We start from the raw sequence: 113,456 nt of genomic DNA, 5'->3' as shown, positions 1-113,456 counted from the left end.
CAGGTATGCCGTGCGCCGGCCAACCATTCGCGGCGCTCGGTGGGTCGTGGGGCCACCATTCGCGGCGCTCGGTGGGTGATGGGTCAGGAGGCGCCGAGGATGTCGACGACGAAGACCAGGTCCTCGCCGGCGAGCTCGTGCTGCGGGCTCGCGGTCTCGCCCTCGGTCTCCTCCTCGGCCTCGCCGTAGGCCTCGGCGGCCGGGACGACGAGCAGCACGCGGGACCCGATCGGCTGGCCGACGAGCCCCTCGTCCCACCCGGCGATGACCGAGCCGACGCCGATGGGGAACTCGCTGGGCTCGCCCCGCTCCCAGGAGCTGTCGAACTGCTCGCCGTCGGACAGCTTCACGCCGGTGTAGTGGACCCGGATGGTCTGACCGGCGACCACCTCGGGGCGCTCCCCCTGGATCAGCTGCTGGGCCACGAGCTGGTCCGGTGCCTCGACGCCCTCGACGTCGATCTCCGGGCCGGTGTCGCCCATGGTCACGGTGGGTAGGCCCTCCTGCGGCTCGACCTCCTCGCCCTGCGCCTCGGTCAGCGGCTCCCCGGTGTCCTGGACACTCATGTAGAACAGCATCGTGTCGGTCGGGCCGACCCCGAGCTGGGCGCTGCCGGCCTCGCCGAAGGCCTCGCTCGCGGGGATCGCCATGAGGAACTCGTCGCCCACAGCCATGCCGGGCAGCTGCTCCCGGAAGGCCGGGAAGAGCGCCTCGTCGCCGAGGTCGAGGGTGACCGACTCGTCGTTCGGGAAGGTCGAGACGAGCTCCTCGCCCGAGGTGCCGTTGACGGCGAGGTACTGCACCTGGACCTCGTGACCCTCGGCCACCTCCTCGCCGTCGCCCTCGGCCAGGTTGCGCGTCTCCGTGCCGCCCGCGACGAAGGGCAGGTCACCGTCGGCGAACGGCTCGTCGTCCCACGTCAGGGCCGGGGCCTCGCCCTCGGTGTCGACCTCCACGTCGGCCAGGTCGCCGTTCGGGGCGGCGCTGGTCGCGGCCGCGTCGTCCCCCGGCGAGCTGGTCGCGCTCGCGTCGTCGCCCTCGCCGGAGGAGTCCGGGCTGCACGCCGCGAGGAAGATGAGGGGTGCGGCCGCAGCCGCGAGGTAGCGCAGTCGGGAAGAGCGCACGGAGCGTCCTTTGCAGAATCGGGGAATCGTCGTCTCCCCGCCAGCCTAACCCGGTCGACTGGACGTCAGGTGGGAGCACCACCGGAGGCACGGACGTGCTCGAGCAGCGCGTCCACCCGCTCGTCCTGCCAGGCGAAGGGGTCCTTGCAGATCACCGTCCGCGCGGCGGTGTCGTTGAGCTTGAGGTGCACCCAGTCGACGGTGAAGTCGCGCCGGTGCTCGGCGGCCACCCGCACGAAGTCGCCACGCAGCCGGGCCCGGGTCTGCGGCGGGTCGGTCGTGGCACTCCTGATCCGGTCCTCGTCCACCACGGTCCGGGCGGCGCCGGAGCGCTCCAGGATCCGCACCAGCCCGCGCCGGGCGTGGATGTCGTGCCAGGCCAGGTCGAGCTGCTGCAGCCGTGGGTCCCACGCGTCCAGACCGTGCCGCGCGGCGTAGGAGTCGAGCAGCTTCTTCTTCATCACCCACTCGATCTCGGTGTCGACGAGGTGCAGCCGGTCGGTGGCGATCGCCTCCAGCCCGCGCCCCCACAGCTCCAGCACGTCCCGGTATGCCCCCTCTCTCCCGATCCCGGCGGCCTCGGTATACCTCGTCACGAGCTCGAGCAGCTGCTGCTGGACCTCCAGCGCGGTGACGGTGCCACCCCGACGCAGCCGCAGCGGCACCCGACCCGTGGGGTCGCGGGAGATGTCGCGGATCGCCTGCATGGGGTTGGCGAGCACCAGGTCGGGCACGACGGTGCCGGCCTCGAGCATCTGCAGCACCAGGTCGGTGGTGCCGAGGCGCAGCAGCGTCGTGGTCTGGCTCATCGTGGAGTCGCCGACGATGACGTGCAGACGGCGGTGCTTCTCCGGGTCGGCGTGCGGCTCGTCGCGGGTGTTGATGATCGGGCGGGACCGGGTGGTGGCCGAGCTGAGGTCCTCCCACATGTGGTCCGCGCGCTGCGAGACGAGGTAGGTCGCCCGTTGCTCGGTGACGTGCAGCCGGCCGGCGCCGGTGACCAGCTGCCGGGTGACGAGGAAGGGCACCAGGGTCTCGGTGACCCGCTCCATGCGGGTGCGGCGCTCGATGAGGTAGTTCTCGTGCGAGCCGTAGGAGTTGCCGCGCGAGTCGACGTTGTTCTTCAGCACGTAGACGGTGGCGTCGAAGCCCTCCTCCGCGAGCCGCTGCTCGGCGTCGTCCGCGAGGTCCTGGACGATGATCTCCCCGGCCCGGTCGTGGGCGACGACGTCGAGCAGGTCGGTGCACTCCGCGGTGGCGTACTCCGGGTGAGACCCGACGTCGAGGTAGAGCCGGGAGCCGTTGCCGAGGAAGACGTTGGAGGAGCGGCCCCAGGCCACGACCTTGCGGAAGAGGTAGCGCGAGACCTCCTCCGGCGAGAGCCGGGAGCCGCCCCGGAAGGTGGCGTTGACGCCGAACTCGGTCTCGACGCCCATCACCCGCTGCTTCACTCGCCGCCCTTCTGCACGAAGCCGTGCACGAACTCGGTGGCGTTGCTCTCCAGGACGCCGTCGATCTCGTCGAGGAGGGAGTCCAGCGCAGCGTCCCGCTCGGCGCTCTGCGCGGCGGGCGCGGTGGGTGGCGGGGTGGGGTCCGGGCCGGGCTCGCCGCCTCGTTCTGACTCCCGGTCACGACGCTCGAAGTGCTGCTGCGACATGGTCCTACCCTAGGCCAGACCTCCCACGCACGCCCCTGGTCACGCCGTCCCGGCGACACTCCCCTCTCGATCGGCCACAACGTTCACGTGAACGCTGGAGCCGTTCGTCATGGGCGTGTCGCCGGCACGGGAGCAGTCCGGGGTCAGACGTCCTCGCTGGCGAGCTCGGAGAGCAGGCTCGCCGCGGAGGTATGCCGGTCCAGCAGCCCGACGACAGCCGCCCGGCTGCCGCTGGTCGGCTCGTCCATGCGCACCCGGCGCAGGCCGCCCCGGTCGTCGACGAGCACCACCGAGTCCCAGGACGCCGCCCGGAGTCCCCCGGCCGCGCCGTAGCGCCGCACCGCCTCGCCCCTGAACCAGGCCCGTGTGTCCGACGGCGGCTCCGTGACCGCGGCGGCGACCTCCTCCGGCGTGACCAGCCGCTCCAGCTGGCCGGCGGCGCGCAGCTTGCGGGCCAGGCCCCGCCCGGGGTCGAGGTCGTGCCACTGGATGTCCATGGCCGCGATCCGCGGGTCGTCCCAGCCCGCGCCCCCGCGCTCCCGGAAGCGCTCCAGCAGCTGGTGCTTGGCCACCCACTCGACCTGTCCCGCGGCCTGCGACGGGTCGCGGCGCAGCGTGTCGAGGACCTCGCGCCAGCGGCCGAGCACCTCGTCGGTCTCGGTGTCGTCCGGGTCATCCCAGGCCTCGTGGCCCGAGGCCGCGGCCCGCTCGGCGGCCTCCAGGTGCGCCTCGACCAGGTCCACGCCGGTCATCTCGCGGCCGTCGGCCAGCGGCACCGTGACCTGCAGCGACGGGTCGTGGCTGATCGCCTGCGCGGCGGCGACCGGGTGGGCGAGCGGCATACCCTCCAACAGCTCGGGGTGCGTCTCGATGACGCGGAGCACGGCCGACAGCGAACCCAGCGCGAGATAGGTGGTGACGTCGGCCATCGTGGCGTCACCGACGATGACGTGCAGCCGCCGGTGCAGGTGCGGGGTCGCGTGCGGCTCGTCCCGGGTGTTGACGATGGGGCGGCGCAGCGTCGTCTCCAGCCCGACCTCGGCCTCCAGGTAGTCCGCGCGCTGCGAGAGCTGGAAGCCGGGCTGCTCGCTCGCCTGGCCGATCCCCACCCGCCCGGCACCGGCGATGACCGGTCGCGCGACGAGGAAGGGGATGAGCAGCCGTGCCAACCGGTCGAAGGGCACCGCGCGGGGCACCAGGTAGTTCTCGTGGGTGCCGTAGGACGCGCCCTTGCCGTCGACGTTGTTCTTGTAGAGCCGCACCTCCAGCCCCTCCTCGGCCAGGGTCCGCACCGCGCCCCAGGCGACCTCCTCCCCCGCCCGGTCGTAGCGGACGGCCGCGAGCGGCCCGGTGACCTCGGGCGAGGAGTACTCCGGGTGCGCGTGGTCGACGTAGAAGCGGGCCCCGTTGGACAGCACCGAGGTCGCGATCGTCGGGTCCTCGACATCGGTGAGCTGGGAGCGGTCGGCCAGCGCCCGCGCCATCTCGAAGCCGCGGGCGTCCCGCAGCGGCGTCTCGTCGGCGTAGTCCCACCCCGCGCCGGAGGGGAGCGCCGCCCCCGGGGCCGCGCCGGCGGCATACGCCCGGACCACCTGGCCGGAGAGCACCATCGGGGTCACCGGGCGCCCGGCCGGGTCCAGCTGGGTGCTGGTGATCCCCAGCTCGGTCTCGATGCCCATGACCCGGCGGACTCCCATGGCGCCGATCCTGTCACGAGCCGTGCCCTCCCCCGGTAGCGTGCCCCGGGTGAGCGCGACCTACCGCTACGACGAGGCCCTGGCCCGCGCCCGGGAGGTGCTGCCCGCCCCGGTGCTGGAGTACCTCCTCACCGGCACCGGGCACGGTGTGTCCGCCGCCGAGGCGGCGGACGCCTGGGCCGGGGTCCGGCTGCGGCCCCGGGTGCTGCGCGACGTGACCACCGTCGACCTGCGCGCCCGGGCGCTCGGTGAGGAGCTGGCCCTGCCCTTCGCCGTGGCCCCCACCACCCTGCAGCGGGCCGTGCACCCCGAGGGCGAGGTCGCGATGGCGCGGGCCTGCGCCGCGGCCGGCCAGCTGCTCGTGGTCTCGAGCAACGCCGGCTCCACCTTCGCCGACGTCGGCGCCACCGGGGTCCGCTGGTGGCTGCAGGCCTACCTCACCCAGGACCGGGACCTGTCGCTGCAGCTGCTCGAGCGCGCCGTCGAGGCGGGAGCCGGCGCGGTGGTCCTCACCGTGGACACGCCGGTCGTGAGCACCAAGAGGTATGCCGGTGCCACCGTCTGGGAGACCACCGACCCCGCCCTGCGGCGGGTGAACTTCCCGCCCGACGGTCAGCTGACCCCCGGCGCGCAGAAGGCCACCGACCTCTCCCCCGAGGACCTCGGATGGCTGCACGAGCGCACCGGCCTGCCGGTCGTCGTCAAGGGGGTCCTGCGCGGCGACGAGGCCGTGCGCTGCCGGGACGCGGGCGCCGACGCCGTGTGGGTCTCCAACCACGGCGGGCGCCAGCTGGACCGGGTCGTGTCGACGGCGACCGCCCTGCCTGAGGTCCGGGCGACCGTCGGACCGGGGACCGAGGTCTACGTGGACGGCGGCGTCCGCACCGGCCTGGACGTGCTCGTCGCCCTCGCCGGCGGGGCCGACCTCGTGCTCGCCGGGCGTGCTCCGGTGCTCGGCCTGGTCGACGGCGAGGACGGGGTGCGCGGCTGGCAGCAGACCTGGGCCGCCGAGCTGGTCGAGGCCCTGCGGCTGGCCGGCGTGGCCGCCGCGGCAGACGTCGCCGAGGCGGACCTCCTCACGCCCTCCGGTGGACCGGGTGACCCCGGTCGGCAGCGACCCTGACCACGGCGGACTCACTCCCCTGCACTGCGCCGCATGGAACGCAGGGCACCCTCGCTCGCGACGAAGCCGGCGGCCTCCATCCGTGGCGTCGGCCACTCGCCGGAGAGGAAGCGGGCCGTCGTCTCCGGCGGGCCCGGGGGCGGCCACGGGAGGTCGGGGTCGCGTGCCTCGGCCAGCAGCTCGCGCCGGGTCTGGTCGGCCCCGTCGTCCTCCAGCTCCTGGGTGAGCTGCCACGCGGGCAGCGTGCCCTGCACCCCGACCTGCCAGGGGTTGGCCCCCGCCTCCAGGAGCAGGCACGCGGACTCCAGGTCCCCGAAGGTCAGCGCGGACCCCAGCGGTGTCGCGCCGCTGACCGGCTCGGCCCGGTCGGGGTCGGCGCCGTGGTCCAGCAGCAGGCCGACCGACGCCGGCCGCTCGAAGAGGAGGACCTCCTGCATCGGTGGTGCCGTGTCCGGGCCGTGCGCGTCGGGGTCGGCGCTCGCCCCGAGCAGCTGCTCGGCGAGGTCGAGGTCGTCCGCGAGCAGGGCATACGTCAGGGCCAGGCCGGGGGCCTCGCCGTCCGGGTCGGCACCCAGGTCCAGCAGCGTGGCCACCATCTCGCCGTCACATCCGGCGACGGCGAAGGTGAGCAGGTCGCCGTCGTTGCCGTCCCCGGGCCGCACCCCGTCGGGCAGGACCACGCGCGTGCCCAGGAGCTGCTCGTCCCCGCGGACCAGCTCGGCGACGCGCTCCTCGTCCCCGTCCACGACGGCGTCGTAGACCTGCTGGCCCGCGGCTGCGTGGTCCAGGTGGTCCCGGACCGTCTCCGGCGTCGGCAGCGACGGCTGCGTCTGCGAGAAGCAGGGCGGCACCCCGTCCAGCAACCCGCAACCACCCATGGCAGGGGTGGTCAGGCCGACGACGAGCAGCACCCCCACCCCGCGTCGGCCCATGGGTCATGTCTACCGCACCGGAGGTCAGGCGTCCACGCGCGGACGCGGCACCCCGGTGACGATGTCCAGGTCCAGCGTCGTCGACGTCGCGAGCACCGTCAGCGCCCGCGACCGGGTGCGCCCGGTCCCGTGGTCGACCGCGGTGAGCACGTAGCGCCCCGGCGGCGGCAGTCCGATCTCGTAGTGCCCCTCCTCGTCGGTGTGGCAGGTGCCGACGAACTCACCGGAGTGCTTGATGAGCGAGATGAGCACCTCCGCCATCGGTGTCCCGTCGTCGGTGATGTGCCCCGAGAGCAGCAGCCGTTTGGCCATGGTGACGTTCTCCTCGTGCCCGACGGACAGCTCGACCAGGGCGGACTGCGGCGCCCAGCCGTCGGCCGACACGACGAGCAGATAGGGCCCGGGCTCCGGCAGCGCCAGGGTGTAGCGGCCCTCGTTGTCGGTGCGGCCCCAGTCGATGTGGCGGCCGTCGGGACGCAGCACGGTCGTGACCGCCTGCCGCAGCGGGCGGCCCTGCGGGCCCACGACCTGACCCCGCACGAGCAGCTCGGGCAGCTCGCCGCCGAGCTTGACCTCGGTCCGCTCCCCCACCGGCTCGTGCGCGTCACCCTCGGCGCCGGCGTGCGCCCGCTGCGGGCGGCGGATGAAGGCCGCGATGAGCGCACCCCCCAGCGACGCCCCGGCGCCCGCCCAGAAAATCAGCTGGTATGCCTCGAAGCGCGGCGCCATCTCCCCGCTGGACGTCTGCACCATCGAGGCCGCGAAGACCGCCGCGACCAGCGCCGAGGCCGAGGAGGTGCCGAGCGAGCGCAGCAGCGTGTTGAGACCGTTGGCCGAGGCGGTCTCGGTGATGGGCACCGCCCGCATGATGAGCGTGGGCATCGCCGCGAAGGCCAGCGCGGTGCCGAGCGAGGCCACGCTGGAGGTGATGACCACCTCGAGCACGCTGCCGTGCAGCAGCGACCGGCCGATGAAGCCCAGGGCGATGGTCACCGCGCCGGCGATGAGCACCGCCCGCGGCCCGTAGCGGGTGATGAGGCCCGCCGAGACCGGCGACATGGCGACCATGAGCAGGCCGGAGGGCAGCATGACCAGCCCTGTCGAGACCACGGACAACCCGAAGCCGTAGCCGGTCTCCGCAGGCATCTGCACCTGCTGCGCGGAAGTGAGGAAGTTGGCGAACATCGCGAAGCCGATGAGCACCGACGCGGCGTTGGTGAGCAGCACGGTGCGCCGGGTCGAGGTGCGGATGTCGACCAGGGGCTGGCCGGTGCGCAGCTCCCACGGCACCCATGCGGCGAGACCAGGCCCGCACCGACCAGCAGGCTCAGGGTGATGGGCGATCCCCAGCCCCACGTGCCGGCCTTGCTCACCGCCAGCAGGAAGCAGGTCAGCGCGACCGACAGCATGAGCGCCCCGGCGAAGTCGAACCGGCCGCGGGTCTTCACCGTCGACTCCGGCACGACGAGGTGCACCGCGACGAGCATGATCACCGCGAAGCCGCCGGAGACGTAGAAGAGCGCGTGCCAGTCGAGGTTCTCGTAGATCACGCCGGCCAGCGGCATACCGATCGCGCCGCCGATACCGAGGGTCGCCGACATCAGCGCGACGCCGGAGCCGACCCGGTCGGCCGGCAGGTGGTCGCGCATGATGCTGATGCCGACCGGCACCAGGCAGGCACCGAGGCCGCTCAGCCCGCGGCCCACGACGACGAGCGCGAGCTCGCTGCTGAGCGCGGAGACGACCGAGCCGGCGATGACGGCCCACATGCAGATGATGAGCATGAGCCGCTTGCCGAACATGTCGGCGAGCCGGGACACGATCGGGGTGCCGACGGCCGCGGTGAGCAGCGTGACGGTGACCAGCCAGGAGGCGTTGTCGCTGGTCGTGCCCAGGATCTCCGGGAAGTCGGGCAGCAGCGGCAGCACGAGGGTCTGCTGCAGCGAGACGAGCGTGCCGCACAGCGCGAGCACGACGATGATCGCCGTGGTGGGGGTGGCGGGCGGCGGCTGCGAGGCTGACCTCGAGGTGGTCTTCTCGTCCGCGCCGGCTGCCATGCCTCAGACCCTATCCCCGCCGCCGGACACACCCGCCCGCACGTCCGCGTCCGCGGGCGGTCCAGCCGCTCAGCGCTCCCCGAGGTCGACCGAGCGGCCCGGCTGGGTGCCGGAGGCGTCGCCGACGAGGGTGCGGATGTAGGTGATCCGCTCGCCCTTCTTGCCGGACACCCGGGCCCAGTCGTCCGGGTTGGTGGTGCCCGTCAGGTCCTCGTTCTCCTTGAACTCGTCGAGGTATGCCTGCTCCAGGTGCCGCTCGCGCAGCCCCTCCTCGCCGCGGGTCAGGACGTCCTTGATCGCCAGCTTCTTGGCGCGGTCGACGATGTTGTGGACCATCGCACCGGAGGCGAAGTCGCGGAAGTAGAGCACCTCCTTGTCACCGCCGGCGTAGGTCACCTCGAGGAAGGCGTTGGCCGGGGACACGGCATACATCCGCTCCACGACGCCGTCGATGAGCGCCGCGACGCCGACCGCCCGGTCCCCGCCGTGCGCGTCCAGGACGCTGGGGTGCAGCGGGATGTCGGTGGTGAGGTACTTGCCGAAGATGTCACGGGCACCCTCCGCGTCGGGCCGCTCGATCTTGATCTTCACGTCCAGGCGCCCCGGACGCAGGATGGCGGGGTCGATCATGTCCTCCCGGTTGGAGGCGCCGATGACGATGACGTTGTCGAGCCGCTCCACCCCGTCGATCTCGGCGAGCAGCTGGGGCACGATCGTCGTCTCGACGTCGGAGGAGACGCCCGAGCCGCGGGTGCGGAAGAGCGACTCCATCTCGTCGAAGAAGACCACCACCGGGTCGCCCTCGGCCGACTTCTCCCGCGCCCGCTGAAAGATCATCCGGATGTGCCGCTCGGTCTCCCCGACGTACTTGTTGAGCAGCTCGGGGCCCTTGATGTTGAGGAAGTAGCTGCGGGCGACCGCCGCGGTGAGGCCCTTCTGCTCCGCCGCCTGCCGGGCGAGCGAGGCGGCGACGGCCTTGGCGATGAGCGTCTTGCCGCACCCGGGCGGACCGTAGAGCAGGACCCCCTTGGGTGGACGCAGCTGGTGGCTCTCGTAGAGCTCGGCGTGCAGGAAGGGCAGCTCGACGGCGTCCCGGATCTGCTCGATCTGGCCGCCCAGGCCACCGATGTCGTCGTAGGAGATGTCGGGCACCTCCTCGAGCATGAGCTCGGTCACCTCGGGGCGTTCGATCCGCTCGGTGACGAAGCCGCTGCGGGAGTCGAGCAGCAGCGCGTCACCCACCCGTACCTGCTCCTGCGCCACCGACCCGGCGCGGTGGGCGATCCGCTCGTCCTCGCCCCGCACGAGCACCGTGAGCCGCCCGTCGTCGTGGACCTCCTTGCAGGTCACGACGTCCCCGGCCCGCTCGTAGCCGGCGACGCCGACGATCGCCTGGGCGTCGTTGAGCAGCACCTCGCGACCGGGGTGCAACGCCGTGCTGTCGACCTCGGAGGAGATCGTCGTGCGGATCCGGCGCCCTGCCACCGAGACGTCGGCGTCGCCGTCGACGAGCCGCAGCACCAGGCCCATGGTCAGCGGGGGCGAGGCGAGGGCGTCCAGGTCCTCGCGCAGCCCCTCGATCTGTTTCTTCGCGCTGGACAGCGTGGTGCTCAGCGCCTCGTTGCGCCCCCGGAGCTCGGTCACCCGGGAGGTGAGGGTCTGCACCTGCTGCTGCAGGTGCCGCTCGCGCGGCGTCGGGTCGGTCACGTCTCCTCCTCCGGCTCGGTGTCGGACCCGGTCACCCGGGTGGCGGTGGCCTCGGCGTCGCGCCGGGTGCGGCGCAGCTTCTTGTCCGACACCGGGCGTTCGCCCAGGTCGCAGCCTCCCACTCCCCGGTGGCAGGGGTGTAGTCCTCCCCGTAGGCGCCGGGCGCCGGGCGCTTCTTGCGCAGCGGCGCGTCGGTGCCGGGCGCCAGCCGGCGCAGGCTCACGAGGAAGCCGGTATGCCCGTGCATCCGGTGCTCGGGGCGGACCGCGAGCCCTTCCAGGTGCCACCCGCGCACCATCGACTCCCACGCCTGCGGCTCGGTCCAGCCGCCGGCCGCCCTGGCCGCCTCGGCGACCCGCGAGAGCTGGGTGGTGGTGGCGACGTAGCAGATGAGCACGCCGCCCGGGGCGAGCGCCTCCCCCACGACGCCGAGGCAGTCCCAGGCGCGAGCATGTCGAGGACCACCCGGTCCACCGTGCCCGGCTCCACCGCGTCCGGGAGCGCCTCCACGAGGTCGCCCACGGTCACCGTCCAGGCCGGGTGGTCCAGGCCGAAGAAGGACCGGGCGTTGGCCCGGGCGATGTCGGCGAAGTCCTCGCGCCGCTCGAAGCTCAGCAGCCGGCCGGACTCCCCCACCGCGCGCAGCAGCGACAGCGAGAGCGCCCCGGAGCCCACACCCGCCTCGACGACGACCGCGCCGGGGAAGATGTCGGCATACGTCACGATCTGTCCGGCGTCCTTGGGGTAGACGACCTGGGCGCGCGCGGCATGGAGAGGACGAAGTCGGAGAGCAGCGGGCGCAGCGCGAGGTACTCGGCGCCGGAGGTGTGCCGCACGACCGAGCCGTCGGGGGCGTCGATGAGGTCGTCGTGCCGCAGGTGGCCGCGGTGGGTGTGGAACTCCTTGCCGACCTCCAGGGTGATGGTGTGCATCCGTCCCTTGGGATCGGTCAGCTGCACGCGGTCGCCCGCCCGAAAGGGTCCGCGCCGCATGTCGGCGCCCGTCGGCCTGCTCACCTGGTCAGTCTACGAGCGGTGCGCCGGTGAGCTCGTGCGTGCTCACCACGCCCCAGGGCCGGCCGTCGTCGTCCAGCAGGGCGACGACGCCGGACCCGGACCGGCGCATGACGTCGATGACGCCGTCGAGCCTCGCCTCGGGCGCATCGGCACAGCCCAGCCGCTGGGGAGCCGGACCGCCACGGCCGAGACCGGGGTGCCGGTCCACTGCTCGCGCGGGACCTGCTGCAGCGAGGGGGGGTCGACGAGGCCCTCGGGGCGCCCGTCCGCGTCGAGCACGACCCACACCGGCCGCTCGGACCAGGCGACGGTGTGCAGCGGCTCGTCGTTGCGGACGACACCGGCGGGCAGGGCGGCGTCACCGAGCCGTCGGCGGGAGGCACGGCGGCCGTGGACGCCGACCTTGATCGCCTGGCTGGCGCCCTGCCACAGGAAGAGCCCCACGAGGGCCACCCACGCGACGCGGGTGAACGGCACGCGATCCCCCTGCAGCAGCGGCGGCAGGAGCAGCGCGAGGGCCACGAGCACGACGACGGCGCGACCGGCCCAGCCGGCGGTGATGGTGCCGACGTGCCGGTCGCCGGACACCTTCCAGACCAGGGCCTCCAACAGGTAGCCCCCGTCCAGCGGCAGCCCGGGGACGAGGTTGAAGACCGCCACGAAGGAGTTGGCCCAGGTGAAGGCATACGCCAGCAGGAGCGGGACGCCGGTGCCGTCCACCAGGGTCCACGACCACCAGCCGAGCACGGCGAGCAGCCCGTTGGCCAGCGGCCCGACCACCGCGACCGCCGCGCTGCGCCCGGGCGTCCCGCCGGCCCCGTCGTGCGCGGTGTGGCCGCCCCAGAAGTCGGCGACGATCCGGGAGACACCGAAGCCGACGCGCTGCGCGACGAGGGCGTGCGCCGCCTCGTGCACGAGCACGGAGACCAACAGCAGCAGCACGAAGACGAGGGCGACGGCATAGCTCCACAGCCCCAGCTCGGGCAGGACGCGCCCCACCGTCGGCCCGAAGAGGGCGACCATGACGACGGCGACGAGGACCCAGCTGCGACCGAGGTAGATCGGGATTCCGGACAGGGTGCCGATGCGCCACCCGGGCTGTCGCTCCATCCTCCGAGCGTAGAGTGCGGCGCATGGAGCCGGGCACCGAGGACTGCGCCCGTGCCCTCTCCCCCTCGCGGGCGGCCGACTTCATGCAGTGCCCGCTGCTCTACCGGCTGCGGGTCGTCGACCGCCTCCCCGAGCCGCCGAGCGCGGCCGCCGCCCGCGGGAGCCTCGTGCACGCGGTCCTGGACCGCATCTTCGACCGTCCGGCGCAGGAGCGCACCCTGGAGCAGGCGACCGCCCTGGTCCCCGCCGAGTGGGAGCGCATGGTCGCGCAGGAGCCGGAGCTGGCCGGGCTCGCCGCCGCCGACACCGCCGGTGCGGCCGACGGGCTGCTGGCGCGCTGGTTCGAGCTGGAGGACCCGACGAGGCTGGAGCCGGCCGAGCGTGAGCTCTACGTCGAGGCCGACCTGGACGGGCTGGTCATCCGCGGGTATGTCGACCGCCTGGACGCGGCGCCGGACGGGGCGCTGCGGGTGGTGGACTACAAGACCGGTCGCGCACCCTCGGAGACCTTCGAGGGTCGGGCGCTGTTCCAGCTGAAGTTCTACGCGCTCGCGCTGTGGCGCAGCCGCGGGGTCCTGCCGCGGCGGCTGCAGCTGGTCTACCTGGGCGACCGGACGGTGCTGTGGATCGACCCCACCGAGGCCGAGCTGCGGGCCACCGAGCGCAAGATCCGTGCGCTGTGGGCGGCCATCGAGCAGGTCGCCGTCTCCGGTGACTGGCGCCCGCGGCGGGGCCGGGCCTGCACCTGGTGCTCCTTCCAGGAGCACTGCCCGGCCTGGGGTGGGACGCCGCCACCGCTGCCGGAGGGCGCGACCCTGCTGGCGCTGGACCCGCGGTCGGCGGGGCGGGTCGACACCGGGCAGGACGTGGGGTCAGCCGCGGGGTGAGCCGTCGTCGCGCCGCCGCAGGTAGCGCTCGAACTCCTTGGCGATCGCGTCGCCGGAGGCCTCTGGAAGGTCGGCGGTGTCCTGCGCCTCCTCGAGCTGGCGGACGTAGTCGGCGACCTCCTCGTCGGTCGAGGCGAGGTCGTCGACCCCGCGCTCCCAGGCCCGTGCCGACTCGGTGATCGCGGTGTCGTCGATGACGCAGTCGAGCAGCTCCTCCAGCTGCCCCAGCAGCGCCAGCGAGGCCTTCGGCGAGGGCGGGCCCCCGGCGTAGTGCGGGACGGCTGCCCAGCAGGACAGGGTCGGGACGTCCTGCTGCCGCGCCTCGTCCGAGAGCACGCCCACGATGCCGGTCGGGCCCTCGTAGGTGCTCGGCTCGATGTCTTCACTGCTGGCCAGCAGCTCGGCGTCCTCGGAGCTGACGCTGACCGGGATGGGTCGGGTGTGCGCGACGTCGGCCAGCAGGCCGCCGAGCACGATCATCAGCTGGACGTCCCGCGACAGCAGGTAGGCGAGTAGGTCGCTGGCGAAGGTCCGCCACCGGACCGAGGGCTCGATGCCCAGCACCAGCAGCACGTCCCGGCCCAAGGGGGTGTTGCGGGCGAGCATCACCCGGGTGCTCGGCCACCGGATCATCCTGCGGCCGTCCACGGTGAGCACCTGCGGGCGGTTGACCTGGAAGTCGTAGAAGTCCTCCGGGTCGATCGCGGCGACCACCTCGGCGTCCCACACCTGCGCCAGGTGCTCCACGACGCTGGAGGCGCACTCGCCCGCGTCGTTCCATCCCTCGAGGCCGCGATGACGATCGGGTCGCGCAGCTCGCCCGTCTCCTGCAGCTCGATCACTGCCTCACCTTCCTGATCGGCACCGTGCGACCACCCTAGACGCTCTGCTCTAGCGTGGAGGCGTGACGCGCCAGCACCTCGACCAGCCCTCGCTGCCCGCCGCCGTCCTGTGGGACATGGACGGCACCATCGTCGACACCGAGCCGTCCTGGATCGCCGAGGAGTACCTCCTCGTCGAGCAGGCCGGGGGCACGTGGACCGACGACGACGCCCACGACCTCGTCGGGCAGGACCTGCTGACCTCGGCCCGGATGATCCTCGAGCGCACCCCGGTCCAGGGGGAGCCGGAGGACGTGGTGCGCAGGCTCCTCACCGGCGTGGTGCGGCGGACCCGGGCGCACGTCCCGTGGCGTCCGGGGGCCGTCGAGCTGCTGCGGGCCGTCCGCGCGGCCGGTGTGCCGTGCGCCCTGGTCACGATGTCGTGGACCGAGCTCGCCGACGTGCTCGTGGATCACCTCCCCGCAGGCACCTTCGACGCCGTCGTCACCGGCGACCAGGTGAGCCGCGGCAAGCCGCATCCCGAGGCTTACCTCGACGCGGCGCGCCGGCTGGGCGTGGAGCCGCGACGCGCGGTCGCCGTCGAGGACTCCTTCACCGGGGCCACCGCCGCGACGGCGGCCGGGGTCCCGACGCTGGTGGTCCCGCACACCGTCGCGGTGCCGAGCCTGCCCGGGGCGATGCAGGTCGGCACGCTGGAGGGGCTGTCGCCGACGGATCTCGCCGAGGTCGGGCGGACGCTGGTCTCAGAGCTGCACCCCGAGGAGCGCGTCGACCGCGCGCGGGACCAGGCCTGAGGCGGGCTCGCCCGCCGCGACGGTCGTCGCCCAGTCGTCGACCGCGTCGAGCGCGCCGGGGGTGTCGAGGTCGTCGGCGAGACGCTCCCGCAGCCGGAGGACGGTGGACCGACCGATCTCGGTGACCGTGTCGTGGGCAGCCATGTCGCTCGCCCGGCGCCACAGCTCGAGCCGTTCCACGGCCTCGCGCAGGACCTGGTCGGTCCACTCCCACTCGGTGCGGTAACGCTTCGAGAGCAGGGCCAGCCGGATCGCCATCGGGTCGACGCCGGAGGCCCGGAGCCGGGACACGAGCACGAGGTTGCCCCTGCTCTTGCTCATCTTGCCGCCGTCGAGCCCGACCATCGCCTGGTGCACGTAGGCACGCGCGAAGCAGTCGTCCCCGCACAGCGCGGCCGCCTGGACGGCGCTCATCTCGTGGTGCGGGAAGACCAGGTCGGTGCCGCCGCCCTGCACGTCGAAGGCGGCGCCGAGGTAGCGCTGGGCGATCGTGGAGCACTCGATGTGCCAGCCCGGGCGTCCCTGGCCGAGCGAGGCGCCGTCCCAGTGCGGCTCCCCCGCGCGTCCGGAGCGCCAGAGCAGCGGGTCCAGCGGGTCCCGCTTGCCCTCCCGGTCAGGGTCGCCCCCGCGGTCGGCGAAGACCTCCATCATCTCCGCCCGGCTCCAGCCCGAGACGGCCCCGAAGCTCGGCTGGGTCGCCAGGTCGAGGTAGACGTCCTCGCCGGTGGCTCCCTCGGCGACCGGCTCCCCGTCGGGCACCGCCAGCCGGTATGCCGTGCCGGCCGCGAGCAGCCGCTCCACCGCGCTGACGTCGTCCGGGATGCCCTCGACCGCACCGACGTAGTGGTCCGGCGGCAGCACCCGCAGCGCCTCCATGTCCTCGAAGAACAACCCGATCTCGCGGGACGCCAGCTCGCGCCAGTCGATCCCGTCGCGCTCGGCCCGCTCCAGCAGCGGCTCGTCGACGTCGGTGACGTTCTGGACGTAGGTGACCTGGAGCCCCGCGTCCCGCCAGGCGCGCTGCAGCACGTCGAAGGTGACGTAGGTGGCGGCGTGCCCGAGGTGGGTGGCGTCGTAGGGGGTGATGCCGCACACGTAGAGGCGCGCGCGGCCCTCGCCGTCGCCACCGCCGACCGAGACCAGGGATCCGGTGGCGGTGTCATGGACCCGGACGGGTCTACCGTCGTGGTCGATCGGCAGCCGTGGGACGTCGGTGGTCGACCAGGTCATCACGTCGGGGAGCCTAACCCTCGCCCCTGACGCCACCCCAATCGCCCGTCCTCACCAGTCCGTCCCTCCCCCAGAGCCCGGACCAACGGGAGCCGAGGCTGGACCGGGCGCTCACCAGAGCGGCCAGGGAAGGGGGTAACGGTCGGCCGACGGCATCGGGAGGATGCCCGCCTCCAGCAGTGCCTCCGTGCGGTGCCGCAGCGCGGTCAGCTCGGCCGGGCTCAGCAGGGTCGCGAGCAGGTCGGCCGTCTCCCCGGCCTCCGCCAGCACGTCGACCACGGCCGCCACGCGTCGCCGGTCCTCCTCGGGCAACGCCTCACCCGCGAAGCCCCACAGGACGGTGCGCAGCTTGTCGTCCTCGTGCAGCGCGAGGCCGTGGTCGAAGCCACGCAACCGGCCCTCGACGTCGATCGTCAGGTGGGCCGCCTTGCGGTCGGCGTTGTTGAGGACGACGTCCAGGGTGGCCATCGTCCGCAACCGGGGGTCGTCCGCGTGCGCCACCACGACCGGCGAGCCGTGCTCGTCCTCGGCCTGGACGACCGCCCGCCAGCCCGGCTCCAGGTCCTCGGGCGCGAGCACGTCGACCAGCCCGGCCGAGGGGTCGACGAGCCGCTCGGGCTGCTGCTCGACCCACCACTGCACCGACCCCTCCCCGAGCGGGCCGTCACGCAGGACCGTGGGCGGCACCAGGTCGAAACCACCGGCGCGGGACACGGCATACGCCGCGACCTCACGCGCGGCGAGCGAGGCGGGCGGGAAGTCGTGGAGCGGTCGCTCACCCCGCGCCGGCTTGTAGACGGCCCGGTGACCCGTGGCGGCGCCGTCCTGCGCGAGTTCGACGAGGAGGGTGAGGTTGGAGGCCTGGGTCAGCCGTCCGACCGGCTCCAGCGCGCAGTCCCGCAGCAGGGCCAGCGCCTCGTCCTCCCGCACGTCAGCGGCGGTAGCCGTTGGCGCGGGGGCAGATGTGGCCTCCGGGGTCGAGCGGCTGGCCGCAGAACGGGCAGGACGGGCGGCCACCCTCGATCGAGGCGGTGCACCGCTGCGCGAAGGCGCGCGCCCGGCCGGGCTCCAGGACGATCCGGAGGGACTGTGGGGGCAGACCCGCCCACGGCAGGTCGGCCGGCTCCTCCTCGCCGCTCAGCTCGGCGACATCCTCCTCGCTCGGACGGTCGTAGGCTTCGAGCACGATGCGGCGCTGCCCCGCCTCCCAGGCGACGGAGAGCCGCTGCACGCGGAAGTCGTCCTCGATGGGGGTGTCGAGCGGCGCGTTGTCGGTAAAGGCCTCGGCGGCCTCCTCGCTGCCCTCGTCCCCGGCCACGTCGTCCAGCATCTCCACGAGGGACTCCCCCAGCAGGCGCACCTGCTCCTTCTCCAGCGAGACCGTCATCACCCGCTGGCCGTCGCTGGCCTGGAGGAAGAAGGTGCGGCCCCCGGGAGGACCGACGCTGCCGGCGACGCACCGCTCCGGCGGGTCGAAGACGTGCTCAGCCATGCCGTCAGCCTACGTCCTGGGAGGTGGGGAACCGCTGTCGCCACCGCCCCCGTGTCCCGCGCCACCTCCGACGTCGGCGTCTCCCGAGGCCCCCTCGCTGCTCACCCGGGCGACCAGCCCGGAGAGGTCCAGCGGGTCGCTGCCGGTGTCGTTGGTGCGCAGGACGAAGGGTCGGGTGGCCGTGCGGTGCACCAGGCTGATCGAGGCCGGGTCGACCACGATGCGCTGGAAGTCGTCGAGCCGGGTGGCGAGGGCGTCGGCCAGGATCGCCTTGATGACGTCGCCGTGGCTCACCGCGACCCAGACCGCGCCCGGGCCGTGCTCGGACTCGATCTGCGCGTCCCAGCGTGCGACGGCGCGCACCGCCCGGTCAGCCATGTCGGCCATCGACTCGTGCGCGAAGGCCTCGTCCGCGGGGAAGGTCACCGACGAGGGCTCGTCCTGCACCGCCCGCCACAGCGGGTCGTCCGCCAGCTCTTTCAGCGGCCTGCCGGTCCACGCGCCGTAGCGCGCCTCCCCCAACCCGTCCTCGGTATGCCTGTCGACCGCACGGTCGGCGGGCTGCGCCGCGAGCAGGGCGGCGGCGGTCTCCTGGCAGCGCTGCAGCGGGCTGGCGACCACCGCGGCGAGCGGCGTCGCGGCGAGCCGCTCGCCCACGCGACGCGCCTGCTGGGCGCCGGTGTCGTCGAGCCCGAGACCGGGGCTCCACCCGGCCAGGACCCCGTCGGCGTTGGCTTGGGTGCGGCCGTGGCGCACCAGGACGCAGATCGCCATCAGGACCCCCCGAGCCGGGAGTGCGCCTCGACGGCGGCCTCGAGCCCCTGCATGCGGGCCTCGAGATCCGTGCCCCACGGCGCCACCGTGAGGCTGGTGATGCCGGCGTCCTGGTAGCGCCGCATCCGCCCGGTGATCCGGTCGACGTCGCCGAGCAGGCTGGTGTCGTCGACGAACTGCGGCGGCAGCGCCGCCGCCGCCTCGGCCCAGCGCCGGTCGAGGTAGAGCTCCTGCACCTGTTGCGCCTCCCGCTCGTAGCCCATCCGGCAGGCGAGCTGGTTGTAGAAGTTGTGCTCCCGGCTGCCCATGCCGCCGACGTAGAGCGCCGGGTAGGGGCTCACGGTGCGGGCGCAGGCCTCCAGGTCCTCACCGGTGGCGAGCGCGACGGTGGCGTCGGTCTGGAAGCCACCGTCCGGCAGCGGGTCGGCCCGCCGCCGCATCCCGGCCTCGAGGTGCTCGCGCTGCTCGGCGAAGAAGTCAGGTGCCACGAAGACCCCGAGCCAACCCTCGGCGATCTCCCCCGCGAGCTCGAGGTTCTTCGGGCCGACGGCGGCGAGGTAGATCGGGATGGACGGCCGGTGGACGTGCGTGAGCCGCAGGGCCTTGCCCGGCCCGTCGGGCAGCGGGAGGGTGAAGAACTCTCCCTCGTGGCTCACCGGCCGGTGCCGCAGCGCGGTCCGGACGATCTGGGCATACTCCCGCGTCCGGGCCAACGGCTTGGCGAACCGGACGCCGTGCCAGCCCTCGGAGACCTGTGGCCCGCTGACGCCCAGGCCGAGCCGGAAGCGTCCCTTCGACAGGCTGTCCAGGCTGACTGCCGCCATCGCCGTCGCTGCCGGGGTCCGCGCCGGGATCTGCATCACGCCCGCGCCCAACCCAATCCGCTCGGTCTGCGCCGCGAGGTAGGACAGGATCGTCACGGAGTCGGGCCCATACGCCTCGGCGACCCAGACGACGTCCACCCCCAGCTCGTCGGCGCGGCGCACCAGCGCGAGATTGTCCTCGTCGCGTCCCTGCCCCCAGAAGCCGCAGCTCAGCCCCAGCCGCACGGATCAGTGCCGTCCCGAGGTGGTGTCGTCGAGAGCCTCGTCGTCGTCCTCCACCTCCGGGTCGTCGAGCTCCTCGTCGAGATCGTCGTCGTCCAGGTCGTCGTCGAGGTCGTCATCGTCCTCGCCGTCATCTGCGTCCTCGTCGTCGTCGCTCGCGAGGTCGTCGTCGTAGACCTCCAGCGGCGTCACCTCGCCGTAGGCGTCCATGAGCGCGTCGTCGTAGGCGGTGAACGCCTCGGCGATCCGCTCGTAGGCCTCGATCACCGCCGGGTCGTCCTCGCCGCGGCTGACGGCCGAGGTCTCCAGGTGGGTCTCGAGGGCGGCGACGAGGGCGGTCAGGGCGGCACGCGGGTCTGCGGTCATGGGGTGACGGTAGCGCGGATCGCTTCCGCGCGGCGGGTTGTCTCCCCAGGCCGAGAAGGGGTGCCTATGCTGGGCGGCCATGGTGGAGTACGAGTACCGCGAGCTCACCTTCCACCGCGACCAGGGGCGCGGTGAGGTGCGGCAGGCGCTCACCGAGCACGCGGAGTACGGCGCGTGGGAGCTGGCCCGGGTCCGGGTCTACCTCGGGGGCGTGCGCCGCGTGCTGTTGCGCCGCAAGATCATCCGCGTCCGCCGCACCGCCTGACCGCCTCTCGCGACCGGCCGCACGGTCTGCGACGACCGGCCGCGCGGTCTGTCAGCAGTCAGCGATCAGCTGGCCCAGCACCCGCGTGCCGAACCGGATGGCGTCGACCGGGACGCGCTCGTCCACGCCGTGAAACATGCCGACGAAGTCGAGGTCCTCGGGCAGCCGCAGCGGCGCGAAGCCGTAGCCGGTGATGCCGAGCCGGGAGAGGTGCTTGTTGTCGGTGCCGCCGGACAGGCAGTAGGGCAGGACGTGCGCACCCGGGTCCTCCTTGAGCAGCGCGCGCTTCACGGAGTCGACGAGCTCGCCGCTGCTCGGCGCCTCCAGCGCGACGTCCTTGTGCTCGATCTCGACCTCGACGTGCTCGCCGGCCAGCTCCCGGATCGTGCCGAGCAGCTCCTCCTCGTGCCCCGGGAGGAAGCGGCAGTCCAGCGAGGCGGAGGCGCTCTGCGGAATGACGTTCATCTTGTAGCCGGAGTCGAGCATCGAGAAGTTCGAGGTGTCCTGCAGCGTGCCCTCGACGAAGCGGCGCGCCCCACCGAGCCGGGTCAGCACGTCCTCGACCCGCTCCTCGCTCCAGCCCTCCCCGGTGACGCGCTCGACCCCGTCGAAGAGCTCGCGCACCGAGGCGATGTAGGTGCGCGGCCACTCGTGAGCGTCGATCCGGGCGATCGCCTCGGCCAGCCGCACGATGGCGTTCTCGGGGTTGGGGACCGAGCCGTGCCCTGCGCGACCGCGCGCGTGCAGCCGCAGCCACGCGATCCCCTTCTCCGCCGTCTGCAGCAGGTATGCCCGCGTCGGCGCCCCGGTCGCGTGGTCCGGCAGGGTGATCGAGAAGCCCCCGACCTCGCTGATCGCCTCGGTGCAGCCCTCGAACCACTCCGGGTGCTCGGCGACGACGTGCCCGGCGCCCTGCGTGCCCCCGGCCTCCTCGTCGGCGAAGAAGGCCCAGACGATGTCGCGCGGAGGCTTCTCCCCGGACCGGACGAGCTGGCGCAGGGTCGCCAGCAGCATGGCGTCCATGTCCTTCATGTCGACCGCGCCGCGGCCCCAGATCATGCCGTCCTTCTCCACGGCCTCGAACGGGTCGACGGACCAGTCCTCGGCCGCCGCGGGGACGACGTCGAGGTGGCCGTGCAGGACCAGGCCCGGTCGGGAGCTGTCCCGGCCCGGGGTCCGCACGACGACGCTGGTCCGCTCGGGGTGGTCCGCGGGCGCGGTGACCTGCGGGTCCAGCCCGACCTCCCGGAGCAGCTCCACGACGTAGTCCGTTGCGGCCCGCTCCCCCGGCCCGCTGCCGTCGCCGTAGTTGCTGGTGTCGATCCGGATGAGCTCCTTGCAGATCCGGACCGCCTCCTCCTCGGCGGTGCTGGAGGCGGCGAGGTCGTCGTGCGTCGAGGTCATGGCGCCACCCTAGTCAGCCTGGACACGGCATAGCGCGGAGGACCGGTCCAGCCGCACCGATGCTCACCGGTATGCCACCGCTCCCCACGCGATCTCGTTAGCCATCACCGTGAACGGCACCGGCGTCCGGCTCACTCGTGCTCCTCGGCGAAGAGCTCGAGGTGGCGGCACTCCCGGCAGCGCAGCGCGCGGACCGGGTGCCGGGCGGCCTGGTCGAGCGCGGCGAAGCCGAAGATCTCGGTCGACGGCAGCTCCCCCACCCACTCCACGTGCCCGGTCGTGCTGTCGCCGCGACCGGTGAGGAACCCCTCGTCCACGAGGCCGACGCTGCCGCAGGCGGTGCACGTCGTCCGCGCCCGCTGCCAGGCGTCGTCGTCGCCGGCCGCCCCGGTGACGAGCCGGTGCATCCCGTCGCCGCGCGCGCTCCGCCGGCAGGTGCTCGCTCACGACCGGATCACGCCGTGAGCTTGCCCTCGATGCACTCGACGAACTGGCCGAGCAGCTTGTCGGAGACGCTCTGCATGACGCCGCGGCCGAACTGCGCCGGCTTGCCGGTGATGTTCATCGAGGTGAACACGTCGGCCTGGGTGCCGGTCCCGTCCGGCTCGAGCTGCAGGGTGACCGTCGCCGAGGCGTTGCCCAGGCCCCGCAGGCCCTTCCCGAGCCCTTCGATGACAGCCCGGTGCGCCTCGTCGTCGCGCTCGAGGAACCTGCCCTCGCCCTGGTAGGTGACGCCGATCGGGCCCAGCTTGACCTTGACGTTGCCGGTGAACTCCTGCTCCGTCGCCGAGGTGACCGTGGCGCCGGGGAAGCAGCCGCCGACCTGCTCCAGGTCGGTGAGCAGCGCCCAGGTCTGGTCCGGGGGTGCGTCGACGGTGAAGGTGTGGTGCAGCTCCATCGCCATGGGGTCAGGCCCCTGCCGCGGCCAGCACCGCGCGCCGGGTGAGCACCCCGGCGACGTGCTTGCGGTAGTCCGCCTGGCCGTTGAGGTCCGAGGGTGGATCGGTGCCCTCGCCCACCTGGGCGCAGACCTCGGCGATCGCCTCCTCGGTCGCCTCCTTGCCGACCAGCGCCTGCTCCACCGCGGTCGCCCGCAGCGGGGTGGCACCCATGTTGGTCAGCCCGACCTTGGCCTCGGCGATGGTGCCGCCCTCGGCCCTCACGGCCGCGGCGATGCCGATGATCGCCCACTGGTGCGACACGCGCACGAACTTCTCGTAGTGCGCACCCCACCCGGTGTGCTTCGGGATCTCCACCGCCACGAGCAGCTCGTCCTCGCCGACCGCGGTCTCGAAGAGGTCGACGAAGAAGTCGCTGCCCTCGACGGTGCGCTCGCCGTCCTGGCCCTGGATGACCATGCGCCCGTCGAGCGCGAGCACGGGCGCGCCGACGTCACCCGCCGGATCCGCGTGCGCCAGCGCGCCGCAGACCGTGCCGCGGTGCCGGATCTGCTCGTCGGCGACCTCCCTGAGGGAGGTGTGCAGCAGCGCGAGGTGCTCCCGGACGAGGTCGGAGTCGAGGGCGTCCTGGTAGGTCGCTCCCGCGCCGATCCGGATGGCGTCGCCGACCTCGGTGATGCCCTTGATCTCCTCGATCCGGGAGATGTCGACGACGATGCCGGGCGCGTTGAGCCGCATGCGCAGCACGGGCAGCAACGACTGACCGCCGGACATGACCTTGGCCTCGTCGCCGTGCTCGGCGAGCAGCGCGAGCGCCTCGGCCACCGTCGCGGGTGCGGCGTAGTCGAACTCGGGGGGAATCATGCCTGACCGCCTTCCTGCGTCGTCGTGGTCGTCGACGTCGGCGCGTCACCGGTGCCGGACGGACCAGGTGGGTCCTGGTTGGGCTCACCCTGGACGAAGTGACCGGCGGCGTCCTCCGCCGTCTCGGCCCGTGCTCCGGCGTTCCCCTCCTGAATGGCCCGCCACACCCGCTCGGGGGTGCAGGGCATGAGGATGTCCTCGACGCCGTACTGCCGGATCGCGTCGAGCACCGCGTTGACCACGGCTGGTGTGGAGGCGATGCACCCTGCCTCGCCCACGCCCTTGACCCCGAGGTCGTTCGACGTCGCCGGCGAGGTGGTGCGGTCGGTGACGAAGTTGATGGTGTCCGCCGTGGTCGGCAGCGTGTAGTCGACGAACGAGCCGGAGACCAGCGTCCCCTGGTCGTCGTAGACCGCCTCCTCCCACAGCGCCTGGGCGATGCCCTGGACGAGCCCGCCGTGGACCTGGCCCTCGACGATGAGCGGGTTGACCACGTTGCCGATGTCGTCGACGCAGACGTAGGACCGCATCGTCGTCGCCCCGGTCTCGGTGTCGACCTCCATCGCGCACAGGTGCGTGCCGTGCGGGAAGGAGAAGTTGACCGGGTCGAAGGTCGCGTCGGCGTCCAGGCTCGGCTCCATGCCGTCCGGGAGGTCGTGCGCGGCGAAGACCGCGAGCGCGAGCCCCGCGAGCCCGATGCCCTCCTGGTCCTCGCCGGCGCCCAGGACGGTGAACTTCCCGTCGCGGAACTCCAGGTCGTCCACGTTGGCCTCGAGCTGGTGCGCCGCGAGCGGTTTCGCCTTCTCGATCACCTTCTTGGCGGCGTTGATGACCGCCTGCCCGCCGACCACGAGGGACCGCGAGCCGTAGGTGTCCAGCCCCTTGTGGCTGATCTGGGTGTCTCCGTGCAGCACCTCGACGTCCTCGAAGGGAACCCCGAGCTGGTCGGCCACGATCTGGCTCCAGGCGGTCTCGTGCCCCTGCCCGTGGGCGGAGGACCCGGTGATGACCTCCACCTTGCCGGTCGGCAGCATCCGCACCGAGGCGTGCTCCCAGCCACCGGCGCCGTAGTTGAGCGAGCCCAGCACCCGGGAGGGGGCCAGCCCGCACATCTCGGTGAACGTCGAGATGCCGATCCCGAGCTGGACCCGGTCGCCGCTCTCCCGGCGACGCCGCTGCTCGGCCCGCAGCTCGTCATACCCGAAGAGCTCCTTGGCGCGGTCGGTGGCGGCCTCGTAGTTGCCGGAGTCGTACTCCAGCCCGCACACCGTGGTGAAGGGGAACTCGTCGTGGGTGATCCAGTTCTGCTCGCGCACCTCCATCGGGTCGCGCCCCAGCTCGAGCGCGAGCTCGTCCATGATCCGCTCGATGGCGAAGGTCGCCTCCGGGCGGCCGGCGCCGCGGTAGGCGTCGGTCCACGTCTTGTTGGTGAAGACGTTGGTGCAGGCGAAGTGGTAGGCGGGGAACTTGTAGATCGAGTTGAACATGAAGGCGCCCAGGATCGGCACGCCGGGCGTGACCAGGCCGAGGTATGCCCCCATGTCGGCGAGCAGCTCCACCTTGAGCCCGGTGACGGTGCCGTCGGACCTCGCGGCGAGCGTGAGCTTCTGCCACTGGTCGCGGCGTGGTGGGCCGAGAGCAGGCTCTCGCTGCGGGTCTCGGTCCACTTGCATGGCCGGCCGGTGTGCCGGGCCATGAGGAAGGTGATGATCTCCTCCGGGGTGACCTGCAGCTTGCCACCGAAGCCGCCGCCCACGTCGGGGGCGATGACGCGCACCTTGCCCTCGTCGACGCCCAGGGTCATCGCCAGCATGAGCCGCAGGATGTGCGGCACCTGGGTGGCCGACCACATGACGAACTGCTCGCCCGTGGGGTCGACGACGGTCGAGCGTGGCTCCATGAAGGCGGGGATGAGCCGCTGCTGGCGGAACTCGCGCTCGACGACGACATCGGCCTCCGCGATCGCGTCGTCGACGCTGGAGCCGGTGCCGGCCTCGGCCGAGTCGAAGACCCAGGTGGCCGAGCGGTTGGTGCCGAGGTCGGGGTGCGCCAGCGCCTCGTCGGCGGCCGCGGCCTTGAGGTCGAGCACCGCGGGCAGGTCCTCGTAGTCGACGTCGACCAACTCGGCGGCGTCCCGGGCCGCCGCGGCGGTGCGGGCGGCGACGACGGCGACGATCTCGCCGGAGAAGGCGACGCGGTCGACGGCGATGGCCGGGTGGGGCGGCGCCTTCTGGTCCTCGGTGATGGGCCAGGCGCAGGGCAGGCTGCCCTGCAGGTCCTTGACATCCTCGCCGGTCAGCACGGCGATGACACCCTGTGACTCCTGGGCCGCGGTGGCGTCGACGCCGGTGATCCGGGCGTGGGCGACCGGGCTGCGGACCATCGCCAGGTGCAGCATCCCCTGGAGCTGGAGGTTGTCGGTCCACTTGGTGCGGCCGGTGATGAGCCGCTGGTCCTCCTTGCGGCGCCGGTCGCGGCCGACCTCCCCGCTCGGGGACGCCGCGTCGGTGGCCGGCCTGTCGTCGACTGCGGTCATGACTGCTCACCTCCGGTGGCGGTGCCCTGGCCGGAGGCCTGCAGGACCGCCTTGACGATGTTGTGGTAGCCGGTGCACCGGCACAGGTTGCCCTCCATGCCGACGCGGACCTCCGCCTCGGTGGGACTCGGGTTGTTGCTGAGCAGGTCGGTGGCCTGCATGATCATGCCGGGGGTGCAGTAGCCGCACTGCAGAGCGTGGCAGTCGCGGAAGGCCTCCTGGACCGGGGTGAGAGACTCCCCGTCGGCCAGCCCCTCGATGGTGGTGACCTCGTGGCCGTCGGCCTGGACGGCGAGGACGTTGCAGGACTTCACGCTGCGACCGTCGAGCAGGACCGTGCAGGCGCCGCAGTTGCTGGTGTCGCAGCCCACCACGGTCCCGGTCTTGCCGAGGGTCTCGCGCAGGTGGTAGACGAGCAGGGTCCGGGGTTCCACGTCGTCGGTGTAGCTGGTGCCGTCGACCTTCACGGTGATCTTCATGCAGCCCTCCGTCGGGCAGTCGGGACGTCGCTGTCCCTGCCGATCCTGCCGTGACCCAGGTCACCCTGCAACAGATGAGCGGACGCCCGGTCGCACCGGCATTCGGGCACGCGACGGGGCGCTAAATCCGGCTCACGCGGTATGCCGGTGGATCTCGCCCTCGGTGTCGCGCAGCGGCTCCCCGCGCCCGCCCCAGCGCAGGGCGATCATCTCCGAGGCGATGCTCACCGCGGTCTCCTCCGGGGTGCGCGCGCCGAGGTCCAGACCGATGGGGCTGCGCAGCCGCTCCAGCTGCGGGTCCGTCACGCCGACCTCGCGCAGCCGGGCCAGCCGGTCCTCGTGGGTGCGGCGCGACCCCATGGCCCCGATGTAGGCGAGCTCGGGCGTGTCCTCGCCGAGCAGGACCTCGAGCAGCGGCACGTCGAACTTCGGGTCGTGGGTGAGCACGCAGGCGACCGTCCGCTCGTCGAGCGCGCCCGCGGCGACCTGCTCCTCGACATACCGGTGCGGCCAGGAGACCACCACCTCCTCGGCCTCCGGGAAGCGGGACGCCGTGGCGAAGACCGGTCGGGCGTCGCAGACGGTGACGCGGTAGCCGAGGAAGGTCCCCACGCGCGCGACGGCGGCGGCGAAGTCGATCGCGCCGAAGACGAGCATCCGCGGGCGGGGGGCGTAGGAGGCGACGAAGACGCGCATCCCCTCGCCGCGACGTTCACCGTCCGGGCCGTACTCCAGGGTCGCGGTGCGGCCCTGGGCCAGCATGCCCCGGGCGTCGTCGGACACGGCCGCGTCCGCCCGGTCGCTGCCGAGGCTGCCCGCGGTGTCCCTGCCCTCGGGGCGGACCACCATGCGGCGTCCGACGTGGCTGGCATCGGGATGGGCGACCACGGTGGCCACGGCCACCGGTCGGCCCGCGCCGATGTCGGCGGCCACCTCGCCGAGCCCCGGGAAGTCGTCCTGGGAGACCCGCTCGACGTAGACGTCGAGGATGCCGCCGCAGGTCAGACCTACCCCCATCGCCTCGTCGTCGGAGACGCCGTAGCGCTGGAGCACCGGGGTGCCGTCGGCGATGACCTGCTGGCCCAGCTCGTAGACCGCACCCTCGACGCACCCGCCGGAGACCGACCCGACGGCCTCGCCGTCCTGCCCCACCAGCATCGAGGCCCCCGGCTGGCGCGGCGCGGAGCGCCAGGTGCCGACTACGGTGGCCATCGCGGCGGTCTCCCCCGCCGCCCACCAGCCCTCGAGGCGGTCCAGGACATCGCGCATGGGTCCGATCGTGCCACGGACCCCCGGCGCCGTCCTGACGGTCCCGTGGGAGTCGGGACCCTTCCCGATTCCCCCGGGACGCTGTGCGGTGATCGGATGATGCCGTACGACTACGGGCCCGGCGAGGTGATCCTGCGCGACGAGCCGGGCTCGCGCGACCGGGTGAGCGTCGTCTTCCCGGAGGACACCCCGCACGAGGACGCCGAGGCCCGGGTCCGCGACGTCGCGGAGGCGAACGGGCTGGAGGTCGCCGACCTCGACGTCGTCGACAACTCCGGCCCGGACACGGTGCGGGTGCAGGTCACCACGCCGGTCGGCACGGCCACCAGCCTGCTGGGCGCGACCGTGCCGGCGAGCGTGGCACAGCAGTGGGCAGGACTGTCCGAAAGCGGGGAGGTGCACCTGTCGCTGCCCCGGTGGTCCACCGTCGACGGGGACCCGAAACGGCACGACGGCGACGTCGTCATGGGCGGCGAGGCAATCTCCTATCGCCAGGCGTGGTGGATTCCGGTGCTGCCGGCGCTGCTCCTCGTGGTCCTGCCGGTCGTGATCCACCTCCTGCTGCGCGGGTATGCCCGTCGTCAGGTCGCGAGCGAGGAGGAGCGCGACGTGCGGGTGCACCGGCTGCGGGTGGCCACATCCGCGACGCTGCTCGGGGGGATGCTGCTCCTCGTGGCCGGCTCCCTGCTGGGCGGCCAGGACGGCGTGACCCTGCTGCTCGCCGCGGTCGCCCCGGAGGCGCCGGGATGGCTCGCGATCGCGGTGCGGTTCTCGCTCTTGCTGCTGGCGCTCGTGCTGGTGGTCCTGGCGGTGCTCCTCGCGGTCGTCCCGGCGGACCGGGAGCTACGGCGGACCGAGCAGAGCACCGGCGGCGCCGTGCGGGAGGCGGTGCGGGCCTTCCTCGTCATCGGCGTCCTGGGAGGCGTGGTCGGCGGCATCGGCGGGGCGGTGATGGTGTGGGACACCTGGGCCTACCTCGCCTTCCTGGTGGTCGTGATGGTCGTCGTGGCGGTTCTGGGACCCATGCTCATCAGCCGCATGATGCGCACCCGGGAGTTGCCGGAACCGCACCGGTCCCGGCTGCGCGAGCAGCTCGAGGCGCACGACGTCCGCGTCCGTGACCTGCGGATGATCGACACCCGCGGCGGCAAGGTGGTCAACGCCGCGATCAGCGGTGTGCTGCCGCAGCTGCGCTACGTCTTCGTCACCGACCACGCGCTGGAGGTGCTGAGCGAGGAGGACCTCGAGGCGGTCCTCGCGCACGAGGCGGGGCACGGCAAGGGTCACCACCTGCTCATCAAGGCCGGCGCCGCACTGCTGCCCCTGCTGCTCATCGTCGGCGGCGGCTGGGCCGCACGCGAGCAGCTCGGTCGGCTGCTGGAGACGGTGCCGCTGTGGGGCGTGCTCGCGGCGGTCTGGCTGATCGTGCCGGTCCTGCTCATCACGGTCCAGGGTGTGGTCGGCATCGCGCTGGAGAAGCGTGCGGACGACTACGCCGCCCGCACCGTGGGCGCCGAGCGGCTCGCCTCCGCGCTCGACGCCCTCGCCGAGGCCAACGTCGCGAAGCGGCGCACCGGGTGGCTGTGGAACCTGCTGCAGCAGCATCCCGGGCTCGAGGGGCGCATCGCGCGCCTGCGGTCAGCGCCGCGCAGCGAGGCACCCGCCGACGGGTGAGCGGGAGCCGCGCTGCCAGAGCGTCCCGTGAAAGTCGTGACCCTTCCCGACTCTCACGGGACGCTGTGCCCGGCGGCGGGTCAGGCGCGCGCGATGACGTCCAGCAGCTCCTCGAAGGTCTCCAGCGAGTGGCCGGCGACGAAGTCGTCGACGTGCGGCAGGGCGGCGACGATGCCCGCCTGGACCGGGGCATACCCCGCCTTGCCGCGGTGCGGGTTGGCCCACACCACCCGGTGCGCCAGCGAGCGCAGCCGTCGCATCTGCTCCCCCAGCGCCTCGGGCGCCTGCCGCTCCCACCCGTCGCTGAGCACGACGACGACCGCACCGCGGGCCATCCCCCGTCGCCCCCAGCGCCGCAGGAAGACCTCGACCGCCTCGCCGAGCCGGGTCCCGCCCGACCAGTCCGGCACCGTCTCCCCCGCGGCCAGCAGCGCCCGGTCGGGGTCGCGCTCGCGCAGCGCCCGGGTGACGTGGGTGAGCCGCGTGCCGACGGTGAAGACCTCGGTGCTGGCCGGCGCGGACTGCACGACCGTGTGCGCCAGCCGCAGCAGCGCGTCGGCGTAGGAGCTCATCGAGCCGGAGACGTCCACGAGCAGCACCACGCCGCGTCGCCGGACCGCCTGCTCGCGCCACCGGATCCGGGTGGGCTCGCCGAGGTTGCGCAGGTGTGCGCGCACCGTCGCCCGGCCGTCCACCTCCCCTCGTCGCGACCGGGTATGCCGTCGCCCGCGCCGCGTGGGCGGGCGCGGGCGCAGCGTCGCGAACTGGCGGCGCAGCGCCGCCCGGTCCGCCGGTGACAGCCCGGCCACGTCGCGGTGCCGCAGCACCTCCTGCGCGGACGCGAGCGCGTGCAGCATCTCCTGCCCGTCGGCGTCGTCCTCGCCCCGGCCGTCCTCCAGCGGCGACTGCACCGTCGTGGGCCGCGGCGGCTCCTCGCGGCTCACCGCGTCCAGCGGCACCCCGCCGAACCAGCCGGCGAAGACCCGGTCGTAGGCGCCCAGGTCGGCCGGCGAGGCGGTGAGGGTCGCCCGACCGGCCCAGTAGACCCGCGCCTGCTCCCCCAGCCCGACGGCGGCACAGGCCTGCAGGAAAGTGCGCTCCCGGTCCGCGGTGACCGGGAGCCCGGCGCCCCGGCAGGCCCGGGCGAAGCCGGCGAGCACCTGGCCGGCGCCCCACCCCTCGGGCCGGGTCGAGCCGTCGGCCCCGTCCCCGGCGTCAGGGGCGTCGGCGCTCATCTCGACCCTCGCCCGGTCCGGATGCATCACGGCATACCTCTCAGCCGGCGAGCATCCGGTCGAGCGCGACGCGGACCCGCTCGGCGTCCTCGCGGTACTTCACCGCAGCCCCCATCGTCGCGGCGGCCACCTCGGGGTCGAGCCGGCTGCGCCCGAGCGCGGCCAGGGCGCGCACCCAGTCCAGCGTCTCGGCCACCCCGGGCGGCTTGACCAGGCTCTCGTCGTCCCGGACCTGCTGGACGAGGGTGACGACCTCGCGTGCGAGGGTCTCCTCCACCTGCGGCAGCCGGGCACGGACGATGGCGAGTTCGCGCTCCAGTCCGGGGTGCTCGATCCAGTGGTAGAGGCAGCGGCGCTTGAGCGCGTCGTGCAGTTCGCGGGTGCGGTTGGAGGTGAGCACGACGAAGGGCGGCGTGTCGGCGGCGACGACACCGAGCTCGGGGATGCTCACCGACCACGTCGAGAGCACCTCGAGCAGGAAGGCCTCGAACTCGTCGTCGGCCCGGTCGATCTCGTCGATGAGCAGCACGCACGGCGCCTCCCGCAGCGCCCGGAGCACCGGCCGGGCCTGGAGGAAGCGCTCGTCGAAGAGCTCGGCCTCGAGCTCCTCCGCGTCCCGCCCCTCCCGCCCGAGCGCCTCGACCGCGCGCAGGTGCAGGATCTGCCGCGGGAAGTCCCAGTCGTAGAGCGCCTGGCTCGCCTCGATCCCCTCGTAGCACTGCAGCCGGATCAACGGCACGTCCTGCAGCTGCGCGATCGCCTCGGCCAGCGCCGTCTTGCCGGTGCCGGGCTCCCCCTCCAGCAGCAGCGGCCGCTGCAGCGAGTGCGCCAGCCAGGTCACCGTGGCGAGCCCGTCGTCCGCGAGGTATGCCGTCTCCGCCAGCGCGGCGCTCAGCGTGTCCGGGCTGGTCAGGTCGTCGTGCTGCATGGCCGCCAGCATCGCCGACCGGTGCCGGGTTGTCCACGGCGGAGGCTTGCCCCGCCAGGGATGACCCACTAATGTATTAGTCCCGAGTGCTACAGAAGGGAGCGGTGGTGTTCTGGTTCGCCCTCGTCGTCTGCCTGGCGGTGCCGCCCGTGGCCTACCTCATGCGTCGTGCCGACGCCGAGCGCCAGCTGCAGCCCCTCCTGGCCGCGGGGTGGGAGCCCGAGGAGGACGTGCTGGAGCGCGCGCGGACCAGCCTGGCCCGGCAGCAGGTCTTCGTGACCACCGGGGCCGCCGTGGGCGGTGTGCTGACGCTGCTCGCCCTCGCGACGCTCCTGCCCGAACCCGCCTACGGCGTCCTGGGCTTCGGCCTCGTGAGCGGGTCGACACTCGGCGGCGTCGCCGGGCACCTCTCCGGCGGGCGGATCCCCACGGGTCCCCGCGTCGCCGAGGCGGTGCCGAGGCGCGCTGCCGACTACCTCGGCCGGGCGCACCTCGTGGCGCTCGGTGCCTGGGGGCTGGTGACGGCGGTCGCCGCGCCCTGGGCGCTGCTGCAGCTCCGTTCCGTGGAGGGGCCGGCCGGGTGGCTCGTGCCGGGTGCCTGGTGGTCGCGGCCGGGTGGCTGGTGGCCGCCCTGCTCATGGGCGTCGCCGTCCTGCGGCGGCGGACGACCGCTCGAGCCGAGGGCGACCTGGTCTGGCAGGAGTGGCTGCGGGCGCGGGTCCTCAGCGACCTCGCCGGGTCCCTCTGGCTCTCGGTCTGCTGCGTCGGCACGGCGCTGTGGGTCGCGCTGCTCGAGGGTTCTGGTGCGGCCATCGCCATGGAGCTCGCGGCGTGGATCACCGCCCTGGCCGTGCTCGGTCTGTTCGCGTTCTGGTGGGCGCGCACCGGCATACCCGCCGCGGTGCAGGAGGCGGTGGCGTGCTGATCCGGATCGACCCCGACCTCGCCACCCCCGTCTTCGAGCAGATCGTGGACCAGGTGGTCGCCGGGGTGCGCGCCGGCGACCTCGTGCCCGGCGAGAAGCTGCCCCCGGTCCGTCAGCTCGCCGGCGACCTCGGCATCGCGCCCAACACCGTCGCCAAGGCCTACCGCCAGCTCGAGGAGGAGGGGCACGTCGAGACGCGCGGGCGCGGCGGCACGCTCGTGCGGGACGAGCTCGCCCCCTCCCTGCCCAGCCGGGGTGCGGCCGCAGACTTCGTGCGCGCCGCCCGCGAGTCCGGTCTCGACCTCTCCCAGGCGATCGGCCTGCTGCGCCGGAGCTGGTGAGCCCCGTGCCCGCGACAACGGCACGATCGGCACTCGCCCTCGGGGCTCTCGTCGCGCTGTGCGGCTGCACCGGAGGTCAGGACGCACCTGCACCGACAAGGGACCCCGCGGCCGCCTCGACGGCAGGCATGTCGGCCGTCGAGCAGCGGCACCCGGACGTGATCGAGGCCGAGCTCGTCCCTGCCGACGACGGCACCTACGACGTCGAGGTGACGATCTCCTCGCCCTACGACACGCCGCAGCGGTATGCCGACGGCTGGCGGGTCGTGGCGCCGGACGGGACGGTGCCCGGGGAGCACCAGCTGGCGCACGACCACGCCGGTGAGCAGCCGTTCACCCGGACCCAGCGCGGCCTGACCATCCCGGACGAGGTCGGCGAGGTGACGGTCGAGGGCCGGGACCAGCAGTTCGGCTACGGCGGCGGCACGGTCACCACCGACGTGCCATGAGCGCTCAACCTGCCGAGTGGCCCGGTGGCGCGCCCGGCAACGCGCTGACCGTGCACGAAGTGGGCCACCCGTAGACGGATCCGAGCCCGTCCCAGAGCCATCCGCTCATGTCGTCTCCTCCGGCTCGTCGACGTCGCGGCCGCCGGCCAGGTCGCCGCACTCGACCAGAGCCGGCCGGGCGCGACGCAGATACGTCCGGGCTCCAGCGTCGCCGCGCGATCCCCCGAGCACCTGCTGCCAGTGCTCCTGACCGAGCGCGACCGGGTGCCCCGGCGTGCCCTGGTATGCCGCCCGCGCCAGGGTGGAGGGTCGGGTGCCGCCCTGCGCCAGCAGCCGGGCGACGACCTCGGCGCCGACGTCGGGCAGGTCCACGAGGTGCACCACCGCGACGAGCGGCACGGTGCGACCCCGCGCGACGAGGGACATGAGCCCGGCGCGCAGCGACTCCCCCATCCCCTGCTCCCAGGTGCCGCAGAAGGTGGTCGCGACCTGCGGCATACCGGAGGCTTGGCCGAGCACGCGCTCGACCCGACCCGCCTCGGCCCCGGTGACGACGAGCACGTCCCCGCAGCCCCCGTCGAGCAGGACCCGCGCGGAGCGGACCACCCACGCCTCGGTGTCACCCTCGGTCCTCGCCAGGGCCTTGGGCCCGCCGTAGCGGCGTCCGGCCCCGGCGGCGAGAAGCAGAGCGGTGACGCGGGCGGCGGGTGCGGGCATGCACGACAGTGTGCCGTGCCGACCGCGGTGAGGTGCTCAGCCCTGGGTGATCGGCAGGCCTGCGTCCTGCGCGTCGCCGAAGCCCGCGTCCACGTGCACCGGCGAGCCGCCCGCGCGCTGGATGAGGCTGGCGGCCACGCCGGCGCGGTAGCCCGAGCCGCAGTGCACCCAGACGGTGCCGGTCGGCACCTCGTCCATGCGGGTCAGCAGCTCGTGCAGCGGCACGTTGACCGCGCCCTCGACGTGCGAGGCGGCGAACTCGTCCGCGCGACGCACGTCGAGCACGGCCTCGTCCGCGCCGCGCTCCTGGAGCATCTGCTCCCAGCCGACCCGGGGATAGGACGCGGTGGCGGCGTCCGGGGCGAGCTGCGCGGGGTCGGTGCCGAGCGCGGCGTCCGGGGAGTCGATGCCGATGCGGGACAGGTCGCGGATGGCGGCCTCGACCTGCTCCCGGCTACCGGCCAGCGTGATGCGGTCGTTCCACGGCAGCACCCAGCCCAGGAAGGTGGTGAAGCTGGCCCCGTTGCCGTACTCGAAGCTCACCGCGCCCGAGAGGTGGCCATCGGCGAAGGCCACGCGCTCGCGCAGGTCGACGACCCACTCCCCCTGCTCCAGGCGCCGGGTCAGCTCCTCGGCGTCCAGCGGCTCGGGGACGGCCAGGTCGACCGGCTGCGGTCCCTTGAGGTTGGCCGGACCCATGTGCGCGTAGTAGGTCGGGTAAGCCGTGAGGTTGGCGATGAGCTGCTCGACGAAGTGGGCCTCGTCCTGGTCGGTCAGGGCGTGGTTGTGCTCCCGCTGCTCGGCGATCGTCGAGCTCTCGGCACCCGTCGCCGGCCCGCTGGAGCAGAACGAACCGAAGCCGTGGGTGGGGTAGAGCGCGGCGTCGTCCTGGGACTCCCCCACGAGCCGCCGCACGGAGGCATACTGCGCGTGCGTGAGCTCGGTCGTCTTGGCCGGCGCGACGAGGTCGGTGCGCCCGACCGAGCCGAAGAGCAGGCTGCCACCGGAGAACACCGCCTGCTCGCCCTCGTGCGTGACGACGTAGGACAGGTGGGTCTCGGTGTGACCCGGCGTGGCGACCGCCTGCACCTGCAGCCCGCCGACGGCGACGCTCTCGCCGTCGCTGATCGGGGTGCGGTCGAACTGCACCGGGTCGGCGGCGTTGACGAGGTATGCCGCTCCCGTCGCCCGGGCGAGCTCGAGCCCACCGGTGACGTAGTCGTTGTGGATGTGCGTCTCCGCGACGTGGGTGATCCGCACCCCTGCCTGCGCTGCGGCGGCGGTGACGCGGTCGATGTCGCGCTGCGGGTCCACGACCAGGGCCACCTCGCCGTCGTGCACGAGGTAGGACCGGTCGCCCAGGGCTGAGGTGTCGATGACGGTGACGTTCATGAGGGGTGCTCTCTCTCCTTCGGTTTGGCGGCGTACCTAAATGTACGTACTATTGCTGCCCGGTGCAACAGCACCACCCCTTCACATCTTCCCCACCACTCGAGGAGCGAACGTGAGCAACACCCCCGCCAGCACGAGCATTACCGTCGACGCCCAGTGGCTCGCCGAGCGCCGCGCCGCCGGAGCCGACCTGCTCGTCCTGGACGTCCGCACCCCCGCCGAGTTCGAGTCGGCCCACATCGAGGGCTCCTACAACGTGCCGCTGGACACGCTCAAGGAGCACCGCGCCGACATCGCCCGGCACCTGGACACCGACGTCGTGCTCGTCTGCCAGTCTGGCGCCCGGGCGGAACAGGCCGACGTCACCCTCAGCGCCGCCGGCAGCGACAACCTCCACGTCCTGCGCGGCGGGATGGGCGCCTGGGAGAGCTCGGGCCAGCGGGTCGTCCGCGGCGCCCAGCGCTGGGAGCTCGAGCGCCAGGTCCGGCTCGTCGCCGGCGGCATCGTCCTCTCCAGCATCCTCACCAGCACCGTCGTGCCGGGCGCCAAGTGGGTCGCCGGCGGCATCGGCGCCGGCCTCACCTTCGCCGCGCTGAGCAACACCTGCGCGATGGGGATGCTGCTCTCCAAGCTGCCCTACAACCAGGTCAAGGGGACCGACCCGGCCCAGCTCGTCGCCCAGCTGACCGGACGCTGACCGTGCTCGTCCTCGTCCTCCTCCTCGCCGCGCTCGTCGGGGTCACCCTCGGCCTGCTCGGCGGCGGCGGCTCGATCCTCATGGTGCCGCTGCTCGTGTACGTCGCCGGGATGGACACGAAGGAGGCGATCGCCACCTCGCTACTCGTCGTCGGCGTGACCAGCGCCGTGGGTGCGGTCTCGCACGCCCGCGCGGGGCGGGTCCAGTGGCGGACCGGGCTCGTCTTCGGCGTGGCGGGGATGGCGGGGGCGTATGCCGGTGGCCGGCTCGCCGCCTACGTGCCGGGCCACTGGCTGCTCGTCGGCTTCGCGGCCATGATGCTCGCCACGGCCTTCGCCATGCTGCGCGGACGCCGCGAGGTGGACCCGCGCAAGGTGCACGACCACCTCCCCGTCCCCCAGGTCGTCCTGGAGGGTCTGGTCGTCGGGCTGGTCACCGGCCTGGTCGGCGCGGGCGGCGGCTTCCTCGTGGTGCCGGCGCTGGCACTCCTGGGCGGCCTGCCGATGCCGGTGGCCGTGGGGACCTCGCTCGTCGTCATCGCGATGAAGTCCGCGGCCGGCCTGGGCGGGTACCTCGCCTCGGTCCACATCGACTGGACCACGGCCGGTCTGGTGACGGCCGCGGCCGTGGTTGGCGCCCTGCTCGGCGGCCCGCTCGCCGGCCGCATCAGGCCCGACCGGCTGCGCACGATGTTCGGGTGGTTCGTCCTGGTCATGGCCGCGTTCATCATCGTCCAGGAGGTCGTCGTCCCGGCCCTGGCACGGTGACCTCTCCTCTGGAACCTCCCGTGGCTACCCTGGATGGAGTGAGACTCGACCGGACCAGCGCACAGCCGCTCTGGGCACAGCTGCACGCGGACCTGCTGCGGCGCCTGGAGGCGGGCGACTTCACCCGGGGGTTCCCGGCCGAGGGAGAGCTGCGCGAGGAGTATGCCGTCTCCCGGCATACCGTCCGCGAGGCGCTGCGCCGGATCCGCGCCGCCGGCCTGGTGCGCTCCGGCCGGGGCCGGCGCAGCGAGGTGCTGGCGACCACCATCGAGCAGCCGCTGGGCGGGCTGTACTCGATGTTCGCCGAGGTGGAGGCGCGCGGGATGCGGCAGACGAGCCGGGTGCTCTCCTGCGGTGTGACCCACGAGGTCCGCGCCGCGCAGGCCCTCGGCCTGCCGCCGCAGACCGATCTCTTCGGGCTGGAGCGGCTACGCCTCGCCGACGACGTGCCGCTGGCGCACGACTGCGTCTGGATGCCGGCGGCGCTGGCGGGGGTGCTCGTCGGCACCGACTTCACCCGGACCGCGCTCTACGGCGAGCTGGAGCGACACGGCATCCCCCGCCCCGACGGCGGCCACGAGCGGATCGCCGCCGCCGTCCTCGACGAGGATCTCGCGGCGCTACTCGACGTGCCGCCGCCGGCCGCCGGGCTGGTCATCGAGCGGACCGGGACCTTGCAGGGCGCGCCGGTCGAGTGCCGACGCACGACGGTCCGCGCGGACCGCTATGCCCTCACCCTGTCGTTCGACGCCGACGGCTTCACCGTCGGACGCTAGAGGCAGGATGTCCCCATGAGCATCGTGGTGGACATCGACGAACTCGCGGACGCGCTCCGGCGGCACCCCACGGCATACCTCCTGGTGTCCGGGGAGGAGCGCCCGCACGTGGGTGAGGTGTTGGTGAGCATGCGCGACGACATCCTCGTCGTCGAGCGGCCCGGACGCACCGCGTCGCGCACCGTCCCCGACCGTCCGCACGTCACGCTGCTGCTGCCGCCGGCCGAGGCGGGCGGCTACTCGCTGATCGTCGACGGCGAGGCGGCCCTGGTCGGCGACGAGCTGCACGTCGAGCCGAGCCACGCCGTGCTCCACCGCCGCCCCCGGCCGGACTCGGAGCCGTCGGAGACGGGATGCGGCAACGACTGCCAGCCGCTGCCGTGAGCAGTGAGGAGGTCGTCGGCGGCACCGTGCTCGACGAGGACTGGTATGCCGCCGAGCTCGCCGAGGCGTCCTGGCGCGACTGCGTCTTCCGGGAGGTCGACCTCACCGAGGCGGTGACGACCGGGTGCCGCTTCACCGACTGCACCTTCGACCGGTGCCGGTTCAACGCCTCGGTGCATCGGGGCAGCGCCTTCGTCGCCTGCACCTTCACCGACACCTCGTTCTTCGACGCCACGCTCGAGGGCTGCCGGCTGGACGGGTCCAGCTTCGGCGGCTGCGACCTGCGGCCGCTGACCGTCTCCGGCGGCTCGTGGTGGGGCGTGTCGCTGCGGGGCGCCGACCTGCGCGACCAGGACCTGAGCGGGCTGCGGCTCACCGAGGCCGACCTGACCGAGGCCGACCTGCGCAAGACCACCGTGCGCGGGAGCGACCTGTCGGGCGCGCTGCTGCGCTCGGCGCGGCTCGAGGGGGCCGACCTGCGGGAGGCGAGCCTCGTCGGTGCCGACCTCACCGACGCCGCCGTGCGCGGCGCGAGGCTCGACCTGGCCGGGGCGCTGGCGCTCGCCGAGTCGCTCGGCGCGGTCGTCGACGCCTGACCCGCCCGGGCGTCGCGACCCGGTGCGGCACCGGCGCGTCGCCGGTAGGGTCGTGCGGTTGTGACCCCCTCGGCTGCTGCTCCGGTCGCGCCTGCCCCGGCGCGCGCCTACCTGCGGCTGCTCGTGGCGGGTTTCCGGCAGCAGAGCGCCTACCTCGCCGCGGCCGTCGGCGGGCTCGTCGCCAACGCCACCTTCGGCTTTCTCAAGGCGGCCATCCTGCTCGCGACCCTCGCCGCCGCGGGCGGCACCCTCGGTGGCTACGACACCGGCACGATGCTGGCCTACGTCTGGCTCAGCCAGGCGATGCTGGGCCTCGTCAACGTCTACGGTCGCGACGTCCTGGCCGAGCGCATCCGGTCGGGCGACATCGCGGTGGACTTCCTGCGCCCGCTCGACCTGCAGCTCGCCGGCCTGGCCACCTTTCTCGGGAGCCGGCTCTTCACGCTGCTCCCGCGCGGACTGCCCACCCTGACCGTCGGCCTGCTCACGACGGGCATGGCGCTGCCCCGGGGGGTCTGGCCCTACCTCCTCGGGACGCTCAGCGTGCTCCTGGCGATGACGCTGTCCTACCTGTGCGTCTACGCCCTGTCCATGAGCGCGCTGTGGCTGGTCGAGATCCGCGGCCTGCAGGTGGCCTACATGGTCGTGGCCAGCTTCTGTTGCGGGCTCTACATCCCGGTGGGCCTCTTCCCCGGCTGGCTCGAGACGCTCGCCCGGATCACTCCCTTCCCGTCGACGCTCATGACGCCGGTCGAGATCCTGTCCGGGTATGCCGCCGGCATGGACGCCCTGCGCCTGGTCGCCGTCCAGGTCCTGTGGATCAGCGTGGTCGCCGCGGGCGGGCACCTCCTCACCCGCGCCGGGCGCCGCCACCTGGAGGTGCAGGGTGGCTGACACGGCAGCACTCGTCGCCGACCTGCGGGCATACCGGGCGGTCCTGGCCTCCCGCGTCCGCGCGCAACGCTCCTACGCGACGTCCTTCCGGCTGGACCTGCTCGGCGCCGGTCTCATCACCCTCGTCGAGTTCGGTGAGGTGTGGGTGCTCTTCGGTCAGGTCGACGCGATCGGTGGGTTGACGCTCGCCTCGGTGATGCTGGTCTTCGGGCTGGCCGAGATGACGTTCAGCCTCGCGGACCTGCTCGTCGGGCACTGCGACCGGATGCCGACCTACGTGCGCGCCGGGACGGTCGACGTCTTCTACCTCCGTCCGCAGCCGGTGCTGGCCCAGCTGATGACCAGCGATCTCGACCTGCGCCGGATCGCGCGGGTGCTCGGGGGAGGCGTCATCCTCGTCGTCGGTCTCGCGGTGAGCGGGGTGACCTGGACCCCGGAGAAGGTCACCCTACTCGTGCTGACGATCCCGGCGGCGACGGCGATCTACGCCGCGATCTTCATCGCCGCGGCGGGCCTCCAGTTCTTCCTCGTCAACGGGGCCGAGACCACCAACGCCTTCGTCTACGGCGGGAGGTATGCCGCGAGCCAGCCCGCGTCGGTGTGGCCGCGGTCGCTGGTGATGGTCTTCGGGCTGATCTTCCCGGTCGTCTTCACCGGCTACCTGCCCGCCCTGGCGCTGCTGGACCTGCCGGTGCCCTTCGGTCTGCCCGGCTGGATCGCCTGGCTCGCGCCGGTCGTGGCCGGCTGGAGCTGGCTGCTGGCCCTCGGGTGCTGGCGGCTGGGGATGCGGCACTACCAGGGGGCGGGCGGGTGAATCCGACAGGTACCGGCGGTCGTCCGGCGGGTGAGGGCGCCGTCGTGCAGGTCAGCGGGCTGACCCGCGACTTCGTGGTCCGCTCCCGCGGTCACCGGATCCGTGGCCGGCGGGTCCGCGCGGTGGACGACCTGAGCTTCACGATTCGGCCCGGTGAGGCCGTGGGTTACATCGGGGCCAACGGCGCGGGCAAGTCGACCACCATCAAGATGCTCGCGGGCATCCTGGTGCCGACCGAGGGCGAGGTGCGCACCTGCGGGCTGGACCCGGTGCGGCAGCGGCGCGCGCTGGCCCGGCAGATCGGGGTCGTCTTCGGGCAGCGCTCCCAGCTGTGGTGGGACCTGCCGGTCGCCGAGTCCTTCCGCATCCTCGCGGCCATCCATCACCTCGACGCCACGACCGAGCGGGTGCGCACCGGCGAGCTGGTCGAGCGCCTCGAGATGGGGGGCTACCTCGACACCCCGGTCCGGCAGCTCTCGCTCGGGCAGCGCATGCGCGCCGAGGTCGCCGCGGCGCTGCTGCACTCCCCTCGCCTCGTCGTCCTCGACGAGCCGACGATCGGGCTGGACGTGCTCTCCAAGCAGCGGCTGCGCGAGTTCCTCATCGAGGAGCGCCGCGAGCACGGCACGACGCTGCTGCTCACCACGCACGACATGGGCGACGTCGAGCGCCTGTGCCCGCGGGTCCTGGTCATCGACGACGGCCGGCTGGCCTACGACGGCACGCTCTCCGGGCTCTCGCGCACCGTCGGCGCCCGCCGGGTGCTCGTCGTGGACCTGGAGCGGCCTGCCGAGCCGCTCACGGGCATACCGTCGACCGAGCACCTGTCCAGCGAGGGGCACGGGCTGCAGCAGCGCCTCGCCTTCGACCCCGAGCGGACCACGGCTGCGGCCGTCCTCGCGGCGGTCTCGCAGCGTGGCGAGGTGCGCGACCTGGCGATCGAGGAGCCCGAGATCGAGGACGTCGTGCGCCGCATCTACGCCTCACGGCGCTGAGCGAGATCGCCCCTCCGCCGCCCGCAGGAGTCCGACCCCTGTTCCTCGGTGATCGGCGCCTGGACGGCGGGCCCCGATGACGTCGACCGCCGGTGCGGGTCGGTGCCCGTGGCGCTCATCACCCGAGAGAGCGGCCTGCCGACGGGCGTGCGGGTACTGGACAGACGACGCGGACCGTGCCCACCGTCAGCTGCAGGAGGCGGGGTCCGTCCGCACGAGGACGTCTTGCGGCTGGAGGGGATGCCGCCGATGTTCACCTTCGACGACTCCGAGGGCAACACCGTCATCGTGCTGGAGTTCTACCGCGCCGTCCGCGGCCGGGAGCCGGACGCCTCGCTCATGCCCGGTCTGGCGGAGTGGCACGTCGGCGGCGGTGCCCTGCAGGTGACCGTCGACGGGCGACGCAGCGGCGGCGGCCTGGTGACGCTCCAGGTCACCGACCTGGGGCCGACGGTCGCTGCGCTGTCAGACCGGGGTGTGGAGGTCCGCGCGCAGGAGGGCACGGCGGTGGCAGGGTTCGCCTCCCTCGATGACCCCGACGGCAACCTGGTCACCCTGGTGCAGACAGCCCCCTGAACCCACGGAAAAACCCCCGGACCGAGGGTCCGGGGGTTTCCCTGTCCTGGAACAGGACACGGTGTCCGGAGGGGGACTTGAACCCCCACGCCCGTTAAGGGCACTAGCACCTCAAGCTAGCGCGTCTGCCATTCCGCCACCCGGACAAGGGTGTCGCTGCGGCACCCGTGGGAGGTGCGCAACGACCGTCAAGACTAGCACGGTCACGGGGGTGGATCGCGCCACTCCGGTGGGTCGGCCTGGTGCAGCGCGGGGTCGTCCTCGCGGAAGCTGCGCACCGGGCCGGGCGCGGTGCGCGGACCCTCGAAGCGGACCGTCACGACACCCCGGCCGCTCCCCCACACCCAGCCGGTTCCGTGCCCGTCGTGCCGCACGTCCTGGCCGGTCCGCCACCCGGGCAGCATCCGGCCGGCAACGGCCCGCGGCGGCTCCTCCTCGTCCGCACCGTCGCCTCCCTGCGCCACGACGTCGCGCGCGTCGGAGGCGTCCTCCAGCGCCCCCACCGCGTCCGGGAGGGCGACCTCCCCCAGCTCGGGGTATGCCGTCTCCAGCGACAGCTCCTCCTGCGCGTGGGCGGTGAGCCCGGCGACGCCCAGCCCGAGCAGCCGCAGCCCCGACGTCACATCGACCGAGCGCAGCAGCCGCCGACCCTCGCGCTCGATCACGCCGGCGTCGCCGGTGGCGAAGGGCAGCGTGCCGGACCGCGTCTGCGTCGTGAAGTCGTGCTGCCGGGCCTTGACCGTGATGGTGCGGGCGAAGACGCCGGTCCGCTCCAGCCGGCCCGCCAACCCCCGCGACATCCGGGCCAGCTCCGACTCGAGGGCGGACCGGTCGGACACGTCGTGCTCGAAGGTCCCCTCGACCGAGATCGACTTCGCCTCCCGCTCCACCACGACCCGGCGGTCGTCCTCGCCCCGGGCGAGCCGGTGCAGGGCGCCACCATGCGCGGTGCCGAAGATCGAGACCAGGTCCGGCTCGGACATGCGCGCCAGGTCGGCCACCGTGTCGACCCCGAACCCGTGCAGCCGCGAGGCCGTCGCCGGCCCGATCCCGGGGATGGCCCGGACCGACAGCGCGTGCAGCACCTCCAGCTCCTCCCCGGGGCGCACCACCGTCACCCCCGCGGGCTTGTCCATCTCGCTGGCGAGCTTGGCCATCATCTTGGTGGTCGCCAGCCCGACCGAGGCGGTCAGCCCACCGGTCGCCTCCACGATGCCCTCCAGCAGCTCCCGGCACCACTCCTCGACGTCGTCGTCCCAGCCGAGCGGCCCGCCGGGCGGGGTCAGGTCGACGTAGGCCTCGTCCACGGACACCTGCTCGACCAGCGGCGAGCGTTCGCGCAACATCGCCATCACCACCTCGGAGGTGGTGCGGTAGGCGGCGAACCGCCCCGCCAGGAAGGCCGTCCCGGCGGGACAACGCCGCCGCGCCTCGATGGTGGGCATCGCCGAGCGGGCGCCGTACCGCCGGGCCTCGTAGGACGCGGTCGCGACGACGCCGCGGCCGCCCAGCCCGCCGACGATGACCGGTCGCCCCCGCAGCGATGGCTTGTCGCGCTGCTCCACCGCCGCGAAGAAGGCATCGAGGTCGAGGTGCATGATGCACCGACGCGCGTCCTGCGGCATACCGTCCACTGTGTCACGGCGCACCGACGGGCCAAGACGACGTGCGTGGCCGGGGGCACCCGGGTTAGGTTCGGCCCATGGACCTCGACCGCACCGCTCCCCCTCACCCCGTCGACATTCTCCCGGCCGCGCCGGCCCCGCTGGAGGTGACCAGCGAGGACTTCGCCGACGGCGAGGCGCTGCCGGACGACGCCGGCTACGGACACGGCAACACCTCGCCACAGTTGTCCTGGTCCGGCGCGCCCGAGGGCACGAAGTCCTACCTGCTGGTCTGCCACGACCCGGATGCGCCCGTCGTGGGCGGCTTCTCGCACTGGGCGATCCTGGGTTTGCCCGCCGACGTCACCAGCCTCGCCTCCGGGGCGGGTGAGTACGGCAACCAGCACGGTGAGGGCGCCTACACGCTGGCCAACGACTTCGGCACCAAGGACTGGGGCGGCTGCGCCCCGCCCGAGGGTGACGTGCCGCACCGCTACGTCTTCACCGTGTGGGCCCTGGACACCGACGACACCGGGCTCGACGCCTCCAGCTCGATCGCCAAGGCGCAGTTCATGACGCTCGGCAACGTGCTGGCCCGAGGCTCGATCACCGGCACCTACCAGCTGTGACCCTCGCCTGGGCGCCCGCCCTGGACCGCCCGGACCTGCTGGCAGAGCCGGTGCGGCTGGCGCTGGAGGGCCTCCGCCAGGAGGGGACCGAGGCAGCGGGCGTCGACGTCGGCGTCATCGAGGTCGCCGAGATCGACCCGGACCAGGCCGACACCGCCGTGCTGGTCGAGGCGACCGGGTGGGCGATGGAGGACATGGCCAACTGCATCGTGATCGCCGGATCGCGCGCGGGGCAGGAGCGGGTGTGCGCCGCCCTGGTGCTCGGGCATACCCGTGCCGATGTCAACACGACCATCCGCAAGACGCTCGACGTGCGCAAGTGCTCGTTCATGGGCATGGACGACGCGGTCGAGCGCACCGGGATGGAGTACGGCGGCATCACCCCGGTCGGGCTGCCGCACGACTGGCCGGTGCTGGTCGACGCCCGCGTCCTGGACCGGGACCGGATCGTCATCGGGTCGGGTGTGCGACGCAGCAAGCTGCGCCTGCCCGGTGCGATGGCGGCCCATCTGCCCGGCGCCCGGGTCGTCGACGGGCTCGCCGTCTGAGAGCGACACCTGCGTCCCGTGGAAGTCGTGAACGGTCACGACTCCCACGGGACGCTCCGTCGTGGTGAGGGGCTGAGCACCACGTCGCAGCCCACCACCGCCACCACGACGGAGGACCGCAGCGCCTACCGCGCGGTCACCCTGTTCCCGCTGCTGGTCCTGCTCGCCGGGTTCATCGGGTATGCCGTCGCCGGCCGGTCTCCGGCGGCGCGGGCCTCATCACGCCGCTGCTCGGCCTCATCATGTTCGGGATGGGCCTCACGCTGACGCTGCGCAGCCGCTCGTACTCCTCGCCGCCCTCGGCGAAGCTGCCCAGCAGCCGGCTCATGACCTCCCCCGGTCCCGCACCGCCCAGAAGGCCACGGCGGAGGCGGCCGCCACGTTGAGGCTGTCGACCCCACCACCCATGGGGATGCGCACGGTCAGGTCCGCGCTCTCCACCGTCCGCGGTGACAGGCCGTCGCCCTCCGTGCCGAGCACGAGGGCGAGGCGGTCGGGCGGGTCAGCCTCGAGCTCGTCCAGGCTCACCGCGTCGTCGGCGAGCGCCAGGGCGGCGACGGTGAAGCCGAGCTCGCGCAGCGTGGCCACTCCCCCGGGCCAGGGATCGATCCGGGTCCACGGCACCTGGAAGACGGTGCCCATCGACACCCGCACCGCGCGCCGGTAGAGCGGGTCGGCGCAGCGCGGGGTCACCAGCACCGCGTCCACCCCGAGCGCCGCCGCGGAGCGGAAGGCCGCGCCGACGTTGGTGTGGTCCACGACGTCCTCCAGGACCGCGACCCGCTGTGCGTCGTGCACCACGTCGGAGATCTCCGGGAGCTCGGGCCGGTGCATGGCGGCGATCGCGCCCCGGTGCAGGTGGAAGCCGGTCATCTCCTCGATCACCGAGGCGGTCCCGACGTGGACCGGTATGCCCGCCGCGAGCGCCGGCTGCACCAGCTCGGTCAGGTCGGCGGCCCAGCGAGGGGTGAGCAGCAGCGAGCGCATACGGTGGCCGGCGGCGAGGGCGCGCCGGATGACCTTCTCGGACTCGGCGAGGTAGAGACCCTCGGCGGGTTCGAGCACCCGCCGCAGCGCGACATCGGTGAGCTGGAAGTAGTCCCGCACCCGCGGGTCGCGCGGGTCGTCGATCCAGGTGACGCCCTCGGGGACGGGGCGCTCATCCGTCACGCCGCTCACGTCACCAGCAGGTTGACGATCGCGACGGAGCCGATGACGACGATGACCGCCCGCAGCAGCGCGGGCGGCATCCGGCGACCGACCCGGGCGCCGACGACCCCGCCCAGCAGCGAGCCGATGCTGATGAGCAGCACCACCACCCAGTCGACGAGCTCGGGTGCGACGACGAGGAAGACCAGCGCGGCGACGAGGTTGGCGATCGTGGCGAGGACGTTCTTGATCCCGTTGATCTGCTGCAGCCCCAGCGGCAGCAGGATGCTCATGATGCCCAGGAGTAGGACACCCTGCGCCGCGCCGAAGTAGCCGCCGTAGACCCCGGCGAGCAGAATCCCCAGCAGCAGGGCGACCCAGCGCCCCGGCGTGATCCGGTCGGCGTGCTGCCGGGCGGCCCACCGCTGCAGCCGTGGGCCGAAGACCACGAGGAGCAGGGCCAGCAGGATGAGCGCCGGCACGATCGCCTCGAAGGCGGCCGGGGGGAGCCAGAGGAGCAGCAGCGCGCCGATGACCGAGCCCAGCAGGCTCGCGGGCCCGAGCCGACGCAGCATGGGCCCCAGGCTCCGCAGCTCGTGTCGGTAGCCCCATGTCCCGGTGAGCCCGCCGGGGACGAGCCCGAGCGAGTTCGACACGTTGGCGGTCACGGGCGGGTAGCCGAAGAGCAGCAGGGTGGGGAAGGTCACGAGCGTGCCGGACCCGACGATGGTGTTGATGGTCCCGGCCGCGAGGCCGGCGAGGATGATCGCCGCGACCTCGAGGACGCTCACCGCTGCCCGTCGCGGTCTGCGACGTCCGACGCAGGTTCCCCGGCCGGTGCGGCGGCGCGCGCCGCCCAGCGGTCCCCGTGCCGGTCCACCACCAGCGGCAGCCCGAAGGTCTCCGAGAGGTTCTCCGCGGTGAGGGTGAGCTCGATGGGGCCGGCCGCCACGACCCGCCCCTCGCGCAGCATGAGGATGTCGGTGAAGCCGGGCGGGATCTCCTCGACGTGGTGCGTGACGAGCACCAGCGCCGGCGCGTCGAGGTCCTGCGCGAGCACGCTCAGCCGCCCGACGAGATCCTCCCGGCCGCGCAGGTCCAGGCCGGCGGCGGGCTCGTCGAGCAGCATGAGCTCGGGGTCGGTCATGAGCGCCCGGGCGATCTGCACCCGCTTCCGCTCCCCCTCGGAGAGGGTGCCGAAGCGCCGCGGCGCGAGGTGCGCGACCCCGAGCGCGTCGAGCAGCTCACCCGCGCGCTCGTCGTCGGTCTCGTCGTACTGCTCGCGCCACCGGCCGACCACCCCGTAGGCGGCGGTGAGCACGACGTCGCTCACCCGCTCCTCGGCCGGGATCCGGTCGGCCACCGCCGCGCTCGACACCCCGATCCGGGGCCGCAGCTCGAAGACGTCGACCGCACCGAGCACCTCACCGAGGACGCCCGCGACACCGGTCGTCGGGTGCATCCGGCCGGAGGCCAGCTGCAGCAGGGTCGTCTTGCCGGCCCCGTTGGGTCCGATGACGACCCACCGCTCCCCCTCCTCGACCGACCAGTCGACCTCGCTCAGCAGGTCCGTGGTCCCACGGCGGACACCCACGCCGGCGAATTCGAGGACGTCGCTCATGGCCGCCCACTCTAGTCGGCGTACCGGCACCTACCATCGCCCCCATGCCCGACCACGAGCTCCCGGCCAGTGTGCGCGTCGCCCTGTGGGCGACCGCCGCCTACGCGGGCCGGATCGACGTCTCCGGCGTGGCTCCGCGAGCGCTGCCGGACCTCGACCACGTCGAGGGTCTGGCTGAGCCGCTGGCGATGTGGCAGAGCCTCGGCGAGCGCGCCGTCCTCGTCGCCCTGCCCCGGCCCGGGGACCTCTCGGGTATGCCGTCCGCCACCGGCGACCTGCACGCCGCGGCCAGCGCCGCCCGGGAGTGCGTCTTCATCCCCGGCCTCGGGGGCGCGCTCGTGCCCGACTTCGAGCGGTTCGGCCCGGAGGGCGACCAGGGCTGGGCGGTCCGCTTCGAGCTGCACGGGGCCGACCCCTACCCGACGCACCGGGTCGAGGCGCTGGACCTCGGCCAGCTCGAGCTGTCGCTGCGCACCGAGCTCGCCGCGCACACGCAGACCCTCGCCGCCACCGGTGGTGCGCCCTTCGGTGCGGCCGCCGACCGCGCCCTGGACCGTCTCCGGGCCCTCGCCGACGCCGATCGTTGGGGCCTGCCCCCCGGCCTGCCGGGTCGTGCGGAACGGCTCATCGGGCTGGCGGCGACCGTCCTGCGGCTCACCGAGGCCGGCCTGGACCCCGACCTGGAGTCGGTCGACCTCGCGACCACCAGCGCACGTGGGCAGACCCTCCGCCGGCTGCACGCGCAGGCCGCGACCTCGCTCGCCGACGCAACCAACACCGCGGTGCTGCACCTCGCCGGCTGGCGCTGAGCCGGCGGGGCCCGCCCTCAGTCGGCGACGGCGAGCAGCGTCTCGCAGGCGTCCGCGCAGTCTCGGCAGGCCCGGGCGCACGCCGCGCAGTGGTCCATGTCGTGGCTGCCGCACTCGTCGGCGCACTCGCGGCAGACCGCGATGCAGGCCCGCACAACCTCCTCCCAGCTGTCACCGTTGGGGCCCGGCCGGGACATGACGTCGGCGGCGGCCCGGCAGATCGAGGCGCACTGGTTGCACCGGTCGATGCAGCGCGCCATGCCGCCCGGGTCGTCGCCGTGCAGGCACGCGTCGGCGCAGGTGGCGCAGGTCGAGGCGCACGCCGACGCCGCGTCGATCGCGGCCCGCAGCTGCGGCTGGTCGAAGGTGTCCCGCGAGGGGTGGCTGCTCAAGATGTCGCTCATGCCCCGACGGTATGCCCGGGCCTGGCCCTCCGCGCGCCGAAGCGGGATCCTCAGCCGAGCTCGGGCAGGTCGGGAGAGCGACCCTCCAGGACCGCCCGGTAGACCTCGACCGTCCGCTGCGCCACGGTCGTCCAGGAGAACTGCTCGACCGCCCTGGCCCGACCGGCCTCGCCGCGCCGTTGCGCCTCCTGCGGGTTCGAGCACGCCTGCACCAGGGCGCGCCCCAGGTCGGCGACGAAGGCCTCCTCGTCGACCGGGGTGCCGGTGCCGTCCTGGACCTGCTCGATCGGCACCAGCCAGCCGGTCTCACCGTCCAGCACGACCTCCGGTATGCCGCCGGTCGCGGTCGCCACGACCGAGGCGCCGCAGGCCATCGCCTCGAGGTTGACGATGCCGAGCGGCTCGTAGACCGAGGGACAGACGAAGACGGTCGCGTGCGACAGCACGGCGATGACCTTGTGCCGGGGCAGCATGTCGTCGATCCACACCACCGGGGCCGCGCCCTCGCCGCGCTCGTCGCGCAGCTGGTCCACGAGCTCGATCACCTCGGCCTTGATCTCCTCGGTGTCGGGCGCGCCCGCGAGCAAGACCACCTGGACGTCGTCGTCGAGCGCCCGCAGGGCCTTGAGCAGGAAGGGCAGACCCTTCTGCCGGGTGATCCGGCCCAGGAAGACCACGCTCCGGGCCTCCGGGTCGATCCCCTGCGAGCGCACGAAGTCCGCGGCCTGCTCGCTGGTGTCCCGCTGCCACAGCTCGGCGTCGATGCCGTTGTGCACGACGTGCACCGTGGCCGGGTCCACGTCCGGGTAGGCCGCCAGGATGTCCCGACGCATCCCTGCGGAGACGGCGATGATCCCGGCGGCACCCTCGTAGGAGACCTTCTCCGCCATGGAGGAGACGGCATACCCCCCGCCGAGCTGCTCGGCCTTCCAGGGGCGCAGCGGCTCCAGGCTGTGCGCGCTGACGACGTGCGGGACCTCCGCGAGCGCAGCACCGAGGTGACCACCCATGTTGGCGTACCACGTGTGGCTGTGGACCAGGTCGGCTCCCCCGTCCGCGACGTCGCGGGCCATGAGGAGGTCGACCCCGAGGGTGCGCAGCGCCCCGTTGGCGTCGGCGAGGTCCTCGGGCACGGCATACCCCGTGGTGCCGGGCTCGTCGGCCGGCTCGTCGAACGCTCTGACCTGCACCTCCACCCCGTTCAGGGCCCGCAGCGCGCGGGTCAGCTCCGCGACGTGCACGCCGGCGCCGCCGTAGACGTTGGGTGGGTACTCGCGGGTCAGGATGTCGATGCGCACGCTCCCAACGTATCCGCTGCTCCCTCCCCTCGCCACAGGTTGACGGTGCGTCTAGGTTGGTGCCATGGCAGCGCAACGAGGCACACGGCTGAAGGTTCTCGCGATCGTCCTGGCCGGGGGGGAGGGCAAGCGGCTCATGCCGCTCACCGCCGACCGGGCCAAGCCGGCGGTCCCGTTCGGGGGGATCTACCGGCTCATCGACTTCGCCCTGTCCAACATCGTCAACTCCGGGTACCTCAAGGTGGTCGTGCTGACGCAGTACAAGTCGCACAGCCTGGACGCGCACGTCACCAAGACGTGGCGGATGTCGACCCTGCTGGGCAACTACGTGGCGCCGGTGCCCGCGCAGCAGCGGCTCGGCAAGAGCTGGTTCGCCGGGTCGGCGGACGCGATCTACCAGAGCCTCAACCTCGTGCACGACGAGCGTCCCGACATCGTCGTCGTCGTCGGGGCGGACCACGTCTACCGCATGGACTTCGCCCAGATGGTGGAGCAGCACGTGGAGACCGGTGCGGCGTGCACGGTGGCGGCGATCCGGCAGCCGATCGGGCTGGCCGACCAGTTCGGGGTCATCGACGTCAAGCCGGAGGACCCGAGGCAGATCCGCGAGTTCCTCGAGAAGCCGACCGACCCGCAGGGGCTGCCGGACGCCCCCGACGAGGTGCTGGCCTCCATGGGCAACTACGTCTTCACCGCCGAGGCGTTGGAGGCGGCCGTGCGGGTGGACGCGCTGAACGAGGACTCCAAGCACGACATGGGCGGCGACATCGTCCCGGCCTTCGTCAAGAAGGGCGACGCCTGGGTCTACGACTTCAAGGACAACGAGATCGCCGGGGCCACCGACCGGGACCGCGGTTACTGGCGCGACGTCGGCACCATCGACTCCTACTACGACGCGCACATGGACCTCGTGTCCGTGCACCCCGTCTTCAACCTCTACAACGACGCCTGGCCGATCTACACCAACTACGGCCCGCAGCCGCCGGCGAAGTTCGTGCACGGGTCCGGCGACCGGGTCGGGCACGCGCTAAACTCCGCGGTCTCCCCCGGATGCGTGATCTCCGGGGCCACGGTCACCGACTCGGTGCTCTCGCCCGGCGTCATGGCCCACAGCTTCAGCCACGTCACCGGCTCGGTGCTCATGGACAAGGTCGGGATCGGCCGCTCCTGCCAAATCCACCGCGCGATCATCGACAAGGGTGTTCAGGTGCCCGCCGGGGTGCACATCGGTGTCGACCACGACCACGACCGGGAGCGCGGCTTCACGGTCACCGACTCCGGGCTCGTGGTCGTCGGCAAGGGGACCGTCGTCCCCGGGTAGCCCGCCTCAGAAACCGGTGGCGTGGAAGCCTCCGTCGACGTGCACGATCTCGCCGGTGGTCGCCGGGAACCAGTCGGACAGCAGCGCCACGCACGCCTGCGCCGCGGGCACCGGGTCCTTGACGTCCCACCCGAGCGGCGAGTGCTCGCTCCACCTCGCGAACTGGTCGAACTCCGGGATCGACTTGGCCGCCGTGGTCGAGATCGGTCCGGCCGACACGAGGTTGGAGCGGATGCCCTTCGGCCCGAGGTCGCGGGCGAGGTAGCGGCTCGTCGCCTCGAAGGCCGCCTTGGAGACTCCCATCCAGTCGTAGACGGGCCAGGCGTACTGCGCGTCGAAGGTCAGCCCGACGACGCTGCCGCCCGCACTCATCCGCGGCAGCGCGGCCACCGCCAGAGCCTTGAGCGAGTAGGCGCTGACCTGCATCGCCGTCGCCACGTCCTCCCACCGCGCGCCGAGGAAGTCGAAGGCGCCCTGCGGGGCGAAGCCGATCGAGTGCAGCACCCCGTCGAGGCGGTCCACGTGCTCGCCGACCCGCTCGGCGAGGGAGTCCAGGTGCTCGGTGTCCTGCACGTCCAGCTCGATGACCGGCGCCGGCTGCGGGAGCCGCCGGGCGATGGTCTGGGTGATCCGCATGGTCCGACCGAAGGAGGTCAGCACCACCTCGGCACCTTGCTCCTGGGCCAGCCGGGCCACGTGGAAGGCGATGGAGGTGTCCATGAGGACACCGGTGATCAGGAGCTTCTTTCCCTCGAGGAGCATGAGGGGAACTCTAGTCCGTCCTGACGCGGCGGCAGTCGCGACGCGCTGCGGCCCGGCCCACGATCACGCCCGGCCACGGACCCTCGCCTCAGTGCCCCATGCCCAGCCCGCCGTCGACCGGGATGACGCGCCGGAGATGTAGGCCGCGTCCGGTCCGGCGAGGAAGCGCACCACGCCGGCGACCTCCTGCGGCGTGGCGAAGCGCCCGGAGGGTATGCCCGCCAGGTAGGTCTTGCGCCGGTCCTCGGGGAGCTGCTCGGTCATCTCGGTCTCGATGAAGCCCGGGGCGACGACGTTGGCGGTGATGCCGCGACCGCCCAGCTCGCGGGTGATGGAACGGGCCAGCCCGACGAGGGCGGACTTGGACGCGGCGTAGTTGGTCTGCCCGGGCGAGCCGTAGAGGCCGACGACCGAGGAGATGAGGATGATGCGGCCCGCCCGCGCGCGGATCATGCCCTTGGAGGCGCGTCGGGCGCACCGGAAGGCCCCGGCGAGATTGGTGTCGATAACCGCGTCGAACTCCTCGTCGCTCATCCGCATGAGCAGGGTGTCCTTGGTGATGCCGGCGTTGGCCACGAGCACGTCCACCGGCCGCCCGAGCAGCTCCTCGGCCTCGCTGAAGGCCTCGTCGACGCTCGCGGAGTCGGTGACGTCGCAGCGCACGCCCCGCAGCCCCTCGGGCGGCTCACCGCTGCGGTGGGTGATGACGACGTCGTCGCCGGCGTCGGCGAAGGCCCGGGCGATGGCCAGGCCGATGCCGCGGTTGCCGCCGGTCACGAGCACGGCTGACGGGGTGGTGTCGGGGGTGTCGCTGTGATTCGTCACGGAGCCACCGTAGCCGTATCCTGGAGGGGTGCCCAGCACCTCGACCACGACCGGCAAGGCGCGGCGTCCCGCCCAGGCGGTGACCGCCGCGAGGCGGTCGGTGGAGGAGGACCGGCGGCGCCGGATGTGGCAGTACCTCCTGGCGATGGGGGTGCGCACGGCGTCCTTCCCGGTGGCGGTGTGGGCCTTCATGACCGAGCGGTATGCCATCGCCTGGGTGGCCGTGGCCCTCGCCGCCCTCATCCCCGCCTTCGCCGTCATGCTCGCCAACGCGGTCGACCAGCGACGCGCACCCGGCGAGGCGCCGCGCTCCCCCACCCGGGGCCTGGACGCCCCACCGACGCGGCCCGCACCGCGGCCCGGGAGCGCCGACACCGTGCTGACCGGCGAGGTGCTCAGCAGCAGGCATACCCGCACCGACGCCGACGCGCCGTGACGGGGGCGGCCACCGGCCAGCTCGTCTGCAGCGCCAAGGCGTGCCGTCGTGTCGCCGCGCACGCGGTCGTGTGGCGCAACCCGCGGCTGCACGCGCCGGACCGGCGCAAGGTGTGGCTCGCCTGCGAGGACCACCGGGAGCACCTGCGCGACTTCGTCCAGGTGCGCGGCTTCCTCCTCGAGGTCGTGGGGGTCGAGGAGCTGACCGAGGCGGACGGCTGAGGTGTGGCAGGTCCTGCGCCGGCCGCGCTGGCTCGGCTATCTCGTCCTCGCCGTCGTCTTCGGGGTCGTCACCGCCGGCCTCGGCGCCTGGCAGTGGCAGCGGCACGAGAGCAAGGTCGAGCGACGTGCCGTGGTCGAGGCCAACTACGGCGGCGACCCGGCACCGGTGGACGCGGTGCTCCCCGGGGGCTCCGACCTCGGGGCCGGGCAGCGCTGGACCCGGGTCAGCGCCACCGGGACCTACCTGTCCGACGAGCAGCACCTGGTCCGCAACCGGCCGCACCAGGCGTCTACGGCTACGAGGTGCTGGTGCCGCTGCGGCTGGACGACGGCACGGTGCTGGCGGTGGACCGCGGCTGGGTGCCCAACGCTGACACCGCCGCCCAGCTCCCGGACGTCCCGGAGGCGCCTGCCGGTGAGGTGAGCGTGACCGGCTGGCTGCTGCCGTCCGAGCCCGACCTGGGCCTGGACCCGGTGGCCGGGCAGCTCGGCTCGGTCACGCTCGACGGGCTGGCCGAGGCCACCGGCCTGGAGCCGCGCGGCGCCTACCTCGTGCTGGAGTCCGAGGAGCCGCCCGCCACGACGCGGCCGGAGCAGCTCGAGGCCCCCGACACCGGCCTCGGCGCCCACCTGGCCTACGCCCTGCAGTGGTGGCTCACGGTCCCCGTCGGGCTGATCCTCGTCCTCGTCATGGCACGTCGGCAGGCGCAGGACGAGGGACTCGTGACCCGGAGCGCGACGACGACCACCCAGGCACGTGGCCGCCGGGAGAAGAAGGTCCGGATCTGGGACGAGGAGGACGCCTGAGGCGACGGCAGCGACTCAGGTCCGGAACTGCGTGCGGTGGAGCGCGGCATACAGCCCACCCTCGGCGAGCAGCTGCTCGTGGGTGCCCCGCTGCACCACCTGGCCGTCCTCCAGGACGAGGATGAGGTCGGCGTCCCGCACCGTGGACAGCCGGTGCGCGACGACGACCGAGGTGCGCCCGTGCAGCGCCTCGTCCAGCGCCCGCTGCACCGCGGCCTCCGACTCGCTGTCGAGGTGGGCGGTGGCCTCGTCGAGCACGACCACCGCCGGCGACTTCAGCAGCAGCCGGGCGATGGCGAGGCGCTGCTTCTCACCCCCGGAGAGCCGGTGCCCGCGGTCCCCGACCACGGTGTCCAGCCCGTCCGGCAGCCGGCGCACGAGGTCGGCGATGCGGGCACCCTCCAGCGCGTGCCAGATCTGCGTCTCGGAGGCCTCCGGGCGGGCGTAGCGCAGGTTGGCGCGCACCGTGTCGTTGAACATGTGCGCCTCCTGGGTGACGACCCCGACCGTGTCCCGCAGCGAGTCGAAGGAGACCTCGCGCAGGTCCACGCCGCCGATGCGCACGCTGCCCGCGGTGGGGTCGTAGAGGCGGGTGACCAGGGTGGTCAGGGTCGTCTTGCCCGCGCCGGAGGGTCCGACGAGGGCGACCATCGACCCGGCGGGGATCGTCGCGTCGATCCCGCGGAGCACGGTATGCCCGTCGCCGTCGTGGGTCTCCGCCTCCGGCCGCTGCTCCAGCGAGGCGATCGAGACCTCCTCCGCCTCGGGGTAGGAGAAGCCGACGCCGGACAGCTCGATGCCGACCGGGCCGGCGGGGATGGCGACGGGTTTCTCGGCCTCCCGCACCAGGGGGCGCAGGTCGAGGACCTCGAAGATCCGCTCGAAGCTGACCAGCGCGGTCATGATGTCCACCCGCACGTTCGACAGCGACGTGAGCGGGCCGTACATCCGGGTGAGGAGCACGGACATCGCGACCAGGGTGCCGGTGGTCAGCTGGCCGGCGATGGTCATGAGCCCGCCGAGCCCGTAGACCAGCGCCGTCGCCAGCGCCGCCACGAGGCCGAGCGCCGCCGTGAAGAAGACCCGGTTGACGGCGATCGACACGCCGGAGTCGCGCACCCCGGCGGCGCGCTCGGCATACTCCTCGTCCTCGGTGGCCGGGCGGCCGAAGAGGCGCACCAGCAGCGCCCCCCCGACGTTGAAGCGCTCGGTCATCCGTGCCTGCATGTCCGCGTTGAGCGCCATCTGCCTGCGGGTGAGCGCGGAGAGGCGCGCGCCCATGAAGCGCGCCGGGACGAGGAAGACCGGCACGAGCAGCAGCGCGAGCAGCGTGATCTGCCAGCTCATCGAGAACAGCGCGACGAGGATGAGCGCGAGCTGCACCAGGCTGGAGACGAAGCCGGACAGGATCGAGGTGAAGGCCGTCTGCGCCCCGATGACGTCGCTGTTGAGCCGGGAGACGAGGGCGCCGGTCTGCGCGCGGGTGAAGAAGGCGATCGGCTGGCGCAGCACGTGCGCGAAGACCTCGCGGCGCAGGTTGTAGATCAGCCCCTCGCCGATCCGCGAGCCGAACCACCGGATGACCACCGTCACGACCGCCTCGACGACGGCGAGCCCGGCGACGAGCAACGCGAGCCGGACCACGACGTCGCGGTCCCCCACCTCGACACCCTGGTCGATGATCCGGCCCAGCAGCAGCGGGACGACCGTGACCAGGCCGCCGGCGAGCACGGTCAGCAGCAGGTAGACCACGATCCTGCCCAGGAACGGGCGGCCGTAGCCGGCGACGCGGCGTGCGGTGTCGCGGCCGATCCGGTGGTTCTTGACGGACTGGTCCTTGGCGAAGCTGCGGAAGGTGCCTCCGCGCAGGCCGACGGTCATCGGTGGTGGTCTCCTGACCCGCCCTCAGGCCAGGGCGATGAGTTCCTCGTAGTCGCGCCCCCAGAGGTCCTCCACCCCGTCCGGGAGCAGCAGGACCCGCTCCGGTTCGAGCGCCTGCACCGCGCCCTCGTCGTGACTGACGAGGACCACGGCACCTTGGTAGGAACGCAGCGCGGCGAGGACCTCTTCCCGCGAGGCAGGGTCGAGGTTGTTGGTGGGCTCGTCCAGGAGCAGCACGTTGGCGGCCGAGACGACGAGGATGGCCAGCGCGAGCCGGGTCTTCTCGCCGCCGGAGAGCACGCCGGCCGGCTTGTCGACGTCGTCGCCGGAGAAGAGGAAGGAGCCCAGGACCTTGCGGGTCTCGGTCTCGTCCAGGTCGGGCGCCGCCGACTTCATGTTCTCCAGCACCGTGCGCCGCACGTCGAGCGTCTCGTGCTCCTGGGCGTAGTAGCCGATCTTGAGCCCGTGCCCCGGCTCGACCGCCCCCGTGTCCGGGGCGTCGATGCCCGCCAGGAGCCGGAGCAGCGTGGTCTTGCCGGCGCCGTTGAGGCCCAGCACGACGACCTTGGAGCCGCGGTCGACGGCGAGGTCGACGTCGGTGAAGATCTCCAGGCTTCCGTAGGAGCGGGACAGGCCCTGCGCGGTGAGCGGGGTGCGGCCGCAGGAGGCCGGCGTCGGGAAGCGCAGCTTGGCGACCCGGTCGGCCTGCCGCTCCCCCTCGAGCCCGGCCATCATCCGCTCGGCGCGGCGCGCCATGTTCTGCGCCGCGACGGCCTTGGTGGCCTTGGCCCGCATCTTGTCCGCCTGCGCAAGCAGCGCGGCGGCCTTCTTCTCGGTGTTGGCGCGCTCCCGGTGCCGTCGTCGCTCGTCGGCCTCGCGCTGGGCGAGGTAGGCCTTCCAGCCCATGTTGTAGACGTCCATCACCTGTCGGTTGGCGTCGAGGTAGAAGACCTTGTTGACGACGGTCTCGATGAGCTCGACGTCGTGCGAGATCACCATGAGCCCGCCGGTGTGCGCCTTGAGGTGCTCGCGCAGCCAGACGACGGAGTCGGCGTCGAGGTGGTTCGTCGGCTCGTCGAGCAGCAGGGTGTCGGCGCCGGAGAAGAGGATGCGGGCCAGCTCGATACGCCGCCGCTGTCCGCCGGAGAGCGTGGCCAGCGGCTGCCCAAGGACCCGGTCCGGCAGCCCCAGGCTGCTCGCGATCGACGCCGCCTCGGACTCGGCGGCATACCCCCCGCGGGAGGTGAACTCGGCCTCGAGACGGGTATACCGCGCCATCGCCCGGTCGCGTGCCTCCTCCTCGGCGCTGGCCATCGTCTCCTCGGCGGCGCGCAGCCCGCGGATGACCTCGTCCAGGCCGCGGGCCGACAGGATCCGGTCGCGCCCCAGCACCTCCAGGTCGCCGGTGCGTGGATCCTGCGGGAGGTAGCCGATCTCGCCGGTGCTCGTGATGGTGCCCGCGGCAGGCTGCCCCTCCCCCGAGAGCATCCGGGTCAGCGTCGTCTTGCCGGCGCCGTTGCGCCCGACCAGGCCGACGCGGTCCCCGGCCCCGACACGGAAGGTCACGTCCTCCATGAGGAGGCGGGAGCCGACACGGATCTCGACACCGGCGGCGCTGATCACGGGCACTCCTCCACGGGCGGACGGCAGCACGACGACGGGCGCTGCAGGGAACGGGTCTGCGGCTCGCCCGGGTGCGTCGGCTGCACCTCCGGGGCCGCATGGCTAGTCTACGCGCTAGGCGCCGGTCACCCGACCGGCACGCACCCACCGAGAGGCAGCACCGATGACCTTCAGGGAGAACGCCAACATCGGCAGCGGCCGCGCGAGCCGCGGTGGTGGCGGCGGTGGCGGTGTCGCGGTCGGAGGTGGCCTCGGTGCCCTCGTCCTGGCGCTCGTCGTCATGCTCCTCGGCGGGGACCCGGGGCAGGTCCTGGGCGGCGGCCAGGAGCAGCAGGCCTCCCAGGTGGAGAACGTCGACCTCGCGGAGTGCCAGACGGGGGCGGACGCCAACGCCGACGTCGACTGCCGGATGCGGGCGACGATGGTCTCGCTCGAGGACTACTGGACCGCCGTCCTCCCGGACGCCGACCCGACGAACGCCATCCTCTTCTCCGGATCGGTGCAGACCCAGTGCGGCGGGGCCACCAGCGCGGTCGGCCCGTTCTACTGCCCGCTGGACCGACGCATCTACCTCGACACCAGCTTCTTCAACCAGCTCGAGGGCCAGCTCGGCGCGGACGGTGGCAACTTCAGCCAGATGTACGTCCTCGCGCACGAGTACGGCCACCACATCCAGAACTACACCGGCGCCCTGCAGTACTCCCAGCAGGACCCACGTGGCCCGGAGTCCGGCGCGGTGCGCGTCGAGCTGCAGGCGGACTGCTTCGCGGGGGCGTGGGCCGGCAACGCCTCGCGGACCCAGGACGACGAGGGCCAGCTGCTGCTGGAGGAGCTGAGCCGCGAGGACGTCGAGTCGGCGCTCTCGGCCGCCTCGGCCGTCGGCGACGACTCGATCCAGGAGCAGATGCAGGGACAGGTCACCCCGCACACCTGGAGCCACGGCAGCTCGGAGCAACGGATGGGCTGGTTCATGCGCGGCTACGAGTCCGGTGACGCCAACCAGTGCGACACCCTCAACGCCGGCAGCGTCGAGGACTACCAGGGGTGAGCGAGGTCACAGCTTCCGCCCAGGAATAGTCCGGGCATAACCTCCTGTTGGGATGTGAGGTCCCGGCGCGACGGTATACCGCATGCCGCCCCCATGGTCCTGTCGTGGACCCGCCGCACGGTCGCGGCCCTTGCTCCTATCCCTGCAACGGAAGGTCCTTCTCGTGCTGTCCCGCCTCCGCCGGGTCTCCTTCGGCACCCAGGTGCTCATCGGCCTGGTGCTCGGAGTCGTCCTGGGCCTCGTCGCCCGCTCCACCGGCGCCAGCGCCGACAACCCCACGTGGCTGTCCGAGACGCTGTCGATCATCGGCTCCTCCTTCGTCACCCTGCTGCGGACCATCGTCCCGCCGCTGGTCTTCCTCGCGATCGTGTCCTCGATCGCCAACCTGCGCGAGGTCACCAACGCCGCGCGGCTGGCCTGGCAGACGCTCCTCTGGTTCGCCATCACCGCGCTGGTCTCGGTGTCCATCGGCATGACCATCGGCTGGCTGGTCGACCCGGCGCAGGGGGCGGGCGTCACCGAGGCCGATGCCGCCGCCCCCTCCAGCACCGGCGGGTGGCTCGACTTCCTCACCGGGCTCATCCCCGCGAACTCGCTGGGCATCTACGCCCGCGAGGGCGACGACGGCGTCAGCCTGAGCTTCAACGTGCTGCAGATCCTCGTCCTCGCGATCGCCGTCGGCATCGCCGTGGTCAAGGTCGGCAAGGAGGCGGACCCCTTCCTCGCCTTCACCCGCTCCGCGCTGACCGTGGTGCAGAAGGTGCTGTGGTGGGTCATCCTGCTCGCGCCGATCGCCACCGTGGGGCTGCTGGGCAACGCGATCGTCTCCTACGGCTGGGAGACCATCGGCTCGCTGGGCCGGTTCACCCTCGCCATCTACGCGGGTCTGCTCATCGTGGTGGGCGTGCTCTACCCCGTGCTGCTGCGCCTGCACGGCCTCTCGGTGAAGCAGTTCTTCACCGGCGCCTGGCCGGCGATGCAGCTCGCCTTCGTGTCGCGCTCCTCCATCGGCACGCTGCCCGTGACCCAGGCGGTGACCGAGCGCAACCTCGGTGTGCCCCGCGCCTACTCCTCCTTCGCGGTGCCGCTGGGCGCGACCACCAAGATGGACGGCTGCGCCGCGGTCTACCCCGCGATCGCCGCCATCTTTGTCGCGCAGTTCTTCGGCGTGCAGCTGGGCCTCACCGACTACCTGCTCATCGCGATGGTGTCCGTCCTCGGCTCCGCCGCCACCGCCGGCGTCACCGGTGCGACCGTGATGCTCACCCTGACGCTGTCCACCCTCGGCCTGCCGCTGGAGGGCGTGGGTCTGCTGCTGGCCGTCGACCCGATCCTCGACATGGGCCGCACCGCGACCAACGTCACCGGCCAGGCGCTGGTGCCGACGATCGTCGCCAAGCGCGAGGGCATCCTCGACGAGGACGCCTACAACGGTGACCGTCGCGGTCTGCCCTGGGCCGACGACGCTGCCGACCGCGAGGACGCAGCCGCCACCGCCTGACCCCTCCCCCACCGGGCGTCGCCTGTGGTTGCTCTGCCCCACCAGGAGCGACCCTCGGTGGCGCCCAGGCCAACCACGAACGACGCTCGGTCGGCAGGTCAGGCGTTGTGGACCTCCACGAGCACCGCGCGGCCCCGCCGGACGGCGTCGTCGAGCACCGAGCGGCGGGGGTCGGGCAGGTCGTAGAGCTCGCGGCGCGGGAGCACGGCCAGCTGGCTGCGGGTGCGCGCCGGCAGGCTCGGACCGTCGAGCAGGCCAGACATCACCCCGGCGGTGAGCGACCGGTCGCCACCCAGCACCAGCCCGCCGAGATCGAGGGCGCTGAGCGTGCGGTCGGTCGACGCAGGCGGCGCGGCCGCTCGGCGCGCACCGTGCGGGCGGTCGGAGGGGGACGGCGGGTGCAGCATCCGGGCGGTATGCCCGACCACGGCCTCGACGAGCGCGTCGGCCTGGTGGCCCCGTCGGCGGGCGTAGCGCTGCTGGCTCCAGCCCCCGGCGGCGGTGCGGGACTGCACGTGCCTGGTCCCCACCTTGTGGGCGACCAGGTCGCCGCTCGGGGAGACGAGCGCCACGGCATACCCACCCCGGCGCACGAGCAGCACGAGGAGCGACGGCGGGGCCGCGAAGCCGGCCAGCCCCGCTGCGAGGTCTGCCTCCTGCCACCCGGTGAGGCGCGCCCACGACCCGTCGGCAGCAGCCAGGTGCAGGCACGTCGACGGGGAGGCCCCCGCCCGGTCACGCTGCGCGACCGACCTGGTGACCTCCCCGTGCGAGGCGGTGAACCGCGCGACCCACCCGTCGAGGCGCTCGGGGGCGACCTCGACCGGGTGGGTCGGGCTCATCGGCGGTGCGGGCTCAGACGTTGAAGCCGAGGGCGCGCAGCTGCTCGCGACCGTCCTCGGTGATCTTGTCCGGGCCCCACGGCGGCATCCAGACCCAGTTGATCCGGTGGCTGGCCACCAGACCCTCCAGGCTCTGGGCGACCTGGTCCTCGATGACGTCGGTCAGCGGGCAGGCGGCGGAAGTCAGCGTCATGTCGATGACCGCGTGGCTCGCGGCGTCCACGGTGACGCCGTAGACGAGGCCGAGGTCGACGACGTTGATGCCGAGCTCGGGGTCCACGACGTCGCGCAGGGCCTCTTCGACATCGGCGACGTTGGGCGGGGTGGTGGTCGTCATGATCCCTCCAGGGTAGGTGGTCCGGTCAGGTCGCGGCGCCGTCGCCGTGCCCGCTGGCCGCGGAGATGTCGGCACCGGCGCGCGCGAGGGCGTCGAGGTAGGCGGTCCAGGGCAGCAAGGCGCACTTGACGCGCGCGGGGTACTTCGCGACACCGGCGAAGGCCACGGCGTCACCGATCTGCTCGGGGTCGCCCTGGTCCTGGCCCTTGCTCGTGAGCATGGCGTGCAGGTGGCGGTAGGTGGTCAGGGTCTCCTCGACCGGCCGGCCGAGCGACTCCTCGGCGAGGACGGAGGCCGAGGCGACCGAGATGGAGCAGCCGAGCGCGTCGTAGGACACGTCGCGCAGCAGCAGCCGCCCGTCGTCGGCACCGCCGGTGAGGGTCTCGAGGTGCACCCGAAGGCTGATCTCGTCGCCGCAGGTCGGGTTGACGTGGTTGACCTCGACGTCGTACGGCTCCCGCAGCCCGGCGTGCTGCGGGCGTTTGGCGTGGTCGAGGATGAGCTCGCCGTACAGGTCCATCAGCGGTCCGTCTCCGTCATCGTCGTCACCCGGTCATCCCGAAGATGCCCGGCACCCGGTCGAGCGCCTCGGCGAAGGCGTCGATCTCCTCCAGCGTGGTGTAGATCCCGAAGCTCGCGCGGGTCGAGGCGGGCACCCGGAGCCGGCGGTGCAGCGGCCAGGCGCAGTGGTGCCCGGTGCGGACCGCGACGCCGGAGTCGTCCAGCACCTGGCCCACGTCGTGCGGGTGCACGCCGTCCACGACGAAGGCGACCGCGCCGACACGGCGTGACGCGTGGTCGGGGCCGAGCACGCGGACCCAGGGCCGGTCGGCGAGCAGGTCGAGGGTATGCCCCAGGAGCTGCTGGTCGTGGGCGTGGACCCGGTCCATCCCCACCTCGGAGAGGTAGTCCAGTCCGGCGGCGAGGCCGACCGCCTGGGCCGCCATCGGCACCCCGGCCTCGAACTTCGCCGGCGGGGGCGCATACGTGGAGCCCTCCATCCGGACCACCTCGATCATCGAGCCGCCGGTGAGGAAGGGTGGCATGGCCTCGAGCAGACCCTGTCGGGCCCACAGCACGCCGACACCGCTGGGGCCGAGCGTCTTGTGCCCCGTGAGGACCAGCGCGTCCACCCCGGAGTCCGCTGCGGTGAGGTCGGTGATGTCCAGGTGTGGCGCCGACTGGCACGCGTCGACGACCACCAGCGCCCCGACCGCGCGGGCCGCCCGAACGACCGGCGAGTCGGGGCCGAGGTCGTTGAGCGTCCCGAGGACGTTCGAGACGTGCGTCAGCGCGACGACCTTGGTGCGCCCGGTGATGACCTCGGACGCACGGGGTGACCGGTCGCCCGCTCCCTGCCCGGGCAGAGTGTCCGTTCGGACGTCGAGCTCGCCGTCGTCGGTCACCCCGATCCACCGCAGCGTGGCGCCGGTGCGGCGGCACAGCTCCTGCCAGGGCACGAGGTTGGCGTGGTGCTCCATCTCGGTGACCACGACCTCGTCGCCGGGCCCGAGCCGGAGCCGCTCGGCCCACTCCCCCGGCACACCGTCCAGCGCCCCGGCGCCGCGGCGTTGGAGAAGGCGTAGGCCAGCAGGTTCAGCCCCTCGGTGCCGTTCTTGGTGAAGACGACCTCACCGGGGTCCGCGCCGAGGAACCTCGCCACCGTCGCCCGCGCGGCCTCGAAGGCCTCGGTCGCCTCCTCCGCGAGCTGGTGCGCACCACGGTGCACGGCGGCGTTGTGCTGCTCGTAGAAGTCGCGCTCGGCGTCGAGCACCACGCTCGGCTTCTGCGAGGTGGCGCCGCTGTCCAGGTAGACGAGCGGACGGCCGCCGCGCACCGTGCGCCCGAGCAGCGGGAAGTCCGCCCTGATCCGGGCGATCTCCACCTCGCTCAGGGGTGCTGCGGTCGGCCGTCCTGACGTCATCACGGTCCTGCTGCCTCAGGCACCGGCGGCGGTGAGGAAGCGGTCGTAGCCCTCCTCCTCGAGCCGGTCGGCGAGGTCACGGCTCCCGGACTCGGCGACCCGGCCGTTCACGAAGACGTGCACGTAGTCCGGCTGGATGTAGCGCAGGATCCGGGTGTAGTGCGTGATGAGCATGACGCCGAGGCCGGTCTTGTCCTTGACCCGGTTGACGCCCTCGGAGACGACCTTGAGCGCGTCGACGTCGAGGCCGGAGTCGGTCTCGTCGAGGATGGCGATCTTGGGCTCGATGAGCTCCATCTGCAGGATCTCGTGACGCTTCTTCTCACCGCCGGAGAAGCCCTCGTTGACGTTGCGCTCGGCGAAGGAGGGGTCCATCCGCAGCGACTCCATGGCGCCCTTGACGTCCTTGACCCAGTGCCGCAGCTTCGGGGCCTCGCCGTCGATGGAGGTCTTGGCGGTGCGCAGGAAGTTGGACACGGTCACGCCGGGCACCTCGACGGGGTACTGCATCGCGAGGAACAGCCCGGCCTGCGCGCGCTCGTCGACGCCCATCTCCAGGACGTCCTCGCCGTCGAGCAGCACCTGGCCGCCGGTGACGGTGTACTTCGGGTGGCCGGCGATGGCGTAGGCCAGCGTGGACTTGCCGGAGCCGTTGGGGCCCATGATGGCGTGCGTCTCGCCGGAGTTGATGGTCAGGTCGACACCGCGCAGGATCTCCTTGGCGGAGTCCTCGGTCTCGACGCTGACCTGCAGGTTCTTGATCTCCAGGGTGGTCATCGTTCTCCTTGTCGAAAGGATGGGGAAAGGGGGTGTGCCGGTCAGCTGCCGGCGAGGGTGACGTGGACGCCGCCCTCGTCGTCGACCTCGAGCTGGTGCACGGCGATCGGCACGGTCGCGGGCAGCTGGGTGGGCTGGCCGGTGGTCATGTCGAACTGCGAGCCGTGCAGCCAGCACTCGATGAGGCGGCCCTCGACCTCGCCCTCGGCGAGGCTCACGTTGGCGTGGCTGCAGGTGTCGTCGAAGGCGTGCAGGGCGCCGTCGGAGTCGCGCGCGATGGCGACCCGACGACCCTCGATGTCCGCGACGACCGCGCCGACCGTGGCCGGCAGCTCGTCGACGGAGCACACGCGCACGGCCGTGCTCATGCGGCGCCCGTGCCCGACTCCGGCGCGGGCTGGGAACCCATGGTGAGCGAGAGCTCCTCCTCGATCGCCTCCATGAGGGTCTCCACGACCTCGGGGACCCCGATCTTGGCGATGATGTCGGCGAAGAAGCCGCGCACGACGAGGCGACGGGCCTGGTCCTCACTGATGCCGCGGGACATCAGGTAGAACAGCTGCTCGTCGTCGAACCGCCCGGTCGAGCTGGCGTGGCCGGCCCCCTCGATGTCACCGGTCTCGATCTCCAGGTTGGGGACCGAGTCGGCGCGGGCGCCGTCGGTGAGCACGAGGTTGCGGTTGAGCTCGTAGGTGTCGATGCCCTCGGCCTCGGCGCGGATGAGCACGTCGCCCACCCACACGGTGCGGGCCGTCTCGCCCTGCAGCGCACCCTTGTAGGTCACCAGCGAGGTGCACCGCGGCGCGTTGTGGTCGACGAACGAACGGTGCTCCAGGTGCTGGCCGGCGTCGGAGAAGTAGACGCCGAGCAGCGTCGCGTCACCGCCGGGTCCGGCATACCGGACGTTGGAGTTCATCCGCACGATGCCGCCGCCGATGGAGACCGCGATGTGCTTGTAGGTCGCGTCGCGACCCACCAGCGCCTCGTGCTGGGCGAGGTGCAGCGCCTCGTCGTCCCAGCGCTGCAACGAGACCACGGTGAGGTTCGCGCCGTCGCCGACGAGGACCTCGAGGTTGCCGGTGTGGTCCGCCGCGCCGGTGTGGTCGAGGATGACCAGCGCCGTGCTGTGCCGGCCGGCCTCGAGCACGACGTGCCCGTTGCTCCGGCGCCCGGCGCCCTGACCGGTGACGTCGATGCGGGCCGGCTCGGTCAGCTCGGCCTCGGCGGCGACCATGACGTGCAGCGCCTCGGCGGTGTTGGCCGAGGCCACGGCCGCGCCGCGGTCCTCGGGGACCAGCACGGTGCCGCGCGGTGCCTGGCCCGGGGACAGCGTGGCGGTGCTCACGCCCTCCGGCGTCCGGACCGTGAGCTCGGCGGCGGGGTCGCCGTCCCGGTCGTCGGTGGCGGTGTCGCTGAAGACACCTCCCAGCCGGTCGACCGGGGTGAAGCGCCACTCCTCCTCGCGCCCGGTGGGCACGCCGAAGGCGTCCACGTCGAAGGACCGGGTGCGCGCGGCACGGGACTGGTCCGGTATGCGGTGGTCCCCGCCGATCTGGGCCTGGGGGTCCTGATGAGTCTTGTCGTCGACAAGAAGAGACATCAGCCGACGGCTCCTTCCATCTGCAGCTCGATGAGGCGGTTGAGCTCGAGGGCGTACTCCATGGGCAGCTCGCGGGCGATCGGCTCGACGAAGCCGCGCACGATCATGGCCATGGCCTCGGTCTCGGACATGCCTCGGGACATGAGGTAGAACATCTGGTCCTCGGACACCTTGGAGACGGTGGCCTCGTGCCCCATCTGCACGTCGTCCTCGCGGACGTCGACGTAGGGGTAGGTGTCGGACCGGGAGATCTGGTCGACGAGCAGCGCGTCGCAGACCACGGAGGACTTGCTGTGGTGCGAGCCCTCGTTGATCTGGACCAGGCCGCGGTAGGACGAGCGTCCGCCGCCCCGGGCCACCGACTTGCTGACGATGGTCGAGGAGGTGTGCGGCGCGGCGTGCACCATCTTGGAGCCGGCGTCCTGGTGCTGGCCCTCGCCGGCGAAGGCGACGGACAGCGTCTCGCCCTTGGCGTGCTCGCCGAGGAGGAAGACGGCCGGGTACTTCATCGTCACCTTGGAGCCGATGTTGCCGTCGATCCACTCCATGGTCGCGCCCTCGGCGCAGGTCGCGCGCTTGGTGACCAGGTTGTAGACGTTGTTGGACCAGTTCTGGATCGTGGTGTAGCGCACCTTGGCGTTCTTCTTCACGACGATCTCGACGACGGCGCTGTGCAGGCTGTCGGTCTTGTAGATCGGCGCGGTGCAGCCCTCGACGTAGTGCACCGAGGAGCCCTCGTCGGCGATGATCAGGGTGCGCTCGAACTGGCCCATGTTCTCGGTGTTGATCCGGAAGTAGGCCTGTAGCGGGATGTCGACGTGCACGCCCTTGGGGACGTAGATGAACGACCCGCCCGACCAGACGGCGGTGTTGAGCGCGGAGAACTTGTTGTCGCCGGCCGGGATGACCGAGCCGAAGTACTCGCGGAACAGGTCGCCGTGCTCGCGCAGCGCGGTGTCGGTGTCGAGGAAGAGGACGCCCTTCTCCTCCAGGTCCTCGCGGATCTGGTGGTAGACGACCTCGGACTCGTACTGCGCGGCGACGCCGGCGACGAGCCGCTGCTTCTCCGCCTCCGGGATGCCGAGCCGGTCGTAGGTGTTCTTGATGTCCTCGGGCAGGTCCTCCCAGCTGGTGGCCTGCTTCTCGGTCGACTTCACGAAGTACTTGATGTTGTCGAAGTCGATCTCCGAGAGGTCCGCACCCCAGTGCGGCATCGGCTTCTTGTCGAACAGGCGCAGCGCCTTGAGCCGCTGCTCCAGCATCCAGGCGGGCTCGCTCTTCTTGTCGGAGATGTCGCGGACGACCTCCTCGGAGAGCCCGCGCTTCGCCGAGGCACCGGCGTCGTCGCGGTCTGCCCATCCGTACTCGTACTTGCCCAAGTCCTTCAGGCCTGGGTTGAGCTCCTCGATGTTGGTGCTCATGTCACGTCCTCTCGTCGGCGAATCTGGGGCGGGATCTGGGTATGCGTGGTGGTCGGTGGGCCATCGATGTCGATCAGTCCCCGGCGCGTGGGACGGCTCCGGTGTCGGACCGGGGCTCGCGGCGCAGGACGAAGGGGGGTGCGCTCGCGCGCTCGGCCGCGGTCGGCGGGGCCGAGCCCAGGGCGCCCGTGGGGACGAAGGTGGTGCAGACGTGCTCGCCCCCGGCGAGGGTGGCGAGCCGCTGGACGTGCACGTCCAGGATCCGGGCGATGGCCTTGGTCTCCGCCTCGCAGAACTGCGGGAACTCGACGGCCACCTCGCGGACCGGGCAGTGCCCCTGGCACAGCTGGAGCCCGGCCAGGCCGGTGCCCTCGCCCACCGGGCGGGTGGACGCGGCATACCCCTCGGCGGACAGCGCCTTGGCCAGCGCCGCGGTCCGGGCCTGCAGGTCGTCCGTGCCGGTGTCGGCGATCTCGCGCTCGACTGCGGCCTGCAGCCGCTGCTCGAGCTCGGCGATCTGGGCCTCGGCGAAGTCTTCCACGGCGGGGGCGCCGGCCCGGTCGGTCAGGTAGTGGAGCGCAGCGTTGGCGACCCCGTCGTAGCGGGTGCGGAACTGCTCCTGGCCCAGCGCGGTCAGCACGTAGGCGCGGGCGGGGCGTCCGCGCCCCCGTCGACCCGGCAACGGCCCGTCGTGCTCGGCGATGAGGCCGGAGTCCTCGAGCGCGTCCAGGTGGCGGCGCACCGCCGCGGGCGTCAGGCCCAGGTCCTTGGCCAGCACGCTGGCCGTGACCGGCGCCTGCTCCCCCACGGCGCGTCGCACCCGGTCCCGGGTGCGGGACTCGTCGTGCACCTCCGCCATCGCGGGGTCCTGCGCCATATTCACCATGTCAGTGTGACGTATTGCGGGAGCAGGTGCCAAGCAAGGCGACCCTCACCGCAGCGCCCTTCGCGCGGGCTCCCGCCTACCCCGGCAGTGCGTGATCGGACGCTCAGTCGGACCAGCGCAGCACCCGCCGCGCGAGCAGCCCGCCGAGCACCGCCCAGCCGGCGAGCACCAGCATGGCACGCAGGTCCCACTCCCCCAGGACGAGGGCCGACCGCAGGGCGTCGCCGAGCGCCGCCGACGGGAGCCACGCGACCACCACCTGCCCGGGCAAGGCCGCCGCCGGCAGCACCACCCCGCCGAGCCCGGCGAGCAGGACCCAGACCAGGTTGGCCAGGGCCAGCACGGCCTCGGCCCGCAGCGTGCCACCGAGGCAGGCGGCGAGCGTCACGAAGGCCGCCACGCCCAGGACCACCGCCAGGAGGGCCGGCGCGAGCCCGTCCGCCCGCGGCTCCCAGCCGAGCGTCAGGCCGACCACGGCCACGACGCCCAGCTGCAGGACGAGGACGCCGAGGACCGACAGCACCTTGGCGAGCAGGAGCCCGCCGCGGCCGAGGGGGGTCGTCCCCAGCAGCCGCAGCACCCCCCAGCGCCGCTCGAACCCGAGCAGGATGGCCTGACCGGTGAAGGCCGTCGACAGCACGGTCAGCGCGAGGACACCGGGCGTGAGCACGTCGAGACGATCACGGCCGGCCCACGGCCCCACCGCCAGCTCGGGGGAGGTCAGCACGGACAGCCCGAGCAGCGCGAGGACGGGCAGGACCACCGAGACCAGCAGCTGCTCACCGTGCCGCAGCAGCCCCACGGCCTCGAAGCGCGCCTGCGCGAGCACGCGCGCCGCCGGGGCTGCCGGTGCGCTCGGTCGTGGGGCCGCCTCGGTGCTCATCGCAGCGCCCCGTCGGTCAGCACGAAGTAGGCGTCCTCCAGGCTGCCCGCCCCGCTGCGGCGGCAGATGTCCGGCACGCGGCCCCGCTCGGCGACCTGGCCGGCGACGACGACCACGACGTGGTCGGCCAGCCGCTCGGCCTCGTCGAAGGAGTGGGTCGTCACCACGACCGCCGCGCCGTCCCGCGCGATCCCGGCGACGAGGCGGTGCACCTCGCGCCGCGCGTGCGGGTCCAGGCCGGCGGTCGGCTCGTCCAGGAAGGCCACCTCGGGCCGACCCACCAGGGCCGCGGCCAGGGCGACCCGCTGCCGCTGGCCGCCGGAGAGCCGGCGCACCGGCCTCCGGGCGGCGTCACCCAGCTCGAGCCGGTCGACGAGCTCGGCCACGTCGACCGGGTCGGCCCAGAGCCGCGCCAGGTGGCGCAGCAGCGTCGTCGGGGTGACGGCCTGGGGCAGACCGCCGTCCTGCAGCATGACCCCGACGCGGGCCCGGTGGTCGGCATCCGCGCCCCACGGGTCCTGTCCCAGCACCCGCACCGTCCCCGCGTCCGCGCGCTGGAGCCCGACGGCGATCTCGACGGCGGTGGTCTTGCCCGCCCCGTTCGGGCCCAGGACGCAGGTGACCTCGCCCGCGCGAGCCTCGAGCGTGAGGCCGTCGAGCGCCTGGGTGGCGCCGAACCGTCGCGTCACCTGCTGCAGCGACACCGCCGGCCTGCCTGGGTGGTCGCGACGTGCGTCCGGTCCTGCCGCCCCGCTCACGGCCCCGTTCACCGGGAGGCCACGAGGTCGCCGCTGCTGCGGCTCGGCTGCGGGACCGCGCTGACGGCATACATCTTCTCCACGGTCATCGCGGTGACCGCGCACAGCGCGGCCGCCCCGACGAGGTGGACGGCGACGGCCACGACGGGCAGCCCGGTGAAGAACTGGTAGTAGCCCACCGCCCCCTGTGCGACCACGAGGACCACCAGCAGGAGCAGCATCCGTCGCACCGGGCGGGGCCAGCCGGCACGCACCGCCAGCGCCAGGGTCAGGAACGAGGTCGCGACGAGGACGTAGACCGGCACCGCGTGCGCGCGGGTCACGAGGTAGGCGTCGAAGGTGTGGCGCGCGACGTCGCCGGAGTCGCCGGAGTGCGGTCCCGTCCCGGTCACCAGGGTGCCCAGGTAGACCGTCAGGGCCACCGAGACGGCGAGGACCGCCCCGAGCACCCGCATCGTCCGCCGTCCTGCGGTGACCTGTCCGGGGCGTTCGGCCCGGGCGACGCCCGGCAGGCTCGCCCGTCGGGCCCGGTCGACCAGGATCCCGCCGAGCGTGATGAGACCGGCGGAGACGAGGAAGTGCACCCCGACCACCCAGGGGTTGAGCCCGGTGATGACGGTGATCCCACCCAGCACCGCCTGCACGGGTATGCCCAGCGCCATCACCAGGGCGAGCACGAACAGGCCCGGGTGCGTCCGCCGCGAGCGCCAGACGGAGAGGAAGGTGAGCACGGCCACCGCCACGAGCACGAAGGTCAGCAGGCGGTTGCCGAACTCGATCACGCCGTGCATACCCATCTCCGGCGTGTTCGTCCAGGACGCGTCCGTGCAGCGGGGCCAGGTGGGACACCCCAGCCCGCTCGCGGTGAGCCGCACCAGGCCACCGGTGAGCACGAGCAGCGCGTTGGCGAGCAGCGAGGCCCACGCCATGGCACGGACCCAGGCCCCCGGGGCGTCGGGGAGCAACCGCCCGAGCACCCGGCGCACGCCGCCCTCCCCCGCGGTGCTCATGTCAGCGGCAGGTGCAGCAACGGGTCCACCGCCACACCGAGGAAGAGCAGGGTGAGATAGCTGATCGAGAAGTGGAACAACCGCATCGCCCCGAGCGGGGGGCCGGTCACCCCGGCCCGGGCCCGGCCCAGCAGCCGGTGCGACTCCACGACGAAGACCGCGCCGGCGACCCCTGCGACGACGGTGTAGACCCATCCCATCGGGGCGACCGGGACGAGCACGAGCGAGGTGAGGACGGTGACCCAGGCGTACACCACGACCTGGCGGCCCACGGCGATGTCCTTGGCGACCACCGGGAGCATCGGCACGCCGGCCGCGGCGTAGTCCTCCTTGAAGCGCATCGACAGCGGCCAGTAGTGCGGCGGCGTCCAGAAGAAGACGACGAGGAACAGCACCAGCGCGGCCCAGGACAGCCCGTCCGTGACCGCCGACCAGCCGATGAGCACGGGCATGCACCCCGCGACCCCGCCCCACACGATGTTCTGGCTGGTGCGCCGCTTGAGGACGATGGTGTAGAAGACGACGTAGAGCGTGATCGCGCCCAGCGCCAGCCAGGCGGACAGCCAGTTGACGACCAGCCCCAGCCACAGCACCGAGGCCACCCCCAGGACGGCGCCGAAGACGAGCGCGGAGCGCGGCGAGATCGCGCCGGTGACCAGCGGCCGGGTGGAGGTGCGGTGCATCTGCGCGTCGATGTCGCGGTCGAGGTAGCAGTTGAGGACGTTGGCAGAGGCCGCCGCCAAGGTGCCGCCGACCAGGGTTGCGACGATGAGCCACACCGGCGGGACCCCGCGCTCGGCGAGGAACATCACCGGGAAGGTGGTGACCAGCAGGAGCTCGATGATGCGCGGCTTGGTCAGCGAGACGTAGTCGCCCACCACCCGCCGCCACGGCCGGGCGACCCGACCCGCGGTCCCGGGCCGCGTCCGTCCGGGACGGGCGGGGCGTGGGTGGAGCGTGGTCACGGCATCCTTCGACGGTCGTGGTGCGGGTCGCGCGAGGAGCGCTCGGGGGCTCGCGTCGCACCACCTATCGTAGCCGCCCGGTGTGGTGGCCCGCGCCGCGGACCGGGACGGGGGCCGCCCGGCTCGCGCCCGGCCCCCCAGGGACTATGGTCGTGGTGTACCGGGGCGTCCTCGCGGCGCCGCGTCGTCACGTGCCCCCGCACCGTCAGGAGATGAACCAGTGACCACCTCCACCGAGACCTTCACCGCCGGCCGCGACAGCGCGCTGGCGCGGCCCGTCTGCTCCCAGGTCGGCTGGACCGACGCCGACGTGCGGGCCGTGGACACCGCCCGCGTCCTGGCCGCCGACGCCGTCGAGAAGTGCGGGAGCGGGCACCCCGGTACCGCCATGAGCCTGGCGCCACTCGCGTACCTGCTCTACCAGAACGTCATGACCCACGACCCGAGCGACCCGCACTGGCTGGGCCGCGACCGGTTCGTGCTGTCGGCCGGACACGCGGCCCTGACCCAGTACATCCAGCTGTACCTGTCCGGCTACGGCATGCAGCTGGAGGATCTGCAGCAGCTGCGCACGTGGGGCTCGGCCACCCCGGGGCACCCCGAGGTGCACCACACCACCGGCGTCGAGATGACCACCGGGCCGTTGGGCTCCGGGCTGGCCTCCGCCGTCGGGCTGGCCATGGCGCAGCGCCGCCAGCGGGGGATGCTCGACCCGGACGCAGCGCCCGGTGAGTCGCCCTTCGACCACCAGATCTGGGTCATCGCCTCGGACGGTGACATCATGGAGGGGGTGACCTCCGAGGCCAGCTCGCTCGCCGGCCACCAGGAGCTGTCCAACCTCACGGTCATCTACGACCAGAACTTCATCTCCATCGAGGACGACACCGACATTTCCTTCAGCGAGGACGTCGCGAAGCGTTACGAGGCCTACGGCTGGGCGACCGAGGTCGTCGACTGGCGCTCCCAGGCCCCCTACACGGAGAACGTCGACGAGCTGTACGCCGCGCTGCAGGCCGCGCGGGCACGCACCGACCGGCCGACGCTGGTGCTGCTGCGCACCATCATCGCCTGGCCGGCCCCGGAGGCCCGTGACACCGGGGCGGCCCACGGCTCCGCCCTGGGGGCCGACGAGGTCTCGGCGACCAAGCAGCTGCTCGGCTTCGACGCCCGGCGCACCTTCGCCGTCGAGGACGAGGTGTTGCAGCACGCCCGCCAGGTGGGCGAGCGGGGTGCCCAGGCCCGGTCCGCGTGGGAGGAGCGCTACCAGGCGTGGCGCTCGGCGCACCCGGACAACGCGGCCCTGCTCGACCGCCTCCAGCGGCACGAGCTGCCCGAGGGCCTGGACGACGCCATCCCCACCTTCCCGGCGGACGAGAAGGGCATGGCCACCCGCAAGGCGTCCGGGGAGGTGCTCAGCGCCCTCGCCGACGTGATGCCCGAGCTGTGGGGAGGCTCGGCCGATCTGGCCGGGTCCAACAACACCACCATGTCGGGCGTGCCGTCGTTCGTGCCCAGCGGCAAGGCCACCGAGATGTTCCCGGGCGACGAGTACGGCCGGACGCTGCACTTCGGCATCCGGGAGAACGCCATGGGGATGATGCTCAACGGCATCTGCCTCGAGGGGCTCACCCGCCCCTACGGCGGCACCTTCCTCACCTTCTCCGACTACATGCGCCCGTCTCTGCGGCTGGCCGCCATCCAGCAGGTCAACCCGGTCTATGTGTGGACCCACGACAGCATCGGGCTCGGCGAGGACGGACCGACCCACCAGCCCGTCGAGCACCTGGCCGCCCTGCGGGCCATCCCCGGTCTGGACGTCGTCCGCCCGGCGGATGCCAACGAGACGGCCGTCGCCTGGCGCACCGTCCTCGACATCCAGGACCACCCCGCCGCGCTGGTGCTGAGCCGGCAGAACCTGCCGGTCTTCGACCGGGACGTCATGGAGTCGGCCGAGGGGACCGCGCGGGGCGCCTACGTGCTTCAGGAGGCGGGCGAGGGCGAGCCGGAGGTCATCCTCGTGGCCACCGGGTCCGAGGTGCAGCTCGCCGTCCAGGCGCGCGAGCGGCTCGAGGCCGACGGGGTCGCCACCCGGGTCGTGTCCATGCCGTGCCGCGAGTGGTTCGCCCAGCAGGACCGGGCCTACCGCGAGCAGGTGCTCCCGCCGCGCGTGCGGGCCCGGGTCAGCGTCGAGGCCGCCGTCGGCCAGGGCTGGCGCGAGGTCGTCGGCGACGCCGGGCGGCTCATCAGCCTGGAGCACTACGGCGCCTCCGCGGACTACCAGCGGCTCTTCGACGAGTTCGGGATCACCGCCGACGCGGTCGTCGCCGCCGCCCGCGACTCCATCACCGACACCACCCGCGAGCCGGTCCCCGGCGGGGCCGAGGTCCCGGACGAGGGCGGCTCGGAGACCATCGGCGCCTGAGCGGCACCACGCGACGGCTTCCCCCACCACCACCTGAGGAGCGAGATGACTGACACCGCCCGCACCACCCTCCACGACCTGGCCGACGCCGGGGTCTCGGTCTGGCTGGACGACCTGAACCGGCCGATGATCTCCTCCGGGGAGCTGCAGTCCTACGTGGACCGCGGCGTCCTGGGGATCACCACCAACCCCACGATCTTCGCGTCCGCGCTGGCCGAGGGCGACGCCTACTCCGAGCAGGTGCGCGAGCTCGCCGCCGACGGCGCCGACGTCGATGCCGCCGTCTTCGCCCTGACCACCGACGACGTGCGCGACGCCTGCGACGTGCTGCGCCCTGTCTACGACCGCACCGACGGCGTCGACGGCCGGGTGTCCATCGAGGTGGACCCCGGTGCCGCCAAGGACACCGAGCGGACCGTGCAGATCGCCCAGCAGCTCTGGGAGACCATCGACCGGCCGAACCTGTTCATCAAGATCCCCGCCACCGTCGAGGGTCTGCCGGCGATCACGCAGACGCTGGCCAGCGGCATCAGCGTCAACGTCACCCTCATCTTCTCCCTCGACCGCTACCGGGGGGTGATGAACGCCTACCTCACCGGGCTCGAGCAGGCCCGGGAGCGGGGCAGGGACCTGTCCACCATCCACTCGGTGGCCAGCTTCTTCGTCTCCCGGGTCGACTCCGAGATCGACTCTCGGCTGGAGCAGATCGGCACCGATGAGGCGCTCGCGCTGCGCGGCAAGGCCGGCCTGGCCAACGCCCGGCTGGCCTACCAGGCCTTCGAGGAGGTCTTCGCGACCCCGAGGTGGCAGAACCTCGCCGACGACGGCGCCACGCTGCAGCGGCCGCTGTGGGCCTCCACCGGGGTGAAGAACCCCGACTACGAGGACACCATGTACGTCACCGGGCTCGTCGCCCCGCACACCGTCAACACCATGCCCGGCACGACCCTCGAGGCCACGGTCGACCACGCCGAGCTCCGGGGCGACACGGTCACCGGGAGCTACGCGGAGGCACAGCAGGTGCTGGACGACCTCGAGCGGGTCGGTGTGTCCTACGCCGAGGTCGTCGAGCAGCTCGAGAAGGAGGGTGTCGAGAAGTTCGAGAAGTCCTGGTCCGAGCTGCTCGGCACGGTCCAGGACGAGCTGGACAAGGCGGAGGGCTCCCGGTGAGCGCCGTCGCCGTCCAGGCCCTCGGCGCCGCGGCCGACGCCGTCGAGCACCACCTGCCGGCCCTGGTCTCCGACCAGGTCGCCTCGCGACTCTTCGCGCAGGATGCCACCCTCTGGGGCCCGGACGCCGAGTCGGAGGCCGCCATCCGTCTCTCCTGGGTCGGGCTGCCCCGCTCCTCGCGTCCGCTCGTGGGCGAGATCGAGGCGCTCGCCGAGGAGCTGCGTGAGCGCGGTGTCCACCGCATCGTCCTGTGCGGCATGGGCGGGTCCTCCTTGGCGCCGGAGGTCATCACCGGCACCGCGGGCGTGCCGCTGGTCGTGCTGGACAGCTCGGACCCCGACATGGTGCGTGCCGCCCTCGAGGAGGACCTCGCGGGCACGGCCGTCGTCGTCTCCTCCAAGTCCGGCTCGACCCTCGAGACCGACAGCCAGCGGCGCGCCTTCGTGCACGCCTTCACCGAGGCGGGCATCGAGCCCACCGAGCGCATCGTCATCGTCACCGACCCCGGCAGCCCGCTGGACGAGCAGGCGCGGGCCGACGGCTACCGCGTCGTCAACGCCGACCCCGAGGTCGGCGGGCGCTACTCCGCGCTGACCGCCTTCGGGCTCGTCCCCTCCGGCCTGGCCGGCGTGGACGTGGGGGCGCTGCTCGACGAGGCAGAGGAGGTCGCCGACCTCCTCGCCGAGGACGACGAGGCCAACCCGGGGCTGCGCCTGGGCGCCGCCCTCGCGGGCACCGAGCCGCTGCGCGACAAGCTGCTGTTCACCGACGCCGGGTCCGGAATCGTGGGGCTGGCTGACTGGGCCGAGCAGCTCATCGCCGAGTCCACCGGCAAGCAGGGCACCGGCGTGCTCCCGGTCGTGGCCCCCGAGGGCAACTCTCCTACCCACGGCATCCAGGACACCTCGGACTGCACGGTCGTGGTCCTCGCCCCGGACGACGACGAGGGCGGGACCTCCTCGGCCGGCGCGGAGGCGGACTCGGTCGTGGAGGTCTCCGGCTCGCTGGGCGCCCAGCTGTTGCTGTGGGAGGTCGCGACGGCCGTCGCGGGCCGCCTGCTCGGGATCAACCCCTTCGACCAGCCGGACGTCGAGAGCGCCAAGCAGGCGGCGCGCGAGATCATGGAGGGCGGCGCGGACGCCGCCGGCGCCCCGGCGCTCACCGACGGAGCGGTCGAGGTCCGCACCGGCGGTGGCGGGTGGCTGCCGGAGGGCACCGACAGCCTGACCGGCGCGGTGTCGGCGCTGCTGGACCAGCTCGCCCCGTCCCGGGGCTATCTCGCCGTGATGGTCTACCTGGACCGGCAGGAGCACGCGGACCTCGCCGAGATCCAGGCCGGCCTCGTCGAGCGCACCGGACGGCCGGTGACCTTCGGCTGGGGCCCGCGCTTCCTGCACTCGACCGGTCAGTACCACAAGGGTGGGCCTGCCCAGGGTGTCTACCTGCAGGTGACCGGTGCCCCGCGGCAGGACCTCGACGTGCCCGGCAAGGACTTCACCTTCGGGGAGTTCATCGCTGCCCAGGCCGCCGGGGACGCCGCGGTGCTCGCGGACCACGACCGGCCCGTGCTGCGCCTGCACCTGACCGACCAGGCGGCGGGGCTGACCCAGCTGCGCGAGGCGTTGTGAGCGGCGCCGCGCCCGCACCCGTCACCGCCGACTCCAACCCGCTGCGCGACCCGGACGACAAGCGCCTGCCACGCATCGCCGGGCCGTGCAGCATGGTCATGTTCGGCGTCACCGGCGACCTGGCCCGCAAGAAGCTCATGCCGGCCATCTACGACCTCGCGAGCCGGGGGTTGCTGCCGCCCGGGTTCTCGCTGGTCGGGTTCGCGCGTCGCGAATGGGCCGACCAGGACTTCGCGAAGGTCGTCTACGACTCGGTGCGCCAGCACGCGCGCACCGAGTTCCGCGAGGAGGTCTGGCGCTCGCTGGCCGAGGGCTTCCGTTTCGTCCCGGGCGCCTTCGACGACCCGGACGCCTTCGAGCTCCTGGCCCGGACGGTCCGCGAGCTGGACGAGGAGCGTGGCACCGGGGGCAACCACGCCTTCTACCTGTCGATCCCCCCGTCGTGGTTCGCCGACGTCTGCACCCGGCTGCAGGAGTCTGGGCTGTCCGACCCCCTACCGGGCACCTGGCGCCGCGTCGTCATCGAGAAGCCGTTCGGGCACGACCTGAGCAGCGCCCAGGAGCTCAACGAGATCGTCGAGGGGGTCTTCCCGCCGGACTCGGTCTTCCGCATCGACCACTACCTCGGCAAGGAGACCGTCCAGAACATCCTGGCGCTGCGCTTCGCCAATCAGCTCTTCGAGCCGGTGTGGAACGCCAACTACGTGGACCACGTGCAGATCACCATGGCCGAGGACATCGGCATCGGCGGTCGCGCCGGCTACTACGACGAGGTCGGGGCCGCCCGGGACGTCATCCAGAACCACCTGCTCCAGCTGCTCGCGCTCACCGCGATGGAGGAGCCGGTCGCCTTCACCGCGGATGCGGTGCGGGCGGAGAAGGAGAAGGTGCTGGCGGCCGTCAGCCTGCCCGAGGACCTGGACGCCGCGACCGCGCGGGGGCGGTATGCCGCGGGCTGGCAGGGCACCGAGAAGGTGGGCGGCTACCTCGACGAGGACGGTGTCGACGCCGCGCACCACACCGAGACGTATGCCGCTCTCAAGGTGGACGTGCGCACCCGCCGCTGGGCGGGGGTGCCGTTCTACCTGCGCACCGGCAAGCGGCTCGGCAAGCGGGTGACCGAGATCGCGGTCGTCTTCCGGCGGGCGCCGCACCTTCCCTTCAGCTCCACCGCCACCGAGGAGCTGGGCGCCAACGCCATCGTCATCCGGGTCCAGCCGGACGAGGGGATGACGATGCGCTTCGGTTCCAAGGTGCCGGGCAGCCAGATGGAGGTCCGCGACGTGTCGATGGACTTCGGCTACGGCTCCTCGTTCACCGAGTCCAGCCCGGAGGCCTACGAGCGGCTCATCCTCGACGTGCTCCTGGGTGAGCCGCCGCTCTTCCCCCGGCACGAGGAGGTCGAGCAGTCCTGGCGCATCCTCGACCCCGTCATCGACCACTGGGCCGCGAGGGACGAGGCACCAGAAGACTATCCCGCCGGGACCTGGGGCCCGGCAGGTTCGGACGAGATGATGCGCCGCGACGGCCGCGAGTGGAGGCTCCCATGATCCTGGACCTGCCCAGCTCCAGCGCGGCGGACGTCGCCAAGAACCTCGTCCGGCTGCGCAACCAGGTCGGGGCCATGGCGATGGGCCGGGTGCTGACCCTGCTGGTCGTCGTCGACGAGGAGCTCGCGGAGGAGGCCGTTGACGTCGCGAGCGAGGCCACCCGGCAGCACCCGGCCCGCATCCTCGTGGTCGTGAGCGCCAACGCGCGCGGCCGCGGGCGGCTGGACGCCCAGATCCGGGTCGGCGGGGACGCCGGTGCCTCCGAGATCGTGGTGCTCCGTCTCTACGGCGACCTGACCCGCCACGGCAGCTCGGTGGTCACACCGCTGCTGCTCCCCGACTCCCCCGTCGTGGCGTGGTGGCCCGGGGAGGCCCCGGCCGACGTGGCCGGCGACCCGCTGGGGCAGATGGCGCACCGCCGCATCACCGACGCGGCGGCTGCCGGGTCGGCCACCGGCACCCAGCTGCGGCGCCGGACCAAGCACTACCGACCCGGTGACACCGACCTCACCTGGACGAGGATCACCCGGTGGCGGGCCCTGCTCGCGGCCTCCCTGGAGAGCGAGCCGTTCGAGCCGGTGCAGCGCGCCGTGGTGGCGGGCGAGCCCGACTGCCCGAGCTGTGACCTGCTGGCCGGGTGGCTCGCGTCGTCGCTGCGCTGCCCGGTCGAACGGGTTCGCACCCCCGTTGGGTCGGGCGTGCAGAGCGTGCGGCTGGAGCGCACCGCCGGGCCGGTGGACCTCGTGCGGCTGGACGACTCGGGAGACACGGCCACCTTGTCGATGGTCGGGAGCCAGCCACGCCTCGTGGCCCTGCACACGCCCAGCGTGCCGGGAGCGCTCACGGCCGAGCTGCGGCGCTGGACGCCGACGAGGTGTATGCCCGTTCCCTGTGCGACGGTCTGCCGCGGGTCCGGCGGGGCGGGACCCGCTCGGCGGCTGCCCGGGCGGGCGACTCCCCCGCTGGTCCTGCGCGGGTCGACCGCAGCGGGTCGGCGCGGCTGGGCAGCCGGTCGCTGCAGAAGGCTGAGGAGCCGGCGGACGGCGCGGACTCAACCGCCGTGGAGGAGGCCGTCCAGGAGGGGCTGGCCGAGACCGAGGAGACCGGCTCGGGCTGAGGCCGAGGTGTGGGTCGGTGGCGGCTCAGCGGCCGCCGCCCACCCCGCGCTCCCGCATGCGGGTGAGGGCCTCGTCGAGCAGCGCCGCGCCGTCGGAGTCGCTGCGGCGCTCCTTCACATAGGCCATGTGGGTCTTGTAGGGCTCGATCCGTGGCGCCTCGGGCGGGGTGGCTCGGTCCTGGCCGGCAGGGAGCCCGCACCGGGGGCAGTCCCACAGGTCCGGCACCTCCACCTCCCCGTCCTGCGCGAAGCTCGGCCGGGTCTCGTGGCCGTTGGCGCACCAGAAGCTGACAGTGACCCGTGGCGCCGCGTCCCCGCGCTCGCTCTCCCCCATGGGGCCGGACCCCACGCGCGAGCCGCGGATGGCGTTCGTGTTGACCATGGCTGCCTCGTCCTTCAGAGCCGACCGGGTGTGGACGAGCACCACCCTACCCCCGACGCGCGACCCTCCTCTCCCACAGGGGGGAGCTCAGCTGAACCGGACGAGCACGCCGAGGCCGACGATGACCGACACCCACACCAGGGCCATCGCCACGGTGATGCGGTTCAGGTTGCGCTCGGCGACCGAGCTCCCGCCCAGGCTGCTGCTCATGCCTCCGCCGAACATGTCGGACATGCCACCACCGCGGCCCTTGTGCATGAGGATGAGCAGCACCAGGAAGCAGCTGGTGATCACCAGCAGGGCGTCCAGGAACCAGCGGACGAACTCCACGTGGGCACACCTTGTCGTCGAACGGTCGGGGGTCTGGTGCTCCGCGAGACGGCTCGCGGAGCACCAGACAGCCTAACTGACGCAGCGGTGCCCCGCCGACACTCGGATGCCGCTCAGCCGCCCGCGCCGGCGTGCTGCTGGTAGCGGCAGATGGACGCGAAGTCGTCCACCGACAGCGACGCACCGCCCACGAGGGCGCCGTCGATGTCGGGGCGCGCCATGATCTCGGCGACGTTGCCCGGCTTGACCGATCCGCCGTAGAGCACCCGCACACCGTCGGCCACCGACCGGCCGACCAGCTCGGCCACGGTCTCCCGGACCGCCGCGCAGACCTCCTGCGCGTCGTCCGGGGTGGCCACCTCACCGGTGCCGATGGCCCACACCGGCTCGTAGGCCACGACCGTGCGGGAGACCTGCTCGGCGTCGAGGTCGGCGAGGGCGGCCCGCAGCTGACCCACCACGTGCTCGACATGGGTGCCGGCCTGCCGCACCTCCAGCGCCTCGCCGACGCACAGGATCGGCGTCAGACCGTGGCGCAGGGCGGCCCGCACCTTGGACCCGACGAGCTCGTCGGACTCGGCGTGGCCCTCGCGCCGCTCGCTGTGCCCCACGACGACGTAGGTGCAGCCCAGCTTGGCCAGGAAGGCGCCGGAGATGTCCCCGGTGTACGCGCCCTCGTCGTGCGGGCTCAGGTCCTGGCCGCCGTAGCCCAGCGCGAGCTGGTCCCCCTGCACCAGGGTCTGCACCGAGCGCAGGTCGGTGAACGGCGGGAGCACCACGACCTCGACGGCGGCGTGGTCGTGCCGGCCGTCGCGCAGGGTCCAGTCCAGCTTCTGCACGTGGTGGGTGGCCTGGAGGTGGTCCAGGTTCATCTTCCAGTTGCCCGCCATCAGCGGGGTGCGTGCGCTCATCTCAGTCCTCCAGCACCGACAGTCCGGGAAGGTCCTTGCCCTCGAGGTACTCCAGGCTCGCCCCACCGCCGGTGGAGATGTGTCCGAAGTCGTCCTCGGTGTGCCCGAAGTCCCGGACGGCGGCGGCGGAGTCCCCTCCGCCGACCACCGTCAGGGCACCGGCGGAGGTCCGGTCGACCAGGGCCTGCGCCACCGCCTTCGTGCCCGAGGCGAAGGGCGCCATCTCGAAAGCGCCCATCGGGCCGTTCCAGAAGATGGTCTGCGCGTCGGCCAGCCGGCCCACGAAGAGCTCCTCGGAGTCCGGGCCGATGTCCAGCCCCATCCGGTCGGCCGGCATCGCGTCCGCCGGCACCACCTCGTGGGCGGCGTCGGCCGAGAAGCTGTCGGCGACGACCACGTCGGTCGGCAGGACGATCTCGACGCCCCGCTCGGCCGCGGTCTCCAGGTAGCCCTTGACCGTCTCGACCTGGTCCTCCTCCAGCAGGCTGGTCCCGACCTCGTGCCCCTGGGCCTTGAGGAAGGTGAAGACCATGCCGCCACCGATGAGCAGCCGGTCGGCGACCGCGATGAGCGACTCGATGACGCCGAGCTTGTCGCTGACCTTGGCGCCGCCGAGGATCACGGCATACGGGCGGCGCGGGTCCTCACGGAGGGTGCGCATGACCTCGACCTCGGAGACGACGAGCCCGCCGGCGGCGTGTGGCAGCAGCCGCGGCACGTCGTAGACCGAGGCCTGGGCCCGGTGGACCACGCCGAAGCCGTCCGACACGAAGCCGTCGGCCAGGCCGGCCAGCGCCTGGGCGAAGTCGGCCCGTTCCTCGTCCGTCTTGGCGGTCTCACCGGGGTTGAACCGGAGGTTCTCCAGGACCAGGACGTCGCCGTCCCCCAGGGCCTCCACTGCGGCGGTGGCGCGGTCCCCGACCGTCTCCTCGACGAAGGACACGGTGATGTCGTCGTCGAGGAGCTCGTCGAGGCGGGTCGCCACCGGGGCCAGGGAGTACTTCGCCTCGGGCGCGCCCTTGGGGCGGCCGAGGTGGGCGCAGACCACGACCCGGGCGCCCTCGCGGGCCAGCCGCTCGATCGTGGGCACCGAGGCGCGCACCCGCCCGTCGTCGGTGATCTCCTGACCGTCGAGCGGCACGTTGAGGTCGCTGCGCACCAGCACGGTGCGACCCGCCAGCCCGCCGAGGTCGTCGCTGAGCTGATCGATCGTGCGCATCAGAGCGAGCTGCCCACCAGCGCAACGAGATCCACGAGGCGGTTGGAGTAGCCCCACTCGTTGTCGTACCACCCGACGACCTTGACCTGGTCCCCGATGACCTTGGTCAGGCCGGAGTCGAAGATGCAGGACGCGGGATCGGTCTCGATGTCCTTGGAGACGATCGGGTCCTCGGTGTAGGTGAGGATGCCCTTGAGCTCGCCGTCGGCCGCCTTCTTCAGCGCGGCGTTGACCTCCTCGACCGTGACCTCGCGGGAGGCCTGGAAGGTGAGGTCGGTGGCCGAGCCGGTCGGGACCGGGACGCGCAGGGCATACCCGTCGAACTTGCCCTTGAGCTCGGGCAGGACGAGAGCGACGGCCTGGGCAGCACCGGTCTTGGTCGGGACGATGTTGAGCGCGGCGGCCCGGGCGCGGCGCAGGTCCTTGTGCGGCCCGTCCTGCAGGTTCTGGTCCGCGGTGTAAGCGTGGATAGTGGTCATCAGGCCCTTGACGATGCCGAACTCGTCGTTGAGCACCTTGGCCATCGGCGCGAGGCAGTTCGTGGTGCAGGAGGCGTTGGAGATGATGTCGTGGCTCGCGGGGTCGTAGTCCTTCTCATTGACGCCCATTACGACGGTGAGGTCCTCGTTCTTGGCGGGCGCGGAGATGATGACCTTCTTGGCGCCGGCGTCCAGGTGCGCCTTGGCCGTGGTGGCGTCGGTGAAGATGCCGGTGGACTCGACCACGACGTCGGCGCCCAGGTCGCCCCAGGGCAGGGCGCCCGGGTCCTTCTCCGCGAAGGCCTTGAACGCCTTGCCGTCGATGCTGATCTCGTCCTCGGAGCTGGTCACCTCGCCGTCCAGGCGGCCCAGGATGGAGTCGTACTTGAGCAGGTGGGCCAGGGTCGCGTTGTCGGTCAGGTCGTTGACGCCGACGATCTCGACGTCCGCCCCGGAGGCCAGCACGGCCCGCATGAAGTTGCGGCCGATGCGTCCGAAGCCGTTGATTCCTACGCGAACGGTCATGGAAACCCTTCCTCGATGCTGGTGGTTTGCGGCCCGCCGGGTGCGCGCCGCACGTGTCAGACGCCGTCGTCCTACCCCCAACCTAGCGGGCAGAGCAGGCCCGCACCACATCGGTATGACGTAGCGTCAGTCCTCGAGCATGTCCGGGGTGATGTTGGCCTCGGTCCCCTCGATCCCGAGCTCCTCGGCGCGCTTGTCGGCCATCGCCAGCAGCCGGCGGATCCGCCCTGCGACGGCGTCCTTGGTCATCGGCGGGTCCGCCAGCTGTCCGAGCTCCTCGAGGCTGGCCTGCTTGTGCTCCAGCCGCAGGGTGCCGGCGACCCGGAGGTGCTCGGGGACGTCGTCGCCGAGGATCTCCATCGCCCGCTCCACCCGCGCGCCGGCGGCCACGGCGGCCCGCGCCGAGCGGCGCAGGTTGGCGTCGTCGAAGTTGGCCAGCCGGTTGGCCGTGGCCCGCACCTCGCGCCGCATCCGCCGCTCCTCCCAGGCCAGGACGGCGTCGTGGGCCCCCAGCCGGGTCAGCATCGCCCCGATGGCGTCGCCGTCCCGGATCACCACGCGGTCCACGCCGCGCACCTCACGGGCCTTGGCCTGGATGCCGAGCCGACGGGCGGCGCCGACCAGCGCCAGGGCCGCCTCCGGCCCCGGGCAGGTCACCTCGAGCGCCGAGGACCGTCCGGGCTCGGTGATCGACCCGTGCGCGATGAAGGCTCCGCGCCACGCGGCCTCCGAGTCGCAGACCGCGGCGCCCACCACGCGTGGCGGCAGCCCGCGGACGGGCCGGCCGCGGTGGTCGATGAGACCGGTCTGGCGGGCGAGGGACTCGCCGTCGGAGGTCGCGCGGACGACGTAGCGCGTCTGCTTGCGCAGGCCCCCGGGGCTCATGACCATCAGCTCGCTGCTGGAGCCGTAGACCTCGGCCATGAAGGTGCGCAACCGACGGGCGCTCTGCGCGGTGTCCAGCTCCGCCTCGATGACGATGCGACCACCGACGATGTGCAGTCCACCGGCGAAGCGGAGCATGGTCGAGACCTCCGCCTTGCGGCAGCAGGTCCTGCTGACGGGGAGTCTGCTGAGCTCGTCCTTGACCTTCGCGGTCATCGCCACGGCAGTCATCCTCCTGGGTCGGGCAGTGGTGCTCCCCGGGGTCCAATCCCCCGAGGACCCCGGAAGGCTACCTTCTGGTAGCGGTGCGGCGCTCACAGCCCCTGCTCCGCCATGACGTCCCGGTAGGCCGCCGCGAGGCGCAGGGTGTCGTGCACGCCCGGGCGGTTCGGCTTGCCGACCGTCGTGAGGACCAGGCTCGCGCCCAGGCCCTCCACCGCGGCCTCCAGCGCTGCTCGCTCGGCCTCGGTGCGGGCGACCTGCGGGTCGGCGATGACGTGGTCGAAGCTCAGGTCCGGCGCGTGCGCCGAGACCGCCGCGACGTGCTCCGCGAGGGTGTAGCCGCTGGCCTCGTCGTCGCTGAGGCTGACGTTGAGCGTGAGGATCCGGCGCGCGGGGGTCTCGCACAGCGCCTGCCGCAGCTCGGGGACGAGCAGGTGCGGCATGACGGAGGTGAACCAGGAGCCCGGCCCGAGGACGACGAGGTCGGCCAGCTTGATCGACTCCAGCGCCTCGGGGCAGGCGCGTGGCGCCTCCGGGATGAGCCGGATGGACCGGACCGTGCCGGGGTGCCGCGCCACCGTGGACTGGCCGCGAACGGTGCTGATGCCGCCCTCGCCGGTCGGTCCCGCGTCCTGCATCTCCGCCTCGATCTCCAGCGGCTCCAGCGCCATCGGCAGGACCCGCCCGCGGGTGTTGAGCAGCCGCCCCACGAGGTCGAGACCCCGCACCTGCTCCTGGGGCCGGAGGTCCCACAGCGCCATGATGAGCAGGTTGCCCAGGGCGTGACCGGACAGCTCCCCCTCGCCGCGGAAGCGGTGCTGCAGCACGGCCGACCACTGGTGACCCCACGCGGTGTCCTCGCAGAGAGCGGCCAGGGCCATGCGCAGGTCACCCGGCGGCAGGATGTCGAACTCCTGACGCAGCCTGCCGCTGGAGCCCCCGTCGTCGGCGACCGTGACGACCGCGGTGATCGCCTCGGTCAGGTGACGCAGCGCCTGCAACGAGGCGGCCAGCCCGTGCCCGCCGCCCAGCGCCACCACCCGGCGGCCGCTCACTCACGCCCCAGGTCACGGTGGAAGGTCGAGATCTGCACGTCCTGCTCCTGCAGGTCGGCCAGCCGACGGGTCAGCTCCTCCGCGGTCGCCACCGAACGGTGCTTGCCGCCGGTGCAGCCCACGGCCACCGTGACGTAGCGGCGTCCCTCGGCGAGATAGCCCTGCACGGCGGTGCGTAGCAGGTGCTCCGCGTGCCGGATGTACTCCTGCGCCAGGTCCTGCCCGAGGACGAAGTCGCGCACCGGGGCGTCCCTGCCCGTGTGCGGGCGCAGCTCGGGGTTCCAGTACGGGTTGGGCAAGAACCGCAGGTCGAGGACGACGTCGGCGTCCAGGGGGATGCCGTACTTGAAGCCGAAGGCCATGATCGCCAGCCGCAGCCGCACGTCGGCGTCCCCGCCGAGCAGCGCGTCGATCTTGGCCGCCAGCTCGTGCACGTTGTAGTTGGAGGTGTCGAGGACGAGGTCCGCGTCCGACCGGATGTCGCCGAGCATGCGCCGCTCCCGGCGGATGCCGTCGAGGAGCAGCCCCTCCCCCTGCAGCGGGTGCGGGCGACGGACGGCCTCGAAGCGCCGCACCAGGGTCTCGTCGGAGGAGTCCACGAAGACCACCCGGGGGCGCCAGCCGCGCTCGCCGAGCGTCTGCATCGCCCCGGCGAGCTCGTTGGTGAAGTCCCGGCTGCGCACGTCCGCGACGACGGCGACGCGCTGCCGCTGCGGGTCGTCGGCGGTGAGGTCCATCAATCGCACGATCATCGCCGGCGGCAGGTTGTCCACGACGTACCAGCCGCGGTCCTCCAGCACGTCACCGGCCGTCGTCCGACCCGCACCCGACATCCCGGTGAGGATGACGACGTCCGAGCGCCCGACCGCTCCGGGCGGGACCGGTGGCTGCTCCCCCAGGTCGATGCGCCGTGCGGTCACGTCCGTCCTCCCGTCCGTCGTCATCTCCCGCTCCGTCCCGTCAGGCCGTCCGGGGCTCATTCCAGGACCTCTCCGGTGCTCAGGTTAACGGCCGGGGCGACGCTCTCGCCCGCGAGCCGCTCGTGGACCACCGCCGCCAGGGACGGACCGACCCCGGGGACCTCCTGCAGCTGCTCGACGCTGGCCGCGCGGACCGCCTTCACCGAGCCGAGGTGACGCAGCAGCGCCTGTTGCCGGGCGGGGCCGAGCCCGGGTATGCCGTCGAGCGCGCTGCTGGTCATGCTGCGGGAGCGGCGTTGCCGGTGGAAGGTGTTGGCGAAGCGGTGCGCCTCGTCCCGCACCCGTTGCAGCAGGTAGAGGGCCTCGCTCGTCCGGGGCAGGACCACCGGGAACTCCTGATCAGCGCTCCAGACCTCCTCGAGCCGCTTGGCGAGCCCCACGACGTTGACGTCCGTGACACCGACCGCGCTCAGCGCCTCCTGCGCGGCCCGGACCTGGGGCAGACCACCGTCGACGACCACGAGGTTGGGAGGGTAGGCGAACTTGGCGGGGCGGCCGTCGTCGTCGGCGCCGGGGGGCGGCGCCTGCGACAGGTGCCGGAAGCGTCGGGTCAGCACCTCGTGCATCGCCGCCGTGTCGTCCCCGGTGCCCTCGCGCACGATGAAACGGCGGTACTCGCCCTTGCGCGGCAGGCCGTCCTCGAAGACGACCATCGACCCGACGACGTCGCTGCCCTGGACGTGGCTGATGTCGAAGGACTCGATCCGCAGCGGGGCGTCGTCCAGCTCGAGGACCTCCTGCAGCTCCTGCAGTGCCTGCGAGCGCAGCGTCAGGTCACCGGACCGGGCCACCTTGTGCCGGGCCAGCGCCTGCTGGGCGTTGCGCCCCACGGTCTCCATGAGGGTGCGCTTGTCGCCGCGGCGCGGCACCCGGACGGAGACGCGTGCGCCCCGCAGCCCGCCGAGCCAGGCGGCGACGTCCTCGACGCCCGACGGCAGCACGGGCACGAGGACCTCGCGGGGCACCTCGTCGCCGCGCTCGCCGCCGTAGACCTGCTGCAGCAGGTGCTCGACGATGTCCGGGAGGTCCTCGGCCCCCTTCTCGCTGACCCAGCCACGCTGCCCGCGGATCCGGCCACCCCGCACATGGAAGACCTGCACCGCGACCTCCAGCTCGTCGTCGGCGAGGGCATACACGTCTGCATCGGTGGCGTCCGGCAGCACGACCGCGGACCGCTCGAGCGCCCGGCGCAGGGCCCCGACGTCGTCCCGCAGCCGGGCGGCGGTCTCGAAGTCCAGCTCGGCCGAGGCCCGGCGCATCCGCTCCTCCAGGTCCTTGACGAAGCGAGCGCTGTCACCGGCCATGAAGGCGCTGAAGTCCTCGGCGATCTGCCGGTGCTCCTCGGCGTCGACCCGGCCGACGCACGGCGCCGAGCACTTGTCGATATAGCCGAGCAGGCACGGGCGGCCGACCTGACCGGCCCGCCGGAAGACGCCGGCCGAGCAGGTGCGGACCGGGAAGACGCGGAGCAGGGTGTCCAGCGTCTCGCGGATGGCCCAGGCGTGCGTGTAGGGGCCGAAGTAGCGGGTCCCGGGTCGCTTGGTGCCGCGCATGACCTGGGCCCGGGGGAACTCCTCGCCCAGGGTGACGGCGAGGTAGGGGTAGGACTTGTCGTCGCGGTACTTGACGTTGAAGCGCGGGTCGAACTCCTTGATCCAGGAGTACTCGAGCTGGAGCGCCTCGACCTCGTTGCGCACGACGGTCCAGTCCACGCGGGCACCGGTCGTCACCATCTGCCGGGTCCGGGGGTGCAGCGCGGACAGGTCCTGGAAGTAGGACGTGAGCCGGGACCGCAGCGAGCGCGCCTTGCCCACGTAGATCACGCGGTCGTGCTGGTCCCGGAAGCGGTACACCCCGGGGTCGGTGGGGATCTCGCCGGGTCGGGGACGGTAGGACTGCGGGTCAGCCACGGGTCACGACAGCTCTCGGGAGTCGTCGTCTCACGCGGTGGACCTCCGGTCGAGCCCGAGCACGGGCGCGAGGAACCGGCCGGTATGGCTCGCCTCCACCTGGGCGACCTGCTCGGGGGTGCCCGCCGCCACCACCGTGCCCCCGCCCCGGCCGCCCTCCGGGCCCAGGTCGAGCACCCAGTCGGCGGACTTGATGACATCGAGGTTGTGCTCGATGACCAGCACCGTGTTGCCCTTGTCCACCAGCCCCTGGAGCACCCCCAGCAGACGCCGGATGTCCTCGAAGTGCAGCCCGGTGGTCGGCTCGTCCAGGACGTAGATGGTGCGGCCGGTGGAACGCTTCTGCAGCTCGGCCGCCAGCTTGACGCGCTGCGCCTCACCCCCCGACAACGTCGTGGCGGGCTGCCCCAGACGCACGTAGCCCAGGCCGACCTGGACCAGGGTGGTCAGGTGCCGGGCGATGACCGGCACCGCGGAGAAGAACTCCGCCGCCTCCTCGATGGGCATGTCGAGCACGTCGGCGATGGTGCGCCCCTTGAAGTGGACCTCCAGCGTCTCCCGGTTGTAGCGCCGGCCGTGGCAGACCTCGCAGGGGACATAGACGTCGGGCAGGAAGTTCATCTCGATCTTCAGCGTGCCGTCGCCCGAGCAGGCCTCGCAGCGGCCGCCCTTGACGTTGAAGGAGAAGCGTCCCGGCTGGTAGCCGCGCACCTTCGCCTCCGTGGTGGTGGCGAAGAGCCTGCGGATGTGGTCGAACAGGCCGGTGTAGGTCGCTGGGTTGCTGCGCGGGGTCCGACCGATGGGGCTCTGGTCGACGTGCACGACCTTGTCCAGCTGGTCCAGGCCCTCCACCTTGCGGTGCCGGCCGGGCACGTGCCGCGCGCCGTTGAGCTGGTTCGCCATGACGCGGTAGAGGATGTCGTTGACCAGCGTGGACTTGCCGGACCCGCTGACCCCGGTCACCGCGACGAGGTTGCCGAGAGGGAAGGCCACGTCGACCTGCTGCAGGTTGTGCTCGCGGGCGCCGCGGACCGTGACCGCGCGGCCGTCCTGCGGCCGACGCTCAGACGGCGTCTCGATGGCCTTGCGCCCGGAGAGGTACTGCCCGGTCAGCGAGGTCCGGTGGCTGAGCAGGTCCGCCACGCTGCCGCTGTGCACCACGTGCCCGCCGTGCTCGCCGGCGCCGGGACCGATGTCGACGACCCAGTCGGCGGTGGCGATGGTGTCCTCGTCGTGCTCGACGACGATGAGCGTGTTGCCCAGGTCCCGCAGCCGGGTGAGGGTCTCGATGAGACGCCGGTTGTCCCGCTGGTGCAGGCCGATGCTGGGCTCGTCGAGGACGTAGAGCACGCCGACCAGCCCGGAGCCGATCTGGGTCGCGAGGCGGATCCGCTGCGCCTCACCCCCGGAGAGGGTGCCCGCCGGGCGGTCCAGGGAGAGGTAGTCGAGCCCGACGTCGAGCAGGAAGCCGAGCCGGGCGTCGATCTCCCGGCTCACCTGACCGGCGATCGCGGCCTCGCGCTCGGTGTAGTCCACCGAGGCGAGAAACTCGGCGCACTGGTCGATCGGCAGCGCGCACACCTCCGCGATGCTGCGGCCGCCGACGAGGACGGCCAGGATCTCTGGCTTGAGCCGGGCCCCCTTGCAGGCCGGGCAGGGGACCTCGCGCATGAAGCCCTCGTAGCGCTCACGGCTGCTCTCGGACTCGGTCTCGGCGTGCTTGCGCTTGACGTAGGGCAGGACCCCCTCGAAGCCGGTGGAGTAGCTGCGCTCCCGGCCGAAGCGGTTCTTGTAGCGGACGTGCACCTTGTGCTTGTAGCCCTCCAGGATGCGTCGCGCGCGCGTCCGGGCAGCTGCTTCCACGGCACGTCCAGCCGGAAACCGAGGTCGTCGGACAGCCCGCCGAGCACCCGCAGGAAGTAGTCGCTCAGCCCGGAGGCGGTCGACCAGGGCACCAGGCGCCGCCCAGGATGCTGAGGTCCTCGCGGACCACGAGCTCGGGGTCCACCTCGAGCTCGACCCCGATGCCGGTGCACTCCGAGCACGCGCCGAACGGGCTGTTGAAGGAGAACGAGCGCGGCTCGACCTCGTCGATCGACAGCGGGTGGTCGTTGGGGCACGCCATCCGTTCGGAGAAGCGCCGCTCCCGCGGCAGCGGCTCACCGGACTCGTCCACCGGGGCCTCGCGACCGCCCGCCGCGGCCTCCCCCGCGGTGGCCGGCGCGTCGACGAACTCGGCCACCATGATCCCGCCCGCCAGCGAGAGGGCGGTCTCCACCGAGTCGGTGAGACGCCGGGCGTAGGCGCGGTCCACGGTCGGTGCGTCCGAGCCGTCCTCGCCCTCCCCCACCTTGCTCACGAGCCGGTCCACGACGACCTCGATGCTGTGCTTCTTCTGCTTCTCCAGGGTGGGAGGGTCGCTGAGCGAGACGAGCTCGCCGTCCACCCGTGCGCGGGCGAAGCCCTTGGCCTGGAGCTCGGCGAAGAGGTCGACGAACTCACCCTTGCGGCCGCGGACGACCGGGGCCAGCAGTTGGTAGCGCACACCCGGCGGCAGCTGGAGCAGCCGGTCGACCACCTGCTGCGGCGTCTGTCGCTCGACCGGCTCGCCGCACACCGGGCAGTGCGGTCGCCCCACCCGGGCATACAGCAGCCGCAGGTAGTCGTAGACCTCCGTGATGGTGCCCACGGTGGACCGCGGGTTGCGGTTGGTCGACTTCTGGTCGATCGACACCGCCGGTGACAGCCCTTCGATGAAGTCCACGTCCGGTTTGTCCATCTGGCCGAGGAACATCCGGGCGTAGGCCGAGAGCGACTCCACGTAGCGCCGCTGACCCTCGGCGAAGATGGTGTCGAAGGCCAACGAGGACTTGCCCGATCCGGACAGGCCGGTGAAGACCACGAGCGCGTCCCGGGGGATGTCGACCGAGACGTCGCGGAGGTTGTGCTCGCGTGCACCCTGGACCACGAGACGGTCGTGCCGGGCGCGTGACACTGCGGACGTAGGAGGCGAAGATGGCACGACCCCACTGTAGGCCGCGCCACTGACACACCCGGTCGCGCACGGCTTTTCCGCGGGGGCAACTGCATAGGTATGCTGAACCCTGCATGATTTTGTCACAGGGCCAGCGATGTCCCGTCCACACGCACCTCAGGTCGCTGCCTCCCCTCGGCACGGCCCCGTCCCGAAACCGGTGATCCCATGACAGAGACGATCGTCCCGACCGCCGCTGCCCTGCGTCCCGTGCCCGGCGCCGCCCCCGAAGGGCTCTACGACGGGGCCCACGAGCACGACAGCTGCGGCGTCGCCTTCGTGGCCCGGCTGGACGGCTCCGCCCGGCACGACATCGTGGCCCAGGCCCTCACCGCGCTGCACAACCTCGACCACCGCGGCGCGGTCGGGAGCGAGGAGAACACCGGTGACGGCGCGGGCATCCTCACGCAGGTGCCGGACGCCTTCCTCCGGGAGGTGCTGCCGTTCGACCTCCCGGAGCGCGGCCGCTATGCCGTCGGCATCGTCTTCCTCCCCGGGGACGGCCAGGCCGACGAGGTCGCGGCGCAGGTCGAGGAGATCGTCCGGGCCTCCGGGCTGAGCGTGCTCGGCTGGCGGGAGGTGCCGGTGGACGCCGGCATGATCGGCCCGACGGCACTGTCCGTCATGCCGGTGATGCGCCAGCTCGCCGTCGCGGCAGGTCAGGAGAGCCCGGACGAGTCCGGGCTCGAGCTGGAGCGTCGGGTCTGGCTGGCCCGCAAGCGGATCGAACGGCGCACGGTCGCCTACCCGGTGTCGCTGTCCACCCGCACCATCACCTACAAGGGCATGCTGACGACCGACCAGCTGCCGGCCTACTTTCCCGACCTCACCGACGAGCGCTACACCAGCGCGCTCGCCGTGGTGCACTCCCGCTTCTCCACCAACACCTTCCCGTCCTGGCCGCTGGCTCACCCCTACCGCGTCATCGCGCACAACGGCGAGATCAACACGGTGAAGGGCAACCGCAACTGGATGCGGGCCCGCCAGTCCCAGCTCACCAGCGAGCTGTTCCCCGGCGACCTCGCCGACGCGCTGCCCATCTGCACCCCGGAGGCCAGCGACTCCGCGACCTTCGACGAGGTGGTGGAGCTGCTCAGCCTCGGCGGCCGGTCCCTCCCCCACGCCGTGCTCATGATGATCCCGGAGTCGTGGGAGAACGACGAGACGATGGACCCCGACGTCCGCGCCTTCTACGAGTACCACTCGATGCTCATGGAGCCGTGGGACGGGCCGGCCAACCTCGTGTTCACCGACGGCACGCAGGTGGGTGCGGTCCTGGACCGCAACGGCCTGCGGCCCTCCCGGTACTGGGTCACCGACGACGGCCTGGTGGTGCTGGGGTCGGAGTCGGGCCTGCTCCCCATCCCGCCGGAGAAGGTCGTGCGCAAGGGCCGGGTCGCCCCCGGCCGGATGTTCCTCGTCGACCTCGAGGCCGGCCAGATCCTGGACGACACGCAGGTCAAGAAGGACCTCGCCGCGGCGCAGCCCTACCGCGCGTGGCTGGACCAGGAGCTGGTCCACATGGACTCGCTGCCGACCCAGGTTCACGTGAGGCACACGCACGCGTCCGTGACGCGCCGGCAGCAGATCTTCGGCTACACCGAGGAGGAGCTGCGGATCATCCTCGCCCCCATGGCCCAGGCCGGGGCCGAGCCGCTGGGCGCCATGGGCACGGACACCCCGATCGCGGCGCTGTCCGACCGTCCGCGGCTGCTCTTCGACTACTTCGTCGAGGCCTTCGCGCAAGTGACCAACCCGCCGCTCGACGCGATCCGGGAGGAGATCGTGACCTCGCTGGGCAGCTCCAGCGGGCCCGAGCCCAACCTGCTCTCGGAGACCCCGGAGCACGCCAAGCAGGTCGTCCTGCCCTTCCCCGTGATCGACAACGACCAGCTCGCCAAGCTGCGCCGCATCAACGTCGAGGGTGAGCACCCCGAGTTCGCCGCCGTGGTCGTCCGCGGCCTCTACCGGGTCGACGGCGGCGCCCAGGCCCTGGAGCAGCGGCTCGAGGAGATCTGCGCCGAGGTGGACGAGGCCATCGCCGCCGGAGCCTTCTTCGTGGTGCTCTCCGACCGCCACGCCGACCGCGAGCGCGCCCCCATCCCCTCCCTGCTGCTCACCAGCGCGGTCCACCACCACCTCGTGCGCAACAACACCCGCACCCGGGTCGGGCTCCTGGTCGAGGCCGGGGACGTCCGCGAGGTCCACCACGTGGCGCTGCTCGTGGCCTACGGGGCTGCCGCCGTCAACCCGTACCTCGCCATGGAGACGGTCGAGAACCTCTGCTCCGCGGGTCAGGTGCTGGACGGGCTCGACCCCGACGTCGCCATCAGCCACCTCATCAAGGCGCTCGGCAAGGGCGTGCTCAAGGTGATGTCGAAGATGGGCATCTCCACCATCGCCTCCTACCGCGGGGCGCAGACGTTCGAGGCCGTGGGCCTGTCCCGCGACGTCGTCGAGCGGTGGTTCACCGGGACCACGAGCCAGATCGACGGGGTCGGGCTGGACGTCATCGCCGAGGAGGTCCGCCGGCGGCACGCGGTCGCCTACCCGCTCTCCGGCATCCCGCCCTACCACCGCGCCCTGGACATCGGTGGTGAGTACCAGTGGCGTCGCGAGGGTCCGCCCCACCTCTTCAGCCCGGAGGCGGTCTTCCGGCTCCAGCACGCCACCCGGCAGGGCCGCTACGACGTCTTCAAGCAGTACACCGACCTCGTCGACGAGCAGGCGGCCGAGCTCATGACCCTGCGCGGTCTCTTCGGGCTGCAGCCCGACCGGGACCCGGTCGACATCGACGAGGTCGAGCCGGTGAGCGACATCGTCCGCAGGTTCGCCACCGGGGCGATGAGCTACGGCTCGATCTCGCAGGAGGCGCACGAGACGCTCGCGATCGCGATGAACCGGCTGGGCGGCAAGTCCAACACCGGTGAGGGCGGGGAGGACGTCCAGCGGCTGCTCGACCCGGAGCGGCGTTCGGCGATCAAGCAGGTCGCCTCCGGCCGGTTCGGCGTCACCTCGCCCTACCTCGTGCACGCCGACGACATCCAGATCAAGATGGCGCAGGGCGCCAAGCCCGGTGAGGGCGGACAGCTCCCCCCGGGCAAGGTCTACCCCTGGGTGGCGAGCACCCGGCACTCCACGCCGGGCGTCGGCCTCATCTCACCGCCACCGCACCACGACATCTACTCGATCGAGGACATCAAGCAGCTCATCCACGACCTCAAGAACGCCAACCCGAAGGCGCGGATCCACGTCAAGCTGGTGAGCCAGATCGGCGTAGGCACCGTCGCGGCGGGGGTCTCCAAGGCCAAGTCGGACGTGGTGCTCATCTCCGGCCACGACGGGGGCACCGGTGCGAGCCCGCTCACCTCGCTCAAGCACGCCGGGACGCCCTGGGAGCTGGGCCTGGCCGAGACGCAGCAGACGCTCCTGCTCAACGGGCTGCGCGACCGCATCGTGGTGCAGTGCGACGGGCAGCTCAAGACGGGTCGGGACGTCCTGGTGGCGGCCCTGCTCGGCGCGGAGGAGTTCGGCTTCGCGACCGCCCCGCTGGTCGTGTCCGGCTGCATCATGATGCGGGTATGCCACCTCGACACCTGCCCGGTCGGCATCGCCACCCAGAACCCGGAGCTGCGCGAGCGCTACACCGGGAAGGCGGAGTTCGTGGTGACCTTCTTCGAGTTCATCGCCCAGCAGGTGCGGGAGCTGCTCGCACAGCTCGGCTACCGGAGCCTGGACGAGGTCATCGGCCGGGCCGACCTGCTCGACACCTCCCGCGCGGTGGCGCACTGGAAGGCCGACGGTCTCGACCTCGCGCCGGTCCTGCACCTCACGCCGATCCCCGACGGGGCGGCTCGGCACTGCACCACGCAGCAAGAGCACGGTCTCGCCGCCGCCCTCGACAACCAGCTCATCGAGCTGGCCCAGCCCGCCCTCACCCACGGCTCTTCGGTCACCGGTAGCTTCCCCATCACCAACGTGAACCGCACGGTGGGGACCTTGCTGGGTCATCACGTGACCCTGTCGGCAGGGCCGGACGGCCTGCCCGAGGGCACCATCGACCTCACTCTCACCGGGTCGGCCGGGCAGTCGTTCGGCGCCTTCCTCCCCCGCGGGATCACGCTGCGCCTGGTTGGTGACGCCAACGACTTCGTCGGCAAGGGTCTGTCGGGAGGCCGGATCGTGGTGCGGCCGCCGGAGGACTCTCCCTTCGTCGCCACCGACCAGGTGATCGCGGGCAACGTCCTCTGCTACGGCGCCACCGCGGGACAGGTCAATGTCCGAGGACTCGTCGGCGAGCGCTTCTGCGTCCGCAACTCCGGTGCGACCGCGGTCGTGGAGGGTGTCGGTGACCACGCGCTGGAGTACATGACCGGTGGGATGGCCCTCGTGCTCGGCCGCACCGGCCGCAACCTCGGCGCGGGGATGTCCGGCGGCACGGCCGTGGTCCTCGACCTCGACGAGGGCCGGATGAACCCGCTGGCCATGGCGGGTGGCGACCTGCTGCTCACCCCGCTGGCCGAGACCGAGCACCTCGACGTGGTCCGGGCGCTGATCGAGGAGCACGCCGAGCTCACCGGGAGCACGGTGGCCGGCGCGCTCCTCGACGACCCGGACTGGGCCCTGCGCCTGACGACCATCACCCCACGCCAGTACGCCAGCGTGCTGCGCATCCGCCGCGAGGCGGAGGACCGCGGCGACGACCCCAACGGCCCCCACGCCTGGCAGATGATCCTGGAGGACTCCCATGGCTGACCCCAAAGGCTTCCTGACCCACCGGGAGCGGGAGAACCGCCCGACCCGGCCCGTCCCGGTGCGCATCATGGACTGGGAGGAGGTGCACGGCGAGCAGGCGACCTCCGTCCTGCAGCGCCAGGCGAGCCGCTGCATGGACTGCGGCATCCCGTTCTGCCACACCGGCTGCCCGCTGGGCAACCTCATCCCGGAGTGGAACGACCACACCCGCCGCGCCAACTTCGCCGAGGCCATCGAGCGGCTGCACGCGACCAACAACTTCCCCGAGTTCACCGGGCGGTTGTGCCCGGCGCCGTGCGAGACGGCGTGCGTCCTCGGGATCAACCAGCCACCGGTGACGATCAAGCAGATCGAGGTCTCGATCATCGACCGGGCCTTCTCCAACGGCCGGGTGACACCGCAGGAGCCGGAGTGGCTCAGCGGCAGGACCGTCGCCGTGGTCGGCTCGGGCCCCGCCGGGCTCGCCGCGGCACAGCAGCTGGGCCGCGCGGGGCACACGGTCGTCGTCTACGAGCGGGCCGACGCCGTCGGCGGGCTGCTGCGCTACGGCATCCCGGAGTTCAAGATGGAGAAGGCGGTCCTCGACCGTCGCCTGGTCCAGCTCCGCGGGGAGGGCATCCGCTTCGTCACCGGCGTCACCATCGGCGGTGACGGACCGGACGACGAGTCCCTCGACCAGCTGCGGGAGCGCTTCGACGCCGTCGTCCTCGCGACCGGCTCGACCGTGCCACGGACCTTGCAGGTGCCGGGCGCCGACCTGGATGGCGTTCACCCCGCGATGGACTTCCTCGTCCCGGCCAACAAGGAGGCCCTCGGCGGGGAGCGGGGCATCGACGCCGCGGACAAGCACGTCGTCATCATCGGCGGTGGGGACACCGGTGCGGACTGCCTCGGGACGGCGCACCGGCACGGCGCGGAGTCGGTGCTGCAGCTGGAGATCATGCCGACCCCTCCGCAGGAGCGGCCGGAGGCGCAGCCGTGGCCCACCTACCCGATGCTCTACAAGGTGACCGAGGCGCACGAGGAGGGCGGCGACCGGAACTACGGTGTCTCCACCCTGGAGGTCCTGGGCGACGACGAGGGTCGGGTGCGCGCCCTGGTCCTCGTGGACGGCGAGTTCGTCGACGGACGTTTCGTGCCCCTGGACGGCACGGAGCGGGAGATCCCGGCCGACCTCGTGCTGCTCGCCATGGGCTTCGTCGGCCCGGACGAGGAGGCCGCCCCCGCCGAGGCGCTGGCCCGCACGTCGCGCAACACCTACGAGCGGGACGACTCCTTCGCGACGCCCCTGGACGGGGTCTTCGCGGCCGGGGACTGCGGTCGCGGACAGTCGCTCATCGTGTGGGCGATCGCCGAGGGGCGTGCCTGCGCCGCGACGGTCGACCGCTACCTCAGCGGCAGCACGACGCTGCCGTCGCCCATCCGGGCGAGCGACCGCCCGCTGACCGCCTGACCCGGACCGTCACCTAGGATCACCGGGTGAGAGCCACCGACCTGCGCGGACACGTCAGCCCGGGAGGGCCGAGCTGGACGCTCGACCTCGGTCCCACGATGGTGCGCAAGTGCAGCGTGAGCGAGATGGACAACAACGTCTACCTCATCACGTGCACCGCGACCGGAGCACGACTGCTCGTCGACGCCGCGGACGACGCCGACCGCGTCCTCCGGCTGCTCGACGAGGACGACCGGGGACGGGGCCGGTCGCTCGAGGCGGTGCTGACCACCCACCGGCACTGGGACCACCACCGGGCACTGACCGAGGTCGTGGCGCAGACCGGGGCCACCGTCATGGCCGGTGCGGACGACGCCGAGGGCCTGCCTGTGCCGGTGGACCGGGCGCTGCACGACGGTGACACCGTGCGGCTGGGCCACCTGATCATGGACGTCGTCCACCTGCGTGGGCACACGCCTGGGTCGGTGGCGCTGGCGCTCAGCACCGCCGCCGACCGGACCACCACCCTGCTCTTCACCGGTGACAGCCTGTTCCCGGGCGGCCCTGGGAAGACGTCCGGACCCGGCGACTTCACCTCGCTCATGGACGACCTGGAGGGCCGGGTCTTCGCCGTCTTCGACGACGACGCCCTCGTCCTGCCCGGTCACGGCGACAACACCACGCTCGGCGCCGAGCGCCCGTCTCTGCAGCAGTGGCGCGAGCGGGGTTGGTGACCTCGGCAGGGCGGCCCGGCACGGCCCACCCCGTCCTGCTGGTGCTGCTGGCGGTGGTCTCGGTGCAGTTCGGCGGCGCCCTGGCCGCCACGCTGCTCCCCCTCGTCGGCGTCGTCGGCTCGGTGGCGCTGCGCCTGACCCTGTCCACCGCGATGCTCTGGGCGCTCGTCCGCCCCCGGGTGCGCGGCCGCAGCCGAGCGGACTGGGCGGTCGTCGGGCTCTTCTCTGCAGCCCTCACCTGCATGAACCTCGCCTTCTACGCCAGCCTCGCCCGACTGCCGATCGGCGTCGCCGTGACCATCGAGTTCCTCGGCCCGCTGGCGCTCGCGGCGGCCCTCTCGCGGCAGGCCCGCGACGCCTTGGCGGTGCTCGCGGCACTCACCGGCGTCGTCCTGATCTCGGAGGCCCTCACCGTGCCGTGGGCGCAGCTCGACCTGACGGGGATGCTGCTCGCCGCCCTCGCCGGGGCGTGCTGGGCGGCCTACATCGTGCTCAGCGCCCGCACCGGGGCGCGCTTCGAGGGCCTCGACGGCATCGCCATCTGTCTCGCCCTGGGTGCGGCGGTCACGCTGCCGCTGGGGCTGGTCACCGCGGGCGCCGACCTCTGGCAGCCGCGCGCGATCCTCACCGGTCTCGGGATCGCCCTGCTGTCCTCGGCGATCCCCTACAGCCTGGAGCTGCTCGCGCTGCGCCACCTGGCGGCAGGGACCTTCGGCGTCCTGCTCAGCCTGGAGCCCGCAGCAGCAGCCCTGGCCGGGCTGCTGGTGCTGGGTCAGCTCCTCGGCCCGCTGCAGCTGCTCGGGATGGCGCTGGTGGTGGTGGCCAGCATCGCCGTCCTCGGGCGGAGGACGGGCAGCACGCTCAGTGCTGCTCCGGACCCTTCCGGGTAGCCGTGGAGGAGGCGGCGGACTCGCCCGAGCCGTTCGCAGACTCCTTGCCGTGGTGCTGCGTACCGCCGAGCAGGCCGACCTCGTTGCTGTCCAGCCGTGCCTCGTCCCCCTCGTGGGTGATGCCGCGGGCCGCGTCCCGGCGCGACTTCATCAGGCTGGCCACGGCGGTCACGCCGAGGATGCCGACGATCGCGGTCAGGGACAGCCAGATCGGCACCTCGGGCACCCCGATGTGCTCGCCCCCGTTGATGAACGGCAGCTCGTTCTCGTGCATGGCGTGCAGGATGAGCTTCACGCCGATGAAGGCGAGCAGCACGGACAGGCCCAGGCCGAGGTAGACGAGCCGCTTGAGCAGGTCGCCGAGGAGGAAGTAGAGCTGGCGCAGCCCCATGAGGGCGAAGACGTTGGCCATGAGCACGAGGTAGGGCTCCTGCGTCAGGCCGAAGATCGCCGGGATGGAGTCGAGGGCGAAGAGCAGGTCGGTCGTGCCCAGCGCGAGGATGACGATCGCCATGGGGGTGAGGACCCGCTTGCCGCTCTCCACGATGCGCAGCTTGGTGCCGCCCTCCCAGGACTGGGTGACCGGGAAGCGTTTCTCCACCCAGCGCAGCAGGGCGTTCTCCTGGAAGTCGTCCTCCTCGTCGTCGTGGCCGATGTTCTCCATCGCCAGCCTGATCGCGGTGTAGATGAGGAAGGCGCCGAAGAGGTAGAACACCCAGGACCACCGCTCGATCGCCGCAGCGCCGACGAGGATGAAGATCGCGCGCAGGACCAGCGCCATGACGATGCCCACCATGAGGGCGAACTGCTGGTACCTCCGTGGCACGCCGAACTTGGCCATGATGATGAGGAAGATGAACAGGTTGTCGATGGACAACGAGTACTCCATCAACCAGCCGGCGTAGAACTCGGCGGCGAGCTGGCCGCCCGAGGTGATGAGCACGCCGAGCCCGAAGATGACCGCCAGGCCGATGTAGATGGACAGCGCGACCGAGACCTCCTTGCGGGAGGGCTCGTGCGGTCGACGGCCGAGGACCAGCAGGTCGACGGCGAAGACGAGGGTGATGAGGACCAGCGTGGCGGTCCACACCCAACCGGGGACGTCCATGCGCGGGTTCTACCTTCCGATCAGGGCACGCGGGCCGGATCGGAGGTCTCTCCCGCAGCCGGTCCCGCCCAGGTGGTGATCCGGGCGGACGGTGCCGATCTCGCCGGGCTCTGGGAGGCCGTGGTGACGACGAGGTCGCGAGGTGGGGATACTCCCCTCCGACGAACTCCCCCATGATGGCACGTCAGCCGGTCGCCTCCCGCATCTGACGCAGCTCCTTCTTGAGGTCGCCGATCTCGTCACGCAACCGGGCCGCCAGCTCGAAGTGCAGATCGGTGGCCGCCTGGTGCATCTGCTCGGTCAGCTCATGGATGAGCTGGGCGAGCTCGGTCGCCGGCAGCTGGTCACCGCTGCGCCGCTCGACCGCGCTCGTGCCCACGGTCGGCGTGCCCCGCCGGGAGGCCCCACCCTTGCCTCGGGACTGGCTGCGCCCGCTGCCCATGAGGGCCTCGGTGTCGGCGTCCTCGCGCTCCAGCATGTCGGTGATGTCGGCGATCCGCTTGCGCAACGGCGTCGGGTCGATGCCCTGGGCGGCGTTGTAGGCCAGCTGCTTCTCGCGCCGTCGGTTGGTCTCCTCGATCGCCTGCTCCATGGACGGGGTGACGGTGTCGGCATACATGTGGACCTGCCCCGAGACGTTGCGGGCGGCGCGGCCGATGGTCTGGATGAGCGAGCGGGCGGACCGCAGGAAGCCCTCCTTGTCCGCGTCCAGGATGCTGACCAGCGAGACCTCGGGCAGGTCGAGCCCCTCACGCAGCAGGTTGATGCCGACCAGGACGTCGTACTCCCCCAGTCGCAGCTCCCGCAGCAGCTCGACGCGGCGCAGGGTGTCGACCTCCGAGTGCAGGTAGCGCACCCGCACCCCCTTGTCGAGGAGGTAGTCGGTGAGGTCCTCGGCCATCTTCTTGGTGAGCGTCGTCACCAGCACCCGCTCGTCGCGGGCGGTGCGCTCGCCGATCTCGTGCAGCAGGTCGTCGATCTGCCCCTTCGTCGGCTTGAGGACGACCTCGGGGTCGACGAGCCCGGTGGGCCGGATGATCTGCTCGACGTAGCCGTCGCTCTTGGCCATCTCGTAGTCACCCGGGGTCGCGGACAGGTACACCGTCTGCCCGATCCGCTCGAGGAACTCCTCCCACTTCAGCGGTCGGTTGTCCATCGCGCTGGGGAGCCGGAATCCGTGGTCGACGAGGGTGCGCTTGCGGGACATGTCACCCTCGTACATCGCCCCGATCTGCGGGACGGTGACGTGCGACTCGTCGAGGACGAGCAGGAAGTCCTCGGGAAAGTAGTCGAGGAGGCAGTTGGGGGCGGAGCCCGCAGAGCGGCCGTCGATGTGCCGGGAGTAGTTCTCGATCCCGGAGCAGGAGCCGACCTGGCGCATCATCTCGATGTCGTAGGTCGTCCGCATCCGCAGCCGTTGCGCCTCGAGCAGCTTGCCCTGCTGCTCGAAGGCCTCCAGCTGGCTGGCGAGCTCGCTCTCGATCCCGGAGATCGCCCGCTCCATCCGCTCCGGACCGGCGACGTAGTGCGAGGCGGGGAAGACATACATCTCCTGCTCCTCGCGGACCACCTCGCCGGTGAGTGGGTTGAGCGTGTAGAGCCGGTCGATCTCGTCGCCGAAGAACTCGATGCGCACCGCGAGCTCCTCGTACTGCGGGATGATCTCGACGGTGTCGCCGCGCACCCGGAACGTGCCGCGCGAGAAGGCCATGTCGTTGCGGGTGTACTGCATCGTGACGAAGCGGCGCAGGAGCTCGTCCCGCTCGACGGTCTCGCCCACCCGCAGCCGGGCCATCCGGTCGACGTACTCCTGCGGGGTGCCCAGGCCGTAGATGCACGACACCGAGGCGACCACGACGACGTCCCGGCGGGTCAGCAGGGAGTTGGTGGCCGAGTGGCGCAGCCGCTCCACCTCGTCGTTGATCGAGGAGTCCTTCTCGATGTAGGTGTCGGTCTGCGGGACATAGGCCTCGGGCTGGTAGTAGTCGTAGTAGCTGACGAAGTACTCCACCGCGTTGTGCGGGAGCAGTTCCTTGAACTCGTTGGCGAGCTGGGCCGCGAGCGTCTTGTTCGGCGCCATGACGAGGGTGGGCCGCTGCACCTGCTCGATCATCCAGGCCGTGGTCGCGGACTTGCCGGTGCCGGTGGCGCCCAGCAGCACGATGTCCTCCTCGCCGCCCTGCACCCGGCGCGCCAGCTCGGCGATCGCGGTGGGCTGGTCACCGCTGGGGCGGTAGTCGGACACGACGCGGAAGGGACTGACCGTGCGTTGCAGGTCGGTGGTAGGGCGCATACCTCCACGGTAGCCCCCGGCACCGACAAGGGTGGCCCGGCCGCACGGCCGGGCCACCCTCGTCAGGTGCGCTCAGGAGCGCCTGCTCCGCTCAGGCTCAGCGACGCGGGGCCGGGTCCGGGACGCCCTCCATCTCGGAGGCCTCGATGGCGAGCTCGCGCGCCATGACCTTGCGCTCGATGCGCTCCTTCTCCCGGTCCTCGGCGACGAAGGCCTTGACCAGGGAGATGCAGATCCCGATCATCACCAGGGTGAACGGGGCTGCGGTGATGATCGCCATGGTCTGCAGCGAGGCGAGCCCGCCGCCCTCGACCCCGGCGACGGCGCCGGCCACGATGAGGACCGCGGCGATCGCGCCCTCCAGCACCGCCCACATGACGCGGCTCCAGACCGGCGGGTTCGGGTTGCCACCGTTGGCGATCATGTCGACGACGAAGGAGCCCGAGTCCGAGCTCGTCACGAAGAAGATGACGATCATGACGATCGCCAGCCCCGCGAGGAACGGTCCGCCCGGCAGGCCGTCCAGCATCTGGAACAGCGCCTCGTTGGTCGACACCGAGCCGTCCTCGCCGACCAGCGACCCGTCACCGAAGATCTGCCGGTGCAGGGCCGTGCCACCCATGATGACGAACCACGCCATCGTGAGCAGGGTGGGCACGAGCAGCACACCGGTGATGAACTCCCGGACGGTGCGGCCCTTGGAGATGCGGGCGATGAAGATGCCGACGAAGGGGGACCAGCTGATCCACCAGCCCCAGTAGTAGGTGGTCCAGCTCCCGAGCCACTCCGGGCCCTCCTCCTGGTAGGCGAAGGTGGAGAAGCTCATCGAGAAGAAGTTCTGCAGGTAGTAGCCGATGGACTGGACCATGTCGTTGAGCAGGAACAGCGTCGGACCCGCGACGAGCACGAAGATCAGCAGGAGACCGGCCAGCGACAGGTTGATGTTGGACAGCCACTTGATGCCCTTGTCCACACCGGAGACGACCGACGCGGTCGCCACCACCGTGATGCCCGCGATGAGCAGGACCTGCAGCAAGGCGCTGCTGCCGTCGACGACGCCGACGAACTCCAGGCCGGCGGACACCTGGGCCACGCCGAAGCCGAGGGAGGTGGCGACCCCGAAGAGGGTGCCGACGATGGCCACGACGTCGATGACGTCACCGATCCAGCCGTCGGCGCGGTCCCCGAGGAGGGGACGCAGGGCGAAACGAATGGAGACGGGCAGCTTGCGACGGTGCACCGCGTAGGCGACGCCGAGCCCGACGATGATGTAGATCGCCCAGGCGTGCAGGCCCCAGTGCAGGAACGTCCTGCTCATGGCGGTGATCGCCATGTCGGCCTGGCTGCTGCCCTCGGCGGTTCCGGGCGGCGGCCCGGCGAAGTGGTTCAAGGGCTCCGCGACACCCCAGAACATCAGGCCGATGCCCATGCCCGCGCTGAAGAGCATGGCGAACCAGGAGCCGTAGCTGAAGTCGGGCGCGTCGTCGTCCTTGCCGAGTTTGATGTCGCCGTACCTGCTGATCGCGAGCCAGATGCTGAAGACGACGAAGAGGAAGCTGAGCAGCACGTAGTACCAGCCCACGGTGTTGACGATGTACTCGTTCGCCGCTTGCAGCGCGCTGTTCATCGATGCGGGGAAGACCACCGCCGCCAGGACGAAGCCGACGACGATCGCGACGGCAGGGTAGAAGACGCGCGGCGCCAGGCCGGTGCTGGCCGCCTCCTCCTGGGTGGGCGGACTCTCGGTCGAGGTGGTCACGGATCGCCTCTCTCTTAGGGAATTCGTCGGTGTCGCTATCGTTCGCGCAGACATTTTGGCAGCCTGCACATTATCACAGGAAAAAGTCAGCAAAATAGGGAAACGGGGTCCGACAGAAAAGTCGGACCCCGTTCCCGGGCTGCCGGCGAGACCTGCTCACCGGCACCGGCTCAGTTGCCGGTCAGCTTCTCGCGCAGCGCGGCGAGCGCCTCGTCGGAGGCGAGGGTGCCGGCCTGGTCCTCCGGCTCGTCGGCGTTGCCGGCCGAGGAGGAGTAGGACGTGGACGCCGGGGCGACCTCGACACCGGCCGCGGAGTCGGCCTCCGAGGCGGCCTCGACCTGCGCCTTGTGCGCCTCCCAGCGGCGTGGGCGTCGGCGTACTCCTTCTCCCACTTCTCCCGCTGCTCCTCGTGGCCCTCGAGCCACTCGTTGGTCTCCGGGTCGAAGCCCTCGGGGTACTTGTAGTTGCCCTGCTCGTCGTACTCCGCCGCCATGCCGTAGAGCGTCGGGTCGAACTCGTTGGCGACCGCGTCGTTGGCCTGCTTGAGCGACAGCGAAATGCGGCGACGCTCCAGGTCGATGTCGATGACCTTGACGAAGACCTCGGCGCCCACGGTGACGATCTGCTCGGGCAGCTCCACGTGGCGCTCGGCCAGCTCGGAGATGTGGACCAGGCCCTCGATGCCGTCCTCGACCCGCACGAAGGCGCCGAAGGGGACCAGCTTGGTGACCTTGCCGGGCACGACCTGACCGATGGCGTGCGTCCGGGCGAAGGTCTGCCACGGGTCCTCGAGCGTCGCCTTCAGCGACAGCGAGACCCGCTCGCGGTCCATGTCGACGTCCAGCACCTCGACGGTGACCTCGTCACCGACCTCGACGACCTCGCCCGGGTGGTCGATGTGCTTCCACGACAGCTCGGAGACGTGCACCAGGCCGTCCACGCCACCGCCGAGGTCGACGAAGGCGCCGAAGTTGACGATGCTGCTGACGACCCCGGAGCGGACCTGGCCCTTGGCCAGCTCCTTGAGGAAGGTGGTGCGGACCTCGGACTGGGTCTGCTCCAGCCAGGCGCGGCGGGACAGGACCACGTTGTTGCGGTTCTTGTCCAGCTCGATGATCTTGGCCTCGATCTGCTTGCCGACGTAGGGCTGGAGGTCGCGCACGCGGCGCATCTCGACCAGCGAGGCAGGGAGGAAGCCACGCAGGCCGATGTCCAGGATCAGGCCGCCCTTGACCACCTCGATGACGGTGCCGGTGACGACGCCGTCCTCCTCCTTGATCCGCTCGATCGAGCCCCAGGCGCGCTCGTACTGCGCGCGCTTCTTGGACAGGATCAGGCGACCCTCCTTGTCCTCCTTCTGGAGGACCAGGGCCTCGACCTCATCGCCGACGGTGACGACCTCGGAGGGGTCGACGTCGTGCTTGATGGCGAGCTCACGGGAGGGGATGACACCCTCGGTCTTGTAGCCGATGTCGAGCAGGACCTCGTCGCGGTCGACCTTGACGATCACTCCCTCGACGATGTCGCCGTCGTTGAAGTTCTTGATCGTGGCGTCGATGGCCGCGAGCAGTTCCTCCTCAGAGCCGATGTCGTTGACAGCGATCTGGGAGGTGGCCTTCTCGGCCGTGGTGGCAATCATGTAGTAGGGACTCCGATTGTGGACTGGAAGATATGGATGGATGTGTGCGGTGCCCGCCAGACCCCGTTCGCACCAGCGTCCGGGCACGCCGAAGGCGTTGGACAAGCCCGTCAAGACTATCCGGGCCGGGAGGCCAGGTCAAAGCGGTGCAGACTGGGGACATGGACGATCCGGCGCGCCCCGGCCCACCCGACCGTGTCGTACGTCGCAGCGCTTCGCACGAGGAGTCGGTCCGGGCGGGGCGCCGGTGGTGGGACCAGGAGGCCGAGGCATACCACGCCGAGCACGGCGAGGACCTGGGCGACGCCGAGCTGACCTGGGGTCCCGAGGGTCGCACGGAGACCGAGCTGCAGGCACTGGGGCCGCTGCGGGACCGGGACGTGTTGGAGGTCGGCGGCGGTGGTGGACAGGGGGCACGGTGGTGCGCCGGGCAGGGTGCCCGCGTGATCGGGTCCGACCTCAGCCTCGGGATGCTCGGGGTCGCCGCCCGGTTGGACGCGGCCACCGACGGCCCGGCCCCGGTGGCCCAGCTGCAGTGCGACGGTGCGGCCCTCCCTCTGGCCGATGCGTGCGTCGACGTCGTGTTCACGGCGCACGGCGTCCTGGCCTTCGTGCCCGACGTCGAGGGCGCGCTGCGTGAGTGGGCCCGCGTCGTGCGCCCCGGCGGACGCGTCGTCTTCTCCCTCCCCCACCCCTTCCGCTGGGTCTTCCCCGACGTGCCCGGTCCCGATGGCCTCCTCGCCCGGCACAGCTACTTCGACCGGCGGCCCTACGTCGAGGAGACGATGAGCGGGCGGGCGACCTACACCGAGCACCACCGCACCCTCGGGGACCTCGTCCGGGCGGTCCGCGCGGCCGGGCTGGTGCTCGTGGACCTCCTCGAGCCCGCGTGGGCGCCCGGCCGCCGCGACTGGGGCGGATGGAGCGAGACGCGTGGGACGCTCCTGCCCGGGACCGCACTCCTGGTCACCGAGCGTCGCGGGTGAGCACCTCACGTGGCGGCAAGGTCACAGTTTGGTGACGAAGGCCTCCTGACCGGCCGTGATCGGCCTAGGCTGAAATCCCGTGGACGGGCAAGGACGCCCCCCGAACCGAAAGAGGAACACATGCGTAGGACGACCCATCTCAAGGCGATGGCGGCACTGTCCGCCGTGGCCCTGCTCGCCGCGTGCGGCGACGGCGGCGAGGACACCGGTTCCGGCGACACCGCCACCGAGGAGAGCTCGGAGGAGGGCGCCGAGGAGGAGACCAGCGCGGAGGAGGAGGGCTCCGAGAGCGAGGAGCCGGCCGCCGGGGGCGACGGCAACACCTCTGACACCTTCACCTTCGGCTACGTCCTCCCGGAGACCGGACAGCTGGCCTTCCTCGGCCCACCCCAGATCGAGGCCCTGGGCCTGGCCATCGAGGACATCAACGCCGCCGGCGGGGTCCTTGGCAACGAGGTGCCCGACGCGGTCGCCGGTGACGAGGCGGGCCAGGAGGCCGCGGCGCAGCAGGCGGCCGACCGGATCCTCGCCGAGCAGCCCAGCGCCATCGTCGGCGCAGCGGCGTCGGGCATGTCCCTCGCGATCATCGACCGGGTGACCGGTGCCAACGTGATGCAGTGCTCCGGCTCCAACACGGCGCCGACCTTCACCGACTACCAGGACGACGGGCTCTACGTCCGGACGGCTCCCTCCGACGCCCTCCAGGGCCCGGTGCTCGCCAACACGATCGTCAACGACGGCTACAGCAACGTCGCCATCGTCGCCCGTGCCGACGACTACGGCTCGGGCCTGGCCGACGCCACGGCCACCGCGCTGGAGAACGCCGGAGCCACCGTCTCGCTCAACGAGACCTACGACCCGTTGGCCCGTGAGTTCAACGCGGTCGTGTCGTCGGTCGAGGCGGCCGAGCCGGACGCCGTCGTGGTCATCGCCTTCGAGGAGGGCGGCCAGATCCTGCAGGGCATGTTCGAGGCCGGGCTCACCCCGGACGCCGTGGGCGTCTACGGCGCGGACGGTCTGCGGTCGGCGGACCTGGGCAGCATCGTCAACGAGTCCGATCCCAGCGTCATCGCGGGGATGAAGGGCACGGCCCCCGCGTCCGCGGACAACCCCGACTTCATCACCCGGCTGCAGGAGTTCGCGCCGGACCTGGAGGAGACCCAGTTCGCCCCGCAGGTCTACGACTGCGCCGTCACCATGGCGCTGGCCGCCGAGGCCGCCGGGTCGTGAACGCCGCCGACTTCAAGGCCGAGGTCAACGGCATCACCAGCGAGGGCACCGAGTGCACCTCCTTCGAGGAGTGCAAGGGGCTGCTCGAGGATGGTGAGGACATCGACTACAACGGTGCCAGCGGCCCGCTCGACTTCACCGACGCCGGTGAGCCGGGCACGGCGACGATCGAGGTCTACGAGTTCGACGACGCCGGTGAGCTGCAGTCGGTCGAGACCGTGGAGTCCAACCCCAGCGAGTGAGCGCTGCGGTCGGGGTGGTCCTCACAGCCGCCCGACCGCCCGGACGCACGAGCGGCCCGGCACCTCATGGGTGCCGGGCCGCTCGGCTGCGTGGTGTGCCACCGGCGGGTGGTGCAGCTCTCAGTCGTCGGAGATCCGGGCCAGGGTGCCGAGGTAGAGCTCGATGACCTTCGGGTCGTTCGCCAGCTCCTCGCCGGTCCCGGTGTAGGCGTCCTGGCCCTGGTCGAGGACGTACGCCCGGTCCGAGATGTCGAGGCACTGCCGGGCGTTCTGCTCCACCATGAGCACGGACACCCCGGCCGAGTTGATCCGTGACACGGCCTCGAAGACCGAGTCCTGCATGAGCGGCGAGAGGCCCGCCGACGGCTCGTCCAGGAAGAGCACGTGCGGCCCGGTCATGAGGGCGCGGCCCATCGCCACCACCTGGCGCTCGCCGCCGGAGAGCGACCCGGCGCGCTGCGCCCGCCGGTCGGCGAGGAGCGGGTAGAGGTCGCTCACCTCGGCGAACCGGGCGGCATACTCCTTGGGCCGCAGGTAGAGGCCCATCTGGAGGTTCTCCTCCACGGTGAGCGAGGGGAAGACGTTGTTGTTCTGCGGCACGTAGCCCAGCCCGGTGGCCACCAGCTTGTGGGCGGGGCGCGAGGTGACGTCCTCCCCGTGCAGCATCACCCTGCCCGAGCGCACCGGGACCAGCCCGAACATCGCCTTGATGAGCGTCGACTTGCCCGCGCCGTTCGGGCCGATGATGCCGACCAGCTCCCCCGGCCGTACCTCGACCGAGCAGCCCCGCAGGATGTCGACGTCGGGGATGTAGCCCGCGACGAGCTCCTCGGTCCACAGCACCGGCTCGGCGGAGGTGCCGCCCGTCGCCGAGTCCTCGAGCTGGCCGTCCACGCTCACCGCTCCTCCTCCGTCGGCAGTGCCCGGTGACTGCCCAGGTAGGCCTCGATCACGGCCGGGTCCTTGCGGATGTCGTCCGGACGGCCCTCCGCGATCACCTTGCCCTGGGCGAAGCACACCACCCAGTCGCTGATCGACATGATGACGTCCATGTCGTGCTCCACGAGCACGATCGTCATGCCCTCGTCGCGCAGCGCCTCGATGTGACCCAGCAGCGACTGGGTCAGGGCGGGGTTCACCCCGGCCATCGGCTCATCGAGCAGGATCATCTGCGGCTCGACCATGAGGGCCCGGGCCATCTCCAGCAGCTTGCGCTGCCCGCCGGACATGGTGCCGGCGAACTCGTCGCGCATGTGTGTGAGGTTGAACCGCCCGAGCAGCTCCTCGGCGCGACGGCGGATCGACGCCTCCTGGGCCGCCCAGGTCGGGCGGAGCAACGCGGCGATCAGGCCCTCGCCGCGTTGCCCGGTCGCCCCGAGCATGAGGTTCTCCAGGCTGGTGAGGCGGGTCAGGGCCTTGGTCAGCTGGAAGGTGCGCACCATGCCCTTGCGCGCGATGCGGTGCGGCGGCCGCCCGGTGACGTCGCTGGCGTCGAAGGACCAGCGCCCGCTGTCGGGCCGGTCGAAACCCGTGATGAGGTTGAAGAAGGTCGATTTGCCCGCACCGTTGGGCCCGATGAGCGCGGTGATCGTGCCCCGCTGCACCTCCAGGTGCTCCACCTCGACCGCGCGCACCCCGCCGAAGTGTCGCGCCATGTCGTCGGCGACGAGGATCGGGTCCGGCTTGGCGACCCCGGGCGCGCTGGCGACCCCGGCGAGCGCCTCGGCGGCCCGTCGGGCCCCTACCGACGGTTCGGCTGCGGACGCGTGGGCACGCTCCTGCTCGTGCGCCGCCTCCCGTTCCGCGACGAGGTCGGCGTGGGTGTCATCGGACATCGAGACGCAGCTCCTTCCGGTTGCCGATCAGCCCGGCGGGTCGGAACATCATCAGCAGCATGAGGCCGAGCCCGACGGCCGCGAAGCGCACCGCCCCGATGTCGCTCGGCACGAGCAGGGCGCCGGGGATCCAGCCGGCGGACATGGCCGAGCGCAGGAAGGCGTCGAGGAAGGTCAGCAGGAACCAGAAGACGACCGAGCCGATGATCGGTCCCAGCACCCGGCTCGCGCCGCCGAGGATCATGATGGTCCACAGGTAGAACGTGATGATCGGGATGAAGGCGTCCGGGGTGATGGCCTGGCTGTTGATCGCCAGCAGCGCTCCTGCCAGCGCGCCCAGGACGCCGCCGAGAACGAGCGCCTGCATCTTGTAGGCGAAGACGTTCTTGCCGAGGCTGCGCGCGGCCTCCTCGTCCTCCCGGACGGCCCGCAGGACCCGCCCCCACGGGCTGTGGACGAGCAGCCAGACGAGACCCGCCGCGAGGAAGGTCGCCCCCCAGGCCACGGTCATCAGCCACAGCGCGCGCTCACCGAAGCGCAGCGGCCCCAGCTCGAGCGGGCCGCTGAACGGGTTGATCTCGTAGAAGCCACCGGCGAACTGGACGAGCCCGAAGACACCGCCGGTGACCGGCTCGGCGAACGAGGAGCGGTAGAGGTAGCGCAGCACCTCGGCGGCGGCGATCGTCGCGATGGCGAGGTAGTCCCCGCGCAGCCGCAGCGTCGGCACCCCGAGGATCAGCGCCAGCACCACGGCGCAGGCCATGCCGACGAGCACCCCCGCCCAGAGGGGGAAGCCGAAGGAGAGGACCGAGATCGCGGTCCCGTAGGCCCCGACCAGCATGAAGCCGACCTGGCCGAAGTTGAGCAGCCCGGTGTAGCCGAAGTGGATGTTGAGCCCGATGGCGGCCAGGGCGTAGATCGCGGCCTCCGGGCCGAGAGCGCCCCGGATCGCCACCGCGAGCACGGACAGCAGGTCCATCGTCCTCCTCCTCAGCCGACCCGCTCACGCCGGCCCAGGATGCCCTGGGGCCGGACGAGGAGCACGATGATCATGACCAGCAGCGCCCACATGTAGGCCAGCGACGCGGGGAACCACAGGGTGGACAGCTGGGACACCAGGCCGATGACCAGCGAGCCCAGCATGGCGCCGTAGGCGCTGCCCAACCCGCCGAGGATCACGCCGGCGAACATCAGCAGCAGCAGCTCGAAGCCCATCTCGCTGTATATCGCCTGGGTCACCCCGAAGAACACCCCGCCGATGGCCGCCAGCGCACCGCCGAGCACCCAGACCACGAGGATCACCCGCTGGACGTCGATGCCGGAGGCCTGCGCGAGGTCGCGGTTGTCGTTCACCGCGCGCATCGCCGTGCCGATCCGGGTGCGCTGCAGCATCACGGCCACGCCGATCATGATCGCGAAGGCCAGCACGGTGATGATGAGGTCGCGCGGGGTGATGCGGACCGGGCCGAGGGTGAGGGCGCTCTGCAGCGAGTACTCGTCGTACTGCTGGCGGCGCGAGCCGAAGACGATGAGGACGAGGTGGCGCAGCAGCAGCGACAGCCCGATGGCCACGATGAACATCTGGATGAGACCGGCCCCCCGCCGTCGCAGCGGCCGCCACAGCGTCACCTCGAAGCCTCCCGCGACGGCTCCGCCGACGGCCATGGCCAGCACCGCCGCGACGATGATGGGGAGGTTGCCGGGCGAGGTGCTGAGGAAGTACGCAGCCACGGCGCCGATCGTCACGAACTCGCCGTGCGCGAAGTTGATGAGCTTGGTGGTCCCGAAGACCAGCGACAGGCCGACGGCGGTGATGGCGATGATCGCGCCGAACTTGATGCCGTCCACCACAAGCTGCAGGATCCTGGCCACCGGGATCCCCCCGCCGCCCTCGTCCACCTCGCCCGTGCCGAGCTGGAAGATGACGCCCTGCGAGGCGCCCGGCCGCACCTGGACGCCGTCGAGGACTTCGCCGCCCTCCTCGCGCGGGGCGACACCCTCGGGGAGGCCGGCGACGTCGAGGGTCACGGTGTAGGCCCCCGGTCCGGGCAGCGGGACCGACCACCTGCCCTCCGCGTCCGTGGTGGCGCTGCCGATCTCGGCCCCGTCCTGGGTCACCGTGACGGTGACGCCCTCCACCGGCTCCCGGTCCGGGTCGCGCAGCGTGCCCTGCACGGACTCGGCGGCATCCGAGCTGCTGCTGGCCACGGGGGCGGCTGCCGAGGCGGCGGGCGTGCCGGAGGGCATGCCGACGCCGAGGAACAGACCCAGCAGGACGGCAGCGAGCGCTGCCCACAGGCGGGCGGTCACGGGATCTCCTTCGATGCGGACATCGGGAGTAAACCACACGTCAGGCGCCCTGCCCAGCACAGGGAGGTCACGGTCTGGGCTTGACGCCGGGGCACGTTGCGTCAAGCCGTCTCACCACTCGTCGGCCTCGGTCCCGGCGTTTCAGGCCTGCCGCTGCTGACCGGCGGGACCGGGCCCCGGCACGCGGCATGTGTGGTGTGGGCGGTGTGTCTGTACTCACCAGGGAGGCTCGCCGCGGAGCGGCACCGGGGAGGGAAGGTATGCCCCTGCTCAGAAGGGGGGCTCGTCGTCGGGCGGGGTGCGCCAGCCGGTCGGATCCGGGTCAGCGGTGCGGCGTCGGGGGGCGGTCTCGGTGCTCTTTTCTTCCCCGAGGACTGCTTCGAGGGTCGGGGTGGTGGGGTCGGCGCCGTCGCGGCGGCGGCCGGTCTTGGTGCGGGTGACCCACATCCACCCCGACAGCGGCCCGCCGTGCTCACCGGTGCCGGGGTGGTCGTCGGCGTCGGTGAGGAAGGCGCCGGGACCCCGGTGGGCGAGGGCGGCGTAGAAGGCGCGGTTGAGCAGGTCGCGCCGGGTGTGCAGGTCCTGCCGCAGCGCCGGGTGCTCGTCGCTGCGAGCGGCGTCCACCGGCGCGGCCCGGTCCAGGAGGGCCTGCAGGTCTGGTGCTGCCTGTGCGCCTGGTTCGGCGCGGTCACCGGCGGCAGCCGCGCGGAGTCCGTGGCCGTACTGCCGGTAGTCGTGTGCCCGGGTCGTCTCGGTCTGGCCGAGCAGCGTGGTCCAGGTCAGGTCACGCAGGTCGTTGACCTC

Annotated in this window: 101 protein-coding genes, 1 tRNA gene and 9 pseudogenes; 40 read left to right on the top strand and 71 right to left on the bottom strand. The window is 72.3% G+C overall.

Annotated features, from left to right (window positions below; genetic code table 11):
- Positions 1-83 precede the first annotated feature (83 nt).
- From BJF80_RS12800 to dop, 4 genes are all read right to left on the bottom strand, one after another.
- Complete coding sequence (locus BJF80_RS12800) at positions 84-1,124, bottom strand: FKBP-type peptidyl-prolyl cis-trans isomerase (protein WP_075814166.1); 1,041 nt, start codon at positions 1,122-1,124, stop codon at positions 84-86.
- 65 nt (positions 1,125-1,189) lie between these two features.
- Positions 1,190-2,575 carry a Pup--protein ligase gene (gene pafA, locus BJF80_RS12795; protein WP_075814164.1) on the bottom strand — a complete coding sequence of 462 codons (1,386 nt, stop codon included), beginning with the start codon at positions 2,573-2,575 and terminating at the stop codon, positions 1,190-1,192.
- Positions 2,572-2,781: a ubiquitin-like protein Pup gene (locus BJF80_RS12790; RefSeq protein ID WP_075814162.1), complete on the bottom strand. Its 210-nt coding sequence runs from the start codon at positions 2,779-2,781 to the stop codon at positions 2,572-2,574. The genes pafA and BJF80_RS12790 overlap by 4 nt, the downstream gene beginning before the upstream one ends.
- Positions 2,782-2,924: 143 nt before the next feature.
- Positions 2,925-4,478 (bottom strand): depupylase/deamidase Dop, encoded by a 1,554-nt coding sequence (gene dop, locus BJF80_RS12785; protein WP_075814160.1) that lies wholly within the window; start codon positions 4,476-4,478, stop codon positions 2,925-2,927.
- Positions 4,479-4,527: 49 nt separating this feature from the next.
- Here dop and BJF80_RS12780 point away from each other — a divergent pair, with 49 nt between their 5' ends.
- Positions 4,528-5,601 carry an alpha-hydroxy acid oxidase gene (locus tag BJF80_RS12780; protein WP_075814158.1) on the top strand — a complete coding sequence of 358 codons (1,074 nt, stop codon included), beginning with the start codon at positions 4,528-4,530 and terminating at the stop codon, positions 5,599-5,601.
- Between the two features lie 11 nt (positions 5,602-5,612).
- Here BJF80_RS12780 and BJF80_RS12775 read toward each other — a convergent pair whose 3' ends face one another.
- The 6 genes and pseudogenes from BJF80_RS12775 to BJF80_RS12755 all read right to left on the bottom strand — a co-directional run bounded on the left by BJF80_RS12775 (position 5,613) and on the right by BJF80_RS12755 (position 12,423).
- Positions 5,613-6,533, bottom strand: a complete 921-nt coding sequence (locus BJF80_RS12775) for an ankyrin repeat domain-containing protein (RefSeq protein ID WP_075814156.1) — start codon at positions 6,531-6,533, stop codon at positions 5,613-5,615.
- Positions 6,534-6,557: 24 nt separating this feature from the next.
- Positions 6,558-7,760, bottom strand: a complete 1,203-nt coding sequence (locus BJF80_RS20375; protein ID WP_237767606.1) for an MFS transporter — start codon at positions 7,758-7,760, stop codon at positions 6,558-6,560.
- 233 nt (positions 7,761-7,993) lie between these two features.
- Positions 7,994-8,590 (bottom strand): annotated as a pseudogene (locus BJF80_RS20370) (MFS transporter); the annotation flags it as partial.
- Between the two features lie 69 nt (positions 8,591-8,659).
- Entirely contained in the window at positions 8,660-10,297 is a 1,638-nt protein-coding gene (gene arc, locus BJF80_RS12765; protein WP_075814154.1) for a proteasome ATPase, read from the bottom strand.
- Positions 10,294-11,289, bottom strand: a pseudogene (locus tag BJF80_RS12760) (class I SAM-dependent methyltransferase). Before BJF80_RS12760 ends, arc begins: the two are co-directional and overlap by 4 nt.
- 66 nt (positions 11,290-11,355) lie before the next feature.
- Positions 11,356-12,423 (bottom strand): site-2 protease family protein, encoded by a 1,068-nt coding sequence (locus BJF80_RS12755; protein ID WP_075814152.1) that lies wholly within the window; start codon positions 12,421-12,423, stop codon positions 11,356-11,358.
- A 23-nt stretch (positions 12,424-12,446) separates the two neighbouring features.
- Here BJF80_RS12755 and BJF80_RS12750 point away from each other — a divergent pair, with 23 nt between their 5' ends.
- Complete coding sequence (locus BJF80_RS12750) at positions 12,447-13,310, top strand: RecB family exonuclease (protein WP_075814360.1); 864 nt, start codon at positions 12,447-12,449, stop codon at positions 13,308-13,310.
- Here the strand turns inward: BJF80_RS12750 and BJF80_RS12745 are convergent.
- On the bottom strand, positions 13,296-14,057 hold the full coding sequence (locus tag BJF80_RS12745; RefSeq protein WP_321166402.1) for a PAC2 family protein: 762 nt from the start codon (positions 14,055-14,057) through the stop codon (positions 13,296-13,298). The genes BJF80_RS12750 and BJF80_RS12745 overlap by 15 nt on opposite strands.
- Positions 14,058-14,214: 157 nt before the next feature.
- Here BJF80_RS12745 and BJF80_RS12740 point away from each other — a divergent pair, with 157 nt between their 5' ends.
- A complete protein-coding gene (locus tag BJF80_RS12740) occupies positions 14,215-14,946 on the top strand; it encodes an HAD family hydrolase (RefSeq protein WP_075814150.1) in 732 nt (243 codons plus the stop codon).
- On the opposite strand, the gene mshC is transcribed toward BJF80_RS12740, so the two are convergent.
- From mshC to BJF80_RS12710, 6 genes are all read right to left on the bottom strand, one after another.
- The gene (gene mshC, locus BJF80_RS12735; protein WP_075814148.1) at positions 14,896-16,179 is read right to left on the bottom strand and encodes a cysteine--1-D-myo-inosityl 2-amino-2-deoxy-alpha-D-glucopyranoside ligase; all 1,284 of its coding nucleotides are present in this window, start codon (positions 16,177-16,179) and stop codon (positions 14,896-14,898) included. The genes BJF80_RS12740 and mshC overlap by 51 nt on opposite strands.
- 108 nt (positions 16,180-16,287) lie before the next feature.
- Positions 16,288-17,106, bottom strand: coding sequence for an Rv2133c family protein (locus BJF80_RS12730; RefSeq protein ID WP_075814146.1), 819 nt, complete (start codon positions 17,104-17,106; stop codon positions 16,288-16,290).
- 1 nt (position 17,107) lies between these two features.
- Complete coding sequence (locus tag BJF80_RS12725) at positions 17,108-17,668, bottom strand: Rv2134c family protein (RefSeq protein ID WP_075814144.1); 561 nt, start codon at positions 17,666-17,668, stop codon at positions 17,108-17,110.
- Between the two features lie 9 nt (positions 17,669-17,677).
- On the bottom strand, positions 17,678-18,442 hold the full coding sequence (locus BJF80_RS12720) for an Rv2135c family putative phosphatase (protein WP_075814142.1): 765 nt from the start codon (positions 18,440-18,442) through the stop codon (positions 17,678-17,680).
- Positions 18,442-19,491, bottom strand: coding sequence for an LLM class F420-dependent oxidoreductase (locus BJF80_RS12715; protein WP_075814140.1), 1,050 nt, complete (start codon positions 19,489-19,491; stop codon positions 18,442-18,444). The genes BJF80_RS12720 and BJF80_RS12715 overlap by 1 nt, the downstream gene beginning before the upstream one ends.
- Positions 19,492-19,494: 3 nt before the next feature.
- Positions 19,495-19,854, bottom strand: coding sequence for a hypothetical protein (locus BJF80_RS12710; RefSeq protein WP_075814138.1), 360 nt, complete (start codon positions 19,852-19,854; stop codon positions 19,495-19,497).
- Positions 19,855-19,933: 79 nt separating this feature from the next.
- On the opposite strand from BJF80_RS12710, the gene BJF80_RS12705 reads away from it, so the two are divergent.
- Positions 19,934-20,119, top strand: coding sequence for a DUF5703 family protein (locus tag BJF80_RS12705; RefSeq protein ID WP_022923985.1), 186 nt, complete (start codon positions 19,934-19,936; stop codon positions 20,117-20,119).
- Between the two features lie 51 nt (positions 20,120-20,170).
- On the opposite strand, the gene BJF80_RS12700 is transcribed toward BJF80_RS12705, so the two are convergent.
- The 7 genes and pseudogenes from BJF80_RS12700 to BJF80_RS12670 all read right to left on the bottom strand — a co-directional run bounded on the left by BJF80_RS12700 (position 20,171) and on the right by BJF80_RS12670 (position 27,570).
- A complete protein-coding gene (locus BJF80_RS12700; RefSeq protein WP_075814136.1) occupies positions 20,171-21,523 on the bottom strand; it encodes a M20/M25/M40 family metallo-hydrolase in 1,353 nt (450 codons plus the stop codon).
- A 131-nt stretch (positions 21,524-21,654) separates the two neighbouring features.
- Entirely contained in the window at positions 21,655-21,930 is a 276-nt protein-coding gene (locus BJF80_RS12695) for a hypothetical protein (RefSeq protein ID WP_075814134.1), read from the bottom strand.
- Positions 21,931-21,977: 47 nt separating this feature from the next.
- Entirely contained in the window at positions 21,978-22,427 is a 450-nt protein-coding gene (locus BJF80_RS12690; protein ID WP_022923988.1) for an SRPBCC family protein, read from the bottom strand.
- A 4-nt stretch (positions 22,428-22,431) separates the two neighbouring features.
- Positions 22,432-23,286, bottom strand: coding sequence for an FAD binding domain-containing protein (locus BJF80_RS12685; RefSeq protein ID WP_075814132.1), 855 nt, complete (start codon positions 23,284-23,286; stop codon positions 22,432-22,434).
- Positions 23,283-25,669: pseudogene (locus tag BJF80_RS12680) on the bottom strand (xanthine dehydrogenase family protein molybdopterin-binding subunit); the annotation flags it as partial. The pseudogene BJF80_RS12680 and the gene BJF80_RS12685, both read right to left, overlap by 4 nt.
- Before the next feature lie 149 nt (positions 25,670-25,818).
- A complete protein-coding gene (locus BJF80_RS12675; protein WP_075814130.1) occupies positions 25,819-26,301 on the bottom strand; it encodes a (2Fe-2S)-binding protein in 483 nt (160 codons plus the stop codon).
- 132 nt (positions 26,302-26,433) lie between these two features.
- Entirely contained in the window at positions 26,434-27,570 is a 1,137-nt protein-coding gene (locus BJF80_RS12670) for an XdhC family protein (RefSeq protein WP_075814128.1), read from the bottom strand.
- Positions 27,571-27,669: 99 nt separating this feature from the next.
- Here BJF80_RS12670 and BJF80_RS12665 point away from each other — a divergent pair, with 99 nt between their 5' ends.
- Entirely contained in the window at positions 27,670-29,244 is a 1,575-nt protein-coding gene (locus BJF80_RS12665; protein WP_158068536.1) for a M48 family metalloprotease, read from the top strand.
- 80 nt (positions 29,245-29,324) lie between these two features.
- Here BJF80_RS12665 and BJF80_RS12660 read toward each other — a convergent pair whose 3' ends face one another.
- Together BJF80_RS12660 and BJF80_RS12655 are read right to left on the bottom strand one after the other, a co-directional pair.
- Positions 29,325-30,479: a vWA domain-containing protein gene (locus tag BJF80_RS12660; RefSeq protein ID WP_075814358.1), complete on the bottom strand. Its 1,155-nt coding sequence runs from the start codon at positions 30,477-30,479 to the stop codon at positions 29,325-29,327.
- Positions 30,480-30,519: 40 nt separating this feature from the next.
- Positions 30,520-31,407, bottom strand: coding sequence for an AAA family ATPase (locus BJF80_RS12655; protein ID WP_075814356.1), 888 nt, complete (start codon positions 31,405-31,407; stop codon positions 30,520-30,522).
- A 601-nt stretch (positions 31,408-32,008) separates the two neighbouring features.
- Here BJF80_RS12655 and BJF80_RS12645 point away from each other — a divergent pair.
- From BJF80_RS12645 to BJF80_RS12635, 3 genes are all read left to right on the top strand, one after another.
- Complete coding sequence (locus BJF80_RS12645; RefSeq protein ID WP_075814122.1) at positions 32,009-32,332, top strand: hypothetical protein; 324 nt, start codon at positions 32,009-32,011, stop codon at positions 32,330-32,332.
- Positions 32,326-32,673 (top strand): GntR family transcriptional regulator, encoded by a 348-nt coding sequence (locus tag BJF80_RS12640; protein ID WP_143554108.1) that lies wholly within the window; start codon positions 32,326-32,328, stop codon positions 32,671-32,673. Before BJF80_RS12645 ends, BJF80_RS12640 begins: the two co-directional genes overlap by 7 nt.
- Before the next feature lie 128 nt (positions 32,674-32,801).
- Entirely contained in the window at positions 32,802-33,122 is a 321-nt protein-coding gene (locus BJF80_RS12635; RefSeq protein WP_237767605.1) for a hypothetical protein, read from the top strand.
- Between the two features lie 105 nt (positions 33,123-33,227).
- On the opposite strand, the gene BJF80_RS12630 is transcribed toward BJF80_RS12635, so the two are convergent.
- Entirely contained in the window at positions 33,228-33,839 is a 612-nt protein-coding gene (locus tag BJF80_RS12630; protein WP_075814120.1) for a nucleotidyltransferase family protein, read from the bottom strand.
- A gap of 36 nt (positions 33,840-33,875) precedes the next feature.
- On the bottom strand, positions 33,876-35,231 hold the full coding sequence (locus BJF80_RS12625; protein ID WP_075814118.1) for an MBL fold metallo-hydrolase: 1,356 nt from the start codon (positions 35,229-35,231) through the stop codon (positions 33,876-33,878).
- Positions 35,232-35,343: 112 nt separating this feature from the next.
- Between BJF80_RS12625 and BJF80_RS12620 the strand changes: the two genes are divergently transcribed.
- From BJF80_RS12620 to BJF80_RS18915, 9 genes are all read left to right on the top strand, one after another.
- Positions 35,344-35,928 (top strand): rhodanese-like domain-containing protein, encoded by a 585-nt coding sequence (locus BJF80_RS12620; RefSeq protein WP_075814116.1) that lies wholly within the window; start codon positions 35,344-35,346, stop codon positions 35,926-35,928.
- The gene (locus tag BJF80_RS12615) at positions 35,925-36,695 is read left to right on the top strand and encodes a sulfite exporter TauE/SafE family protein (protein WP_202817223.1); all 771 of its coding nucleotides are present in this window, start codon (positions 35,925-35,927) and stop codon (positions 36,693-36,695) included. Before BJF80_RS12620 ends, BJF80_RS12615 begins: the two co-directional genes overlap by 4 nt.
- 38 nt (positions 36,696-36,733) lie before the next feature.
- The gene (locus tag BJF80_RS12610; protein WP_202817217.1) at positions 36,734-37,471 is read left to right on the top strand and encodes a GntR family transcriptional regulator; all 738 of its coding nucleotides are present in this window, start codon (positions 36,734-36,736) and stop codon (positions 37,469-37,471) included.
- 15 nt (positions 37,472-37,486) lie between these two features.
- Positions 37,487-37,855 (top strand): hypothetical protein, encoded by a 369-nt coding sequence (locus BJF80_RS12605; protein ID WP_075814112.1) that lies wholly within the window; start codon positions 37,487-37,489, stop codon positions 37,853-37,855.
- A complete protein-coding gene (locus BJF80_RS12600) occupies positions 37,852-38,451 on the top strand; it encodes a pentapeptide repeat-containing protein (RefSeq protein WP_237767604.1) in 600 nt (199 codons plus the stop codon). The genes BJF80_RS12605 and BJF80_RS12600 overlap by 4 nt, the downstream gene beginning before the upstream one ends.
- A gap of 60 nt (positions 38,452-38,511) precedes the next feature.
- Positions 38,512-39,345, top strand: a complete 834-nt coding sequence (locus BJF80_RS19385) for an ABC transporter permease (RefSeq protein WP_083673662.1) — start codon at positions 38,512-38,514, stop codon at positions 39,343-39,345.
- A complete protein-coding gene (locus BJF80_RS12590; RefSeq protein WP_075814108.1) occupies positions 39,338-40,159 on the top strand; it encodes an ABC transporter permease in 822 nt (273 codons plus the stop codon). Before BJF80_RS19385 ends, BJF80_RS12590 begins: the two co-directional genes overlap by 8 nt.
- Positions 40,156-41,154, top strand: coding sequence for an ABC transporter ATP-binding protein (locus tag BJF80_RS12585; RefSeq protein ID WP_075814106.1), 999 nt, complete (start codon positions 40,156-40,158; stop codon positions 41,152-41,154). Before BJF80_RS12590 ends, BJF80_RS12585 begins: the two co-directional genes overlap by 4 nt.
- Before the next feature lie 249 nt (positions 41,155-41,403).
- Positions 41,404-41,730: a VOC family protein gene (locus BJF80_RS18915; RefSeq protein WP_158068535.1), complete on the top strand. Its 327-nt coding sequence runs from the start codon at positions 41,404-41,406 to the stop codon at positions 41,728-41,730.
- A 62-nt stretch (positions 41,731-41,792) separates the two neighbouring features.
- On the opposite strand, the gene BJF80_RS12575 is transcribed toward BJF80_RS18915, so the two are convergent.
- Positions 41,793-41,876: transfer RNA gene (locus BJF80_RS12575), tRNA-Leu, on the bottom strand.
- A 57-nt stretch (positions 41,877-41,933) separates the two neighbouring features.
- Positions 41,934-43,355 carry a DNA polymerase IV gene (locus BJF80_RS12570; protein WP_075814102.1) on the bottom strand — a complete coding sequence of 474 codons (1,422 nt, stop codon included), beginning with the start codon at positions 43,353-43,355 and terminating at the stop codon, positions 41,934-41,936.
- A 77-nt stretch (positions 43,356-43,432) separates the two neighbouring features.
- Here BJF80_RS12570 and BJF80_RS12565 point away from each other — a divergent pair, with 77 nt between their 5' ends.
- From BJF80_RS12565 to BJF80_RS12555, 3 genes are read left to right on the top strand one after another with little or no spacing between them, the layout of a single operon-like run.
- Positions 43,433-43,963 carry a YbhB/YbcL family Raf kinase inhibitor-like protein gene (locus BJF80_RS12565; protein WP_075814100.1) on the top strand — a complete coding sequence of 177 codons (531 nt, stop codon included), beginning with the start codon at positions 43,433-43,435 and terminating at the stop codon, positions 43,961-43,963.
- The gene (locus tag BJF80_RS12560) at positions 43,960-44,511 is read left to right on the top strand and encodes a YbaK/EbsC family protein (RefSeq protein WP_075814098.1); all 552 of its coding nucleotides are present in this window, start codon (positions 43,960-43,962) and stop codon (positions 44,509-44,511) included. Before BJF80_RS12565 ends, BJF80_RS12560 begins: the two co-directional genes overlap by 4 nt.
- Positions 44,512-44,529: 18 nt before the next feature.
- A complete protein-coding gene (locus BJF80_RS12555; RefSeq protein WP_075814096.1) occupies positions 44,530-44,778 on the top strand; it encodes a hypothetical protein in 249 nt (82 codons plus the stop codon).
- A gap of 57 nt (positions 44,779-44,835) precedes the next feature.
- Here BJF80_RS12555 and BJF80_RS12550 read toward each other — a convergent pair whose 3' ends face one another.
- The 3 genes from BJF80_RS12550 to BJF80_RS12540 are packed head-to-tail and all read right to left on the bottom strand — an operon-like array spanning position 44,836 to position 47,281.
- Positions 44,836-45,681: a TrmH family RNA methyltransferase gene (locus BJF80_RS12550; protein ID WP_075814094.1), complete on the bottom strand. Its 846-nt coding sequence runs from the start codon at positions 45,679-45,681 to the stop codon at positions 44,836-44,838.
- A gap of 5 nt (positions 45,682-45,686) precedes the next feature.
- Positions 45,687-46,451, bottom strand: coding sequence for a sulfite exporter TauE/SafE family protein (locus BJF80_RS12545; RefSeq protein ID WP_075814092.1), 765 nt, complete (start codon positions 46,449-46,451; stop codon positions 45,687-45,689).
- Complete coding sequence (locus tag BJF80_RS12540; protein ID WP_075814090.1) at positions 46,448-47,281, bottom strand: ABC transporter ATP-binding protein; 834 nt, start codon at positions 47,279-47,281, stop codon at positions 46,448-46,450. The genes BJF80_RS12545 and BJF80_RS12540 overlap by 4 nt, the downstream gene beginning before the upstream one ends.
- Before the next feature lie 44 nt (positions 47,282-47,325).
- Between BJF80_RS12540 and BJF80_RS12535 the strand changes: the two genes are divergently transcribed.
- On the top strand, positions 47,326-48,090 hold the full coding sequence (locus BJF80_RS12535) for an Rv1486c family protein (protein ID WP_022924017.1): 765 nt from the start codon (positions 47,326-47,328) through the stop codon (positions 48,088-48,090).
- A gap of 17 nt (positions 48,091-48,107) precedes the next feature.
- On the opposite strand, the gene BJF80_RS12530 is transcribed toward BJF80_RS12535, so the two are convergent.
- Positions 48,108-48,494 carry a four-helix bundle copper-binding protein gene (locus BJF80_RS12530; protein ID WP_075814088.1) on the bottom strand — a complete coding sequence of 129 codons (387 nt, stop codon included), beginning with the start codon at positions 48,492-48,494 and terminating at the stop codon, positions 48,108-48,110.
- A gap of 50 nt (positions 48,495-48,544) precedes the next feature.
- Positions 48,545-49,792, bottom strand: coding sequence for a glycogen synthase (gene glgA / locus BJF80_RS12525; RefSeq protein ID WP_075814086.1), 1,248 nt, complete (start codon positions 49,790-49,792; stop codon positions 48,545-48,547).
- A 64-nt stretch (positions 49,793-49,856) separates the two neighbouring features.
- On the opposite strand from glgA, the gene glgC reads away from it, so the two are divergent.
- Positions 49,857-51,113, top strand: coding sequence for a glucose-1-phosphate adenylyltransferase (glgC, locus tag BJF80_RS12520; protein ID WP_022924020.1), 1,257 nt, complete (start codon positions 49,857-49,859; stop codon positions 51,111-51,113).
- A gap of 6 nt (positions 51,114-51,119) precedes the next feature.
- Here the strand turns inward: glgC and fabI are convergent, their stop codons facing one another.
- Together fabI and fabG are read right to left on the bottom strand one after the other, a co-directional pair.
- Positions 51,120-51,875 (bottom strand): enoyl-ACP reductase FabI, encoded by a 756-nt coding sequence (gene fabI, locus BJF80_RS12515; RefSeq protein ID WP_075814084.1) that lies wholly within the window; start codon positions 51,873-51,875, stop codon positions 51,120-51,122.
- An 88-nt stretch (positions 51,876-51,963) separates the two neighbouring features.
- Positions 51,964-52,700, bottom strand: a pseudogene (gene fabG / locus BJF80_RS12510) (3-oxoacyl-ACP reductase FabG).
- Between the two features lie 28 nt (positions 52,701-52,728).
- On the opposite strand from fabG, the gene BJF80_RS12505 reads away from it, so the two are divergent.
- From BJF80_RS12505 to BJF80_RS21625, 3 genes and pseudogenes are all read left to right on the top strand, one after another.
- Entirely contained in the window at positions 52,729-53,136 is a 408-nt protein-coding gene (locus BJF80_RS12505) for a DUF3099 domain-containing protein (protein WP_075814082.1), read from the top strand.
- Complete coding sequence (locus BJF80_RS12500) at positions 53,133-53,357, top strand: hypothetical protein (protein WP_075814080.1); 225 nt, start codon at positions 53,133-53,135, stop codon at positions 53,355-53,357. The genes BJF80_RS12505 and BJF80_RS12500 overlap by 4 nt, the downstream gene beginning before the upstream one ends.
- A 1-nt stretch (position 53,358) precedes the next feature.
- Positions 53,359-54,164, top strand: a pseudogene (locus tag BJF80_RS21625) (SURF1 family cytochrome oxidase biogenesis protein).
- A gap of 15 nt (positions 54,165-54,179) precedes the next feature.
- Here BJF80_RS21625 and BJF80_RS12490 read toward each other — a convergent pair.
- Both BJF80_RS12490 and BJF80_RS12485 read right to left on the bottom strand, forming a co-directional pair.
- Positions 54,180-56,045: an ABC transporter ATP-binding protein gene (locus tag BJF80_RS12490; RefSeq protein ID WP_075814078.1), complete on the bottom strand. Its 1,866-nt coding sequence runs from the start codon at positions 56,043-56,045 to the stop codon at positions 54,180-54,182.
- Positions 56,046-56,069: 24 nt separating this feature from the next.
- Positions 56,070-57,668, bottom strand: coding sequence for an ABC-F family ATP-binding cassette domain-containing protein (locus BJF80_RS12485; protein WP_075814076.1), 1,599 nt, complete (start codon positions 57,666-57,668; stop codon positions 56,070-56,072).
- A gap of 163 nt (positions 57,669-57,831) precedes the next feature.
- Between BJF80_RS12485 and ypfJ the strand changes: the two genes are divergently transcribed.
- Together ypfJ and BJF80_RS12475 are read left to right on the top strand one after the other, a co-directional pair.
- Positions 57,832-58,716 (top strand): KPN_02809 family neutral zinc metallopeptidase, encoded by an 885-nt coding sequence (ypfJ, locus tag BJF80_RS12480; protein WP_075814074.1) that lies wholly within the window; start codon positions 57,832-57,834, stop codon positions 58,714-58,716.
- Positions 58,717-58,879: 163 nt separating this feature from the next.
- On the top strand, positions 58,880-60,217 hold the full coding sequence (locus BJF80_RS12475; protein WP_075814072.1) for a dicarboxylate/amino acid:cation symporter: 1,338 nt from the start codon (positions 58,880-58,882) through the stop codon (positions 60,215-60,217).
- A gap of 98 nt (positions 60,218-60,315) precedes the next feature.
- Here the strand turns inward: BJF80_RS12475 and BJF80_RS12470 are convergent, their stop codons facing one another.
- The 13 genes and pseudogenes from BJF80_RS12470 to BJF80_RS12410 all read right to left on the bottom strand — a co-directional run bounded on the left by BJF80_RS12470 (position 60,316) and on the right by BJF80_RS12410 (position 71,620).
- Entirely contained in the window at positions 60,316-61,059 is a 744-nt protein-coding gene (locus tag BJF80_RS12470; protein ID WP_075814070.1) for an acVLRF1 family peptidyl-tRNA hydrolase, read from the bottom strand.
- A 13-nt stretch (positions 61,060-61,072) separates the two neighbouring features.
- Entirely contained in the window at positions 61,073-61,396 is a 324-nt protein-coding gene (locus tag BJF80_RS12465) for a metal-sulfur cluster assembly factor (RefSeq protein WP_022924030.1), read from the bottom strand.
- A 25-nt stretch (positions 61,397-61,421) separates the two neighbouring features.
- On the bottom strand, positions 61,422-61,916 hold the full coding sequence (sufU, locus tag BJF80_RS12460; protein ID WP_075814068.1) for a Fe-S cluster assembly sulfur transfer protein SufU: 495 nt from the start codon (positions 61,914-61,916) through the stop codon (positions 61,422-61,424).
- Between the two features lie 25 nt (positions 61,917-61,941).
- A pseudogene (locus BJF80_RS12455) lies at positions 61,942-63,320 on the bottom strand (aminotransferase class V-fold PLP-dependent enzyme).
- Between the two features lie 15 nt (positions 63,321-63,335).
- The gene (sufC, locus tag BJF80_RS12450; RefSeq protein WP_075814066.1) at positions 63,336-64,097 is read right to left on the bottom strand and encodes a Fe-S cluster assembly ATPase SufC; all 762 of its coding nucleotides are present in this window, start codon (positions 64,095-64,097) and stop codon (positions 63,336-63,338) included.
- A 41-nt stretch (positions 64,098-64,138) separates the two neighbouring features.
- Complete coding sequence (locus tag BJF80_RS12445; RefSeq protein ID WP_075814064.1) at positions 64,139-64,465, bottom strand: non-heme iron oxygenase ferredoxin subunit; 327 nt, start codon at positions 64,463-64,465, stop codon at positions 64,139-64,141.
- On the bottom strand, positions 64,462-65,697 hold the full coding sequence (gene sufD / locus BJF80_RS12440; protein WP_075814062.1) for a Fe-S cluster assembly protein SufD: 1,236 nt from the start codon (positions 65,695-65,697) through the stop codon (positions 64,462-64,464). The genes BJF80_RS12445 and sufD overlap by 4 nt, the downstream gene beginning before the upstream one ends.
- Positions 65,697-67,118: a Fe-S cluster assembly protein SufB gene (gene sufB / locus BJF80_RS12435; RefSeq protein WP_075814060.1), complete on the bottom strand. Its 1,422-nt coding sequence runs from the start codon at positions 67,116-67,118 to the stop codon at positions 65,697-65,699. The genes sufD and sufB overlap by 1 nt, the downstream gene beginning before the upstream one ends.
- 73 nt (positions 67,119-67,191) lie before the next feature.
- On the bottom strand, positions 67,192-67,995 hold the full coding sequence (locus BJF80_RS12430) for a helix-turn-helix transcriptional regulator (RefSeq protein ID WP_075814058.1): 804 nt from the start codon (positions 67,993-67,995) through the stop codon (positions 67,192-67,194).
- A gap of 112 nt (positions 67,996-68,107) precedes the next feature.
- Positions 68,108-68,887, bottom strand: a complete 780-nt coding sequence (locus BJF80_RS12425; RefSeq protein WP_075814056.1) for an ABC transporter permease — start codon at positions 68,885-68,887, stop codon at positions 68,108-68,110.
- Entirely contained in the window at positions 68,884-69,591 is a 708-nt protein-coding gene (locus tag BJF80_RS12420) for an ABC transporter ATP-binding protein (RefSeq protein ID WP_237767603.1), read from the bottom strand. The genes BJF80_RS12425 and BJF80_RS12420 overlap by 4 nt, the downstream gene beginning before the upstream one ends.
- A gap of 62 nt (positions 69,592-69,653) precedes the next feature.
- Positions 69,654-70,655 carry a COX15/CtaA family protein gene (locus BJF80_RS12415; RefSeq protein ID WP_075814054.1) on the bottom strand — a complete coding sequence of 334 codons (1,002 nt, stop codon included), beginning with the start codon at positions 70,653-70,655 and terminating at the stop codon, positions 69,654-69,656.
- Positions 70,652-71,620 (bottom strand): heme o synthase, encoded by a 969-nt coding sequence (locus BJF80_RS12410; RefSeq protein WP_075814052.1) that lies wholly within the window; start codon positions 71,618-71,620, stop codon positions 70,652-70,654. Before BJF80_RS12410 ends, BJF80_RS12415 begins: the two co-directional genes overlap by 4 nt.
- Before the next feature lie 220 nt (positions 71,621-71,840).
- On the opposite strand from BJF80_RS12410, the gene tkt reads away from it, so the two are divergent.
- From tkt to BJF80_RS20365, 6 genes and pseudogenes are all read left to right on the top strand, one after another.
- Positions 71,841-74,042, top strand: a complete 2,202-nt coding sequence (gene tkt, locus BJF80_RS12405; RefSeq protein WP_075814050.1) for a transketolase — start codon at positions 71,841-71,843, stop codon at positions 74,040-74,042.
- A 45-nt stretch (positions 74,043-74,087) separates the two neighbouring features.
- The gene (tal, locus tag BJF80_RS12400) at positions 74,088-75,212 is read left to right on the top strand and encodes a transaldolase (protein WP_075814048.1); all 1,125 of its coding nucleotides are present in this window, start codon (positions 74,088-74,090) and stop codon (positions 75,210-75,212) included.
- On the top strand, positions 75,209-76,840 hold the full coding sequence (locus tag BJF80_RS12395; protein ID WP_075814046.1) for a hypothetical protein: 1,632 nt from the start codon (positions 75,209-75,211) through the stop codon (positions 76,838-76,840). Before tal ends, BJF80_RS12395 begins: the two co-directional genes overlap by 4 nt.
- Positions 76,837-78,390: a glucose-6-phosphate dehydrogenase gene (gene zwf / locus BJF80_RS12390; RefSeq protein WP_075814044.1), complete on the top strand. Its 1,554-nt coding sequence runs from the start codon at positions 76,837-76,839 to the stop codon at positions 78,388-78,390. The genes BJF80_RS12395 and zwf overlap by 4 nt, the downstream gene beginning before the upstream one ends.
- Positions 78,387-79,202: pseudogene (locus BJF80_RS12385) on the top strand (glucose-6-phosphate dehydrogenase assembly protein OpcA); the annotation flags it as partial. The gene zwf and the pseudogene BJF80_RS12385, both read left to right, overlap by 4 nt.
- Before the next feature lie 62 nt (positions 79,203-79,264).
- Entirely contained in the window at positions 79,265-79,507 is a 243-nt protein-coding gene (locus BJF80_RS20365; RefSeq protein ID WP_237767602.1) for a hypothetical protein, read from the top strand.
- A gap of 25 nt (positions 79,508-79,532) precedes the next feature.
- Here the strand turns inward: BJF80_RS20365 and BJF80_RS12380 are convergent, their stop codons facing one another.
- The 10 genes and pseudogenes from BJF80_RS12380 to uvrA all read right to left on the bottom strand — a co-directional run bounded on the left by BJF80_RS12380 (position 79,533) and on the right by uvrA (position 91,400).
- Positions 79,533-79,889: an RNA polymerase-binding protein RbpA gene (locus tag BJF80_RS12380; RefSeq protein WP_075814346.1), complete on the bottom strand. Its 357-nt coding sequence runs from the start codon at positions 79,887-79,889 to the stop codon at positions 79,533-79,535.
- An 87-nt stretch (positions 79,890-79,976) separates the two neighbouring features.
- A complete protein-coding gene (secG, locus tag BJF80_RS12375; RefSeq protein ID WP_066635270.1) occupies positions 79,977-80,219 on the bottom strand; it encodes a preprotein translocase subunit SecG in 243 nt (80 codons plus the stop codon).
- 113 nt (positions 80,220-80,332) lie between these two features.
- Positions 80,333-81,130, bottom strand: a complete 798-nt coding sequence (gene tpiA / locus BJF80_RS12370) for a triose-phosphate isomerase (protein ID WP_028130832.1) — start codon at positions 81,128-81,130, stop codon at positions 80,333-80,335.
- A 1-nt stretch (position 81,131) separates the two neighbouring features.
- Entirely contained in the window at positions 81,132-82,349 is a 1,218-nt protein-coding gene (locus BJF80_RS12365; protein WP_022924050.1) for a phosphoglycerate kinase, read from the bottom strand.
- Positions 82,349-83,353: a type I glyceraldehyde-3-phosphate dehydrogenase gene (gap, locus tag BJF80_RS12360; protein WP_075814042.1), complete on the bottom strand. Its 1,005-nt coding sequence runs from the start codon at positions 83,351-83,353 to the stop codon at positions 82,349-82,351. The genes BJF80_RS12365 and gap overlap by 1 nt, the downstream gene beginning before the upstream one ends.
- A gap of 126 nt (positions 83,354-83,479) precedes the next feature.
- On the bottom strand, positions 83,480-84,460 hold the full coding sequence (whiA, locus tag BJF80_RS12355; protein ID WP_028130833.1) for a DNA-binding protein WhiA: 981 nt from the start codon (positions 84,458-84,460) through the stop codon (positions 83,480-83,482).
- Positions 84,461-84,552: 92 nt separating this feature from the next.
- Positions 84,553-85,515: a gluconeogenesis factor YvcK family protein gene (locus BJF80_RS12350; protein ID WP_075814040.1), complete on the bottom strand. Its 963-nt coding sequence runs from the start codon at positions 85,513-85,515 to the stop codon at positions 84,553-84,555.
- Positions 85,512-86,459 (bottom strand): RNase adapter RapZ, encoded by a 948-nt coding sequence (rapZ, locus tag BJF80_RS12345; protein WP_083652667.1) that lies wholly within the window; start codon positions 86,457-86,459, stop codon positions 85,512-85,514. Before rapZ ends, BJF80_RS12350 begins: the two co-directional genes overlap by 4 nt.
- 32 nt (positions 86,460-86,491) lie before the next feature.
- Complete coding sequence (gene uvrC, locus BJF80_RS12340) at positions 86,492-88,405, bottom strand: excinuclease ABC subunit UvrC (RefSeq protein WP_022924055.1); 1,914 nt, start codon at positions 88,403-88,405, stop codon at positions 86,492-86,494.
- 30 nt (positions 88,406-88,435) lie between these two features.
- Positions 88,436-91,400, bottom strand: a pseudogene (gene uvrA, locus BJF80_RS12335) (excinuclease ABC subunit UvrA).
- A 207-nt stretch (positions 91,401-91,607) separates the two neighbouring features.
- Between uvrA and gltB the strand changes: the two are divergent.
- The 4 genes from gltB to BJF80_RS12315 are packed head-to-tail and all read left to right on the top strand — an operon-like array spanning position 91,608 to position 99,250.
- Positions 91,608-96,194, top strand: coding sequence for a glutamate synthase large subunit (gene gltB / locus BJF80_RS12330; RefSeq protein WP_075814038.1), 4,587 nt, complete (start codon positions 91,608-91,610; stop codon positions 96,192-96,194).
- Positions 96,187-97,647 carry a glutamate synthase subunit beta gene (gene gltD / locus BJF80_RS12325; protein WP_075814036.1) on the top strand — a complete coding sequence of 487 codons (1,461 nt, stop codon included), beginning with the start codon at positions 96,187-96,189 and terminating at the stop codon, positions 97,645-97,647. Before gltB ends, gltD begins: the two co-directional genes overlap by 8 nt.
- 26 nt (positions 97,648-97,673) lie before the next feature.
- A complete protein-coding gene (locus BJF80_RS12320) occupies positions 97,674-98,360 on the top strand; it encodes an MBL fold metallo-hydrolase (protein WP_075814034.1) in 687 nt (228 codons plus the stop codon).
- A complete protein-coding gene (locus BJF80_RS12315) occupies positions 98,354-99,250 on the top strand; it encodes an EamA family transporter (RefSeq protein ID WP_075814342.1) in 897 nt (298 codons plus the stop codon). The genes BJF80_RS12320 and BJF80_RS12315 overlap by 7 nt, the downstream gene beginning before the upstream one ends.
- Here the strand turns inward: BJF80_RS12315 and BJF80_RS12310 are convergent.
- The 4 genes and pseudogenes from BJF80_RS12310 to rpsA form a co-directional block, all read right to left on the bottom strand.
- Positions 99,222-100,358 (bottom strand): TerC family protein, encoded by a 1,137-nt coding sequence (locus BJF80_RS12310; RefSeq protein WP_075814032.1) that lies wholly within the window; start codon positions 100,356-100,358, stop codon positions 99,222-99,224. The two genes, BJF80_RS12315 and BJF80_RS12310, sit on opposite strands and share 29 nt — an antisense overlap.
- A 184-nt stretch (positions 100,359-100,542) precedes the next feature.
- The gene (uvrB, locus tag BJF80_RS12305) at positions 100,543-102,651 is read right to left on the bottom strand and encodes an excinuclease ABC subunit UvrB (protein ID WP_075814030.1); all 2,109 of its coding nucleotides are present in this window, start codon (positions 102,649-102,651) and stop codon (positions 100,543-100,545) included.
- A gap of 97 nt (positions 102,652-102,748) precedes the next feature.
- Positions 102,749-104,410 (bottom strand): BCCT family transporter, encoded by a 1,662-nt coding sequence (locus BJF80_RS12300; protein WP_075814028.1) that lies wholly within the window; start codon positions 104,408-104,410, stop codon positions 102,749-102,751.
- 170 nt (positions 104,411-104,580) lie between these two features.
- Positions 104,581-106,049, bottom strand: a pseudogene (gene rpsA, locus BJF80_RS12295) (30S ribosomal protein S1).
- A gap of 161 nt (positions 106,050-106,210) precedes the next feature.
- On the opposite strand from rpsA, the gene BJF80_RS12290 reads away from it, so the two are divergent.
- The 3 genes from BJF80_RS12290 (at position 106,211) to BJF80_RS19380 (ending at position 108,507) form a co-directional block, all read left to right on the top strand.
- Positions 106,211-107,035 carry a class I SAM-dependent methyltransferase gene (locus BJF80_RS12290; protein ID WP_075814026.1) on the top strand — a complete coding sequence of 275 codons (825 nt, stop codon included), beginning with the start codon at positions 106,211-106,213 and terminating at the stop codon, positions 107,033-107,035.
- Between the two features lie 120 nt (positions 107,036-107,155).
- Complete coding sequence (locus BJF80_RS12285) at positions 107,156-108,265, top strand: ABC transporter substrate-binding protein (RefSeq protein WP_202817216.1); 1,110 nt, start codon at positions 107,156-107,158, stop codon at positions 108,263-108,265.
- Positions 108,262-108,507 (top strand): hypothetical protein, encoded by a 246-nt coding sequence (locus BJF80_RS19380; RefSeq protein WP_202817215.1) that lies wholly within the window; start codon positions 108,262-108,264, stop codon positions 108,505-108,507. Before BJF80_RS12285 ends, BJF80_RS19380 begins: the two co-directional genes overlap by 4 nt.
- A gap of 120 nt (positions 108,508-108,627) precedes the next feature.
- On the opposite strand, the gene BJF80_RS12280 is transcribed toward BJF80_RS19380, so the two are convergent.
- The 5 genes from BJF80_RS12280 to BJF80_RS18910 all read right to left on the bottom strand — a co-directional run.
- Positions 108,628-109,401: an ABC transporter ATP-binding protein gene (locus BJF80_RS12280; protein ID WP_075814024.1), complete on the bottom strand. Its 774-nt coding sequence runs from the start codon at positions 109,399-109,401 to the stop codon at positions 108,628-108,630.
- Positions 109,402-109,403: 2 nt separating this feature from the next.
- Complete coding sequence (locus tag BJF80_RS12275; protein WP_187344370.1) at positions 109,404-110,342, bottom strand: ABC transporter ATP-binding protein; 939 nt, start codon at positions 110,340-110,342, stop codon at positions 109,404-109,406.
- Positions 110,332-111,321 carry a branched-chain amino acid ABC transporter permease gene (locus BJF80_RS12270; protein ID WP_075814022.1) on the bottom strand — a complete coding sequence of 330 codons (990 nt, stop codon included), beginning with the start codon at positions 111,319-111,321 and terminating at the stop codon, positions 110,332-110,334. Before BJF80_RS12270 ends, BJF80_RS12275 begins: the two co-directional genes overlap by 11 nt.
- A gap of 11 nt (positions 111,322-111,332) precedes the next feature.
- Entirely contained in the window at positions 111,333-112,652 is a 1,320-nt protein-coding gene (locus tag BJF80_RS12265) for a branched-chain amino acid ABC transporter permease (RefSeq protein WP_143554107.1), read from the bottom strand.
- 270 nt (positions 112,653-112,922) lie between these two features.
- A partial coding sequence (locus tag BJF80_RS18910; protein ID WP_158068533.1) for a hypothetical protein occupies positions 112,923-113,456 on the bottom strand: 534 nt, incomplete at its 5' end.

This window comes from Serinicoccus sp. CUA-874, assembly GCF_001942225.1.
GTDB classification, from domain to species: domain Bacteria; phylum Actinomycetota; class Actinomycetes; order Actinomycetales; family Dermatophilaceae; genus Ornithinicoccus; species Ornithinicoccus marinus.
The sequence above is the reverse complement of the archived record's forward strand: the minus strand, read 5'-3'. Positions and strand labels throughout refer to the sequence as shown.

What these genes read in the sequence shown, in the direction of transcription:
- BJF80_RS12790 (WP_075814162.1), bottom strand. Translation starts at nt 2,781, where the DNA reads ATGTCGCAGCAGCACTTCGAGCGTCGTGACCGGGAGTCAGAACGAGGC.
- dop (WP_075814160.1), bottom strand. Translation starts at nt 4,478, where the DNA reads ATGGGAGTCCGCCGGGTCATGGGCATCGAGACCGAGCTGGGGATCACC.
- BJF80_RS12775 (WP_075814156.1), bottom strand. Translation starts at nt 6,533, where the DNA reads ATGGGCCGACGCGGGGTGGGGGTGCTGCTCGTCGTCGGCCTGACCACC.
- BJF80_RS12755 (WP_075814152.1), bottom strand. Translation starts at nt 12,423, where the DNA reads ATGGAGCGACAGCCCGGGTGGCGCATCGGCACCCTGTCCGGAATCCCG.
- BJF80_RS12750 (WP_075814360.1), top strand. Translation starts at nt 12,447, where the DNA reads ATGGAGCCGGGCACCGAGGACTGCGCCCGTGCCCTCTCCCCCTCGCGG.
- BJF80_RS12725 (WP_075814144.1), bottom strand. Translation starts at nt 17,668, where the DNA reads ATGGCTGAGCACGTCTTCGACCCGCCGGAGCGGTGCGTCGCCGGCAGC.
- BJF80_RS12720 (WP_075814142.1), bottom strand. Translation starts at nt 18,442, where the DNA reads ATGGCGATCTGCGTCCTGGTGCGCCACGGCCGCACCCAAGCCAACGCC.
- BJF80_RS12710 (WP_075814138.1), bottom strand. Translation starts at nt 19,854, where the DNA reads ATGACCGCAGACCCGCGTGCCGCCCTGACCGCCCTCGTCGCCGCCCTC.
- BJF80_RS12705 (WP_022923985.1), top strand. Translation starts at nt 19,934, where the DNA reads ATGGTGGAGTACGAGTACCGCGAGCTCACCTTCCACCGCGACCAGGGG.
- BJF80_RS12700 (WP_075814136.1), bottom strand. Translation starts at nt 21,523, where the DNA reads ATGACCTCGACGCACGACGACCTCGCCGCCTCCAGCACCGCCGAGGAG.
- BJF80_RS12695 (WP_075814134.1), bottom strand. Translation starts at nt 21,930, where the DNA reads ATGCACCGGCTCGTCACCGGGGCGGCCGGCGACGACGACGCCTGGCAG.
- BJF80_RS12690 (WP_022923988.1), bottom strand. Translation starts at nt 22,427, where the DNA reads ATGGCGATGGAGCTGCACCACACCTTCACCGTCGACGCACCCCCGGAC.
- BJF80_RS12685 (WP_075814132.1), bottom strand. Translation starts at nt 23,286, where the DNA reads ATGATTCCCCCCGAGTTCGACTACGCCGCACCCGCGACGGTGGCCGAG.
- BJF80_RS12675 (WP_075814130.1), bottom strand. Translation starts at nt 26,301, where the DNA reads ATGAAGATCACCGTGAAGGTCGACGGCACCAGCTACACCGACGACGTG.
- BJF80_RS12670 (WP_075814128.1), bottom strand. Translation starts at nt 27,570, where the DNA reads ATGCGCGATGTCCTGGACCGCCTCGAGGGCTGGTGGGCGGCGGGGGAG.
- BJF80_RS12665 (WP_158068536.1), top strand. Translation starts at nt 27,670, where the DNA reads ATGCCGTACGACTACGGGCCCGGCGAGGTGATCCTGCGCGACGAGCCG.
- BJF80_RS12660 (WP_075814358.1), bottom strand. Translation starts at nt 30,479, where the DNA reads ATGAGCGCCGACGCCCCTGACGCCGGGGACGGGGCCGACGGCTCGACC.
- BJF80_RS12655 (WP_075814356.1), bottom strand. Translation starts at nt 31,407, where the DNA reads ATGCAGCACGACGACCTGACCAGCCCGGACACGCTGAGCGCCGCGCTG.
- BJF80_RS12635 (WP_237767605.1), top strand. Translation starts at nt 32,802, where the DNA reads ATGTCGGCCGTCGAGCAGCGGCACCCGGACGTGATCGAGGCCGAGCTC.
- BJF80_RS12630 (WP_075814120.1), bottom strand. Translation starts at nt 33,839, where the DNA reads ATGCCCGCACCCGCCGCCCGCGTCACCGCTCTGCTTCTCGCCGCCGGG.
- BJF80_RS12625 (WP_075814118.1), bottom strand. Translation starts at nt 35,231, where the DNA reads ATGAACGTCACCGTCATCGACACCTCAGCCCTGGGCGACCGGTCCTAC.
- BJF80_RS12605 (WP_075814112.1), top strand. Translation starts at nt 37,487, where the DNA reads ATGAGCATCGTGGTGGACATCGACGAACTCGCGGACGCGCTCCGGCGG.
- BJF80_RS18915 (WP_158068535.1), top strand. Translation starts at nt 41,404, where the DNA reads ATGTTCACCTTCGACGACTCCGAGGGCAACACCGTCATCGTGCTGGAG.
- BJF80_RS12570 (WP_075814102.1), bottom strand. Translation starts at nt 43,355, where the DNA reads ATGCCGCAGGACGCGCGTCGGTGCATCATGCACCTCGACCTCGATGCC.
- BJF80_RS12565 (WP_075814100.1), top strand. Translation starts at nt 43,433, where the DNA reads ATGGACCTCGACCGCACCGCTCCCCCTCACCCCGTCGACATTCTCCCG.
- BJF80_RS12540 (WP_075814090.1), bottom strand. Translation starts at nt 47,281, where the DNA reads ATGAGCGACGTCCTCGAATTCGCCGGCGTGGGTGTCCGCCGTGGGACC.
- BJF80_RS12535 (WP_022924017.1), top strand. Translation starts at nt 47,326, where the DNA reads ATGCCCGACCACGAGCTCCCGGCCAGTGTGCGCGTCGCCCTGTGGGCG.
- BJF80_RS12530 (WP_075814088.1), bottom strand. Translation starts at nt 48,494, where the DNA reads ATGAGCGACATCTTGAGCAGCCACCCCTCGCGGGACACCTTCGACCAG.
- glgC (WP_022924020.1), top strand. Translation starts at nt 49,857, where the DNA reads ATGGCAGCGCAACGAGGCACACGGCTGAAGGTTCTCGCGATCGTCCTG.
- fabI (WP_075814084.1), bottom strand. Translation starts at nt 51,875, where the DNA reads ATGCTCCTCGAGGGAAAGAAGCTCCTGATCACCGGTGTCCTCATGGAC.
- BJF80_RS12490 (WP_075814078.1), bottom strand. Translation starts at nt 56,045, where the DNA reads ATGACCGTCGGCCTGCGCGGAGGCACCTTCCGCAGCTTCGCCAAGGAC.
- ypfJ (WP_075814074.1), top strand. Translation starts at nt 57,832, where the DNA reads ATGACCTTCAGGGAGAACGCCAACATCGGCAGCGGCCGCGCGAGCCGC.
- BJF80_RS12470 (WP_075814070.1), bottom strand. Translation starts at nt 61,059, where the DNA reads ATGAGCCCGACCCACCCGGTCGAGGTCGCCCCCGAGCGCCTCGACGGG.
- BJF80_RS12465 (WP_022924030.1), bottom strand. Translation starts at nt 61,396, where the DNA reads ATGACGACCACCACCCCGCCCAACGTCGCCGATGTCGAAGAGGCCCTG.
- sufU (WP_075814068.1), bottom strand. Translation starts at nt 61,916, where the DNA reads ATGGACCTGTACGGCGAGCTCATCCTCGACCACGCCAAACGCCCGCAG.
- sufC (WP_075814066.1), bottom strand. Translation starts at nt 64,097, where the DNA reads ATGACCACCCTGGAGATCAAGAACCTGCAGGTCAGCGTCGAGACCGAG.
- BJF80_RS12445 (WP_075814064.1), bottom strand. Translation starts at nt 64,465, where the DNA reads ATGAGCACGGCCGTGCGCGTGTGCTCCGTCGACGAGCTGCCGGCCACG.
- sufD (WP_075814062.1), bottom strand. Translation starts at nt 65,697, where the DNA reads ATGTCTCTTCTTGTCGACGACAAGACTCATCAGGACCCCCAGGCCCAG.
- sufB (WP_075814060.1), bottom strand. Translation starts at nt 67,118, where the DNA reads ATGAGCACCAACATCGAGGAGCTCAACCCAGGCCTGAAGGACTTGGGC.
- BJF80_RS12430 (WP_075814058.1), bottom strand. Translation starts at nt 67,995, where the DNA reads ATGGCGCAGGACCCCGCGATGGCGGAGGTGCACGACGAGTCCCGCACC.
- BJF80_RS12425 (WP_075814056.1), bottom strand. Translation starts at nt 68,887, where the DNA reads ATGAGCACCGAGGCGGCCCCACGACCGAGCGCACCGGCAGCCCCGGCG.
- BJF80_RS12415 (WP_075814054.1), bottom strand. Translation starts at nt 70,655, where the DNA reads ATGAGCACCGCGGGGGAGGGCGGCGTGCGCCGGGTGCTCGGGCGGTTG.
- tal (WP_075814048.1), top strand. Translation starts at nt 74,088, where the DNA reads ATGACTGACACCGCCCGCACCACCCTCCACGACCTGGCCGACGCCGGG.
- BJF80_RS12380 (WP_075814346.1), bottom strand. Translation starts at nt 79,889, where the DNA reads ATGGTCAACACGAACGCCATCCGCGGCTCGCGCGTGGGGTCCGGCCCC.
- tpiA (WP_028130832.1), bottom strand. Translation starts at nt 81,130, where the DNA reads ATGAGCGCACGCACCCCGCTGATGGCGGGCAACTGGAAGATGAACCTG.
- BJF80_RS12365 (WP_022924050.1), bottom strand. Translation starts at nt 82,349, where the DNA reads ATGCGCACGATCGATCAGCTCAGCGACGACCTCGGCGGGCTGGCGGGT.
- gap (WP_075814042.1), bottom strand. Translation starts at nt 83,353, where the DNA reads ATGACCGTTCGCGTAGGAATCAACGGCTTCGGACGCATCGGCCGCAAC.
- rapZ (WP_083652667.1), bottom strand. Translation starts at nt 86,459, where the DNA reads ATGACGACGGACGGGAGGACGGACGTGACCGCACGGCGCATCGACCTG.
- gltB (WP_075814038.1), top strand. Translation starts at nt 91,608, where the DNA reads ATGACAGAGACGATCGTCCCGACCGCCGCTGCCCTGCGTCCCGTGCCC.
- gltD (WP_075814036.1), top strand. Translation starts at nt 96,187, where the DNA reads ATGGCTGACCCCAAAGGCTTCCTGACCCACCGGGAGCGGGAGAACCGC.
- BJF80_RS12310 (WP_075814032.1), bottom strand. Translation starts at nt 100,358, where the DNA reads ATGGACGTCCCCGGTTGGGTGTGGACCGCCACGCTGGTCCTCATCACC.
- uvrB (WP_075814030.1), bottom strand. Translation starts at nt 102,651, where the DNA reads ATGCGCCCTACCACCGACCTGCAACGCACGGTCAGTCCCTTCCGCGTC.
- BJF80_RS12290 (WP_075814026.1), top strand. Translation starts at nt 106,211, where the DNA reads ATGGACGATCCGGCGCGCCCCGGCCCACCCGACCGTGTCGTACGTCGC.
- BJF80_RS12285 (WP_202817216.1), top strand. Translation starts at nt 107,156, where the DNA reads ATGCGTAGGACGACCCATCTCAAGGCGATGGCGGCACTGTCCGCCGTG.
- BJF80_RS12275 (WP_187344370.1), bottom strand. Translation starts at nt 110,342, where the DNA reads ATGTCCGATGACACCCACGCCGACCTCGTCGCGGAACGGGAGGCGGCG.
- BJF80_RS12270 (WP_075814022.1), bottom strand. Translation starts at nt 111,321, where the DNA reads ATGGACCTGCTGTCCGTGCTCGCGGTGGCGATCCGGGGCGCTCTCGGC.